Annotated in this window: 86 protein-coding genes and 2 pseudogenes; 64 read left to right on the top strand and 24 right to left on the bottom strand. The window is 67.4% G+C overall.

The window, feature by feature from the left end:
- Positions 1 to 198: 198 nt before the first annotated feature.
- A complete protein-coding gene (locus ACFW3F_RS11240; protein ID WP_388057229.1) occupies positions 199 to 948 on the bottom strand; it encodes an ABC transporter permease in 750 nt (249 codons plus the stop codon).
- A 62-nt stretch (positions 949 to 1,010) separates the two neighbouring features.
- On the bottom strand, positions 1,011 to 1,751 hold the full coding sequence (locus tag ACFW3F_RS11235) for a 3'(2'),5'-bisphosphate nucleotidase CysQ (RefSeq protein WP_388057227.1): 741 nt from the start codon (positions 1,749 to 1,751) through the stop codon (positions 1,011 to 1,013).
- Between the two features lie 25 nt (positions 1,752 to 1,776).
- Between ACFW3F_RS11235 and ACFW3F_RS11230 the strand changes: the two genes are divergently transcribed.
- The 4 genes from ACFW3F_RS11230 (at position 1,777) to ACFW3F_RS11215 (ending at position 4,626) form a co-directional block, all read left to right on the top strand.
- Positions 1,777 to 2,667, top strand: a complete 891-nt coding sequence (locus ACFW3F_RS11230) for a DNA-formamidopyrimidine glycosylase family protein (RefSeq protein WP_388057225.1) — start codon at positions 1,777 to 1,779, stop codon at positions 2,665 to 2,667.
- Between the two features lie 53 nt (positions 2,668 to 2,720).
- Positions 2,721 to 3,464, top strand: a complete 744-nt coding sequence (locus ACFW3F_RS11225; RefSeq protein WP_388057223.1) for an SDR family oxidoreductase — start codon at positions 2,721 to 2,723, stop codon at positions 3,462 to 3,464.
- Positions 3,465 to 3,545: 81 nt separating this feature from the next.
- Positions 3,546 to 4,073: a hypothetical protein gene (locus tag ACFW3F_RS11220; protein ID WP_388057221.1), complete on the top strand. Its 528-nt coding sequence runs from the start codon at positions 3,546 to 3,548 to the stop codon at positions 4,071 to 4,073.
- 19 nt (positions 4,074 to 4,092) lie between these two features.
- A complete protein-coding gene (locus ACFW3F_RS11215; protein WP_388057219.1) occupies positions 4,093 to 4,626 on the top strand; it encodes a hypothetical protein in 534 nt (177 codons plus the stop codon).
- Between the two features lies 1 nt (position 4,627).
- Here ACFW3F_RS11215 and pgi read toward each other — a convergent pair whose 3' ends face one another.
- A complete protein-coding gene (gene pgi, locus ACFW3F_RS11210) occupies positions 4,628 to 6,325 on the bottom strand; it encodes a glucose-6-phosphate isomerase (RefSeq protein WP_388057217.1) in 1,698 nt (565 codons plus the stop codon).
- 102 nt (positions 6,326 to 6,427) lie between these two features.
- Complete coding sequence (locus ACFW3F_RS11205; RefSeq protein ID WP_388057216.1) at positions 6,428 to 6,787, bottom strand: chorismate mutase; 360 nt, start codon at positions 6,785 to 6,787, stop codon at positions 6,428 to 6,430.
- A gap of 98 nt (positions 6,788 to 6,885) precedes the next feature.
- Here ACFW3F_RS11205 and ACFW3F_RS11200 point away from each other — a divergent pair, with 98 nt between their 5' ends.
- Complete coding sequence (locus tag ACFW3F_RS11200) at positions 6,886 to 8,724, top strand: hypothetical protein (protein ID WP_388057215.1); 1,839 nt, start codon at positions 6,886 to 6,888, stop codon at positions 8,722 to 8,724.
- 5 nt (positions 8,725 to 8,729) lie between these two features.
- Here ACFW3F_RS11200 and ACFW3F_RS11195 read toward each other — a convergent pair whose 3' ends face one another.
- Positions 8,730 to 10,286, bottom strand: a complete 1,557-nt coding sequence (locus ACFW3F_RS11195) for a hypothetical protein (RefSeq protein ID WP_388057213.1) — start codon at positions 10,284 to 10,286, stop codon at positions 8,730 to 8,732.
- A gap of 218 nt (positions 10,287 to 10,504) precedes the next feature.
- Here ACFW3F_RS11195 and ACFW3F_RS11190 point away from each other — a divergent pair, with 218 nt between their 5' ends.
- The gene (locus tag ACFW3F_RS11190; RefSeq protein WP_388057211.1) at positions 10,505 to 13,012 is read left to right on the top strand and encodes a UvrD-helicase domain-containing protein; all 2,508 of its coding nucleotides are present in this window, start codon (positions 10,505 to 10,507) and stop codon (positions 13,010 to 13,012) included.
- A gap of 130 nt (positions 13,013 to 13,142) precedes the next feature.
- Here ACFW3F_RS11190 and ACFW3F_RS11185 read toward each other — a convergent pair whose 3' ends face one another.
- Complete coding sequence (locus tag ACFW3F_RS11185) at positions 13,143 to 14,288, bottom strand: M23 family metallopeptidase (protein WP_388057209.1); 1,146 nt, start codon at positions 14,286 to 14,288, stop codon at positions 13,143 to 13,145.
- Positions 14,289 to 14,727: 439 nt separating this feature from the next.
- On the opposite strand from ACFW3F_RS11185, the gene sucC reads away from it, so the two are divergent.
- The 4 genes from sucC to ACFW3F_RS11165 all read left to right on the top strand — a co-directional run bounded on the left by sucC (position 14,728) and on the right by ACFW3F_RS11165 (position 18,120).
- A complete protein-coding gene (gene sucC / locus ACFW3F_RS11180; protein ID WP_010843609.1) occupies positions 14,728 to 15,891 on the top strand; it encodes an ADP-forming succinate--CoA ligase subunit beta in 1,164 nt (387 codons plus the stop codon).
- A gap of 14 nt (positions 15,892 to 15,905) precedes the next feature.
- Positions 15,906 to 16,808 carry a succinate--CoA ligase subunit alpha gene (gene sucD / locus ACFW3F_RS11175; protein WP_004020100.1) on the top strand — a complete coding sequence of 301 codons (903 nt, stop codon included), beginning with the start codon at positions 15,906 to 15,908 and terminating at the stop codon, positions 16,806 to 16,808.
- A gap of 92 nt (positions 16,809 to 16,900) precedes the next feature.
- Entirely contained in the window at positions 16,901 to 17,611 is a 711-nt protein-coding gene (locus ACFW3F_RS11170; protein ID WP_388057206.1) for a hypothetical protein, read from the top strand.
- The gene (locus tag ACFW3F_RS11165) at positions 17,608 to 18,120 is read left to right on the top strand and encodes an RDD family protein (RefSeq protein WP_388057204.1); all 513 of its coding nucleotides are present in this window, start codon (positions 17,608 to 17,610) and stop codon (positions 18,118 to 18,120) included. Before ACFW3F_RS11170 ends, ACFW3F_RS11165 begins: the two co-directional genes overlap by 4 nt.
- Here ACFW3F_RS11165 and ACFW3F_RS11160 read toward each other — a convergent pair.
- Positions 18,104 to 18,568: an SRPBCC family protein gene (locus tag ACFW3F_RS11160; protein ID WP_388057202.1), complete on the bottom strand. Its 465-nt coding sequence runs from the start codon at positions 18,566 to 18,568 to the stop codon at positions 18,104 to 18,106. The two genes, ACFW3F_RS11165 and ACFW3F_RS11160, sit on opposite strands and share 17 nt — an antisense overlap.
- A 144-nt stretch (positions 18,569 to 18,712) precedes the next feature.
- On the opposite strand from ACFW3F_RS11160, the gene ACFW3F_RS11155 reads away from it, so the two are divergent.
- The 3 genes from ACFW3F_RS11155 to ACFW3F_RS11145 all read left to right on the top strand — a co-directional run bounded on the left by ACFW3F_RS11155 (position 18,713) and on the right by ACFW3F_RS11145 (position 21,274).
- Positions 18,713 to 20,188: a carboxyl transferase domain-containing protein gene (locus ACFW3F_RS11155; protein ID WP_388057200.1), complete on the top strand. Its 1,476-nt coding sequence runs from the start codon at positions 18,713 to 18,715 to the stop codon at positions 20,186 to 20,188.
- On the top strand, positions 20,185 to 20,589 hold the full coding sequence (locus ACFW3F_RS11150; RefSeq protein ID WP_388057198.1) for an NUDIX hydrolase: 405 nt from the start codon (positions 20,185 to 20,187) through the stop codon (positions 20,587 to 20,589). Before ACFW3F_RS11155 ends, ACFW3F_RS11150 begins: the two co-directional genes overlap by 4 nt.
- Positions 20,590 to 20,653: 64 nt before the next feature.
- Positions 20,654 to 21,274 (top strand): nitroreductase family protein, encoded by a 621-nt coding sequence (locus ACFW3F_RS11145; protein WP_388057196.1) that lies wholly within the window; start codon positions 20,654 to 20,656, stop codon positions 21,272 to 21,274.
- Positions 21,275 to 21,292: 18 nt separating this feature from the next.
- On the opposite strand, the gene ACFW3F_RS11140 is transcribed toward ACFW3F_RS11145, so the two are convergent.
- The gene (locus ACFW3F_RS11140; protein ID WP_388057194.1) at positions 21,293 to 21,943 is read right to left on the bottom strand and encodes a TetR/AcrR family transcriptional regulator; all 651 of its coding nucleotides are present in this window, start codon (positions 21,941 to 21,943) and stop codon (positions 21,293 to 21,295) included.
- A 241-nt stretch (positions 21,944 to 22,184) separates the two neighbouring features.
- Between ACFW3F_RS11140 and ACFW3F_RS11135 the strand changes: the two genes are divergently transcribed.
- Positions 22,185 to 22,850: a DUF5336 domain-containing protein gene (locus ACFW3F_RS11135; RefSeq protein WP_388057192.1), complete on the top strand. Its 666-nt coding sequence runs from the start codon at positions 22,185 to 22,187 to the stop codon at positions 22,848 to 22,850.
- Positions 22,831 to 23,622: a N5-glutamine methyltransferase family protein gene (locus tag ACFW3F_RS11130; protein ID WP_388057190.1), complete on the top strand. Its 792-nt coding sequence runs from the start codon at positions 22,831 to 22,833 to the stop codon at positions 23,620 to 23,622. The genes ACFW3F_RS11135 and ACFW3F_RS11130 overlap by 20 nt, the downstream gene beginning before the upstream one ends.
- 240 nt (positions 23,623 to 23,862) lie before the next feature.
- Here ACFW3F_RS11130 and ACFW3F_RS11125 read toward each other — a convergent pair whose 3' ends face one another.
- Positions 23,863 to 27,438, bottom strand: coding sequence for an indolepyruvate ferredoxin oxidoreductase family protein (locus ACFW3F_RS11125; RefSeq protein WP_388057188.1), 3,576 nt, complete (start codon positions 27,436 to 27,438; stop codon positions 23,863 to 23,865).
- 237 nt (positions 27,439 to 27,675) lie between these two features.
- Here ACFW3F_RS11125 and ACFW3F_RS11120 point away from each other — a divergent pair, with 237 nt between their 5' ends.
- The 12 genes from ACFW3F_RS11120 to ACFW3F_RS11065 all read left to right on the top strand — a co-directional run bounded on the left by ACFW3F_RS11120 (position 27,676) and on the right by ACFW3F_RS11065 (position 44,117).
- Entirely contained in the window at positions 27,676 to 29,253 is a 1,578-nt protein-coding gene (locus tag ACFW3F_RS11120; protein WP_388057186.1) for a carboxyl transferase domain-containing protein, read from the top strand.
- An 89-nt stretch (positions 29,254 to 29,342) separates the two neighbouring features.
- The gene (locus tag ACFW3F_RS11115) at positions 29,343 to 31,379 is read left to right on the top strand and encodes an acetyl/propionyl/methylcrotonyl-CoA carboxylase subunit alpha (RefSeq protein WP_388057184.1); all 2,037 of its coding nucleotides are present in this window, start codon (positions 29,343 to 29,345) and stop codon (positions 31,377 to 31,379) included.
- Between the two features lie 162 nt (positions 31,380 to 31,541).
- Positions 31,542 to 32,687 (top strand): acyl-CoA dehydrogenase family protein, encoded by a 1,146-nt coding sequence (locus tag ACFW3F_RS11110; protein WP_388057182.1) that lies wholly within the window; start codon positions 31,542 to 31,544, stop codon positions 32,685 to 32,687.
- Entirely contained in the window at positions 32,684 to 33,208 is a 525-nt protein-coding gene (locus ACFW3F_RS11105; RefSeq protein WP_388057180.1) for a MaoC family dehydratase, read from the top strand. The genes ACFW3F_RS11110 and ACFW3F_RS11105 overlap by 4 nt, the downstream gene beginning before the upstream one ends.
- Positions 33,209 to 33,213: 5 nt before the next feature.
- Positions 33,214 to 34,149 (top strand): HpcH/HpaI aldolase/citrate lyase family protein, encoded by a 936-nt coding sequence (locus tag ACFW3F_RS11100; protein ID WP_388057178.1) that lies wholly within the window; start codon positions 33,214 to 33,216, stop codon positions 34,147 to 34,149.
- Positions 34,150 to 34,204: 55 nt separating this feature from the next.
- A complete protein-coding gene (locus tag ACFW3F_RS11095) occupies positions 34,205 to 35,848 on the top strand; it encodes an AMP-binding protein (protein WP_388057176.1) in 1,644 nt (547 codons plus the stop codon).
- A 38-nt stretch (positions 35,849 to 35,886) separates the two neighbouring features.
- A complete protein-coding gene (locus ACFW3F_RS11090; RefSeq protein ID WP_388057242.1) occupies positions 35,887 to 37,824 on the top strand; it encodes an acetoacetate--CoA ligase in 1,938 nt (645 codons plus the stop codon).
- 170 nt (positions 37,825 to 37,994) lie between these two features.
- Positions 37,995 to 39,233, top strand: coding sequence for a DUF5336 domain-containing protein (locus tag ACFW3F_RS11085; RefSeq protein WP_388057240.1), 1,239 nt, complete (start codon positions 37,995 to 37,997; stop codon positions 39,231 to 39,233).
- Positions 39,234 to 39,436: 203 nt separating this feature from the next.
- On the top strand, positions 39,437 to 41,071 hold the full coding sequence (locus ACFW3F_RS11080; RefSeq protein WP_388057174.1) for a DUF6350 family protein: 1,635 nt from the start codon (positions 39,437 to 39,439) through the stop codon (positions 41,069 to 41,071).
- Positions 41,072 to 41,192: 121 nt separating this feature from the next.
- Positions 41,193 to 41,816: a phosphoribosylglycinamide formyltransferase gene (gene purN / locus ACFW3F_RS11075; protein WP_388057172.1), complete on the top strand. Its 624-nt coding sequence runs from the start codon at positions 41,193 to 41,195 to the stop codon at positions 41,814 to 41,816.
- Positions 41,813 to 43,387 (top strand): bifunctional phosphoribosylaminoimidazolecarboxamide formyltransferase/IMP cyclohydrolase, encoded by a 1,575-nt coding sequence (gene purH / locus ACFW3F_RS11070; protein WP_388057170.1) that lies wholly within the window; start codon positions 41,813 to 41,815, stop codon positions 43,385 to 43,387. The genes purN and purH overlap by 4 nt, the downstream gene beginning before the upstream one ends.
- Positions 43,374 to 44,117, top strand: a complete 744-nt coding sequence (locus tag ACFW3F_RS11065) for a sulfite exporter TauE/SafE family protein (protein WP_388057238.1) — start codon at positions 43,374 to 43,376, stop codon at positions 44,115 to 44,117. The genes purH and ACFW3F_RS11065 overlap by 14 nt, the downstream gene beginning before the upstream one ends.
- Before the next feature lie 302 nt (positions 44,118 to 44,419).
- On the opposite strand, the gene ACFW3F_RS11060 is transcribed toward ACFW3F_RS11065, so the two are convergent.
- Complete coding sequence (locus ACFW3F_RS11060; protein WP_388057168.1) at positions 44,420 to 45,682, bottom strand: DUF222 domain-containing protein; 1,263 nt, start codon at positions 45,680 to 45,682, stop codon at positions 44,420 to 44,422.
- Positions 45,683 to 46,384: 702 nt separating this feature from the next.
- On the opposite strand from ACFW3F_RS11060, the gene ACFW3F_RS11055 reads away from it, so the two are divergent.
- The 9 genes from ACFW3F_RS11055 (at position 46,385) to ACFW3F_RS11015 (ending at position 55,807) form a co-directional block, all read left to right on the top strand.
- Positions 46,385 to 47,251, top strand: coding sequence for an ABC transporter permease (locus ACFW3F_RS11055; RefSeq protein WP_388057166.1), 867 nt, complete (start codon positions 46,385 to 46,387; stop codon positions 47,249 to 47,251).
- Positions 47,252 to 47,256: 5 nt separating this feature from the next.
- Complete coding sequence (locus ACFW3F_RS11050) at positions 47,257 to 48,348, top strand: ABC transporter substrate-binding protein (RefSeq protein WP_388057164.1); 1,092 nt, start codon at positions 47,257 to 47,259, stop codon at positions 48,346 to 48,348.
- Positions 48,329 to 49,177, top strand: coding sequence for an ABC transporter ATP-binding protein (locus tag ACFW3F_RS11045; RefSeq protein WP_388057162.1), 849 nt, complete (start codon positions 48,329 to 48,331; stop codon positions 49,175 to 49,177). Before ACFW3F_RS11050 ends, ACFW3F_RS11045 begins: the two co-directional genes overlap by 20 nt.
- 249 nt (positions 49,178 to 49,426) lie before the next feature.
- On the top strand, positions 49,427 to 50,332 hold the full coding sequence (locus ACFW3F_RS11040) for a TauD/TfdA dioxygenase family protein (RefSeq protein ID WP_388057160.1): 906 nt from the start codon (positions 49,427 to 49,429) through the stop codon (positions 50,330 to 50,332).
- Positions 50,333 to 50,511: 179 nt separating this feature from the next.
- A complete protein-coding gene (locus ACFW3F_RS11035) occupies positions 50,512 to 50,907 on the top strand; it encodes an ArsR/SmtB family transcription factor (protein WP_388057158.1) in 396 nt (131 codons plus the stop codon).
- Positions 50,904 to 51,398 (top strand): SRPBCC family protein, encoded by a 495-nt coding sequence (locus ACFW3F_RS11030; protein ID WP_388057156.1) that lies wholly within the window; start codon positions 50,904 to 50,906, stop codon positions 51,396 to 51,398. Before ACFW3F_RS11035 ends, ACFW3F_RS11030 begins: the two co-directional genes overlap by 4 nt.
- 11 nt (positions 51,399 to 51,409) lie before the next feature.
- Entirely contained in the window at positions 51,410 to 51,982 is a 573-nt protein-coding gene (locus ACFW3F_RS11025) for a maleylpyruvate isomerase N-terminal domain-containing protein (RefSeq protein ID WP_388057236.1), read from the top strand.
- Positions 51,983 to 52,009: 27 nt separating this feature from the next.
- The gene (locus ACFW3F_RS11020) at positions 52,010 to 53,467 is read left to right on the top strand and encodes a sigma 54-interacting transcriptional regulator (protein ID WP_388057154.1); all 1,458 of its coding nucleotides are present in this window, start codon (positions 52,010 to 52,012) and stop codon (positions 53,465 to 53,467) included.
- A 336-nt stretch (positions 53,468 to 53,803) separates the two neighbouring features.
- A complete protein-coding gene (locus ACFW3F_RS11015; RefSeq protein WP_388057152.1) occupies positions 53,804 to 55,807 on the top strand; it encodes a VWA domain-containing protein in 2,004 nt (667 codons plus the stop codon).
- Positions 55,808 to 55,854: 47 nt separating this feature from the next.
- Here the strand turns inward: ACFW3F_RS11015 and ACFW3F_RS11010 are convergent, their stop codons facing one another.
- Complete coding sequence (locus ACFW3F_RS11010; protein WP_388057150.1) at positions 55,855 to 56,562, bottom strand: hypothetical protein; 708 nt, start codon at positions 56,560 to 56,562, stop codon at positions 55,855 to 55,857.
- Positions 56,563 to 56,754: 192 nt separating this feature from the next.
- Here ACFW3F_RS11010 and ACFW3F_RS11005 point away from each other — a divergent pair, with 192 nt between their 5' ends.
- Positions 56,755 to 57,393 carry a DUF1707 domain-containing protein gene (locus ACFW3F_RS11005; protein WP_388057149.1) on the top strand — a complete coding sequence of 213 codons (639 nt, stop codon included), beginning with the start codon at positions 56,755 to 56,757 and terminating at the stop codon, positions 57,391 to 57,393.
- A 4-nt stretch (positions 57,394 to 57,397) separates the two neighbouring features.
- Here ACFW3F_RS11005 and ACFW3F_RS11000 read toward each other — a convergent pair whose 3' ends face one another.
- The gene (locus tag ACFW3F_RS11000) at positions 57,398 to 58,333 is read right to left on the bottom strand and encodes an AEC family transporter (protein WP_388057147.1); all 936 of its coding nucleotides are present in this window, start codon (positions 58,331 to 58,333) and stop codon (positions 57,398 to 57,400) included.
- A gap of 61 nt (positions 58,334 to 58,394) precedes the next feature.
- Between ACFW3F_RS11000 and ACFW3F_RS10995 the strand changes: the two genes are divergently transcribed.
- From ACFW3F_RS10995 to ACFW3F_RS10980, 4 genes are all read left to right on the top strand, one after another.
- The gene (locus ACFW3F_RS10995) at positions 58,395 to 59,204 is read left to right on the top strand and encodes a DUF4190 domain-containing protein (protein WP_388057145.1); all 810 of its coding nucleotides are present in this window, start codon (positions 58,395 to 58,397) and stop codon (positions 59,202 to 59,204) included.
- Positions 59,205 to 59,356: 152 nt separating this feature from the next.
- On the top strand, positions 59,357 to 60,343 hold the full coding sequence (locus tag ACFW3F_RS10990; RefSeq protein ID WP_388057143.1) for a DUF4190 domain-containing protein: 987 nt from the start codon (positions 59,357 to 59,359) through the stop codon (positions 60,341 to 60,343).
- A 180-nt stretch (positions 60,344 to 60,523) separates the two neighbouring features.
- The gene (gene rpmF, locus ACFW3F_RS10985; protein WP_004020060.1) at positions 60,524 to 60,697 is read left to right on the top strand and encodes a 50S ribosomal protein L32; all 174 of its coding nucleotides are present in this window, start codon (positions 60,524 to 60,526) and stop codon (positions 60,695 to 60,697) included.
- A gap of 118 nt (positions 60,698 to 60,815) precedes the next feature.
- The gene (locus tag ACFW3F_RS10980) at positions 60,816 to 61,424 is read left to right on the top strand and encodes a trimeric intracellular cation channel family protein (protein WP_388057141.1); all 609 of its coding nucleotides are present in this window, start codon (positions 60,816 to 60,818) and stop codon (positions 61,422 to 61,424) included.
- Positions 61,425 to 61,514: 90 nt separating this feature from the next.
- Here ACFW3F_RS10980 and ACFW3F_RS10975 read toward each other — a convergent pair.
- Both ACFW3F_RS10975 and ACFW3F_RS10970 read right to left on the bottom strand, forming a co-directional pair.
- A pseudogene (locus ACFW3F_RS10975) lies at positions 61,515 to 62,453 on the bottom strand (hypothetical protein).
- A gap of 137 nt (positions 62,454 to 62,590) precedes the next feature.
- Positions 62,591 to 63,361, bottom strand: a complete 771-nt coding sequence (locus ACFW3F_RS10970; protein WP_388057139.1) for an SDR family oxidoreductase — start codon at positions 63,359 to 63,361, stop codon at positions 62,591 to 62,593.
- Positions 63,362 to 63,551: 190 nt separating this feature from the next.
- Between ACFW3F_RS10970 and ACFW3F_RS10965 the strand changes: the two genes are divergently transcribed.
- From ACFW3F_RS10965 to ACFW3F_RS10940, 6 genes are all read left to right on the top strand, one after another.
- Complete coding sequence (locus tag ACFW3F_RS10965; RefSeq protein ID WP_388057137.1) at positions 63,552 to 64,475, top strand: diiron oxygenase; 924 nt, start codon at positions 63,552 to 63,554, stop codon at positions 64,473 to 64,475.
- Positions 64,475 to 66,097 (top strand): FAD-dependent oxidoreductase, encoded by a 1,623-nt coding sequence (locus ACFW3F_RS10960; RefSeq protein ID WP_388057135.1) that lies wholly within the window; start codon positions 64,475 to 64,477, stop codon positions 66,095 to 66,097. The genes ACFW3F_RS10965 and ACFW3F_RS10960 overlap by 1 nt, the downstream gene beginning before the upstream one ends.
- Positions 66,098 to 66,179: 82 nt before the next feature.
- Positions 66,180 to 66,533 (top strand): DUF2834 domain-containing protein, encoded by a 354-nt coding sequence (locus tag ACFW3F_RS10955; protein ID WP_388057133.1) that lies wholly within the window; start codon positions 66,180 to 66,182, stop codon positions 66,531 to 66,533.
- Positions 66,534 to 66,643: 110 nt separating this feature from the next.
- Positions 66,644 to 66,991 carry a molybdopterin oxidoreductase gene (locus tag ACFW3F_RS10950; protein ID WP_388057131.1) on the top strand — a complete coding sequence of 116 codons (348 nt, stop codon included), beginning with the start codon at positions 66,644 to 66,646 and terminating at the stop codon, positions 66,989 to 66,991.
- 32 nt (positions 66,992 to 67,023) lie between these two features.
- Positions 67,024 to 69,504, top strand: coding sequence for a nitrite reductase large subunit NirB (gene nirB / locus ACFW3F_RS10945; protein ID WP_388057129.1), 2,481 nt, complete (start codon positions 67,024 to 67,026; stop codon positions 69,502 to 69,504).
- Positions 69,501 to 69,824: a Rieske (2Fe-2S) protein gene (locus tag ACFW3F_RS10940; RefSeq protein ID WP_388057128.1), complete on the top strand. Its 324-nt coding sequence runs from the start codon at positions 69,501 to 69,503 to the stop codon at positions 69,822 to 69,824. Before nirB ends, ACFW3F_RS10940 begins: the two co-directional genes overlap by 4 nt.
- 327 nt (positions 69,825 to 70,151) lie before the next feature.
- Here the strand turns inward: ACFW3F_RS10940 and ACFW3F_RS10935 are convergent, their stop codons facing one another.
- Together ACFW3F_RS10935 and ACFW3F_RS10930 are read right to left on the bottom strand one after the other, a co-directional pair.
- Positions 70,152 to 70,457, bottom strand: a complete 306-nt coding sequence (locus ACFW3F_RS10935; protein ID WP_388057126.1) for a GIY-YIG nuclease family protein — start codon at positions 70,455 to 70,457, stop codon at positions 70,152 to 70,154.
- A 303-nt stretch (positions 70,458 to 70,760) separates the two neighbouring features.
- A complete protein-coding gene (locus ACFW3F_RS10930; RefSeq protein ID WP_388057235.1) occupies positions 70,761 to 74,876 on the bottom strand; it encodes a molybdopterin-dependent oxidoreductase in 4,116 nt (1,371 codons plus the stop codon).
- Positions 74,877 to 75,115: 239 nt separating this feature from the next.
- Between ACFW3F_RS10930 and ACFW3F_RS10925 the strand changes: the two genes are divergently transcribed.
- From ACFW3F_RS10925 to ACFW3F_RS10885, 9 genes and pseudogenes are all read left to right on the top strand, one after another.
- On the top strand, positions 75,116 to 75,802 hold the full coding sequence (locus ACFW3F_RS10925) for a response regulator transcription factor (protein ID WP_086535222.1): 687 nt from the start codon (positions 75,116 to 75,118) through the stop codon (positions 75,800 to 75,802).
- The gene (locus ACFW3F_RS10920; RefSeq protein ID WP_388057124.1) at positions 75,802 to 77,337 is read left to right on the top strand and encodes an ATP-binding protein; all 1,536 of its coding nucleotides are present in this window, start codon (positions 75,802 to 75,804) and stop codon (positions 77,335 to 77,337) included. Before ACFW3F_RS10925 ends, ACFW3F_RS10920 begins: the two co-directional genes overlap by 1 nt.
- A gap of 224 nt (positions 77,338 to 77,561) precedes the next feature.
- On the top strand, positions 77,562 to 79,106 hold the full coding sequence (locus tag ACFW3F_RS10915) for a S1C family serine protease (RefSeq protein WP_388057122.1): 1,545 nt from the start codon (positions 77,562 to 77,564) through the stop codon (positions 79,104 to 79,106).
- 107 nt (positions 79,107 to 79,213) lie between these two features.
- Positions 79,214 to 79,882 (top strand): molybdenum cofactor biosynthesis protein B, encoded by a 669-nt coding sequence (locus ACFW3F_RS10910; protein ID WP_388057120.1) that lies wholly within the window; start codon positions 79,214 to 79,216, stop codon positions 79,880 to 79,882.
- A gap of 704 nt (positions 79,883 to 80,586) precedes the next feature.
- Positions 80,587 to 81,228, top strand: coding sequence for an MspA family porin (locus ACFW3F_RS10905; protein WP_388057118.1), 642 nt, complete (start codon positions 80,587 to 80,589; stop codon positions 81,226 to 81,228).
- Positions 81,229 to 81,299: 71 nt separating this feature from the next.
- Positions 81,300 to 82,001: an MspA family porin gene (locus ACFW3F_RS10900; protein WP_388057116.1), complete on the top strand. Its 702-nt coding sequence runs from the start codon at positions 81,300 to 81,302 to the stop codon at positions 81,999 to 82,001.
- A 250-nt stretch (positions 82,002 to 82,251) separates the two neighbouring features.
- On the top strand, positions 82,252 to 82,581 hold the full coding sequence (locus ACFW3F_RS10895; protein ID WP_388057114.1) for a hypothetical protein: 330 nt from the start codon (positions 82,252 to 82,254) through the stop codon (positions 82,579 to 82,581).
- Positions 82,554 to 82,847, top strand: a complete 294-nt coding sequence (locus ACFW3F_RS10890; RefSeq protein ID WP_388057112.1) for an ABC transporter transmembrane domain-containing protein — start codon at positions 82,554 to 82,556, stop codon at positions 82,845 to 82,847. Before ACFW3F_RS10895 ends, ACFW3F_RS10890 begins: the two co-directional genes overlap by 28 nt.
- A pseudogene (locus tag ACFW3F_RS10885) lies at positions 82,762 to 83,271 on the top strand (ABC transporter ATP-binding protein); the annotation flags it as partial. The gene ACFW3F_RS10890 and the pseudogene ACFW3F_RS10885, both read left to right, overlap by 86 nt.
- Positions 83,272 to 83,551: 280 nt before the next feature.
- Here the strand turns inward: ACFW3F_RS10885 and ACFW3F_RS10880 are convergent.
- The 3 genes from ACFW3F_RS10880 to ACFW3F_RS10870 all read right to left on the bottom strand — a co-directional run bounded on the left by ACFW3F_RS10880 (position 83,552) and on the right by ACFW3F_RS10870 (position 88,260).
- Positions 83,552 to 84,532: an alpha/beta hydrolase gene (locus ACFW3F_RS10880; RefSeq protein WP_388057110.1), complete on the bottom strand. Its 981-nt coding sequence runs from the start codon at positions 84,530 to 84,532 to the stop codon at positions 83,552 to 83,554.
- A gap of 61 nt (positions 84,533 to 84,593) precedes the next feature.
- Positions 84,594 to 86,504 (bottom strand): ABC transporter ATP-binding protein, encoded by a 1,911-nt coding sequence (locus ACFW3F_RS10875; protein ID WP_388057108.1) that lies wholly within the window; start codon positions 86,502 to 86,504, stop codon positions 84,594 to 84,596.
- A complete protein-coding gene (locus ACFW3F_RS10870) occupies positions 86,497 to 88,260 on the bottom strand; it encodes an ABC transporter ATP-binding protein (protein WP_388057106.1) in 1,764 nt (587 codons plus the stop codon). Before ACFW3F_RS10870 ends, ACFW3F_RS10875 begins: the two co-directional genes overlap by 8 nt.
- Positions 88,261 to 89,528: 1,268 nt before the next feature.
- Between ACFW3F_RS10870 and ACFW3F_RS10865 the strand changes: the two genes are divergently transcribed.
- Positions 89,529 to 90,170 (top strand): hypothetical protein, encoded by a 642-nt coding sequence (locus ACFW3F_RS10865; RefSeq protein ID WP_388057104.1) that lies wholly within the window; start codon positions 89,529 to 89,531, stop codon positions 90,168 to 90,170.
- A gap of 294 nt (positions 90,171 to 90,464) precedes the next feature.
- Here the strand turns inward: ACFW3F_RS10865 and mscL are convergent, their stop codons facing one another.
- Both mscL and ACFW3F_RS10855 read right to left on the bottom strand, forming a co-directional pair.
- The gene (mscL, locus tag ACFW3F_RS10860; RefSeq protein ID WP_388057233.1) at positions 90,465 to 91,301 is read right to left on the bottom strand and encodes a large conductance mechanosensitive channel protein MscL; all 837 of its coding nucleotides are present in this window, start codon (positions 91,299 to 91,301) and stop codon (positions 90,465 to 90,467) included.
- A gap of 178 nt (positions 91,302 to 91,479) precedes the next feature.
- Positions 91,480 to 92,166, bottom strand: coding sequence for an SAF domain-containing protein (locus ACFW3F_RS10855; protein ID WP_388057102.1), 687 nt, complete (start codon positions 92,164 to 92,166; stop codon positions 91,480 to 91,482).
- 232 nt (positions 92,167 to 92,398) lie between these two features.
- On the opposite strand from ACFW3F_RS10855, the gene nhaA reads away from it, so the two are divergent.
- A complete protein-coding gene (gene nhaA, locus ACFW3F_RS10850; protein WP_388057100.1) occupies positions 92,399 to 93,676 on the top strand; it encodes a Na+/H+ antiporter NhaA in 1,278 nt (425 codons plus the stop codon).
- A 39-nt stretch (positions 93,677 to 93,715) separates the two neighbouring features.
- Here nhaA and ACFW3F_RS10845 read toward each other — a convergent pair whose 3' ends face one another.
- Positions 93,716 to 95,263 (bottom strand): alanine/glycine:cation symporter family protein, encoded by a 1,548-nt coding sequence (locus tag ACFW3F_RS10845; RefSeq protein WP_388057098.1) that lies wholly within the window; start codon positions 95,261 to 95,263, stop codon positions 93,716 to 93,718.
- Between the two features lie 231 nt (positions 95,264 to 95,494).
- Between ACFW3F_RS10845 and ACFW3F_RS10840 the strand changes: the two genes are divergently transcribed.
- Positions 95,495 to 95,827, top strand: coding sequence for an FmdB family zinc ribbon protein (locus tag ACFW3F_RS10840; protein WP_388057096.1), 333 nt, complete (start codon positions 95,495 to 95,497; stop codon positions 95,825 to 95,827).
- An 88-nt stretch (positions 95,828 to 95,915) separates the two neighbouring features.
- Here the strand turns inward: ACFW3F_RS10840 and ACFW3F_RS10835 are convergent, their stop codons facing one another.
- Entirely contained in the window at positions 95,916 to 96,494 is a 579-nt protein-coding gene (locus ACFW3F_RS10835) for a 5-formyltetrahydrofolate cyclo-ligase (protein ID WP_388057094.1), read from the bottom strand.
- 163 nt (positions 96,495 to 96,657) lie between these two features.
- On the opposite strand from ACFW3F_RS10835, the gene ACFW3F_RS10830 reads away from it, so the two are divergent.
- The 3 genes from ACFW3F_RS10830 (at position 96,658) to ACFW3F_RS10820 (ending at position 99,874) form a co-directional block, all read left to right on the top strand.
- The gene (locus ACFW3F_RS10830; protein WP_388057092.1) at positions 96,658 to 97,602 is read left to right on the top strand and encodes a UTP--glucose-1-phosphate uridylyltransferase; all 945 of its coding nucleotides are present in this window, start codon (positions 96,658 to 96,660) and stop codon (positions 97,600 to 97,602) included.
- Positions 97,603 to 97,759: 157 nt separating this feature from the next.
- Positions 97,760 to 99,064 (top strand): gephyrin-like molybdotransferase Glp, encoded by a 1,305-nt coding sequence (gene glp / locus ACFW3F_RS10825; protein ID WP_388057090.1) that lies wholly within the window; start codon positions 97,760 to 97,762, stop codon positions 99,062 to 99,064.
- A 153-nt stretch (positions 99,065 to 99,217) separates the two neighbouring features.
- Positions 99,218 to 99,874, top strand: coding sequence for a GNAT family N-acetyltransferase (locus tag ACFW3F_RS10820; protein ID WP_388057088.1), 657 nt, complete (start codon positions 99,218 to 99,220; stop codon positions 99,872 to 99,874).
- 38 nt (positions 99,875 to 99,912) lie between these two features.
- Here the strand turns inward: ACFW3F_RS10820 and ACFW3F_RS10815 are convergent, their stop codons facing one another.
- Positions 99,913 to 100,683: an ankyrin repeat domain-containing protein gene (locus tag ACFW3F_RS10815; protein ID WP_388057086.1), complete on the bottom strand. Its 771-nt coding sequence runs from the start codon at positions 100,681 to 100,683 to the stop codon at positions 99,913 to 99,915.
- A 106-nt stretch (positions 100,684 to 100,789) separates the two neighbouring features.
- Between ACFW3F_RS10815 and ACFW3F_RS10810 the strand changes: the two genes are divergently transcribed.
- Positions 100,790 to 101,458, top strand: coding sequence for an SIMPL domain-containing protein (locus tag ACFW3F_RS10810; protein ID WP_388057084.1), 669 nt, complete (start codon positions 100,790 to 100,792; stop codon positions 101,456 to 101,458).
- Positions 101,459 to 101,604: 146 nt separating this feature from the next.
- Positions 101,605 to 102,828, top strand: a complete 1,224-nt coding sequence (glpR, locus tag ACFW3F_RS10805) for a gephyrin-like molybdotransferase receptor GlpR (protein WP_388057082.1) — start codon at positions 101,605 to 101,607, stop codon at positions 102,826 to 102,828.
- Positions 102,829 to 102,924 lie beyond the last annotated feature (96 nt).

The following is a 102,924-nucleotide window of genomic DNA, read 5'->3' as shown; positions in this document are numbered from 1 at the left end:
GTCTCACCAGGCCCTTCGAGGCTCGTCGACCTCGACGCGCTCCTTCGTCGCTTGCTCGGCCCGGCGGCTTGCGCTCCTCGCACCTCAGGGAGCAAGACGGTGGTCGCTATCGCTCCTCGCACCTCAGGGAGCCCACCCGCTCCCTGAGGAGCGAGCTTGCGAGCGTCACGAAGGGTCCCGGTCAGATGCGCCGCCAGATCACAGGCGTTCCCGCGCAACCAGTTCCACCGTGACGAGCATCGCGATGGAACTCACCGCAAGCAGGGCGATCAGGACGAACAACTGCATGGCCGCAGCCGCCCACACCGAGGCACCGCCGAGGACCATGCCGACGAAAGCGCCGGGAATCGTCACGAGTCCCACCGACCGGGTCTGATCGAGGCCGGGCACCAGAGCGGTGGCCGAGGCAGGGCCGGCGATCTCCATCCGCGCGTCCCGAGGGTCGAAGCCCAGCGACAGCGCGGCCTCCACCTCGCCGCGACGCACCTTCAACTCGTCGTGCGCCCGACGGCCGGCGAGCGACGTGGTGATCATGGCGCCGCCGAGCATGATCCCGGCAGTGGGGATCACGGCGATGCCGCGACCGGGGAGCACCCCGGCGACGACGAGCGCGGTCACGATCACGATCGTCGGCGCCGCCACCGGTCCGACGCACCAGGCGATTCCGGCGAGGCCGGGCCCGTCGGGCCGGACACGTCGGGCCGACGTCCACGACGCCGCCGACGCCATCGCCGCGACGAACAGCGCCGACCCCCACAGGTGGGGAACCACCGCGGCGAGGACAGCAGCCAGCACCGCGAGTTGCACGGCTGCACGGAGCGTGGCGACGACCGTCTCCCAGGCCAGTCCGCTCCGGCGGTTCACCATCACCGCGATCGCGGCCAGCAGGACGATGACCACCACGAGAGCGGGGCCGATGCGCACCACCGCGTCGCCGATTCCGTTCACCGGTCCAGTTCACCAGGGCCGGGTGCGCACCGACAGCGGTATGCTCCCGGCCCGGCCCGGTGTCACCAGATCTGCTGCAGGGCCGCGAGCATCTCCTCGCGGATCTCGCTGCGGCAGATGACGAAGTCCGGCATGTACGGGTGCCGGTTGTTGTACACGATCTCCGACCCGTCGAGGCGACTGCAGTGCAGGCCGGCTGCCAGCGCAACCCCGACAGGTGCCGCGTTGTCCCATTCGTACTGGCCGCCGGCGTGGACGTAGGCATCGGCGTCGCCGCGGACGACGGCCATCGCCTTCGCCCCGGCCGAGCCGACCGGCACCATCTGCAGGCCCAGTCGGTTGGCGACATAACTGGCCTCGTACGACCCGCCCCAGCGCGAGGTGACGAGACGGCGCGTCAGTGCGCCGCCCGGTTGCGCGACGGTGTCCGAACGGAACAGCTCGCCCGTCGCGGGCAACGACACCGACGCCTCGGTGACGACCCCGCGCTCGGTCAGGGCCACGTGCACCGCCCAGTCTGCCGACCCGGCCGCGAATTCCCTTGTGCCGTCCAGGGGATCGATGATCCACACGCGTGCCGCAGTGGCCCGGTCGCCGACGTCGGCGGCCTCCTCGGACAATACGGCGTCGCGGGGGCGGTGTTTTCGCAGCACCGTCGAGATCCACGCCTGCGCAAGCGCATCGCCGACATCGCCGAGCATTGCTCCGCCGAGCAGGTCACCGGAACGGATTCCGAGGAGTACTTCACCGGCTCCCTGCGCGATCCGGGCAGCCAGTTCGGCGTCGGAAAGTCGGGAGTTCATCCCACAACTAGAGCACACTGGACGCATGCCTGAGCTTCCAGAGGTGGCCGCCATCGCCGATTACGTCGACGGCCGTGCGGCCGGACTCCCGATCCGTCGGGTCGACGTCGCGTCGTTGTCGGTGCTCAAGACCGCCGACCCGCCCTACACGGCGCTGATGGACCGGATCGTCGAATCCGTCGGACGCGTCGGGAAGTACCTGGTCTTCCGTACCATTCCCGGTTCGGCCGCCACCGCGTCGGAACCGTTGCTGCAGCTGGTCATCCATCTGTCGCGGGCGGGGTGGGTGCGGTGGAGTGAGGACCTGTCGCCCAAACCCCTGCGTCCGGGCGGGAAGAGTCCGATCGCCCTGCGCGTGCACTGCGGATTGCCCGGCGAGGGCTTCGACGTCACCGAGGCCGGGACGCAGAAACGACTCGCCGTCTGGCTGGTCCGCGATCTCACCGAGGTCGAGCGGATCGCGGGTCTGGGACCCGACGCGCTCGAACTGACGACCGAACAGTTCGCGGAGATCCTCGCCGGGACGACCGGCCGGATCAAGAACGTGCTCACCGACCAGCACACGATCGCCGGGATCGGCAACGCGTACTCCGACGAGATCCTGCACACCGCGCGCCTGTCGCCGTTCGCGTCGTCGAAGACGCTGAAACCCGAGCAGGTCGCCACACTCTATGACGCCATGCGCGGTGTGCTCACCGACGCGACGGGCCGCCTGGAAGGGCAGGCGGTGGCGCGGCTCAAGTCGGAGAAACGCACCGGTCTGCGCGTGCACGCCCGTACCGGGCTGCCGTGCCCGGTGTGTGGGGACATCGTGCGCGAGGTGTCCTTCGCCGATCGGTCCTTCCAGTACTGCGCCACGTGTCAGACGGGCGGGAAGGTGCTGGCTGATCGTCGTATGTCACGGTTGCTGAAGTAGGCCGTCGACGCCGGGCGGGGAATCTGAACCTACCGGCCGGTAGCCTTGGTGTCGTGACGACACGGCAGAAGATTCTCATCACCGGGGCCAGCTCGGGACTCGGGGAGGGCATGGCCCGACGGTTCGCGGCGCAGGGACGGTCGCTCGCGCTAGCGGCTCGCCGCCGCGAGAAGCTCGACGCGCTGGCCGATGAACTGCGACCTGCCGCCGAACACGTCGAGGTCGCGACGCTCGACGTCACCGATGTCGAGGCAGTTCCCGAGGTCTTCCGGCGACTGGCCGACGGTCTGGGCGGCCTCGACCGGGTCATCGTCAACGCCGGACTCGGCAAGGGGGCTCCCCTCGGCACCGGCAAGGCCGCGGCGAACATCGAGACCGTGCAGACCAACCTCGTGGGCGCCCTGGCCCAGGCCGAGGCGGCGCTCGAGATCTTCCGTGCGCAGAATGCCGGTCATCTGGTGCTGATCAGTTCCATCTCGGGTGTCCGCGGTATGCCGAAAGCGCAGGCCGCGTACTCGGCGTCGAAAGCCGGACTGACGGCCCTGGGTCAGGGGCTGCAGGCCGAGTTCGCCTCGTCGCCGATCACGGTGTCGGTGGTGGCGCCGGGCTACATCGAGACCGACATCAACCGGGGAGTCAAGACCTCGCTGATGGTCGAGACGGACAAGGGCGTCGATGCCCTGGTCAAGGCGATCGAGGCGGAGAAGGACTGGGCCCCGGTGCCCGCGTGGCCGTGGACGCCCATCGCGGCGGCCCTGAAATTCCTGCCTGCGTCGGTCAGTCGGCGGCTCGTCTGACCAGTACCACTCGCGGAGTGGAACTCATTCACGCAGTGGACATCTCACGCACGGTCGGCCGGAATGGCCTAGCGTGACGGGATGCTGCGCAACCCGTGGCGGCTCTGGTTGGCCGGAGTCGCCGTCGTCCTCGGACTCGCCGGGCTGCTCGGCTGCGGGCCGACGGCGCCGACCGATCGGGTCCCGGCCACCTCGCCGAACTCGTCATCGCCTCCACCGCCGACGAAGGTTCTGACGACCGGTCCGCGCCGCGACCTCGAACCGGTCGCGGCGCGTTTTCCGGCTCTGGCCGACGCGACCGTCGACGGCTGGGCGGCCGGCACCATCGGGACCGCCTCTACCGGCCGCATTCCCGGGCCGAGCACCTACTGGTTCGACGCCGTCATGAACGCCGGTACCGAGCAGGTGGCCGAGTGGGCGCAGGAATACCAGGCGAAGCCCGTCTCGCAACCCCAGTCGCCGGCCGGCGAATTGCGCGGTTTCGTCCCGTCCGGCCGGCTGCTCGGCGGCCCGGAACTCGACCGGGCCTTCTCGTCTGCCCAGTGGCGGGCGACGGTCTACCTGTCCCCGGAGTCGGGGCGCGTGGTCGTCCTCGGTATCGACGACTGACCTGCGTAAGGTGACCGTCGTGGCGAACAAGCAGGGACAAGTGGTGGCATCGGGCGCGTTTCAGGTCTTCGGCGCCCGGCGGCGGGAGCAGGTCGGCGAATTGCTCGGCGAGATCTTCGGTCGCTCGGACATCGCGGCGCTGGGCTCGGACTGGCGGGGCATCGTCTACTTCACCCTCGACGACGACGAGACGACCTCCGCCGACACGGTTCTCGGCTTCGATCCGTCCAGCGGGACATCGGGCGAACTGGCCACCCTCGACGATGTTCTCGAGGCCGTCCGCACCGGGGATGTCGCCGAGGCCGTCGACGTGGCGAGCTTCGACGCCTGGCGCGAGGCGACGGGCACCCGCGCGCTGGACATGGGTGGCTGCGTCCCACCCAGCCTGTACGAGTTCCTCGGCGGCGATCCCGCCGAACGTGACGTGGAGCCAACCGATCTCGTCACCTACGTGGCGACCGCGGCCGCGATCATGGGCCGCATCCAATCACTGGGCGTGGAGCCCGGCGACGAGATTCCCCACGAGGTCTTCGACGAGGAGTACTGGAAGTAGGTCAGACAGCGCGTCCCCGCCGCTCCCGGTACCACGCCACGAGGGCATCGGTCGACGAATCATCATGAGTGTGAGGCGCTTCCGGCTGGATGATGGTGCCCAGCAGCTCCTTGGCCTGGGTCTTGCCCAGTTCGACGCCCCACTGGTCGAACGGGTTGATGCCCCAGATGGCACCTTCGACGAAGACCTGGTGTTCGTAGAGCGCCACGAGCTGGCCGATGACCGACGGGGTGAGCTGCGGAGCGAGGATCGAGGTGGTCGGACGGTTGCCGGGCATCACCTTGTGGGCCACCACCTGTGGCGGCACGCCCTCGGCGGCGATCTCGTCGGCGGTCTTGCCGAAGGCGAGCACCTTGGTCTGTGCGAAGTAGTTGCTCATCAGCAGGTCGTGCATGGACCCCGACCCGTCCGGGTCAGTCGGTAGGTCGTCGGTCGGTTCGGCGAAACCGATGAAGTCGGCCGGCACCATCCGCGTACCTTGATGCAGCAGTTGATAGAAGGCATGCTGACCGTTGGTTCCCGGCTCGCCCCAGAAGATCTCGCCGGTGTCGGTGGTGACGTGATGGCCACTCGCGGTGACCGACTTGCCGTTCGACTCCATCGTCAGCTGCTGCAGGTAGGCGGCGAAGCGGGCCATGTCGTTGCTGTAGGGGAGAACCGCGCGGGTGCCGACGTCCCAGAAGTTGTTGTACCAGAGGCCGATCAGTCCGAGGATGACCGGAGCGTTGTGCTCCAGCGGCTGCGTGCGGAAGTGCTCGTCGACGAGGTGGAAGCCGTCGAGGAACTCGGCGAAGCGCTCTTTGCCGATCGCCGCCATCACCGACAGCCCGATCGCGGAGTCCACCGAGTAGCGGCCGCCGACCCAGTCCCAGAAGCCGAACATGTTGTCGGTGTCGATGCCGAACCCGGCGACTTCGGCGGCATTGGTGCTGACGGCGACGAAATGCTTTGCCACAGCGTCGGAGTCGGCGTCGAGGGCCTGCAGGAGCCAGGTGCGCGCGGCGGCGGCGTTGGTCAGCGTCTCGAGGGTGGTGAAGGTCTTCGACGCGATGATGAACAGCGTCGTCTCGGCGTCGAGGTCAGCGAGTGTCCCGACCATGTCCGCGGGATCGACGTTGGAGACGAAGTGACATCGGATCCCGGCGTCGACGTAGTGGCGCAGTGCCTGATAGACCATGACCGGTCCGAGATCGGACCCGCCGATGCCGATGTTGACGACATCGGTGATGGGTTTTCCGGTGTGGCCCTTCCACTCCCCACTGCGCAGGCGGTCGGTGAACCGGCCCATCCGGGTCAGGACCTCGTGCACGTCGGTGACGACGTCCTGGCCGTCGACGGTCAGCTTCGCATCGGCCGGCAGCCGGAGCGCGGTGTGCAGGACCGCGCGGTCCTCGGAGGTGTTGATGTGGGTCCCGGCGAACATGTCGTCCCGGATCTCCTCGAGACCCACCTCGCGCGCGAGGCTCATGAGCAATTCGAGCGTCTCGCGCAGAACACGGTGCTTCGAGTAGTCGATGTGCAGGTCACCGACGTCGACGGTGAGTTCGCGGCCGCGCGCGGGATCTATCGCGAACACCTCACGCAGGTGCATCGCGTACACGTGGGGCTGATGAGCCGCGAGCGCCTGCCAGGACTGCGTCGCGGTGATGTCGCCATGATCGGTGCCGGTGAAGTCGCTGCCAGAGGCCGGGGTGCTCATGACCCCTAACCCTATGTGCTCGGCGTCGAGGCCGCGACGGTCGTCACATGCGGCCGGGAAGTGTCACCGGGCCACCACACCGGCGAGACGGTCGGCGACAGCTCAGCGGCCCAGCGGTCCACGGCCCAGGCGCAGCAGCAGCATCGCGAGGGTGTGCCCCTCCTGGCCGAGGTCCTGGAAGCGCTCGAGCACCTTGACCTCCCGACTGTGGACCAGGCGGGGGCCGCCGGAGGCCATCCGCGCGACGCCGATCTTCTTCGACACCGCCGATCTGCGCTTGATCGCCGCGAGGATCACCGCGTCGAGCCGGTCGATCTCGAGTCGCAGCTGATCGATGTCATCGGGCAGGTCGCCGACCTCGGACGTGAGCTGGTATTTCTCGAGGTCGATCGAGTGCTCGAAGGACGTGCCGCCGGACGGGCGGGGGTCCTGAGCGCCGGGGCTGGGGCTGCGATCGGTCACGCGCCCGATTTTGCCACGACGTCCGGTCACGACCCGCACGCGGCCGAGTCACCCGACCCGACCACGACGCTGCTCGCCGCCCATGGAAACTGGAGCGCATGCCCAATGCGCGGATGGTGTCCCTCGTCGCCCTGTTCCTGATCGTGGGCCAGCTGATCATCCGGGGCTGGCTCGTCGCGACCGGCAACTTCTACTGGGACGATCTGGTTCTCGTCGCACGCGCGTCGTCGAACCCGATCCTGTCCTGGGAGTATCTGGGACACAGCCACGACGGCCACTTCATGCCCGCAGCCTTCCTGCTCGCCGGGATCGCCACATGGCTGGCGCCGCTGAACTGGGCGGTGCCTGCGGTGATGCTGGTGGTGCTGCAGGCCCTCGCATCGGTGGCGGTGTGGCGGATGGTGCGGATCATCGCGCCGCGCGCCCGTGTCGGTGCGCTCGTCGCGTTGGCCTTCTACCTGTTCAGTCCGATGACGGTGCCCGCCTTCGCCTGGTGGGCCGCGGGTCTCAACACCCTCCCCATGCAGGCGGCGATGGCCTGGATCGTCGCCGACGCCGTGCGTCTCGGTCGCGGCGACGTCGACGATGCCGGGCGTCGACTGGTGTGGATCCGGTCGACGATCATCTTCGTGATCGCACTGGCGTTCTTCGAGAAGTCACTGTTCATCCTGCCGGTGGCGCTCGTCGCGGCGATCCTCGCGAACGGTGGTCCGCGCGCGACGATGTCGACGCTGCGGACGGCCCGCGAGCTGTGGATCGCACTGAGCGTCACCACCGCGCTGTGGGTGGCGGTGTACTTCGTCACCACGGACCCCACGTCTGGTGAGCACTCGGTGACGCAGACCGCGCGCCTGGTCTGGAGGTCGGTGACCGACGCCATCGTGCCGTCGCTCGTCGGCGGCCCGTGGGAGTGGGAACGGTGGACGCCGAGTCCGCCGACGGGCTTCCCACAGATGTGGATGATCGTCGGCGGCTGGCTGGTCCTGGCCGCGGTGACGTGGTGGGCGGTGGCCCGCAGACGTGGCGGCGCGGTGATCGTCGCGTGCGCGGCGATCTACGCCGTCGCGGCTCAGATCCCCGTGATGTGGAATCGGTCGAGCCCGCAGACCGCGCTCGAACTCGCTCAGCACATGCGCTACCTCCCGGACACGGCGCTCGTGTTCACGATCGCGGTGGCCCTCCTGTGTGCGGCGCCGTCCCGGAAGGCCGACGTGGGTGGTCGACACGCTCGGACGTCCGACGCCGAGACCGGCGACGACGAGGAGCGGCCGGCTCTGCCTGCCCTCGCGTCCGTCGTGGGCGCGCTGGTGGTGGTCTCCGCGCTGGTGTCGCTGGTCTCGTTCTCGTCGTCGTGGCGTGACAACCCGACCGGCGACTATCTGGAGACCGCGACCGCGTCACTGCATGCCGCCGCAACGCAGGGCCCCGACGGCCAGGTCCTGCTCGATCAGTCCGTGCCGTTGGAGATCCTGCAACCGTTCGTCTACCCCGACAACCAGGTCAGCCGGATCTTCGGACGGGTGGCTCCCCGGCCCGACTTCGGCGAGGCGACCGACCGGCTGTTCGTCCTCGACACCGCGGGGAACCTCGTGCCCGGAGGCGTGACCCAACGACGCAACATCCTCGCGGGCGACGGCACCTGCCGTACGCCGGAGGTCGCCGGACCCACCCGACTGCGACTCGACGGCCCGCTCTTCTCGTGGCCCTGGACGATCGCGCTGAGTTACTGCGCGACACGAGACGGCGAGATCGAGATCGCGCTCGAGGACGGGGATGCGGTGCGGGCGCCGGTCCGGGCGGGATTAGGGTCGGTGTATGTCCGGATCGACGGTGGCGGCGACCATGTCGAGGTCCGTCCCCTGACGCCGGGACTGCGACTGCACACCGGCACCGGCCGGGTGGGGGAAGCCGCCGAGGCGCGCTTCGCCGGCGGCTGAGTCCTCTAGTCGTAGTGGAAGGCCGAGATGTTGTCGCTCTGGTTCTCCGCAGCGATCAGGGTGCGGAGCGCCCTGGCGGTCTCCTCTTCGGCGACGAAGTAGACGACCTTGGCGTCGCCGGCCGCGTCGACCTGCTGTGCCATCTGCTCGCGGAGCACCCGGGTGCCCTCCCAGGACGGATCGAAGGCGCCGCCGACGATGTGCTCTTGATACCCCTCACCGAAGGTGATGTGCATGTTGCCGTCGGTGCCGATGCCGTCGAAGACGTAATCGCCGCGCTTGATCGCGTAGTAACTCGGCAGTCCGGTCACGCCGGCGCCGAACCTCGCCTGCGCCGGTTCTTTGTTCCCGGTGCGGACATAGACGATCTCGGTGTTGGTCTGCTTCTCGTTGTTGTCGATGAGATCGTTCAGCTCGGTCTCGGTGGAGTCGATGAACGCGAGATAGGTGAAGCTGTACCGCGACGCGATGTTGGTGTTCGGCGGAAGGTTCGTGGCCGCGCACCGGGTGGTGCCGTTCCGTCCGAAGTCGACCCGCAGGACCACCTTGCACTCGCCGCCGAGTGCACCCGGCGGGCGGTTACCGACTGCGAAGTTAAGCGTCAGGCCGTAGTTGAAGTGGCCGCGGACGTCGTCGCTGTACGGGCTGCCCTGCACGGTGTAGTCGAAGGCGCACGTCGCGGTCGTGCACGCACCGGTCTGGCGTGAGGACACCACCGGCTGCTTCATCCACAGTCCGGGAGCGGGCACCGACACCAGGTCGGAGACGAGCGCACGCTGGTTGGCGAACACCTTCTGCGCCTGATCGGCCGGCTGCAGGCTGACCGCCGCGTCGATGTCGTAGGTGACCGGGCCCTGCACGCTCTGGCCCTTGACGTTGGTCACGTTCTTCGTCTCCGGGTCGAACGTGACCTCCCACGTCCCGATCTTCACCTTGTCGTCCCCGATGAACTCGATGGGCGGGTCGGTGGTCGGCCAGTGGCGGGCGTCGGGTGTGCCCTTGTTGGGTGTCGGCAGCTCGGCGCCGAGCTGCGGTGCGTCACCGGCCTCTATGTTGCCGATGTCGCCGGCCAGGTTGTCCGGGCCGAGGATCGTGCCCAGGCGCGGCATGCTGGTGAATCGGGTCGAGGCCCACTTGTTGTCCAGGGGCGCGGCGTCGAGGTTGGTCTTCTCGGCGTCGACGAGGAGTTCGGTCCACAGGGCGCCGGGCGCGCTGATGAACGGGCTGTTGCCGATCTGGCGGTATTCGCCCTGCTGCGAGCCGAGCGTGATCGTGCCCTCGGCGGTGTTCGACGTGGTGACGATCAGGTCGTCGAACTCGACCGTGCCCTCGCCGCGCTCGTCGTCGTACTTGTAGGTGACCTTGCCGGTGAATTTGGCCGCCGGGCTGGTCGCCATCTTGAACAGCACCTCGTCGAGGCTCTTCTGCGCGCGGAAGGCCGGCGTGGGCTCGACGGTGCCCGCGCTGCTGAACGGCACGAACGACAGGACGAGCGCGATGACGAGAGCCAGTGCCCCGACACCCAGGACGATGGCGGCGGGGACAACGGACGGTCTCTTCATGGCGCCTCTTCCTGCTCGCCGGGGCGTCGTCGCCGTGTGCGAAGGCGTTCGCAGACAGGGCACCCCGAGCCGGTGATACCGCGTCATATTAGCCGCGGGGCACGGCGATCGGGGCCTCAACCCACGGTGTCGGTCGATTGTTCGGTGGACCGCGCGCCGCGGCGCAGCGGACCGGCGAACGGGGGTCTGTCGGCGGTGGCGGGTAGCCTGGACAACCGATGAACAGCTCTTCTTCTGCCCCTCTTCTCGCCGGTCGCGCGGGCGCCGTTCCCTCGGGTGCGGCCGCCGACGACCGGGTCGCGCGCCTGCTCGAAGGACTCAACCCGCAACAGCGGGCCGCGGTGCTGCACGCCGGCGCACCGTTGCTGATCGTGGCGGGCGCCGGTTCGGGGAAGACGGCCGTCCTGACCCGCCGGATCGCCTACCTGCTGGCCGCGCGAGACGTCACCCCCGGCCAGATCCTGGCGATCACCTTCACCAACAAGGCCGCCGCGGAGATGCGCGAACGCGTCATCGATCTCGTCGGCCCGCGCGCCGCCTACATGTGGGTCTCGACGTTCCACTCCACGTGCGTGCGCATCCTCCGGGCGCAGTCGGGGTTGCTGGAGTCGATGAACTCCAACTTCTCCATCTACGACGCCGACGACTCGAAGCGGCTGTTCGGCATGGTCATCCGCGACCTCGACCTCGACCCCAAGAAGTTCAGCCCGCGCGGGGTGTCGGTGGCGGTGTCGAACTTCAAGAACGAGCTGATCTCGCCCGACGAAGCGCTGGCCTCGGCACCCGAGGACGACCCGACGTCGACGACGATCGCTCGGATCTACGCCGAGTACCAGCGCCGCCTGCGGGCCGCGAACGCCTTCGACTTCGACGACCTGATCGGCGAGACCGTGGCGCTGCTGCACCGGCACCCCCAGGTCGCCGAGTACTACCGGCGCCGGTTCCGTCACGTCCTGGTCGACGAGTACCAGGACACGAACCACGCGCAGTACGTGCTCATCCGCGAACTGGTGGGGGAGCAGACCACCGCGGGCGGGCTGGAGCCCTCCGAACTGTGTGTCGTCGGCGATGCCGACCAGTCCATCTACGCCTTCCGTGGCGCCACGATCCGCAACATCGAGGAGTTCGAGCGCGACTTCCCGTCCGCGGAAACCGTTCTGCTCGAACAGAACTACCGATCGACGCAGACGATCCTGTCGGCAGCCAACGCCGTCATCGCACGCAACTCGAACCGGCGCGAGAAGCGACTGTGGACCGACTCCGGCGACGGCGAACTCATCGTCGGCTACGTCGCCGATTCCGATCGCGACGAGTCGACGTTCATCGCCAAGGAGATCGAAGAACTCACCGACTACTCGATCGGCGGTTCCTCGAGCCACAAGTACTCCGACGTCGCGGTGTTCTACCGCACCAACACCGGTTCGCGTGCGATCGAGGAGGTGTTCGTCCGGCACGGGATTCCCTACAAGGTCGTCGGCGGCACCAAGTTCTACGAGCGCAAGGAGGTACGGGATGTGGTCGCGTACCTGCGGGTGGTCGCCAACCCCGACGACTCGGTCGGCCTGCGCCGCATCCTCAACACCCCTCGGCGGGGCATCGGCGATCGCGCGGAAGCCTGTGTCGCCGTGCATTCGGAGAACACCGGCCGGAGCTTCTATGAGTCGCTGATCGACGCCGCCGAGGGCAAGGTCGCCCTGTTGAACACGCGGGCGGTCAAGCAGATCGGCGGTTTCGTCGAGCTCATCGAGGGATTGCGCACCGACTTCCTCACGCACTTCGGCGAGTCCGACACCGATGACGCCGACGTCGCCTACCTCGACGCCACCGAGGAGTCGGCCGACATCGGCGAACTCGTCGACGCGATCGTCGAGCGTACCGGCTACCGTGCCGAGCTCGAGGCCTCCAGCGATCCGCAGGACGGCGCGCGCCTCGACAACATCAACGAGCTGGTGGCCGTGGCAAGGGAATTCAGCGCCGACGCCGCCCAGGTCGATGTCGACGCCGACGATCCGGACACCGACGAGGTGGATCGTGAGGGTGAGCCCGAACCCGGTTCGCTCGCAGCGTTTCTCGAGCGCGTCTCGCTGGTCGCCGACGCCGACCAGGTGCCGGACGAAGGCGAGGGTGTGGTCACGATGATGACCCTGCACACCGCCAAGGGTCTGGAGTTCCCGGTGGTCTTCGTGACCGGTTGGGAGGACGGGCATTTCCCGCACATGCGTGCGCTGGGTGATCCGGCCGAGTTGAGTGAGGAACGACGCCTGGCCTACGTCGGCATCACCCGTGCCAAGCAGCGGTTGTACCTCACCCGATCGGTTACCCGGGCCTCGTGGGGGCAGCCGGTGTCGAATCCGGAATCCCGCTTCCTGCAGGAGATTCCGCAGCACCTCATCGACTGGCGACGCACGGAACCCCGGCGCTCCGCGCGCGGCTTCGGCGGATCATCAGGCGGCGTGTTCGGCCGCGACGGAGGGTTCTCGGCTTCGGGTGGCTCATCGTCGATGGGCCGCGGCCGCTCGTCGTACTCCTCGGATCCGGCGCGCGGACGCAACAAGCAGGTCCAACTCGACATCGGTGATCGGCACAACCATCCCAAGTACGGGATGGGCAAGGTCGTGGCCAAGGAGGGTAGCGGCGCCACCGAACGCGTGACGATCGACTACGGCGGCAGCGCGGGGCGCGTCACGCTTCTCACTGCCGGAGGAATTCCCGGGGACAAACTCTAGGGGAGAGGCGCCGGTACTCCGTCTGGAGCAGAGAAGCGCTACTTCAGGTCGTTCGCGCTGGTCACAAATAGCGCAAGCACGCTGAAGTAGCGCCTTTGTGCATCACGAGGCGGACCTACGGCGCCCGCTGTTAGCCGGTGTAACCGGAGAGCTTCACGCCCTTGGCGGCGAGCCACGGCACGGGATCGATCTTGGTGCTGCCGTTCTTCCACACCTCGAAGTGCAGGTGCGGGCCGAAGGAGAAGCCCTCGTTGCCGACCAGGGCGATGACATCGCCGGCGGTGACGCGCTGGCCTTCCTTGACCAGGACGCCCGAGGAGGCCATGTGGCCGTACATGGTGACCGTTCCGTCGGCTGCCTGTACCTGGACCCAATGGCCGTAGCCCGAGGCGGGCTCTGCCTTGATCACGACGCCGTCGGTGGCCGCGTGGATCGGGGTACCGAGGGGCGCGGCCATGTCGATGCCGCCGTGCATGGTGCCCCAGCGCATCGCGAAGGCAGAAGTGAAGTCGTAGTTGCCGAGCGGGATCGGCGAGGCGAACATCGGTCGTCGAGCCAGGGCTTCGCGGCGTGCCTCGTCGGCGGCGATCTTGGCGCCGACACCCAGCTGGTTGGTGAAGACGTTCATCTGGTCGGTCTGCGGGGTCGCGGCGGCCACTCCGGGGCCGAGTTCGACCGGTGCCGCTCCTTGGCCCGCGGCGTCGTTGACAGCGGCGGCGTTCACGGGGGCAGGCGCCTGGTCGCTCGTGCTGACCTGTGCGACGGCGGCGACCGCTGCGCCCGCGGCCATGGCGACGAGGGCTGCGCGCCCGCCCTTGAGGGCATTCGGGGGCGCCGCGATGCGGTGCTTGCCGCCGCGTCGGATGCGCTGCCCGGCCGGATTGGTCCGGAAGGGGCGTTCGGCGGTGTCGTCGTCGAGATCGTCGTCGACGAGGATGTCGAGTTCGGCGCCGTCGACGTCGAACGGCTCATCGTGCTCGTACTGATCGAACTCGTGCTCGGGGATCAGGATGTCCTGAGTGATCTCCGAGCGCGTCGGACGGTAGTAGCCCTGCCACGACGACGGGGTCCAGCTGCCGTCGGAGGACTCGCGGGTGGTGACGTCGGAGTCTGCGAAGTCGAAGTCGTAATCGCCGAGGTCGTATCCAGCGGCGTCGTCGGTGTCGACGACGGGGATGATCGTGGTCATCTCTTCCGCTGTGACGTCATCGATCAACCCGCCCGATCGGACGCGGCCCGATCCGCGTGAGACACCGAGTCCCGCCAAATCGTCCACCTCATCTCTTGCTGCCGCATCTCGTCGTTGGCGGATTCGAAGTTAGCGTCCGTAATCCTTCTGTGACCAACTGCTGAGAGCCGACGGTAACGAAATGATTGCGGCAAGTCCAACCGTAGAAAGCGACAAACCGGGATATTGTGAGCTGAGTCACACGACTGTGATCATCCTCTAGAAACTGGCAAATTTGCTGTTCGTTACAGCAAATCGATCCTGTGACGACGGAGCGGCCGGGTACTGCGGTGTAAGTGCAGTTCATGGGTGCATCAACGCGCCCCGTTCCTCACGCGGCATCGTCGATGCTGTGAGAACCGACCGAGCGAGTGATCTGTCGCACAAGCGCAGGGTGCGCGCGGGGAGGCGATTCACGACAGGTTTAAAGTCCGATATGGCCCGCATTACACCCTTGCGCGGGCAAATCTACGAGATGGTGAGCTGAATGGATCTCTTCGAATACCAGGCGAAGGAACTGTTCGCCAAGCACGGGGTTCCCACCACACCCGGTCGGGTGACCGATGATGCCGCCGACGCGCGGGCGATCGCCGAGGAAATCGGCAAGCCTGTGATGATCAAGGCGCAGGTCAAGACCGGCGGGCGTGGCAAGGCAGGCGGCGTGAAGTACGCCGCGACCCCGGACGACGCGCAGTCCCACGCTTCCAACATCCTTGGCCTCGACATCAAGGGCCACGTCGTCAAGAAGCTGCTGGTCGCCGAGGCCAGCGACATCGCGGAGGAGTACTACATCTCCTTCCTTCTCGATCGCACCAACCGCTCCTACCTGGCCATGTGCTCGGTCGAGGGCGGCATGGAGATCGAAGAGGTCGCCGCGACCAAGCCCGAGCGCCTCGCGAGGGTCGCCGTCGACGCCGTGAAGGGTGTCGATCTGGAAACCGCGCGCTCGATCGCCGAGCAGGGCCATCTGCCCGCCGAGGTGCTCGACGCCGCAGCGGTCACCATCGCGAAGCTCTGGGAGGTCTTCGTCAAGGAGGACGCCACCCTGGTCGAGGTCAACCCACTCGTCCGCACCCCGGACGATCAGATCCTCGCCCTCGACGGCAAGGTCACCCTCGATGCCAACGCCGACTTCCGTCAGCCCGGCCACGAGGAGTTCGAGGATCGCGACGCCACCGATCCCCTGGAGCTCAAGGCCAAGGAGAACGACCTCAACTACGTCAAGCTCGACGGTGAAGTCGGCATCATCGGCAACGGCGCGGGCCTGGTCATGTCGACCCTCGACGTGGTCGCCTACGCCGGCGAGAAGCACAACAACGTGAAGCCCGCGAACTTCCTCGACATCGGCGGCGGCGCCTCGGCCGAGGTCATGGCTGCCGGTCTCGACGTCATCCTCGGCGACGAGCAGGTCAAGAGCGTCTTCGTCAACGTCTTCGGTGGCATCACCGCGTGTGACGCCGTCGCCAACGGCATCGTCGGTGCTCTGGAGAAGTTGGGGTCGGACGCCAACAAGCCGTTGGTCGTCCGCCTCGACGGCAACAAGGTCGACGAAGGCCGCAAGATCCTGGCCGATGCGAACCACCCGTTGGTCACGCTCGCCGAAACCATGGACTCGGGCGCCGACAAGGCCGCCGAGCTGGCGAGCAAGTAAGGGAGCCACGGAATATGTCGATCTTTCTGAACAAAGACAACAAGGTCATCGTCCAGGGCATCACCGGCGGTGAAGGCACCAAGCACACCGCTCTGATGCTCAAGGCCGGCACCAACGTCGTCGGCGGTGTCAACGCACGCAAGGCCGGCACCACCGTGTCGCACGTCGACGCCGACGGCAACAACGTCGAGCTCCCGGTGTTCGCATCGGTCGCCGAGGCCATGAAGGAGACCGGGGCCGACACCTCGATCGCCTTCGTCCCGCCGAAGTTCTCCAAGGACGCCATCATCGAGGCCATCGACGCGGAGATCCCGCTGCTCGTGGTCATCACCGAGGGCATCCCGGTGCAGGACTCCGCCTACGCGTGGGCCTACAACGTGGAGAAGGGCGAGAAGACCCGCATCATCGGCCCCAACTGCCCCGGCATCATCACCCCGGGTGAGGCGCTGGTGGGCATCACGCCGAACAACATCACCGGCAAGGGTCCGATCGGTCTGGTCTCCAAGTCGGGCACCCTGACCTACCAGATGATGTACGAGCTGCGCGATCTCGGCTTCTCGACCGCCATCGGCATCGGCGGCGACCCGGTCATCGGGACCACCCACATCGACGCCATCGAGGCGTTCGAGAAGGATCCCGAGACCAAGCTGATCGTCATGATCGGTGAGATCGGTGGCGACGCCGAGGAGAAGGCCGGCGAGTACATCAAGGCCAACGTGACCAAGCCCGTCGTCGGCTACGTCGCGGGCTTCACCGCTCCCGAGGGCAAGACCATGGGCCACGCGGGAGCCATCGTCTCCGACGGTGCGGGCACCGCCCAGGGCAAGAAGGAGGCCCTCGAGGCCGCGGGCGTCAAGGTCGGCAAGACGCCGTCCGAGACCGCCTCGCTGGCGCGGGAGCTCTACCAGGCCCTGTAAGAGTCACGAGAACCGAAGAACCCGAGCGGGTCTGCCCGCTCGGGTTTTTTCGTGGCCCGACCGGCCCCGATCCCGCATGCGATAATTCGTCGGTGGACTCCCGGGCGCGACGCGGCGCGATCTCCCAGCTCGCCGGGGAGTCGCTGCGGTTCGCCGGGGTGGTGGCGGACGTGGCCGAACGCCTGCCCCTCGCGGGCGGGGTCATCGGGTCCGTCCGCGTGCGACTGGCCGAAGCCGCCGAGACCGCTGTCACCGTGGTGGTCTCGACGACGCGAGCCGTCCTGGGCGTCGTCATCCGGGAGGTCGTCGATGCGCTGGTCGAGGAAGTCGACCTCACCGACCTCGTCCTCACCCACGTCGACCTGAAACGTCTGATCACCGAGGTGCTCGCGCTCATCGACATCGACGAGGTGATCACCACCGTGGATCTCGATCGTGCTGTGGCACAAGTGGATCTGAATGCGGCGATCGACCTCGTCGACCTCGACGCGGTGATCGGGAAGGTCGATCTCGACTCCGTCGCCACCGGAATCGACATCGACGCGATCGCCGCGCGGATCGACATCGACGCCATTCTCGGGCGCGTCGATCTGATCGGACTCGCCGAGGAGATCATCGACGGCGTCGATCTCCCCGACATCATCCGCGAGGCGAGTACTTCGGTGACGGCCGATGTGATGACCGACGTGCGCAGTACCAGTGAGCGTGCCGACGACGTGGTGGCCAACGCGGTCAATCGCTTTCTGCGCCGCCGCGGGGCCGAGACCGTCCAGGCCGCTTCCGACGCCGGAGAACCCCGATGACTGCCGAACCGAAACCGACCGGGCCGCTCCGCAATTCGTCCCCCACGACGCCGGGCCACCCATTGGTCCACAAGGCCCATGCGGTGCAGGATCGGGACAAGAACGCCGGCATTGTGAGCCGGGGTGTCGCGTCGTTCCTCGACCTGCTCGTCGTGTGGACGATCCTCGGTGCCGCCTACGCCGGCCTGTCCCTGATGCAGTTCGTCGTCTCGGTCAGCGAATTCTCGCTGCCCCAGGTCGACATCGTTTTCACGACGACCGGCTTCGTGCTGGTGGCGGTGCTCTACCTCGCGACGTGCTGGGAGGTGTCCGGCCGCACGCTCGGATCGGTGGTGATGGGTCTGCGGGTGGTCAATTCGGAAGGTGCGCGTATCCGGCCGACCATCGCGGTGCTGCGCGCGTTGCTCTGTACCTTCTTCGCGATCGGTCTGGTGTGGGTGGTGATCGACCGGCGCCGACGGTCGGTGGCAGACGTCCTCCTGCGCACCCGGGTCATCTACTCTCGGTGACCGACTTGAGCTGACCCAGGCCCTTCTCGAAGTCCTTGCCCAGCATCTTGTCGAAGAGGCCGAAGATGCCCGCGACGCGGCTGAACATCGTCTGTGCGCCCACCATCGTCCACGACACCCGTGTCGCCTGACCCTGCGGAACGAGTTCGAAGGTGACGGTGTTGGTGGCCTTCATCGGCTTCTCGAAGTCGAGGCGCACCTCGACCTCTCGGGGCTCGGCAATGCGCGTGATCTCCATGGCGCCCCGTCCGGCCTTCTTGTTCCCCGACCACGCGTACTTCGCCCCGACACCGTGCTCGGCACCGGAGTACTCGCGCGTCATGTCCGGATCGACGCCCTCCCACGGGGACCAGTGCACCCATTGCCGGAAGTCGGTGAGAAACGGCAGCACCACAGCGGGCGGGGCATCGACGGTGATGGATCGGGTGATGCGGTATGTGTCGGACATGAGGGGCTCCTCGGTGATCGGTCGGAGACGGGCTGCGGAACGGAGGGCTGACGAGAGTATGACACCGGAACGCCGGCCAATTCATCGCGTCGCCGGCGACAACGCGCCCGGATCGTCGTGCCCCGGCGGGATACGGTGTGAGGCATGGGTGAACGGGCACGGCTGACGGCGACCGACCTACGCTCGATCCTCGTCGACGACGGTACGTGGGAACCATGGGATGCCCCGGTCACCGAGCCGGCCGCGACATCCGACGGCGCGGACGACGCCTACGCCGCCGAACTCGAACGGGCGCGCAGCCGAAGCGGATCGGACGAATCGGTCCGAACGGGAGCCGGCGCGGTCGGCGGGCATCGGGTGGCGATGGTGTTCGGCGAGTTCGAGTTCCTCGGGGGCTCGATCGGTCGCGACGCGGGCGCGCGGATCGTCGCAGCTGTCAGACGCGCGACGCGCGAGCGGCTGCCGTTGCTGGCACTTCCCGCGTCCGGTGGCACCCGAATGCAGGAGGGAACCGCGGCATTCCTGCAGATGGTCGCCATCACCGGCGCGGTCACCGACCACAAGGCCGCCGGCCTGCCCTATCTGGTCTACCTGCGACACCCGACCACCGGCGGGGTGTTCGCCTCGTGGGGGTCCCTCGGGCACATCACCTGGGCACAACCCGGTGCGCTCATCGGATTTCTCGGCCCGCGCGTCTACGAAGGCCTGTACGGTGAGCCCTTCCCCGCTGATGTGCAGACCGCCGAGAACCTGGTTCGCACAACGGTTGTCGATGATGTGATCGAGCCCGCCGACCTCCCTGCCCGCCTGTCGGCAGTGTTGCGTCTCCTCGACCGCCGGGACGCGGCGGGGCCACCGGCCGCTGCGTCGGAGGTGTTCGCGCAAAGTACGCGACCACGCGAACCGGAGGATGCCTGGGCGTCTGTGCTCGCAACTCGCGAATCCGGGCGCGCGGGACTGGTCGACTTCCTGGCGCAGGGCGAGTCGGCGCCACTCTCGGACACCGGGCCACTTCGATTCTCGCTCAGTGATTTCGAGGGGCACATCGTCCTGGTCGTCGGCTACGACCGGAGTGCGCAGGCCGCCGGTGAGCTGCCAGGGCCCCGGCACCTCCGCGAGGCGCGCCGCGCGATCATGGCGGCAGGCGAGCTCGGACTCCCGGTGGTCACCGTGATCGACACCCCGGGTGCCGAGCTGTCCGTCGTCGCCGAGGAGGGTGGTCTTGCAGCGCAGATAGCCCGCTGCACAGTCGAATTGATCAGCACTCCGGTGCCTACGGTGTCGGTGTTGCTCGGTCAGGGTGCGGGCGGCGCGGCGCTGGCGCTGTTTCCCGCCGACTTCCGCGTGGCGCGTGCCGATGCATGGCTCTCGCCGCTACCGCCCGAGGGCGCGAGTCTCATCGTGCACCGGGACCTCGACCATGCCGGTGAGATGGCCTCGAGGCAAGGGATTCTCGCCGGACGGATGGCGGCTCAGGGCATGATCGACGTTGTCGTCGAGGAGGACTCGGACGCCGCCGCCCTGTCGATGCTCCGCGAGGTGATCGCGCGCCACCTCTCGACGTCGCCGGCACCGGACCGAGCGGCGCGGGCCCGCGTTCCGGCGGCGGTCGCGCGATGAACCAACGCATCGTGGCCGTCGGTGCACTGATCACCGACGATGCCGGCCGAATCCTGCTGGTCCTGCGCCGAAATGAGCCGTCGGCCGGGCACTGGAGTCTCCCGGGTGGCAAGGTCGAGCTTGGGGAGTCGCTGGAGCAGGCGATGATCCGTGAGGTCCGGGAGGAGACCGGTCTGGTGGTGACGGTCGGCGAACCGGCGATCCAGCTCGAGATCCCCGTCGGCGACGGGCGGGTGTACGAGGTGCACGACTTCCGTGCCGAGATCCGTTCGGGGGAGCTGCGTCCCGGTGACGACGCTGCCGATGCCGCCTTCTTCACGCCGGCCGAGGTGCGCGGGGCGAAAGTCACTGACCGGCTGGTGGAGTACCTGGAGCAGGCCGGCGCATTGCCTCCCGAGTAGCCCTGACCGGTCGCGGGCCGGGGCCGACGTGGTGGATGAGACCGGTTTTGTGCAGGATGGAGAGATGACCGACCTACTGCCTCTGGACCCTGACCAACTCCTCACCACGACGCGCTCGGTGCGCAAACGTCTCGACTTCGAGCGTCCCGTTCCGCTCGAGGTGATCAAGGAGGCTCTCGAGGTCGCGCTCCAGGCGCCGACGGGCAGCAATAGCCAGACGTGGCACTGGATCGTGCTGACCGACCCCGAGCTGAAGCAGAAGGTCGCGGATTACTATGCGCAGTCGTTCGCGAAGTACTACTCCGGCCAGGCCCCGCGCGACGAGACGGGCAAGCGTGTCGCATCCAGCGCCCAATACCTCGCCGACACCATGGGGCAGGTCCCGGTGCTGGTCATCGGCGCGATCTACACCGGCGGCGAGCTGCCCGCGGGCAACCAGGCCGGCGTCTGGGGTTCGTTGCTGCCGGGCGCCTGGAGCCTGCAACTGGCGTTGCGCGCCCGCGGCCTCGGCTCGGCGTGGACGACCCTTCATCTGAACTACGAGAAGGAGATCGCCGAGCTCCTCGGAATCCCGGCCAACATCCACCAGGGAGTTCTGCTGCCGGTGGCCTATTCCAAGGGCACGGATTTCAAGCCGGCGCCGCGGAAGTCCCTGGACTCGGTCCTCCACATCGACGGATGGTGAGTGCGGGGTGCCGGGTCATTACCGATCCGGCACCTCGCATCGCAGTGCCGCGAGAGCCATCGCGGTGAGAAGCCGGCGCAGTCCCTGCTGGTCGAAGGCCGGTAGGCGGGGCGAGGAGTTCAACAGCCCGAACATCGCGTGGACACGCACACGAGCCTCATCGCGGTCGAGGGCCACGCCCTCCTCGTCGGTGACTGCGAGGAGCATATCCACCCATCTCTCCACGTAGCGACGCTGCAGCAACCTGACCCGGTGGTTGGCGTCCGGGGTCATCGACGAGAGGTCCCGATCCTGCACCGTGATGAGGTCCGGGCGGGTGACGAGGACGTCGATGTGGAAACCGATGAGCGCGACCAGGGTCTGAGACGGGGAACCGCCGCGGTCGGCGACTTCGCTGCCGCCATCGTGCAGCCGTTGACTGATGTCGATGAGCATCTCGTCGAGAAGTTCGGTCTTCGAGGAGAAGTGGCGATACATCGCCGGTCCGCTCACCCCGACCGCCCGCCCGATGTCTTCCAGCCGCACCCCGGCGAACCCGCGCTCGGCCATCTGATGGGCGGCGGCGGACAGCAATTCGGCACGACGGGCCGCCTTCGCCTGGGTTCGGCGCGTCGGTGGACGATTCGTGGCTTCCGATTCGTCCTCGCGCGGTTCATGCGTCGCGGACATCGATCCCGCACTCTACGCGTTCGGGGGTGCGGGCGTTCGGCGTGCGGACGCCGACGCGGGCTGACCGCGTCGGCGCACCGGAATGACCGGTGGTGACCCGGTCGAATGAAAAGCGAGCCGACCGGTGCGATCGAGGCCCGGCAGGGCCTAGTCTTGCGCATGATCGTGCGCCGGATGGCGGACGCGGAACAGTCCGAAAGGGCGGCGGGCGGAGTCCCGCAGCATCGACGAGGAGCGGATCGTGAATCCAGGCGAACCCCAACATCAAGGTGGTCAGTGGTCGGGAGTCCCGCAAGGACCACCGCAGACCGGGGGTTTCGCCGGTAACCAGGACCAGACGGCCCACGTCCAGCACCCCGGCACCGGCAGCCTGCCCGGTCAGCAGTGGGGCCCGGGCGCCCAGTACCAGTACCCCGGTGACGGATGGGGACAGCAGCCCCGTGGTCCACGCGCTGACCTGTCGGTGATCTTCGCGCTCGCCTCTGCGGTCGCCGGGATCGTCACCTATTTCATGGGTTTCCTCGGTTGGATCTCGGTGTCGGCGGGCGCCGAGGAGGAACTCAACCGCTGGGGAACGGACTTCGAGGAAGGCCAGGGCGGGATACCCGCGTACTTCTCCTACGAGATCGTCCTGAACCCCGGGAAGTTCTTCATCCTGCTCGGGGTGGTCGGCATCGCAGCGACGTTCGTGCTGGTTCCGCGCTATCGCAAAGCCCTTCCGTTCTTGGCGGTCGTCGGTGTTGCGGCGTGGCTGGCCCTGTTCGCCGCCGCTCTGATAACGCCGCCGTTCCTCGATCTCGGCGCCGGTGCGATCGTCGGACTGATCCTGGGATTCCTGCAGGTGGCGCTGCTCATCGCGGCAGCCTTCTTGTACGGTCTGAAGAAGGATGACGCGCAACACTCCTGACGACGCTACCGACGACCCGATCGCCGGCCTGCTGCGTCGTGCCGGTTGCGTCTTCGCCGTCGAGGAAGCCGCTCTGCTTCGCGAGCATGCCACCGGTGCAACCGAACTCGACCAGCTCGTCGCCCGGCGCGCGGCCGGGGAGCCGGTCGAGCATCTGGTGGGATGCGTGCGATTCGGTGACCTCCGATTGGCCGTCGGACCCGGGGTCTTCGTCCCGCGGCAGCGCTCGCTGTTGTTGGCGCGCACCGCGATCGCCGCAACGCGTGCACGTCGGTCGCCGGCCGTGCTCGAGGCGTTCTGCGGTGTCGCGCCCATCGCCGCGAGTGTCGCGGCCGCCGTCTCGGACGTCGACCTGCATGTCGTCGACGCCGACGACACCGCGCTGGACCTCGCACGACGAAATCTGCCGGACGGGACCGGTATTCACCTCGGTACCGGGCTCGACCCCCTGCCCCGGCATCGTCTATTCGACGTGATCGCCGCCGTCCCACCGTACGTGCCCGACTCGGCGTTCGACCTGCTGACATCCGAGGCCCGGCACCACGAACCGCGTAGCGCACTGCTCGGTGGCCCCGACGGCCTCGACCACATCAAGGCGTTGGTCGTCGCGGCGCAGGAATGGCTCGCCGTCGGCGGTGAACTGCTCATCGAGATGAACACGGCCCAAGCCGAGCAGGTCGTCCGCGGCGGCGGTCCGCCGCACTACGAGTCCGATGTCGTCGTCGGAGACGACGGGCAGACTGCCGTGGCGTGCTTTCGCCGGACGCGCTGACGTCAGGTGGTGTGAGCGGAGGGCTCTTACGTGCTCCCTGATCCGAAAGAAGCGACCCCCACTGCTCCCTGATTTGAAAGAAGCGACCCCCACTGCTCCCTGAGGTGCGAGCGAAGCGAGCCACGAAGGGTGTAGCAACGTGTCTCACCAGGCCCTTCGTGGCTCGTCGCTATCGCTCCTCGCACCTCACGGAGCAATGGTTGTGTGGCTATCTCGGATACCGGAGCAGTGGCTCAGCCCTCAGATCCCGAGCGCGCCCCGCTGCTTTGCGACCGCCTCCCGGTAGCGTTCGACGTTGGCCATCTTGATGGCCTCGTAGCCCCGGACCATGTCCGGTAGTTCGGCCAGTTCGACGACCACGGGAAGCCGGTCCGCACCGAGGCGCCCACTCGCGAGCGCGTCGAGCACGGCGTCGACGAGCTCCCGGTATTCGGCGATCAGCGCGCGCTCGGTGCGCCGGATCTCGCTGCGGCCGAACGGGTCCAGTCGCGTCCCGCGGAGCCGCTTCATCCTGGCGAGTGCACCCAGCGGCGTATCTGCCCACGATCCCAGGGCGAGCTTCTCGCGCATCCCCAGGCTGCGCAGGGTCGGCGGATGCAACCGCACGGCGACGTCGGCGTCGGCGCCGAACTCGTCGGCGATGCGCGCGGCGAACGAGGGGTCCTGCGTGAGCCGGGCGACCTCGTACTCGTCCTTGTAGGCCATCAGCTTGTACAGATTCCGGGCGACCGCCTCGGTGAGTGAGGAGTCCGGTGCGACCCGTCGCACGCGATCCACCGTGTCGAGGTAGGACCGCGCGTACCGTTCGTCGGAGTGGGCGGTCAGCTCGTCGTACCGGATCGCGATGGTGCGCCGGAGGTCGTCGTCGATGCTCCCGAGTCCGCCGACCACGTCGAGGGCGTGGCGGCTCGGTTCGACCTCGACGGTGCCATGGCCGTGCAGGCCATCGATGGTGCCGGACACGGAGTCGGGGTCGGACACCGTCTGCCGCCCGCGCCGGAAGGCCTGCACGTTGGCGTCGACCGCGACGTCGTTGAGCTCGATCGCACGTTCGATCGATTCCGCCGAGATGGCCAGGGCGCCGGCCTGATACGCGGCACCGACCATCAGCATGTTGGCGTACTGCTCGTCGTCGAACAGCGCCGTGGACAAGGCTCCCGAATCGAGATAGACCGTCCGCGCCACCCGGTCGTCGATCGCGGAGTGGACGGCGGAGTCGGACGGGAAACCGACAGAGGTGTCGATGACCATCAGTCCGGTCGGCACCTGTGTGGTCGACACGACCGCGACCGTCTTCTCCGCAGCGGCGACCGTGAGGTTGACCGGGTCGGTGCCGACGAGGGGATCGCACACCAGGTACAGGTCGCAGTCGTCCGACGCGACCTTGGCCGCCTGTTCCAGCGGATGCGGGGCCACCTTGATGTCGCTGACCACCGCGCCGCCCTTCTGGGCGAGTCCGGTCATGTCGACGGTCCGGGCCGAGTGTCCGTCGAGGACGGCTGCGGTCGCGAGGACCTGTGACACGGTCACCACCCCGGTGCCGCCGACACCGGTGATACGCAGGGAGAAGGTGCCGTGGATGGCAGGAACCGCCGGCGTCGGTAGCTCGGAGTCCGGCAGATCGCCTGCGCGCGTGCGGATGCGATCGGTTCCGGGAGTGACGGTGACGAACGACGGGCAGTCGCCCTGCAGGCAGGAGAAGTCGAGGTTGCAGGAACTCTGGTCGATCCGCGTCTTGCGTCCGAACTCGGTCTGCACCGGGTGCACCGAGAGACAGTTCGACTTCTCGCCGCAGTCGCCGCAGCCCTCGCAGATGCGTTCGTTGATCACCACGCGACGAGTTGGGGTTGCCATGGTGCCGCGCTTGCGCTTCCGGCGCTTCTCGGCGGCGCAGTGCTGGTCGTGGACGAGGACCGTGACGCCCGGGACGCCGGCGAGTTCGGTCTGCACGTCGGGCAGATCATCTCGGTGCCGGATCTCGACCCGATCGGGAAGTCCGAGTGTACGAACGTGTTTCGGGTCGTCCGAGGTGACCACGATCCGGCCGACACCCTCGTCGAGCAGCAATGACGTCAACCGCGGCAGGGTCATCGCGCCCACCGGGTCCTGCCCGCCGGTCATGGCAACGGTGCCGTTGTAGAGCAACTTGTAAGTGATGTTCTCGCCGGACGCCACGGCCGCCCGCAACGCCAAGGACCCGGAGTGTGCGAAGGTCCCGTCGCCGACGTTCTGCACGAAGTGGTCCGCGGAGACGAACGGGGCCATGCCGATCCACTGCGCCCCCTCACCGCCCATCTGGGTGACCCCGGCGATGTCGCCGACCTGTCGCGGGTCCATCAGCAACACCATGGCGTGGCAGCCGATGCCCGCGCCGACGAGGGTGTTCTCGGCAACCTTCGTGGAACTGTTGTGCGGACAGCCGGAGCAGAAGTACGGCGTTCGTACGGCCAGCGGGAGTTCGATGCGGGTACGGCGGGCGGCCTTGCGGTCGAGCCAGATCCGCGCGGCGTCGACCTGGTGGCGGGAAAGCCGGTCGGCGAGGCCGCGCGTCACCGCGTCGACGTCGAGTTCGCCGAAGCGGGAGAACAGGGTCGAGCCGTCCTCGTGGACCTTGCCGACGATGCGCGGGGCTCGCGGATGGCGGAACAGGATGTCGCGCATCATCGTCTCGATGAAGTCGCGCTTCTCCTCGATCACGATGACCTCGTCGAGATCGCCGGTCGCGGTGTCGAACATGAACCGGTTCAGTATCTCTCGCTCGATCGGGTAGACCATGCCGAGTTTGAGGATGCGGATTCCGAGCCGGCGCAGATCGTCGTCGTCGATGTGCATCAGGCGCAACGCCTCACGGAGGTCGAGGTAGGTCTTCCCGGCGGCGACGATGCCGATACGGTCGTCGGGGCTCGAGACCACGATCCGGTTGAGGCCGTTGAGTCGGGCGTACTCCTGGGCGCGCGGAAGCCGGGTGGTGAGCTGATTCTGCTCGAGTTCCATGAGATGGGCGCCGAGCAGGCGTCCACTGGGGACGTGGGGACTCGTGCCGAGGTCGCCGAAGACGGGCACGATGCGGTCGGGGTCGACGTGTGCGGTCGACGCGCCGTCCGCGACGTGGGCGGAGATCTTGAGCGAGGTCCAGAGACCGCTGGTGCGGCTCATGAGTGTCGCGTGAACCCCGAGGTCGAGGATGTCCTGGGAATCGGCCGGATAGAGGATCGGGATGTACAGGTCGGCGAGGGCCATCTCGGAGGCGCACGGGACCGTGGAGGACTTCGCGCCCGGGTCGTCACCGACGAGCGCGACCGCGCCGCCGGCGGAGTGGGTCCCGATGAGGTTGGCGTGACGCAGGGCGTCGGTCGCGCGATCGAGGCCGGGGGCCTTGCCGTACCAGTATCCGACGACGCCGTCGCGGGGGAGTCCGTCGGCGGCCGGCGCCAGCGGGCTGCCGGCGGTGATCTGGGCGGCCAGTTGAGAACCCATCACCGAGGTGGCGGCGAGCTCCTCGTTCAGGCCGGGCCGGTGGATGATGTCGTACGGGGCGAGGTGGTCGCGGCGCCGGGCGAGCTCGAGGTCGTAACCGGCGAGGGGAGAGCCCTCGTAGCCGGAGATGAACGAGGCGGTGCGGAGGCCGGAACGGCGGTCGACGCGAGCGCGGTCGCGGACCATGCGTACCAGGGCTTGGATTCCGGTGAGGTAGATGTCGCCGGCTTCGCGGGTGTAGCGGTCGTCGAGCGAGAACCCGGCGATCTCCGTCTGCGGGGAACGCTCGGCGGGGGTCGGGACGTGCTCGAAGCGAGCACGATCGTCTGCGAGGGTCATGGGGTCACCTGGCCTTCTATGTGCGGTGGCCGGTCCGGGGTGCGGATTCGCGGCGCATCGGTTGTGGCGGCCCGGGGGTGGTGGGCCTGCCACAACAGTACGAGAAGAGGTGACGCGCGTCACGTCACGCTCCGGCCTGCCGTCCGCCGCGCCCCGTCGACGACGCAGAGCGTGACATGGGACACTGCATCGCGTACGATCTCTTTCAGTTAATTCTCACTAACTGAAAGGTCGACGGTGACCAGCACGCTCGACGGCTTCCGGGCCGCACACCAGCGCAATCTCGACCTGCTCGGCGATCGCCTCCGGGATGTCGCCGCCGGCGGCGGCGCGAAGGCGCGCGAGCGCCACGTCGCCCGCGGCAAGTTGCTCCCGCGGGATCGGGTCGACGGCCTGCTCGACGTCGGCTCACCGTTCATCGAGATCGCCCCGCTCGCGGCCTTCGGGATGTACGGCGACAAGGTGCCCGCGGCGGGAGTCATCGCGGGCGTCGGCCGCGTCGCGGGACGCGAGTGCATGATCGTGGCCAACGACGCGACGGTCTCCGGCGGCACGTACTACCCGGTCACGGTCAAGAAGCATCTGCGCGCGCAGGAGATCGCAGCGGCCAACCGGCTGCCGTGCATCTACCTCGTCGATTCCGGTGGCGCGATGCTGCTCCAGCAGGACGAGGTGTTCCCCGATCGCGATCACTTCGGCCGCATCTTCTACAACCAGGCGAACATGAGTGCGGCGGGAATCCCGCAGATCGCGGCAGTTCTCGGGTCCTCGACGGCCGGCGGCGCCTACGTCCCGGCGATGAGCGACGAGACCGTGATCGTGCGCAACCAGGGCACCATCTTCCTGGCGGGCCCACCCCTGGTGAAAGCGGCGACCGGCGAGGACGTGTCCGCGGAGGACCTGGGCGGCGGCGCGATGCACTCGTCGGTGTCGGGTGTCACCGACCACCTCGTCGACAACGACCAGCAGGCGCTCGCCAAGGTCCGCGAGATCGTCGCGACCCTCGGGCCACGCGAGGCGCCACAGTGGGAGACCGTCCCGGTCCGTGAGCCGTTGCGGCCGCAGACCGACATCTACGACGTGGTGCCCACCGACCCGCGGACTCCCTACGACGTCCGCTCGGTGATCGAGATCCTCTGCGACGGAGGCGAGTACACCGAGTTCAAGGCGAACTACGGCACCAGTCTGGTGACCGCGTTCGCGCACCTGCACGGTCATCCGGTCGGGATCATCGCCAACAACGGTGTGCTGTTCAGCGAGTCCGCGTTGAAAGGGGCACATTTCATCGAATTGTGCGACCAGCGTCGAATTCCGTTGCTGTTCTTGCAGAACATCACCGGCTTCATGGTCGGCAAGGCCTATGAGCAGGGCGGCATCGCGAAGAACGGGGCCAAGATGGTCAATGCGGTGGCGTGTGCGCGTGTCCCGAAGTTCACCGTCATGGTCGGCGGCTCCTTCGGCGCGGGCAACTACTCGATGTGTGGGCGTGCGTATTCGCCCAGGTTCCTGTGGATGTGGCCCAATGCCCGCATCTCGGTCATGGGCGGACCCCAAGCCGCCGACACCCTCGGAACGGTGCGGCGCAACCAGATCGAGCGGTCGGGTGATGAGTGGACGGCCGACGACGAAGAAGCTTTCAAGGCGCCGATCCGCGACCAGTTCGAACGGCAGTCCGACGCCTACTACTCGACGGCGAGGCTGTGGGACGACGGCATCGTCGATCCTGCGCAGACCCGCACCCTCCTGGGCCTGGCTCTCGAGACCGCCCGGTACGCGCCGCTCGCCGAGCCACGCTACGGCGTCTTCCGGATGTGATCGCCGATGTCGACCCATTTCTCCGCAAACCTGTTCTGCCCGGACCGGTTCTGTACTGTCCCGTCCCGACTACCCCGAGGACCCCGACTGTGAGTACCAGACCCATCCGAAGCGTCCTGGTGGCCAACCGAGGTGAGATCGCCTGCCGGGTGATCGACACCCTGCGCCACATGGGAATACGAAGCATCGCCGTCTATTCCGACGCCGATGCACAGGCCCGTCATGTCCGCGAGGCCGACGTCGCCGTCCACATCGGCCCGGCCGCCGCGACCCAGAGCTACCTGGACATCGGGGCCGTGGTCGACGCGGCGCGCAAGACCGGCGCCGACGCCGTCCACCCGGGATACGGGTTCCTCTCGGAGAACCAGAAGTTCGCGGCCGCTCTCGCGGAGGCGGGCATCATCTTCATCGGACCGCCCGCGGAGGCGATCGCGACGATGGGCGACAAGATCACCGCCCGGGCCGCCGTCACCGCGCGCGAGGTACCGGTGGTGCCGGGTCTCTCGCGGCCCGGACTGACCGACGACGACCTCATCGCCGCGGCACCCGACATCGGGTTCCCGGTTCTCATCAAGCCCAGTGCGGGTGGCGGCGGCAAGGGGATGCATCGCGTCGCCGAGGCGTCCGAACTACCCGCCGCGCTGCAACGTGCTCGGCGCGAGGCGGCCGCCGCGTTCGGCGACGATGCGCTGTTCCTCGAGCACTTCGTCGACACCCCGCGTCACATCGAGGTGCAGGTACTCGCCGATGAGCACGGGAACGTGATCCACCTGGGCGAACGCGAGTGCTCGCTGCAGCGACGACACCAGAAGGTGATCGAGGAGGCGCCCTCGGCGTTGCTCGACGCCGAGACCCGCGCACGCATCGGCGAGGCCGCCTGCGATGCCGCGCGCAGTGTCGGCTACACCGGCGCCGGAACGGTCGAGTTCATCGTGTCGGCGCACCGGCCCGACGAGTTCTTCTTCATGGAGATGAACACCCGCCTGCAGGTCGAACACCCGGTGACCGAGTTGGTGACCGGCGTCGACCTCGTCGAACAGCAGATCCGCGTCGCCCGCGGTGAGGTGCTGGGTCTCACGCAGGACGCGATCACGCTGCGCGGACACGCGATCGAGGCGCGTGTGTACGCCGAGGACCCCGCTCGTGGATTCCTGCCGACCGGCGGCACGATCGAACATCTCGTCCAGCCCGACACCTCGCCGGGTAGCGGCATCCGGGTCGACTCGGCCATGCTCCACGGACTGCGCATCGGCAGCGACTACGACCCCATGCTCGCGAAGGTCATCGCCTACGGTGCCGACCGGGAGGAGGCGCTCGAACGCCTCGATCAGGCGCTCGCCCACACCCGGGTCCTGGGCGTGGTCACCAACATCGACTTCTGCCGCTTCGTCCTGCGTCAGCAGGCCGTCGTCGACGCGGACCTCGACACCGAACTGCTCGACCGACTTGTCACCGATTACGCCGTGCCGCAGCCCAGCCCAGAGGCCCAGGTGCTCGTGGGATTGGCACGGATCGGTGCCCGCGATGCAGGTGACGTGTGGTCCTCGGCGGTCGGGTGGCGCGTCGGCCGGCCCGCTCCGGTCATCACGCGCCTCGTAGCCGGCGGAGGGCACTCGACGGTCTCCATCCAGGTCGACGCCGCCGACGAACGGTCCGTCTCGGGAACCGCGACAGTCACGTACGACGACGACGCCCGAACGTCGTGGACCGGCCACGTGGTCTATCTGCCGGCGCGGCCCGGCGACGGCCGCGAGTCCGACCGCCTGATCGTCGACGGGGTGACGCAGTCGTGGTCGAGCATGCGCGTCGGCGAGAGCTGGTGGGTGGCAGGGCCATCGGGCACATGGGTCCTCGAACAGGCCCGCCCCCTGCTCGACGAGGCGGCCGACGAGCACGCCGGTGAGATCACCAGTCCGATGCCGGGCACCGTGGTCGCCGTGGCCGCCGAGACCGGCGACGACGTGTCCGCCGGCCAGTCGATCGTCGTCGTCGAGGCGATGAAGATGGAGCATGGACTCACCGCGCCGGTGGCCGGCACCGTGGACATTTCGGTGAAGGTGGGGGACAAGGTCGATGCGGGGCAGATCCTCGCGGTCGTCGCGCCCGCTGCGCCCCTTGATCCCTGAGGTGCGAGGAGCGAAAGCGACGAGCCACCAACTTGATCCCTGAGGTGCGAGGAGCGAAAGCGACGAGCCACCAACTTGATCCCTGAGGTGCGAGGAGCGAAAGCGACGAGCCACGAAGGGCTCGGAACCAACCTTGAACGTCTCCGAAACAGAAGGATTCACATGGAACTCACCCAGGAGTACACCGACCTCATCGCCACGGTGCGCGACTTCGCGCAGACCGTGGTGGCGCCGGTCGCCGCGAAACACGATGCCGAGCACAGTTTTCCGTACGAGGTCGTCGCCCAGATGGGCAAGATGGGGTTGTTCGGCCTACCGTTCGACGAGCAGTACGGTGGGATGGGCGGCGACTACTTCGCCCTGTCGCTGGCTCTCGAAGAGCTCGGCAAGGTCGACCAGTCCGTGGCGATCACCCTCGAAGCCGGGGTGAGTCTGGGCGCCATGCCCATCTACCGGTTCGGCAGCGAGGAGCAGAAGCAGCAGTATCTCCCCGATCTCACTGCAGGCACCGCGCTCGCGGGGTTCGGCTTGACCGAACCCGGGGCGGGGTCCGATGCGGGTGCGACCGCGACCACGGCCCGCGACGACGGTGACGCGTGGATCATCAACGGCGGCAAGCAGTTCATCACCAACTCCGGCACCGACATCACCACACTGGTGACCGTGACCGCCGTGACCGGGGTGAAGGAGAATGGCAAGAAGGAGATCTCGACCATCATCGTGCCTTCCGGCACACCAGGTTTCACTGCTGAGCCGGCGTACAACAAGGTGGGATGGAACGCTTCGGACACCCATCCGCTGACCTTCACCGACGTGCGGGTACCCAAGGAGAATCTCCTCGGCGTGCAGGGACGCGGTTACGCCAACTTCCTGTCGATCCTCGACGAGGGGCGTATCGCGATCGCCGCCCTCGCGACCGGTGTCGCGCAGGGTTGCGTCGACGAGAGCGTGAAGTACGCCAAGGAACGACAGTCCTTCGGCAAGGCGATCGGCGAATACCAGTCGGTGTCCTTCGCGATCGCCCGGATGGAGGCCCGTGCCCATGTCGCACGGACCGCCTACTACGACGCGGCGGCGAAGATGCTGGCGGGCAAGCCGTTCAAGAAGGAAGCCTCGATCGCCAAGATGATCGCCAGTGAGGCGGCGATGGACAACGCCCGGATGGCGACCCAGATCCACGGCGGCTACGGGTTCATGAACGAGTACCCGGTCGCCCGGCACTACCGCGATTCCAAGATCCTCGAAATCGGTGAGGGCACCACCGAAGTGCAGCTCATGCTGATCGCGCGCGAGTTGGGTTTCGCGTGAGTGGGACGCCCGTGCCACCGGACGACGCGAGCGGCGCCACCGAGAGGCGCCGAATCGTGCAGCGGGGCCTGTGGTTCGAGGAATTCGACGAGGGCACGATCTACGAACACCGTCCCGGACGTACGGTCACCGAGGCCGACAACGTGCTGTTCACCACGCTGACCATGAACACGCAGGCGCTGCACCTCGATGCCGCCTGGTCGGCGGAGCAGCCCGGATTCGGCGGGCAGCGGCTGATCAATTCGATGTTCACGCTGTCGACGATCGTGGGTCTCTCGGTTTCCCAGCTCACCCAGGGCACCCTCGTGGCGAACCTGGGGTTCAGCGAGGTCGCGTTCCCGGCGCCCCTGTTCGCCGGCGACACGCTCTACGCCGAGACCGAGTGCACCGGTAAACGTGAATCGCGATCACGCCCGGGTGAGGGCGTGGTGAACTTGACCCACATCGGACGCAACCAGCATGGCGAGGTCGTCGCCCGCGCCACACGAGCAACGCTGGTGCGCAGGCAACGAACGGAGTGACGACGATGTTCTTCGAGGACCCACCTGGCGGTCCGGTCAGCCCAGGTCAGAATCGGGCAGGTCACGGCCTGGCCGGGCCGCAGCTCACCAACGCATGGCTGCCCCCCGGGCCCGCGCTGCTCTTCTGCCCGGCCGACCGCCCGGAGCGATATCAGAAGGCGCTCGACCGTGCCGACGTGGTGATCATCGACCTCGAGGACGCGGTGTCGCCGGCGAACCGCGGCGCTGCACGGGAGGCCCTCGTCGCCCATCCCGTGGATCCGGATCGCACCATCGTGCGGATCAATCCGGCCGGCACGGGCGACTACCGGCGCGACCTCGCGGCCGTGGCGGAGACGAACTACCGGGTGGTGATGCAGGCCAAGGCCGAGGATGTCTCCTCGATCCTCGACACCGCGTTCCAGACGATCGCCCTGATCGAGACGCCACTCGGCGCGACCCGTGCCCGCGACATCGCCGCAACCTCCAACTGCATCGGACTGATGTGGGGGGCAGAGGATCTCGTGGCCGGTCTCGGCGGCACGTCGAGTCGGTTCGGCCCCGGTGAATCCCGTCCCGGCGAGTACCGGGACGTCGCGAGTTGGGTGCGTTCGATGGTCCGCATCGCGGCGGCCGCGCACGGAAAATTCGCCGTCGATTCGGTACACCTCGACATCGAGGACGTCGAGGGACTCGTGGCCGAGGTCCGCGACGCGGTGGCGCTGGGCTACACCGCCACCGCGTGCATCCATCCGTCGCAGGTCGACCACATCCGAGATGGGTATCGGCCGTCCGACGAGGCCGTCGAATGGGCGCGCAAGATCCTCGACGGCGCGGCCGAACACGCGGGCGGGGTGTTCAGCCTCGACGGGCAGATGATCGACGGGCCGGTCCTGCGCCAGGCCGAGGTCGTCCTCTCCCGGGTGAGCGATACGCGTCCTGATGGCGTCGGCGAGAACTGACCCGGCGCCCCAACCCCACACGGCATCAACCCCCGACCACAGACCGGAGCAGAACATGAGCACCGAGGCTCACCCGAAGCCTGCCCACACACGCGGTGAAGAGACACCGGACCTGCTCACCGAGACGATCGGCGCCACCCTGGCCCGCACCGTCGAGGAACACGGTGACCGGACCGCCCTGATCGACGCCGCGGCGCAACGGGAATGGCGGTATTCGGAGTTCCACCGTGACGTGCGCGCGGTCGCGGCGGGACTGTTGCGCCTCGGCGTATCGGTCGGTGATCGGGTCGGGTTGTGGTCGCCCAATCGGTTCGAGTGGGTGTTGACGCAGTACGCCGCGGCTGAGATCGGCGCCGTCCTGGTCAATCTGAATCCTGCCTATCGCCAGAACGAGATCGAGTACGCGCTGCAGCAGTCCGGAACGAGCGTGGTGCTGGCCGCGGAGAGCTTCAAGGACTCGGCGTACGCGTCGATGCTCGAGCAGGCGCGTCCGCAATGCACGGAACTGCGGGAGGTGGTGCTGTTCGGATCTGCCGAGTGGGACGCGTTGTGCGCCGAGGCGAGTGCGGAGGAACTCGCACGCGTTGCCGAGATCGCCGCGTCGCTCTCGCCCGACGATCCGATCAACATCCAGTACACCTCGGGCACAACCGGATTCCCGAAAGGGGCGACGCTGTCGCATCGCAACATCGGGAACAACGGCTACCTCGTCGGGGAACTGCTGAACTACACCGCCGACGACCGGATCTGCCTGCCGGTGCCGTTCTACCACTGTTTCGGCATGGTGATGGGCAACCTCGCGGCGACGAGTCACGGTGCGGCGATGGTCATCCCGGCACCGGCGTTCGACCCGCGGGCCACCCTCGAAGCCGTGGCGGAGTATCGCTGCACGAGTCTCTACGGGGTGCCCACCATGTTCATCGCCGAACTCGACCTGCTCGACGACGGGCTCGACATCGACCTGTCCAGCCTGCGCACCGGGATCATGGCGGGCTCGCCCTGCCCCGAATACGTCATGCGGCAGGTCGTGGAACGCATGCACATGCGTGAGGTGTCGATCTGTTACGGCATGACGGAGACGTCGCCGGTCTCGACGCAGACCCGGGTCGACGATCCGCTCGAGTTGCGTGTCACGACCGTCGGCCGGGTGGGCCCGCATCTGGAGATCAAGATCGTCGACCCCGGTACCGGCGAGACCTGCGGGCGTGACGAGACGGGCGAATTGTGCACGCGCGGATACTCGGTGATGACCGGTTACTGGAACGAGCCGGAGAAAACCGCCGAGGCGATCGACGCCGACGGCTGGATGCACACCGGTGACCTCGCCGACATGGACGACAACGGCTACGTCCGGATCACCGGGCGCATCAAGGACATGGTGATCCGGGGCGGGGAGAACATCTATCCTCGCGAGATCGAGGAGTTCCTCTACACCCACCCCGACATCCTCGACGCGCAGGTGATCGGCGTACCCGACGAGAAGTACGGCGAAGAACTGATGGCCTGGGTGCGATTGCGTGACGCCGCCGACGGATTCACCGCGGAGGATCTCCGTGAGTTCGCCACCGGCAAGATCGCGAGGCACAAGATCCCACGGTATGTCCATGTGGTGGAGGAGTTCCCGATGACCGTCACCGGCAAGGTGCGTAAGGTCGCGATGCGGGACGAGGCGGTTTCGATCCTCGAAGGCCTGCGGTGAGCGCGACGGGTGATGCGCTGCGGAGCCCGAATGCTCAGATGGAGCGGTTCGGTCAGTTCGTCCGGGAGCGGTTCGAGGCCGGGGCGGACGATTACGACGATCTGTGGTCCTGGTCTGTGCAGCAGCCGGCACAGTTCTGGCGTGCGGTCTGGGAGTTCTTCGATGTCGGGGCCCTCGCGGCGGAACCACTCGGCCACGGGGATGCGGCGGTACTCGCCGATGACCGGATGCCGGGTGCCGTCTGGTTCCCCGGAACGCGACTGAACTACGTCGATCAGATCCTGCGGCATGTCGACCTACCCGGCGCGGCGATCGTCGGCATCGACGAAACCGGCGAACGAACCGAGATCGCGTGGGCGGAGTTGCCATCCCAGGTCGCCGGCCTGGCGTCGACCCTGCGTGCGCACGGGGTGGGCGCCGGCGATGTGGTCGCGGCCTACCTGCCCGACATCCCCGAGGCCGTCATCGCTTTCCTCGCCACCGCATCCCTGGGCGCGATCTGGTCCGGGTGCGGGCAGGACTACGCACCACAGGGTGCGGCCGGCCGCCTCGGCCAACTGGAGCCCAAGGTCCTGTTCACCGCGGCCGGTTATCACTACAACGGCAAAGTCGTGGACAAGCGCGCCGACAGCACCGAGCTCGCGGGACTGTTGCCGAATCTGGTCGCGCACATCACGGTCGGTGACGTCGAGTCGTCGGCGTCGGCGCTCGATTATGCCGAGGCCGTGAGTGGCGACCCGGGCGACTTCCGCCCGCTGCCGGTTGCCTTCGATCACCCCCTGTGGGTGCTCTTCAGTTCGGGCACCACCGGACGGCCGAAGGGGATCGTGCACGGACACGGGGGAGTGCTCCTGGAGCACCTGAAAGCCGGTGCCCTGCACGGCGACCTGTCCGCCGCCGACGTGTTCTTCTGGCAGACGGCCTTGAGCTGGATGATGTGGAACTATCAGGTCGCCGGCTTGCTCTGCGGGTCGCGGATCGTCTGTTACAGCGGTTCGCCTCTGTATCCCGACGCTGACCGGCTCTGGCAGATCGTCGACGACGAGCGGGTCACCTACTTCGGTACGAGTCCAGGTCAGTTGCAGGCTTCGCGAAAGGCGGGTCTGGAGCCGGGACGTCAGCATGACCTCAGTCGGTTGCGAACCCTGGGGAGCACCGGATCATCGCTTGCCGCAGACCTTTTCACCTGGGTCGACGACCACGTCCGATCCGGTCTGCCCATCTCGTCGATCAGTGGCGGCACCGACATCGTGTCCGCCTTCGCCGGTGGTTCGACCGGAGTGCCGGTCGTGCCGGGCGAATTGTCGGTCCGCTACCTCGGTGTGGCTCTGGAGAGTTGGTCGCCCGATGCCCGCCCGCAGGTGGGGGAGGTCGGTGAACTCGTCGTCACCGCGCCGATGCCGTCGATGCCCGTGAGTTTCTGGGACGACGCCGACGGCGCGCGATACCGTGCCGCGTACTTCGCGCACGAGTGGGAGGGCGGGGCGTCGAATCCGCAGAAACCGGTCTGGCGTCACGGTGACTGGGTGACCGTGACCGAACGTGGGTCGCTCGTGATCCACGGCCGCAGCGACGCGACGTTGAACCGCCACGGGATCCGGATGGGTTCGGCCGACATCTACGAGGTCGTCGAAGCACTCGACGAGGTCGCGGAGGCCTTCGTCCTCGGTGTCGACGGACCGGACGGGGCCTACTGGATGCCGCTGTTCGTCACGCTGGTCCCCGGCGCGACGCTCGACGACGCGTTGATCGGCAGAATCGCGGCGGCGGTCCGGGATCGTCTCTCGAAACGTCATGTGCCCGACGAGGTCATCGAGGCCCCCGGGATTCCGCACACTCGCACCGGGAAGAAACTCGAAGTTCCGGTCACCGCGATTCTGGCAGGCCGAACGGAGGTCAATGTCGACCCCAAGGCCGTGGACGACTATTCGCTGATCGAATGGTATGCCGAGCAGGGTCGCGCACACCGCTGGTAGGGCTGTTCGCACCCGCGTGCGGCGGTCGTCGTGTGCAAGGGTCGTGGGACCCGACGGCCATGTGTACTAGCGTGGGCAGTAGTTCTGCGCTCGTGGGGGGCGACGGCCGGACGCCGTCAGCTCGACGCGACCCGCTGATCCTGACCGACCGACCCGACCAGGAGATCGTCATGACCTACCCACCCGGCGGATACGGGCAGCAGCAGCCCGAGTCCGGACAGTCCTACGGCCAGTACGGCAACCAGTCCGGATATCCCCAATCCGGATCTTCCCAGTCCGGAGCCCACAACACGGGTCCGCAGGCCGGCCCCACGCCCGGTTCTGACCAGTACGGGCAAGCCCAGCAGTACGGCGGCCAGCAGGGTTACGGCCAGCAGTACGGACAGGCCGGACAGTCCTACGGACAGGGACAGCCGGGCTACGGTCAGAGCCCCGCACAGGGTTACGGCGACCAGGGCTATGGCGACCAGGGCTATGGCCAGCAGGGCTACGGCCAGCCCGGATACGGCCAGCACGGCCAGCCGGGACAGCAGGGCTACGGCCAGTACGGGTACTCCCCCCAGCCGGCCAAGCCGCCGAGCCAGGGACTGCCTGCCATCACCCCGGTGCTCCTCGCCGCCGCGATCGGCGCCTTCGGCCTCATCGTGCTGTTCAGTGGCTTCCTGTCCGCGGCGGAGACCTACGACTTCGCGCTCAAGCTGTTCCAGACGCAGTACAACGCCCCCTACACGCTGATGAGCGTCGCCGGAATCCTGGCGCTGATCTCGCTCATCCCGGGCATCAAGGTGCCGGCAGCGCCGATCGTGGCGTCGCTGTCGATTACCGCATTCCTGATCACGCTGTTCCAGTTCCTCAACATCGACGACAACGGTGCCGGGGCGATCGTGCTGCTGATCTTCACCCTGCTGTCCGCGGTTCTCGCCGTCGTGTGGTTGCTCATCGACGCCGGCGTCATCAAGGTGGCGCCCGCGGTGGGCGCGGCCACCGCAGCCGTGACCCCCGGCTCGTCCGCGGCGTCACAGTCCGACACCGGCGCCCAGCAGCAGACCGGCGGCTACGGCGACGCACAGACCACTGCCTACGGCACCGGGAGCGCGCAGGCTCAGTACGGCCAGCAGTCCTCGGCGAATTACGACCCGTCTGCCTACTCGCAGTCGTCGGGTACCTCGGCAACCGGGCAGACCGGCTACTCCGGCGGGGCGAGCGAATCGTCGGCGTCGGCTGCCGGTGCGGCCTCCGGCCACGGCGAGTCGGGCTACGGCGACTACCGTCCCGGCCAGTACTCCGCCGGCGCCTCGGGAGCATCCCCGGCTGCGCCGGGAGCATCCTCGGGCACCGATACCCCGGCCGGAGACCACTCCACCACGGTCTTCCAGAAGCCGGAGCCGCCCACCGGCAGCGGTAACTGACGAATCCGCTCGATGCCCCGTCGACCATCGGTCGGCGGGGCGTCGTCGTCTGCGTCACTTGTCGAGCCGCCCTTCTGCTGGTTGAGCCGGTGAGGAGCGCAGCGACGAGCCGAGTCGAAGCCTCTCGGTGAGCTGACTCGCTTTCGCCGCTTGCTCGGCGCGTCTACGACGGCGTCGGCCGGGACCGTGTCAGGCTCAAGACGATGCCCTCCCTCAAGCCGGACCCGACCGCGGACAATCTGGCGTCGCAGCTTCGTAACCTGCGGCGATCCCGTCGTGCGCAGCGCACGGCGACCGAAGGCTCGGCTCGGCAACTCGCGGTCGTGGCGTTCACCGTTCCCGCGATCGCACTGGTGACGCTGATCGTCGTCATGCTCTCGGTGCTGCTGCTCGCGGGGAGCGGGCTGACCGGACTCCCGAGCGCGATCGCGTCGGGTTGGCTGGCCATCCATCAGGTGCCGGTCGCCATCAGCGGGGTCACCATCGGGGTGCTGCCGTTGCTGCCGACGCTGATCGTCGCCGCCGGAACGGCATGGCTGACGGCGCGGGCGGTCTCGGGTGGCGCGAACTCGGACGCACGGCCCCGGCACGACTTGTTCGACCTGGGTGCCGTCGTGTTCTCGGCGGTGACCGGTCCGGTACTCATCACCGCGATGTCCCTGGCGGTCGTGATGGACGGCGGGTCGGTCCTGCCGGTTCAGACCCCCAGCGCCTTGATCGCCTTCCTGTACACGCTGGGCGTGCACGGCGGCGCGGCGCTCGCCGGCGTCGTGTGGAGCCGACGACGCGACTTCGCCGTCCGGGGCGGCATGACCCATGCCGATCGTCGAGGGTTCCGGTACGGACTGGTGGCGGCCCTCATGTTGGTCGTCGCCGGCGCCGTGGTGGTGTGCCTGCGCATGCTGATGCGGCACGGTCAGATCGGCGAACTGATCGAGACCGGTTACGACTTCGACGGCTTCCTGGGCCTCAGTCTGCTTTCGGTGCTGTATCTCCCGAATGTGATGGTCGCCGCGATGGCGGTGCTCGTGGGTTCCGACGTCCAACTCGGTGCGATGACCGTCGACCTGTTCACGGTCCGCGGCGGCACCGTCCCACCCGTCCCGGTGCTCGCGGTCCTGCCCGATGGGCCCGGCGCGGGAGCATGGGGATTCCTCGGCCTGCTCGTGCCGGCGGGCGTCGCGGCCTTCGTCGGCTGGCGGTGCCGCGACCTCGATCCGATGGCCCACGTGCGTTCGGTGGGTGTCGCCGCGGCGGTGGCTGCGTCGACTGTCGCCATCCTGACCGTGGCGGCGGGAGGCACGCTGGGGGAGTTCGGCGACGTCGCCATCACGGTGTCGGCGGCCGGGGTCTTCACGCTGGGCTGGATCGCGGTCGTCGGCCTGCTGATCGTGCTCGTCTATGCGTTCCTGCCATCGACTCGGGCGGCACGACTCGCCGTCGGCGACGAGTACTTCGACGACCCACTCGACCTCGGTTACGAGGACGAATACGTCATCGTCACCGATCTGGACGAGGACGATGAGTACGCCGAGTACTCAGAGTTCGAGGACGGCGAGTTCGAGGGCGGCGAGTTCGAGGGCGGCGACCTCGAGGACGACTACGACGAGGTCGACTACGACGACGAGGACCTCGAATCCCGCGGCGAACGGTTCGAGGGCAACGACGACGAGTACGGCCCCGGGGGCGTTTCATCGTCCTCGGACGCGGACTCCGCGGCCGGTCGCGCGCCTGCCGTGAACCGTGTGTACGACGACGATCTCGATGAGACCGACCTCGCCGACGACGCGGACTACGACCTCTACCCCGGTTCGCACGGCACGTCCCGACAACGCTGACCGAGGGCTGACCGAGGGCTGATCCAGGTGCGCCGCGCCACTGCGCCCTGCGCCGCGGGGGCCGAGACCGCGGCGCCACCCGGCGCGGGTGGCCCGATGTACGACGATTAGTCTCGACGACGTGACATCCCCGACGGCACCCGCCCGCACCCCGCTGGTGGTGATGGCGTCGGGCACCGGTTCGCTGCTGGAGTCGCTGATCGCGCGTGCCGGAGCGGAGGACTCCCCGTTCCGGGTCGCGGCGATCGTGGTCGACCGCGCGTGCCGAGCGCAGGAGGTCGCGCAGCGCAACGACATCCCGCTCATCACCTGTCGAGTCGCCGACCATGCCGACCGTGCCACGTGGGACCGTGCGTTGACCGAGCAGGTCGCAGCGACCGAGCCGGCATGGGTCGTGACCGCCGGTTTCATGAAGATTCTCGGTCCGGCCTTTCTCGGCCGGTTCGGCGGACGCGTCGTCAACAGCCACCCGGCACTGCTGCCCGCGTTCCCGGGTGCCCACGGTGTCGCCGAGGCCCTCGATTACGGGGTCAAGGTCACCGGCGCGACGGTGCATCTGGTCGACGAGGGCGTCGACACCGGGCCGATCCTTGCCCAACAGGTGGTCACCGTCGACGACGACGACACCGCCGCCACCCTGCACGAACGCATCAAGACCGTCGAGCGTGTGTTGCTCGCGGACGTGGTGACCGCACTGGTCACCAGAGGAGTAGTCATCGATGGACGAAAGGCCCGCATCCCGTGAACGCACACAGCCCTGACAGTTCTCGTCGACCGATTCGGCGCGCGCTGGTGAGTGTCTACGACAAGAGCGGTCTCGCCGATCTCGCGACGGCACTGCACGCGGCCGGAGTGGAGATCGTGTCCACCGGATCGACTGCGAAGACGATCGCCGGCGCGGGAGTCCCGGTCGTCGAGGTGTCGACGCTGACCGGGTTCCCCGAGTGCCTGGACGGACGCGTGAAGACCCTGCACCCCAAGGTCCACGCGGGCATCCTCGCCGACACCCGCAAGTCCGATCACGTTACGCAGCTCGACGAATTGGGCGTCGCCGCATTCGATCTCGTCGTCGTCAACCTCTATCCGTTCACCGAGACGGTGGCCTCCGGCGCGACGCCGGACGAGTGCATCGAGCAGATCGACATCGGCGGTCCGTCGATGGTCCGTGGGGCCGCCAAGAACCATCCGTCGGTCGCCGTGGTGGTCGATCCCGACGACTATTCGTTGGTGACCGAGGCTGTTGTGGCCGAAGGGTTCTCGCTCGACGATCGGAAGAAGCTCGCGGCAAAGGCGTTCCGGCACACCGCCGACTACGATGTCGCGGTCGCGTCGTGGATGTCGAGCGTGGTCGCACCAGAGGGCGACTCGCAGTTCCCGGCCTGGGCCGGCGCTACCTGGACCCGATCCGCGGTGCTGCGCTACGGAGAGAACCCGCACCAGGCGGCCGCGCTCTACGTCGGGAACGCCGGGGCCGGTGGGGTCGCGACCGCCGAACAGCTCCATGGCAAGGAGATGAGCTACAACAACTACACCGACGCCGACGCCGCGTGGCGGGCCGCCTATGACTTCGATGGACCCGCCGTCGCGATCATCAAGCACGCCAACCCGTGCGGGATCGCCGTCGGAACCGACATCGCCGAGGCGCACCGCAAGGCGCATGCCTGCGACCCGATCAGCGCCTACGGTGGTGTGATCGCGGCCAATCGCGAGATCACCGTGGAGATGGCCGAGCAGGTCGCCGAGATCTTCACCGAGGTCATCGTCGCGCCCGGTTTCGCCGACGGCGCGCTCTCGGTCCTGACCCGCAAGAAGAACATCCGCGTGCTGGTGGCGACCCCGCCGGCGGCGACCGGCGTCGAGACCAAGCCGGTGTCGGGCGGATTGCTGATGCAGCAGCGTGACGTCCTCGACGCCGATGGCGACAATCCGGCCAACTGGAATCTCGTGGCGGGCCCACCGGCCGACAACCAGACCCTTGCCGACCTCGAGTTCGCCTGGCGTGCCTGCCGTTCGGTCAAGTCCAACGCCATTCTGCTGGCCTCCGACGGTGCGTCGGTCGGCGTCGGTATGGGACAGGTCAACCGAGTCGACTCCGCGCATCTGGCGGTGCAGCGCGCCGGTGACCGTGCGTCGGGCAGCGTCGGGGCGTCGGACGCCTTCTTCCCGTTCCCGGACGGACTGCAGGTGCTGCTGTCGGCCGGGGTGAAAGCCGTTGTGCAACCCGGTGGATCGATCCGCGACAACGAGGTGATCGAGGCGGCCGACGAGGCGGGCGTGACGCTCTACCTCACCGGGGCGCGTCATTTCGCTCACTGAGCTCGCTCTACTGGTCGTCGCCGGATTCGGCGCCGGCCTGATCGGTTACATCACCGGGCTGGCGTCGATCGTCAGCTATCCCGCGCTGCTCGCGGTCGGACTCAGTCCGATCGCGGCCAACGTCACGAACACGGTCGCCCTGGTCGCCGTCGGGGTGGGCAGTACCGCGCAATCGGGACGCTCCCTCCTCGACGGTGACCGCAAGCGTCTGATCATCGGCGCGGTCGCCTCGCTGATCGGCGGCACGGTCGGTGCAGTGCTGCTGTTGTCGACGCCGGCGGAGGCCTTCGAGGCCGCCGTGCCGTTCCTCGTGGCGATCGCCGCAGTCGCGCTGCTCGTTCAACCTGTCCTGCGCCGCTGGGCGACCTCACACGTCGAACGTCCCTGGGTGTTCATCCTGGGTTTGACGCTGATCTCGGTGTACGGCGGCTACTTCGGTGCCGGCGCAGGCATCATGATCCTGGCGCTGATGCTCGTGGTGACCAGCGAACCACTGTGGCGCGCGGCGTTGTCCAAGTCGTTGTTCCTCGGCATCGCCAACACGGTCGCCGCCATCGGTTTCATGATCTGGGGTCCCGTCGAGTGGTGGGCCGCCCTCGCGATGGCCATCGGCTGTCTGGCCGGTGGGTGGTGTGGCCCACCCGTCGTCAAACGGCTACCGCCCGGACCACTCCGGATCGTGGTCGGGATCTGCGGGCTCGGCCTCGCGGTGTGGCTCGCGTTCAGCTGAGGCTGTCTCGGAGAAGCCGCAACCCTTCTGCTCACTGAGGAGCGTCCGGAGCTTGCGGAGGGCACGCTCGCTCCAGAGAGCGGAGTTCTTTCGTGATCCCCGACGGCCGCCAGGCCGCTGATCCTCCGGGGGCGAGGACGGATAGCGACGAGGGTTTCGCAGTGCGGCCCGCTCCCGGCCTTCGGTTCGACCGGGATCGGAGCCCACTGCTGTCACTGTGGAGTTGTCAAGGTACGGATGCGGTCCCGAGCAAGGTTCGGGTGCGGAAGGTGCTGCGCGAGAGAGTGTGATCGGCGGGGTGGTCAGGCGGCGTCGTCGAGTCGCATGGTGCGTCGGTTGTAGGCGGGTAGTGGTCGTCGGTGCGGGTCGATGGTGATGGGTGGGATGAGCCAGGGGTGACGGTCGAAACCGAGGACGATGTCCCATCCGTGGTGGTGGACTTGGGTGTGGCAGCGTTGGCAGAGTAGACAGCCGTTGTCGAGGTCGGTGGGTCCGCCGTCGGACCAGTGTTCGATGTGGTGGACCTGGGTATGCGACGGGGGCGCACCACATTTGATGCAGCACCGATCTCGCACGATGACGGCTTTGCGTAGGTGTGGCGGGAACAGTCGGTGGGTGTGTCCCATTCGCAGGGGCATGCCTTCGCTGTCGAGGACGATCTCGGTCACTGATCCGTCGCACGACAGTTGTTTCGCGGTTGCGTGACTGACGGTTCCGGTCCAGGGCAGGGTGGCGGGGTCGGCGCCGGTGGCGGGAATGGTCACCATGAGTTGTGTGCGGGGGCTTCCGACGCTGTCGATACTCGCTCCGAGAGCGGCTTGGTCGAGGATCAACTCGAACGCGTCCGCGCGGCGTTGCTCGGCGGTGCGGCGATCCGCTGCACCGTCGGGTTCGGGTCGTGGGCAGGAGCGTTCGTCGAGCATGGTCAGGAACTTCTCGCCGACGGTTTGGGTGAGGTCGGCTCGGATGTCGATGCGTCCGCCGTCGGTGGTGTGGGCGTCGACCGTGTTCAGCGAGGAGTCGTCGGCGGCGGAGATGCTGGTGTCGGTGGCGTCTGTCAGTGTGTTGCCGATCGCGCGGGCATGCTCGAGCACTTGCGTCGGCGTCGCACCCGAGAGTGCTTGGCCGAGGAGTTCGATCTCGTGCGAATCCTTGTTCTCGTCGGAAAGAGTCACAGAGCAACGCTTTTCGATGTGATTCATTCCGCGGATGACGGCGTCGACGATCTCTGCGGACAACCGTCCGTCGGCGGCGTGGCGGGCGAGTGCGGGCAGCGCGGGTAGGCCGTCGATGCCCCGCAGGATCCGCGATGCCGCAGCTGGTGCGTGTCCTGCGTCGATCAACATCTTCTTGGTGGTGTCGCCGGCTTTGCGCGCGACCTCGAGATCATCGAGTCGTGCTGCGTGGGTGACGATCTGGTGGTCGGTGATGTTGCGGATCAGGCGCAGCGTTTCGAGGGCGTCGAATGTTGCTGCGCCGGTGGGATCGTCGGCCGGCGGGGTGGTCTCGATGAGGTGATCGAGGAGAGTGGCGAGCTCTGACATGACTCCACTGTACGGGAACATGCTTTCGATTTCGAGGGTCTTCCGCAGGTCGCGAATCACGAAATCGTCGACTGGGCAGGATATTTCGTTGATCGTGCGTCGGTTTGCGTTGACCGTGCATGGATTGGTGACAGGAATGTGCTCCTGCCACACCCGTCTCGGATTCTGGCTGGCCGTCGATCAATTGAGTCCGAGGGGTGGGGGTGGATCTGGTTGCTTGTGCTCCTCGCACCTCAGGGGGCGGGGGAGGGTCGCTTCTTCGGATTAGGACTATCGGCAGCACGCTCGAACATGGGCCGAGCAGACGAGGCGATCCGAGATGCAGCTGCGGTGTCCAGCCTCTCGCGCCGCACAGTCACTACCGGTCGTACTCCCCGATGGACTTCGGCTCATCCGGATGTTTCTCGAGTGGGGTGCGGGTCCGCTGTGGGAGCTTCACCGAGAATCATCCCGCTGACCCGGCGCGACTGGGACTCGACCCCGAGTTGGCAAGAGTCCACACGCCGCCGATCTCGACGACGAACCAGGCTGGACCGCCGCATCCCGCTCGGCTCGAGTCTGCACTGACGGGAGTCGGCTCCCTGGGCCCGCGACCTGAACGCGAGACCGGCAAAACCACGCGCGACATGCACATGAAGCCGCATTCGTGGGTATCGGGCGGGAGTTTTCCTCTCGAAGAGGAAAACTCTGGTGGCGGGAGGGTGCGATGTCTAGACATGCACGGTGACCTTGTTTGTGGACATCACCCCGGAAGAGGCGGGTGGTGGGGCGGAGCGCACGTCGCCCGGCGGTTCGTCTCGCGCGCGATCCCTGTTGACCCGGGTGGGACTCCCGCTGCTCTCGGTGGTGGTGTTCGCCGCGGTGTGGCAGATCGTCGCCGTCAGCGGGATCTGGAGTGAGACCTTCGTACCTCGCCTGGGCACCGTATGGCAGGCCTTCGTCGACATGTCCACGACGCACGACGGCGTCCGCGGCTACGCCGACTACTACTGGTGGGAACACCTGTACATGACGTTGCGCCGTGTGTTCGCCGGTGTCGCGATCGGCGTGATCCTCGGCGTGCTGCTCGGATTGGCCATGGGAACCGTCGTGTGGCTTCGACGCCTCCTCGAACCGTGGCTCACGTTCCTCCGGGCGCTGCCGCCGCTGGCCTACTTCTTCCTGCTGGTCATCTGGCTCGGCATCGACGAAGCACCGAAGATCACGCTGTTGGCGCTGGCCGCGCTGCCGCCGGCTGCTGTGGCCACCACCGCGGCCGTCAGTGCCGCCCCGGTCGGCCTCATCGAGGCGGCGCGCGCGCTCGGTGCGTCGCGATCCGAGGTGATCCGTGACGTAGTCGTGCCGTCGGCGTTGCCCGAGACCTTCACCGGCGTGCGACTGTCGGTCGGCATCGCATATTCCTCCGTGGTCGCGGCCGAGCTGTTCAACGGCATCCCCGGGATCGGTGGCGTGGTCAAGGACGCCAGCAATTACAACAACACACCCGTCGTCCTGGTCGGCATCATCGCCATCGGTCTGTCCGGACTGATCATCGACGGGCTCCTACGAACGATCGAGCACCGAGTGGTGCCGTGGCGCGGAAAGGTCTGACACACATGAGAATCACACGTAGGGGGACCGGATCGAACCGGCTGCGGCGCTTCAACAGGCTGGGCCGCTCGCGGTTCGGTGCGGCGCTCGGGGTGCTCGCCGCAGCGACACTCGTGCTCGCCGGCTGTTCGGTCGACAACTCCGGAGACGACAGCAAGCCGACGATTCGGCTCGCCTATCAGTCCTTCCCCAGTGGGGACCTGATCGTCAAGAACAACGGCTGGCTCGAAGAAGCCCTGCCGGACTTCAACATCAAGTGGACCAAGTTCGACTCCGGCGCCGACATCAACACTGCGTTCGTCGCGAAAGAGGTCGACTTCGCCGCGATCGGTTCCAGCCCGGTGGCCCGCGGATTGTCTGCGCCGCTGAACATCCCGTACCAGGTGGCCTTCGTTCTCGACGTCGCAGGCGACAACGAGGCGCTCGTCGCGCGCAACGGAACCGGCATCAACACCATTGCCGATCTCAAGGGTAAGCGGGTGGCCACGGCGTTCGCCTCCACCGCCCACTACAGCCTGCTCGCCGCGCTCGATCAGGCCGGTGTGAACCCGAAAGACGTGGATCTGATCGACCTGCAGCCGCAGGCCTCCCTGGCTGCCTGGCAGCGCGGCGACATCGACGCGGTCTACACCTGGCTGCCCACCCTCGACGAATTGCGCCAGGACGGAAAGACTCTCATCGCCAGTCGGCAGCTGGCCACCGCCGGCAAGCCCACGCTCGACCTCGGTGTGGTCTCCAGCGAGTTCGCCGCGGCGAATCCGGAGGTCGTGAACACCTGGCGCCAGGTCCAGGCCCGGGCGCTCACCCTGATCAAGGACGACCCGCAGGCCGCGGCCGACGCCATCGCCGCACAGCTGGGCACGACGCCCGAGGATGCGGCCAACCAGCTGAAGCAGGGTACCTACCTCACCGTCGCGGAGCTGACCAGTCCGACGTGGCTGGGCACCCAGGGCAACCCGGGCAATCTGTCCGAGAATCTGCACAGCGCAGCGGTGTTCCTCGCCGAGCAGCAGCAGATTCCCGCGGCCCCGCCGATCGAGACCTTCCGCGAGGCCATCTACACAGAGGGATTGCCGGGTGTCCTCGAACAGAAATAGTCCGCTGGCCGATGCTGATGCCCGCGCGGCGACGACGACCGAGGACCGACCCGCGGGCCAACGCGGTGCGATCCGCCTGCACAACGTGTCCCAGAAGTACGGGACCGGCTCGGACACGGTGACCGCGGTCGGTCCGGTCGACCTCGACGTCCCACCGGGGGAGTTCCTGGTGCTGGTCGGTGCGTCCGGGTGTGGCAAGTCCACCCTCCTGCGACTCATCGCCGGATTCGAACCCGCGACGGTCGGCGACGTCGAGGTCTCGGGCGGTGCTCCGATACCCGGTGTGACCTCCGGAGTGGTCTTCCAGCAACCTCGCCTGTTCCCGTGGAAGACCGTCGGCGGCAACATCGATCTCGCGCTCAAATATGCGAAGGTCCCGAAGTCCGAACGGGCGGCACGACGGAACGAACTGCTCGAACGCGTCGGACTGGACGACACCGCCCAGCGACGTATCTGGGAGATCTCCGGCGGGCAGCAGCAGCGCGTGGCGATCGCCCGGGCGCTGGCCGCCGAGACATCCCTTCTGCTGCTCGACGAGCCGTTCGCGGCGCTCGACGCACTGACCCGCGAACGCTTGCAGGAGGACGTGCGCGCGGTCAGCTCCGACAGCGGGCGCACCAACGTCTTCGTGACCCACAGTGCCGACGAGGCAGCATTCCTGGGTAGCCGGATCATCGTGCTCACCAAACGGCCGGGACGCGTCGCGTTGGATCTCTCCTCGACGTTGCCGCGCACCGGCGTCGAACCAGAGGAACTGCGCGGCTCACCGGAGTACGCCGCGCTTCGTGCCGAGATCGGTGCGGCGGTCAAAGAGGCCGCAGTGGCCTGAGGGGGTGGCTTTTCCTCAGCGTGGGATTAACCCTGTCCGGTGACGCGGCGGGCGGTTAGACAGTAGGGGTGTCTCCCGCCCCCGCGCTGTCCATCACGAGTACCGGCCACTCGACGAGTGTCCCGGGCTCGATCAGCGGAAAGCCGGGCACTCTCCACTCGATGAACTGGGCGGACGGATCGCATCACGGTTCGCCGCCGGCGCACCCCGCCTCCGCCCCCGCACGCATCGACCTGGAGAACAAACCTCATGACCACCACCTCTCACCCCGTCGGCACCACTCACCGTCCTGACGCCGGAACCATCTCCGGCGGAGTCGAATTCGACATCGACGAGTTCGGGCCGAATTTCGGCGCCGAGATCCGCGGCATCGACGTCGCATCCGCTTCCGATGCCCAGGTGTCCGCATTGCGTCGGGCACTGATCGACTACAAGGTCATCGTCCTGCGTGATCAGCAACTCGACGACGAGGCGCACATCCGGTTCGGGAACCGGCTGGGCGACCTGACCTTCGGGCACCCGGTGTGGAACAGCGGCGACGTCCCCGGCGAGGTCTACTCACTCGACAGCGCGGACAACGGATTCGCCGACGTGTGGCACACCGACGTCACCTTCATGCCGCGTCCGCCGATGGGCTCGATCCTTCGGCCGGTCGTGTTGCCGCGCAACGGCGGCGACACCAATTGGGCGGACACCGAACTCGCGTACCGATCGCTGTCGGAGCCGGTTCGTCGCATGATCGATGGGCTCAGCGCGGTGCACGACGGCAATCGTGAATTCGGCTACTACCTCAAGCAGCGCCGCAACGGTCGCGGCAACACCTGGGACGGCGAAGAGGTCACCGAGTTGGTGCCGGTCACCCACCCGGTGGTGCGCATCCATCCCGAGACCGGGCGCAAGTCGCTGTTCGTCAATCCCGGGTTCACCTCGCACATCGATGGTGTCTCCGAGGCGGAGAGCCGCGGCATCCTCGACCTCCTGTACGCACACATCACCAAGCCCGAACACATCGTGCGGCACCGGTGGCGCCTGGGCGATCTGGTCTTGTGGGACAACCGGAACACGCTCCACTACGCGAACCGCGATTACGGTGACGCCCGCCGCGTGATGCACCGGATCACCTTGCGCGGGGATGCGCCCATCGGACCCGCCTGACCGCCCGCCGCTCCAGCGACGAGAACTCCCACCTTCGGCTCACCCGCCGGCGGTGGGAGTTCTTGTATGTCTGGTCCTACCTCGCACCCCGGATCGGGTGGAGCTTATTCAACCAAAGGGTTGACAACGCATCCGCCGCGGCGCATCATCGTATTCAACCAAACGGTTGAGGAGGTCGAATGGCAGACGAGTTGTCGAAGGTGTTCGCCGCACTCGCGGACCCGACGCGGCGCGACATGGTCGCGCGGCTCGCGGTCTCGGATGCGACGGTCAGCCAGCTCGCCGAGCCGTACGACGTCAGCATCCAGGCCGTCTCGAAGCACCTGAAGGTGCTCCAGGACGCCGGCCTGGTGACTCGCACCCGGGAGGCCCAAACCCGTCCGGTCCATCTGGAAGCAGAGGTGTTCGACCTCATGACCAAGTGGATCGAGCGGTATCGGAAGCGGGCGGAGGAGCGCTACCAGCGCCTCGACGCGCTGCTCGCCGAGATGAACGACGGCCCCGAGGCCCGACATCCGACGATGCCGGACCCCGAGGTCGAACCATCACCCCGTGAGGAAGGAAAGGTGTCATGACCGCAACGCAGACCCGCTATCCCGAGGCCGCCATCGAAGCCGACAAGGAGGTGCCGATCATCCGGATCACCCGCGACTTCCGCGGCACGCCTGCGCAACTGATGAAGGCCCACACCGATCCCGAACTCTTTGTCCGGTGGATCGGCCCGGAGGCGATCAGCAGCCGGGTCATCGAGTGGGATGTCCGCGACGGGGGCAGTTGGCGCTATGTCTCCACGCACGAGGGGCAGGAGTTCGGATTCCGCGGCTGCTTCCACACCGTGGGCGAGGACAAGATCGTGCAGACGTTCACCTTCCTCGGTATGCCCGACTCGGTCGCGTTGGAAAGCCTGTGGTTCGAGGATCTCGGCGACGGGACGACTCGACTCCACGCCCAATCACTCTGCGACAGTTTCGAAGCACGCGACGGCTGGCTCGCGTCCGGCATGGAGGTCGGCGTGAACGAGGGGTACGCCGCGCTCGACGGCATTCTCGCTGCGGGCGAGGTCTGACCGTGGCCGACATGGCACTGTCGGGGCTCGATGCGTCCCCTCGGCACCGGGAGGTGGCCTCCGGTTTCGCGGAGGCCGTCGACGGTGTCTCCGACTGGGACGCACCGACCCCGGTCGACGGGTGGGTGGCGCGCGACGTCGTCGCCCACCTCGTCGACTGGTTCACCGGCTTCCTCGCCGCGGGCGGGGTGACGTTGCCCGACGGTCCCTCGGTCGTCGACTACCCGCGCGGCGCATGGTCGCAGCACGCCGCAGCGGTGCAGGCCCTCCTCGACAGCCCGACCGCCGAGGATGTGTTCAGCCATCCGATGGCCGGCGAGCATCGTCTCGCCGACGCGATCGACCGGTTCTACACGGCCGACGTGTACATGCACACCTGGGACCTCGCCCGATCCCAGGGCGTGATTCCCGGACTCGACCAGGGATTCGCCGGACATCTCCTCGAGGGCATGGCGCCGATCGACGACCTCCTCCGGAACTCCGGTCAGTACGGCCCGAAGGTCGAGGTCGACGCCGACGCCGACGCCGTGAGTCGCCTCATGGGATTCATCGGCCGGGATCCGACCTGGATGCCGCCGCGGTGAGGAGTGATGGCGGGCACGTGCTTCGCAATGCGGAGTAGCCTCGATGAGGTGCCAGAGGACAACTTCACCACGCATGGCTCCCAGTCGACCGAAACCCGCCACCCCTCACCCCGGACCCTGGGTGAACTGCGGGCGAGCGGCCACGTGCAGCGCAGTGTGCGCGACGAGATCCGCAACAACCTCCTGTCCGCACTCCGCGAGGGACGCGATCCCTGGCCGGGCATCGTGGGCTTCGAGGCGACGGTCATCCCACAGCTGGAACGGGCTCTGATCGCCGGCCACGACGTCGTCATGCTCGGCGAGCGCGGCCAGGGCAAGACCCGCATCCTGCGTACCCTCGTCGGTCTCCTCGACGAGTGGACGCCGGTGATCGCGGGCTCGGAGCTCGGCGAGCATCCGTACGAACCCATCACCCCGGGTTCGATCCGGAAGGCCGCCAACCTACTCGACGATCTACCGATCGAGTGGCGTCACCGCTCACAGCGATACAGCGAGAAGCTCGCCACGCCGGACACCTCCGTCGCCGACCTCGTCGGGGACATCGACCCGATGAAGGTCGCCGAGGGACGCAGCCTCGGCGACCCGGAGACCATCCACTTCGGACTCATCCCTCGCTCGCACCGCGGCATCGTCGCCATCAACGAGCTGCCCGACCTGGCCGAGCGGATCCAGGTGTCGATGCTCAACGTGATGGAGGAGCGCGACATCCAGGTTCGCGGCTACACCCTCCGACTGCCCCTCGACGTGCTGGTGATGGCCAGCGCGAACCCCGAGGACTACACCAATCGCGGGCGCATCATCACCCCGCTCAAGGACCGCTTCGGCGCCGAGATCCGCACGCACTACCCGCTCGAGCTCGACGACGAGGTGTCGGTCATCGAGCAGGAGGCGGATCTGACGGCCAGCGTCCCGACCTTCATCACCGAGATCCTGGCGCGCTTCACCCGGTACGCCCGCGACCATCCGTCGATCGATCAGCGGTCCGGTGTGTCGGCACGCTTCTCCATCGCGGGGGCCGAAACCGTTGCGGCCGCGGCGCTTCACCGCGCGACGGTGACGGGGGAGGATCAAGCGGTGGCGCGTGTCGTCGACCTCGAGTCGGTGATCGAGGTGCTGCGCGGCAAGATCGAGTTCGAGTCCGGCGAAGAGGGTCGCGAACTGGAGATCCTCGAACACCTACTGCGCAAGTCCATCGCCGACGCGGTGCGTGCGCACCTCGGTGGCATCGACATGGCGCCGCTGGTCACCGCCCTCGAGAACGGTGAGCCGGTGGTGACCGGTGACCGTGTCCGGGCCGCGGACCTGCTTGGGTCGATCCCGTCGCCGGACACCACGTCCGGTGTCCTCGATCAGATCGCCGAGCGCCTCGACGCCGAGGCCGAGGGCGAGCGTGCCAGCGCGATCGAACTCGCACTAGAGGGTCTCTTTCTCGCTCGTCGGATCGGCAAGGAGGCCGACGAGACCGGGCAGACGATCTACGGCTGAACCCTTCGTGGCTCGCTCCGCTCGCACCTCAGGGAGCAGGGGGACGCAGCTCCGCTCGCACCTCAGGGAGCAGGGGGACGCAGCTCCGCTCGCACCTCAGGGGGCAGGGGGGCGCAGCTCCGCTCGCACCTCAGGGGGCAGGGGAACGGAGCTCCGCTCGCATCTCAGGGAGCAGGGTAACGGAGCTCCGCGGGGAGCGAAAGCGACGAGGGAACCGCCCCTGCTCCCTGAGGTGTGAGGAGCGATAGCGACGAGGGAACCGCCCCTGCTCCCTGAGGTGTGAGGAGCGATAGCGACGAGCCACGAAGGGCGCCGCACCGAGAACTAGGAGGACACATGGCGCGCAAGAGCTTCCATCGTTCGCGCTACCAGCGCTACAGCGGCGGTCCCGATCCGCTCGCTCCGCCGGTCGATCTGCGTGAGGCGCTGGAGACCATCGGCGAGGACGTCATGGCCGGTGCGTCGCCGCAGCGAGCGCTGCGGGAATTGCTGCGCCGCGGAACGCCGAACATGCGCGGGCTCGACAAGTTGCGCGAGCAGATCAACCGCCGTCGGCAGGAGCTGCTGAAGAACCGCAACCTCGACGGCACCTTCGCCGAGATCCGTGAACTGCTCGACCGCGCGGTGCTCGAGGAGCGCAAGCAACTCGCGCGTGACCTCGACGACGACGCCCGCTTCGCCGAGATGCAGATCGGGAGTCTCCCGCCGTCGACCGCGCAGGCCGTCGAGGAACTGTCGGAGTACAACTGGCGCAGTCCGCAGGCGCGCGAGGACTACGACAAGATCAAGGATCTGCTCGGCCGGGAACTGCTCGACCAACGCTTCGCAGGCATGAAAGAAGCACTCGAGGGTGCCAACGCGCAGGATCGGCAACGTATCTCGGAGATGCTCGGCGATCTGAACAAGCTCCTCGAGGCGCACAACCGGGGCGAGGACACCACCGAGGCGTTCGACGAGTTCATGGACTCCCACGGTGAGTTCTTTCCGGAGAACCCGCGCAACACCGAGGAACTCATCGACTCCCTCGCCCAGCGAGCGGCCGCCGCGCAGCAGTTCTACAACTCGCTGACCCCCAAGCAGCGGGCCGAGCTCGACCAGCTGGCTCAGCAGGCCTTCGGCTCGCCGGACCTCATGAACCAATTGGCCCAGATGGATTCGCAACTACGAGCGGCACGGCCGGGTCTCGACTGGGATGACGCGCAGTCGTTCTCCGGCGATCAGCCGATGGGGCTGGGCGAGGGGGCCGCCGCACTGCGCGACATCTCCGAACTCGAAGCGCTCTCCGAGCAGTTGTCCCAGCAGTACGCGGGTGCGCAGATGGACGACATCGATCTCGACGCGCTCGCCAGGCAGCTGGGTGACGAGGCGGCGGTGGACGCCCGGATGCTGGCCGAGCTCGAAAAGGCGTTGTCCGAGCAGGGATTCTTCGATCGCACCGCCGACGGTCAGCTGCGCCTGAGTCCCAAGGCGATGCGCCAGCTCGGCCAGTCGATCTTCCGAGATGTCGCTGAACAGCTGTCGGGCCGTCGAGGTGATCGTCAGACCCGCCAGACCGGGCTGCTGGGCGAGCCGACCGGGGCCTCCCGAGAGTGGGAGTTCGGCGACACCGACCCCTGGGATGTCACGCGGACGGTCTCGAATGCGGTCCTGCGCACGGTGTCCGAGACCACCGAGCTGTCTCTGGCGACTTCGGATATGGCGCGATCGGGAGTGCGCATCGATGTGCGCGACGTCGAGGTGTCGGAGACCGAGAGCCGCACGCAGGCGGCGGTCGTGCTCCTCGTCGACACGTCGTTCTCAATGGAGATGGAGGGTCGGTGGACGCCGATGAAGCGCACCGCGATCGCCCTCAATCACTTGATCTCCACCCGGTTTCGCAGCGACGAACTCCACCTCATCGCGTTCGGCAGGTATGCGCGGTCCATCGACATCGCCGAACTGACCGGGCTGCAACCGCGCATGGAGCAGGGCACCAACCTGCACCACGCACTGCTGCTCGCGCAGCGGCACCTCCGGCGGTTCCCGAATGCCCAACCGGTCGTACTGGTCGTCACCGACGGAGAACCGACCGCGCATCTCGACCCCAGCGGCGAACCGTTCTTCTTCTATCCGCCGCACCCCCAGACCATCGCGCTGACGGTCCGAGAACTCGACCATGTCGCACGGATCGGCGCCCAGGTCACGTTCTTCCGGCTCGGGGAAGACCCTGGGCTCGCGAATTTCATGGATCAGATCGCACGCCGGATCGGCGGGCGTGTCGTGGCACCGGACGTCGACGGTCTCGGTGCTGCCGTGGTCGGGGACTATCTGCGGGCCCGAAAGGGTGGTCGCCGCGGCTGATCTGCGTTCATCGGAGACGGTGGCCTGGCGGCGAGGCGGCGAGGCGGTCAGGCCGTCTTCGGCTTTCGGCCCGCGATGATCCACAGCACGATGCCGACCAGCGCGAGCAGTCCACCGAACGCGCCACCGAAGACCGCCAGCAGCACACCACCGACTCCGCTGAAGATGCCGGACGCGTCGAGTGAGGCGACGACGGCAGGCGAATCGCACCGGAACGAGTAGGTCCCGGACTCGACGACCTCGAAGGAGTCGAACGATTCGACCCCGGAACCGTCGAAGGTGAACTCGGTCGTCGTGTTCGTTCCCGACGCCAGCGCGGCGGGACCGGTGATCTCGCAGGCGGGAACGCCGTTGGATGCGCTGGTGCTGAACAACTGGAAGTCATCGCCCGCGTCGTAGTACTGCTCGGCGGTGGGATTGACCTCGAACGCCTTGTCCGCCTGGTCGACCACGTTGCCGATGCCCGCGACGGCGAGGATCACCCCGACCGCGACCGACAGGACCAGGATCACCACGCCGACCAGCGTCAGGATCTTGCCCCACCGGCGCATCCCGGCGCGGTCCTTGCGTGGGGGAGGAGGCGGTGGATAACCCGGGTATGCCCCGGGTGTTCCGAAGCCGCCCGACGGTGCGTAGCCGCTGTCCGGAAAGGGCGACTGCTGGTGATTCGGTTGGCCATACGGGGACTGGTGTGCCGAGGGCGTCGGTCCCGGCTGGCCGGCGCCGGGCTGGCCCGGATCGTAGGGCTGGTTCATCTTCGCCTCCGATGTACGCCGGTCGGCCGTCCCGCCCGGACGCGATGAATTATGCCGCTCGGCCGGGCCTTTCGTCGGGCGGTTGGCTGGAGGAGTCGTCGATTGGGAACCGTGGACGACGCCCACTCGGGGTCGGCTCCGGGGAAAGATCAGGGTGGTCGTGTCGGACTCGGACAACTAGGGTCTCCAGACGTGACCCAACCCGGCGAACTACCGATGCCCGATGACCGTCGCGCCCGTCTCCGTGCCGCGGATTCGGACCGCGAACTGGTCCACGAGATCCTCTCCGCCGCCATGGCGCACGGCAGTCTGTCGCCGGTCGAGTACGAGGAACGAGCCGGAAAAGCGGTCCTCGCCAAGACCTTCGGTGATCTCGACGCTCTGACCGACGATCTGCCGGTCGCCTCGCTCGGCGTGGCGATGCCCGCGGCCAGCCTGTCTCCGGGCCCCCGGGTCACGGGTGGGAGAGCGGACGCGGCCGTTCGCCACCGGTTGGCGATCATGTCCGGAAGCGAGTTGTCGGGGACGGCGGTGGTCGCCGATCAGCTCACCGCCACCGCCATCATGGGCGGGGTGGAACTGGATCTCCGCGAGGTCGAGTTCACCGCGCCGGTACTGACGGTGCAGTGCGTGGCGATCATGGGCGGCGTCGAGATCAAGATGCCCGACGGGGTGACCGTCGAGATCGGGGGACTGGGCATCATGGGCGGTTTCAGCGGGAGATCGCAGAAGGCGTCCCGGCCGGGTGCGCCGGTGGTTCGGGTGACAGGGCTGGCGCTCATGGGCGGAGTCGACGTCAAATACGTGGCGCAGGACCAACCGGACGCCTAGCTCGTCAGGCGAGCACCAGTGCGATGACCATGATGGTCGGGATCGACGCGAGTGTCGTGAGGAGTGCGGTGTCGCGCGCGAGGATCTGTCCGCGGCGATAGCGCGTCGCGTACACCAGGACGTTCTGAGCGGTCGGCAACGCCGCGATGACCACCTGGGCGAACAGGGCCTCGCCCTTCTGTCCGAATCCCCATCGGGCGATGGCGTAGACGGTGAGTGGCATGACGACCATCTTCAGCACAGTCGCCAGCGCGATGTCGCGGCGTGGGCTCTGCCCCTTCTTGAAGACCGCCACCCCGGTCAGCGACAACCCGAACGCGAGGAGGGCCGCGGGTACCGAGGCGTCGCCCAGCATCTTCAGGGGCGACATCACCGCAGCCGGCGGAGTCCAACCGATCAGCGAGATCGCCAGACCGGCGAGCCCACCGACGACGATCGGATTGGTGATCGGGGCGATCAGGGAGTCCCGCAGCAGTGACCGTCCGGAATCACGGTCGAGCGCGGTGAGATCGAGCGCCAGCAACGCGACCGGCGAGTAGATGAGGATCTGGAACAGCAGCAGAGGCGCGATGAACGACGCGTCGTCGAGAACGAAGATCGCGATCGGTAGGCCGAGATTGACGCTGTTCACGTACGACGCCGACAGGCCGCCGATGACGAGTTCGGGAACCGCGCGCCGTAGCCAGAGTTTGGCGACCACCACGTAGGCCGCACCCATGAGGAGCGCGCTGCCGCCGGCGATCACGAGCGTCGCCGAGAAGATCACCGACAGGTCGGAGGTGACCATCGAATGGAACAGGAGCGCCGGGGTGAAGACGAAGAACACCAGGCGGGACAGGACTTCGTGGGCATGGTCGCCGATGACTCGCGTGCGCCCGAGGACGTAACCCACCCCGACTACAATGAAGATCACCGTGAAGCCGGAGATGACGCCAGACACCGGTCGAGTCTAGTCGTTAGGCTGGTGAACACATCGTGTCGGATCTACATGGGGGTTGTGCGTGAGTTATCCACCGGGACAGGGCTCGGGCCAGGGTCAGGACGACTGGGGAACGGTGCCTGGTTCAGGGTCGTCGGGTGGCTCGGGTCCCAATCTCAGCAAGGGTGACCAGGGTCGGGGCGGAGCCGCCCCGGAGTACGCGCCGACCGAATACGGTCAGACCTACCAGCCGGGCCCGTCGTCGGACCCGTACGGCCAGAACGCCTACGGTCAGAACGCCTACGGACAGAATCCCTACGGACAGAATCCCTACGGGCAGAATCCATCCGGCCAGAACGCGTACGGGCAGGACCAATACGGTCAGAGTCCGTACGGATCGCCCGCCGGCGATCAAGGGTACGGGGCTCCGGGTCAGGACCCTTATGCACAACCGCCGGGCGGGTCCTACGGCCAGTACAACGATCCTTACCAGGCAGGCCAGGCTCCGGCCTACGGGAGCGCCTACGGATCGCAGAATCCCTACGGTGCATCGCCCTACGGTGGCGGATACGGGTACGGGGCTCCGCAGAAGAGCACCAACGGCAAGGCGATCGCGGCACTCATCTGTGGCATCGTCGGCGTCGTCTCGCTGATTGCCTGCCTGTTCTTCTCGTTCTTCTTGTCGATACCGGTCGGCATCGCGGCCGTTGTGCTGGGTTTCATGGCGCGTCGCGACATCGAGCAGTCCGGTGGCACGCAGAGTGGGTCGGGGATGGGCTTGGCCGGGATCATCACCGGCTCGTTGGCCATCGTCGGTGGCGTGGTCTGGACTGTTCTGTTCATCGTCCTGATCGTGGTAGGCGACACGAGCTCGTCCACCTACTACTACTGAACGAATATCGGGCCGATTCGGGTCGTGATCACCGACTTCGGGCCCAGTTCGGAGCCCTTTCTCACTAGGCTGTGATCGTTGCACGGCCGGGTGTGCGTGCACACATCTCCCTCGCGATGTCCGCTGCGCGCACAGCATGTGAAAGGCACCTGATGACCACTCCGCCCGGGGGCAGCGATCCGACGGATCCGGCCCCGTCACCTCGACCACCTTCGGACGCCTCGGCAACCGACCCGTCGCCGTGGGAACCGACCCAGAAAGCCGCCGTCCCCGAGCCCGCACCGGACTCGGTGCCGGTGACCTCGACGCCGGGTGCCGGTCCCGACAACACGGAGATTCCGGAGTCGCACAGTCCGGCCGACGGTGTCACCCGCGTCATCCGTACCGGAGGACCGTCGAATCCCGCGTCTGCGCAACCGGTCTCGTCACCACCTGCGGCCGATGGTCCGGGCCCGAGCGGCCCGCCCCCGTCGGGGTACGACTCCACGCGGGTGATCTCGACGCGACCACCGTCGGGACCGCCACCGGGCCAGGCGCCTCCGCCTCCCCAGCAGGGTTACGGTCAGCAGGGTCCCGGGAGGCCGTCTGGCTACGGCCAGCCGCCGGGGTACGGCAGGCCGGACCACGGCGGCCCGCAACAGGGCTTGAACCAGCAACAGAGCTTCGGTCAACCCGGCCAGGGACGACCGGGGTACGGCCCGCCGCCGGGCTACGGGCAGCAGGCGTACGGTCAGCCCCCGCAGGGGCCGATCCCGGGACAACAACCCTCGCCGTTCCCCCCGTCCGGCCAACCCCAGTCCGGCCAACTCCAGTCCGGCGAATCCCGATCAGCCGACTCGGCCGATCCCCATTCCGAACCCGATCGGGGCGATGCAGGGGGTTCGTCGACCAATACGCTGGCCGTGGCCGCGCTCGTGGCCTCCCTGCTGGGTCTGCTGTGCAGCGGGATCGGCGGTCTCATCGGGCTGGTGCTCGGGATCGTCGCCCGCAAGCAGATCGCGGGGTCGGGTGGCAAACAGACCGGGGACGGCGTCGCGCTGACCGCGATCATCATCGGTGTGTTCATCCTGGTCGTATGGGTCGCATACTGGGTGGCCATCGCGTTGACCGACCTGCAGTCGCCCTGGAGCTACCTCTGAGAAACGGACGCCCGGAGATGGGTACGTCGACCATTTTGGAGCTGGACGTCCTCGGCAGGTAGTCTGGTCGGGTTGTGTGCCGCGGCCGCGTCGGGTCGAGAGGCGCACCGATGGGGCCGACCCAGTGATGCCTGGCGTCACCGGCGGCCACGCAGACCACAGTAGGAGAAGGGCTCAACCATGGCTGTACCGAAGCGCCGGATGTCGCGGGCGAACACCCGTAGCCGTCGTTCGCAGTGGAAGGCGGAAAACCCCGCACTGCAAGAAGAGAAGGTGAACGGCGTCCCCGTGCGGATTCCGCGTCGTCTGGTCAAGGCGGCTCGCGCCGGCCTCATCGACCTGGATCGTCGCTAGCCCCGTTCGGTCGCCGTTTCGGCACCGCACTGTCATACCGATGACCGCCCCCGGTTCGCCCGGGGGCGGTCATTCGTGTACCGCCCGACGTTCCCCGACCTGATCAAGAGGTGATCTCGTGCTACTCGACGTGCTCAACTTCGCGGGTATCGCGGTGTTCGCGGCGTCGGGGGCGATGCTCGGGGTTCGCAAGGACTTCGACATGTGGGGGATCGTCACCGTCGGCGTGCTCACGGGTGTCGGTGGTGGCGTCGTGCGCGATGTCCTGCTCGGGATCAACCCGCCCGCGTCGATCAACGGGTGGGGTCCGATCGTCACCGCGACCGTGGCCAGCCTTGTCGTCTTCTTCTTCCATCCGGCCTTCACCGCGCTGCACCGGTCGATTCTGGTGCTCGACGCATTCGGGATGGGGCTCTTCGCCGCGACGGGCGCGAGCATCGCACTCGACGTCGGGGCCAGTCCGTTCGCAGCGACGACCGTTGGTCTCCTCACCGCAGTGGGCGGTGGGGCGCTCCGCGATGTGATCTCCAACGAGGTCCCGCTCCTCCTCCAACCGTCCGACCTCTACGCCGTGCCCGCTGTACTCGGTGCCGCGATCGTCGGGGTCTGCGGCTCGTACACCTCGGCGCCGCACTGGATCTGGCTCGTCGTCGGCTCGGTGCTCGCGACCGGTCTGCGCCTCGTGAGTCTGCGGTTCGCGTTGCGACTCCCCACCGCGCGACGCTGACCCCCTGCACGCCCACTCCCCCCGCGACGCTTCACCTTCCTGCACACCCACCCCTTTTCCGCAAACCCACCCGGTCCGAGCGCGGTGGGTTTACGGAAAAGGGGTGGATGTGATGCCGCCGGATCGAAGCGCCTTCTTGATCTGCGCGTAGAAGCACGCCTTGTCGGCGAGGTCCTGCCATGTCCACCGCACGACGGTGTACCCCTGCGCGCGCAGCTTGTCCTCGCGCGCCTTCTCGTTGACCACCGTCTGCCAGGCGGGTTCGTTGCCCAGGCCGCCGCTGTACTTGATCATCCCGTCGAACTCGCCGATCACCCGGTTCGCCAGCAAGAAGTCGACGCGAGCGATGAACCTGCCGTGGTCGTCGTCGATCTCCACCTGTTGTCGCGGTACCGGTAGGTCGGGAAACTCGAGCATGATTGCACGACTGAGGGACTCGCCGACACCCTCCGACGACGCGTTCGCGTGCGCCAGCGCGCGGCGAAGCATCTCGACTCCCTTGAATCCCCGGCACGAGTCGAGGATCTGTCTCATCCGGTCTGGATCGGCGTCGCGTCGAAGCGCGGCATCGAGCACCGCGAGGGCCTGCCGGTTGGTTCCCAGTCGGGCGACATCGCAGGCCGTGCGCTCGATCGATGTCACCGTGACGCCGTCGATGACCTCGATGTCCTACGGCGTGACGGTGGCCTGATGTCTGACGATGTTCTTGGCCCGTTTCCCGACCTTCGGCGACGTCACATGGACCTGCGATACGTCGGGCCACAGCATCGGCAATCTGTGCATGGCAGCCGAGGAAGCGTGGCTGAAGATCCGACCGGGCCGTCCCGCCCGTGCCGCAGCGATGACGGTCAAGCGGTGTTTCTCGATGGCGTGGAGCTCGCCGACCGCGGTGAAATCGGCCATCGCTCCCGGCCAGAGTCGAGAGAGGGCCTTGCTGCTGACCATGCGCCGCAGCTGTTCGTCGCTGATGTGGGTGCCGACGGCTTCCCTGCGGAGGATCAGGCCGTGCGTGTCGGTGGGTAGGTCCATACGAATCAGACGCGCGGGACACCCCTTTTGGACCCACCGTCCGACAAACCCACCCCTTTTCCGTAAACCCACCCGGTCCGAGCATGGTGGGTTTGTGGAAAGGGGTGGGTTTGCGGGCCGGGGGGACTGCCCGAGGACTACTGGGCGATGTACTTGTTGACGGTCCGGTTGAGGAAGTTCGGGATGAACTTGGCGGCGTTCTGGAGGACGAGGGTCTGCGCGCCGACGGAGTAGCTGGTGCGATGCAGCAGCTTGTCCTGGCGGGTCGGATGCACCGACTCCCAGATCTTGTCCGCGACCTGCTCGGGCGTGATGCGGATGCCGAGGGTCTTGGTCGACTTCGCACCGCCGGTGGCCAGTGCGGTCTTGGCCCACAGCGGCCAGATGCTGACGACGCGGATGTCGTCGTGCTCCCACTCCAGCTCGAGCGCCTCGGTCAGGCCGGCGACGAAGAACTTGGTCGCGGAGTAGACGGCGATGCCGGGCTGGCCGTAGATGGCCGACGCCGATCCGATGTTCACCAGGTGCGCGCCCGGAGTCTTCTTCAGATACGGGTACGCGGCCTGGGCACCCAGGGCGACGCCGAGGGCGTCGATGTCGATCTGCCGCTTGATCTGATCCGGCGAGATGTGGTCGATCTGGCCTTCGTGCAGGATGCCGGCGTTGTTGTCGAGGACGTCGAGCGTGCCACCGGTGTGCGAGGTGAACTCGGCGAGGGCATCGGCCCACTGCTGCGGTTCGCGGACGTCGATGGTGCCGGTGACGAAGTCGGGATGGTCTGCCTTCACCTTCGCCAGCGCGTCCACGTCGACGTCGTAGACGCCGACCGTCCACCCTTCGCGGCCGAAACGCTCCGCGGTGGCGAGACCGATCCCGGCGGCGCCGCCGGTGATGAAGATGGAAGGCATGCGAACTCCTAGTCGATGAACGGAACAATTGGACGGCGATGACCTGCGACGATCGCGTTCGGTGCCGAACTTACCGGTGAGTATATTCGCCGATTCGTTTACTCGGTCACACGGCAGTGCTATCTTGACAACACGCATTGTCATTACATCGATCATTGTCACGATCGACGACGACCGGGAAGTGAGTGCCATGACCGCCGCGATGGAACGATCCGAGAATGTCATCAGTCTCCGTGACCAGGGGACCGAAGAGGTCTCGGCACGCTTGTTGGCATCGGCCGCCCGGCTGTCGCGCAACGCGATGACCGAGATCGACTGGTCCAAGCCGATGGATCCCACCAAGTACGGGTGCAGCCCGGAATGGTCGTCGCTCTACGGAACCGCGTACTGGGACGAGCTGACCGAAGAGCAGCGCATCTCGGTCACGCGCCACGAGTTCGCCTCGATCATGAACATCGGCATCTGGTTCGAGATGATCCTCCAGGAGATGGTCATCCGTGATCAGTACCTGGGCGACTACCACGGTTCCGAGTTCCAGTTCGCGCTCACCGAGGTCGCCGACGAGTGCCGGCACTCGATCATGTTCGCCAAGGCGTCGGAGAAGATGGTCGGCGCGTCCTACCATCCGTCGAAGAAGGTCTCGCGCCTCGGCAAGATCTTCATGCAGACCGCGAAGAACGAGGTCGCCTACGCCGGGATCCTCGTTGCCGAGGAAGTGCTCGACGTCTTCCAGCGTGGTTGCATGCGCGACGATCGGGTCCTCGACTTCATCCGCACCGTGAACGAGATCCACGTCCTCGAAGAATCGCGCCACATGAAGTTCGCGCGCGAAGAGGTTCGCGACTCCCTGGAGGGTGTGAGCTGGGCTAGACGCCAGTTCAGCGCGTTCGCGGTCTCGGTCGGTGCCTACTACATCGTCACGAGCCTGGTGCAGCCCAAGGCATTTGCCGACGCCGGGCTCGACGTCGACCGCGCCGTCCGCGAGATGCGCAGCAATTCACACTTTCACTCGATGATCCGCAGCAGCTGTGCCCACCTCATGGAGTTCCTCGACGAGGTCGGACTGCTCACCAAGCCCGCCATGCGGTACTACCGGAAAGCGCACATGCTCTGATGTTCGTCATCACCCAATCGTGTTGCAGCGATGCGGCATGCGTCGCCGTGTGCCCGGTCAACTGCATCCATCCGACACCCGAGGAGCGCGGCTTCGGCAGCTCCGACATCCTGCACATCGATCCCGAGGCGTGCATCGATTGCGGCGCATGCGCGGACGCGTGCCCGGTCGACGCGATCTATCCCGCGGACAAACTCGGCACTCGTGACAAGGTGTTCATCGACATCAACGCGGACTTCTACAAGACCAACCCGGATGTCCGTTCGGGCTGGGCGCCCATCGGTGACGACTCCGAGTCCTCCATCACCTATCCCGATGTTCCGAAACTCCCTGCGGGACTTCGGGTCGCGCTGGTCGGTACCGGTCCCTCGGGGGGATACGCACTGCGTACCCTGCTCGACCGCACCGAGGCGCGGGTCACCGTGATCGACAAGCTCCCGACGCCGGGTGGGCTCGTGCGCGCCGGCGTCGCTCCGGATCATCCGGGCACCAAGGGTGTGCTGCGCGGATTCGATCTGCTCTACCGCGACCCCCGCGTGACGATGCTGACCAATGTGGCGATCGGCGACGGTCCCGACCAGATCACGCCGGCCGAACTGGCCGAACACTTCGATGCCGTGTTCTACGCGGTCGGCGCGAGTGAGTCACGGCGACTGGGCATTCCGGGTGAGGACCTGCCGGGTTCGACGTCGGCCACCGATCTGGTGGCCTGGTACAACGGGGTGCCCGGCGTCGATGCCGGGCCGCCGCTACGCCGCGGGACCGCGGACGATCCGGCGATGGGCCGGGCGGTCGTCGTCGGTACCGGCAACGTCGCTCTCGACGTTGCGCGGATCCTGGTGTCACCGCCGGAGCTGTTGGCCACGACCGACATCGCCGACCGTGCGCTGGACCTGCTCGCCGAGCAGAACGTGCACGAAGTGGTGCTGCTGGGTCGTCGCGACCAGGCGTCCGCCGCTTACACCGCGGCCGAATACCGTGCCCTGTCGGAGATCCCGGGTGTCGAGGTCGAGGTGATCGACGATGTTGAGGCAGGTGCCGACCTCGCTCGGTTCCGAGTTCCGGCCGATCCGAACCGCCGTCGCATCGTGTTCCTCTTCCACAGCAGCCCCGAAGAGATCACCGGCGATTCGCAGGTCGAGTCGATCACGGTGCGTACGGGCGAGGGGCGTCACCATGTCGCCACCGACCTGGTGGTGCGTTCGATCGGCTACCGCTCCACCCCGATCCCCGGTCTCACCTTCGACGATGCGCGGGGCGTCTTCAGCAACGTCGACGGTCGACTGGTCGACGAGACGGGGGCGATCATCCCGGGTGGTTACGTGCTCGGCTGGGCCAAGCGCGGACCCAGCGGCGGGATCGGCGCCAACAAGATGTGCGCGACGCGGACCGTCGAGGATTTCCTCTCCGACGCCGCGACGGGTCGCCTGCGACGGACAGACCAGGAACCGGGCGCGTTCGGCGCGTTGGTACGCAAGCGCGTGCGGACGGTGATCGGCTACCGCGGAATGCGTGCCATCGACCGTCGCGAGCGGCGTCGGGGCCTCGAGCAGGGACGCCCACGGGTGAAGTTCACCCAGGTCGCCGACATGGTGGGCGCCGCCGGGTGGCGTCGGTCCTGACACCCGACGCCGGCGCGGAACTCGGCCTCGCCGGCGGGCATCCGTGGCACCATCGAGGTTCCAACTCGTCGAGGGAGGCGCGATGACCACCACCGATTCCGACCAGAAATGGCGCGAGCGATCACTCTTCGTGGTCTTCCTGGCTTCGTTGGTGACCCAGAACGCCATCGCGATTCCCTACGTCCGACGCAACGGCCCCGAGTCGGCGAAGGACTTCTTCGTGGGGGACATCCTGAAGACGACGCCGGGCCGGTTCGCAATGGTCGACCTGACCTTCGTCGTCATCGGATTCCACCTGTGGGCTTTCGCGGAGGCGCGCCGTCTGCGAATCCTGCCGTGGTGGGCGGCGTCGGTGGTGCTGACCTTCGGGGTGGGCATCGCCACGGCGATCCCGTTCTTCTTCCTCGCCCGGGAGCGTGCGCTGACACCGCGGTAAGACCTGGCCCGTCAGCGCTCTCCCCTCCGATTCCGGCCGGTGAGAACCAGACAACGCCGCCGTAACACCGAGGCAAGTCGCATTTCATGCGACTCCCGGATAGTGGCGACATGTCGAGCACTCCACGGTTTCTGCAGGGTGTCCATGCGTTCTCCGGGTCGGGTCTGTCGAAGCCGGGCCCGATCGACGCGTCGCTGACCTTCGTCGTTCCGCCGGGAATGACGGCTCAGCCGTTGTACTTTCGTGGCGGCAACAGCTCGGACGAACTCATCTGTGTGACCCTCGTGCGCGACGGCACCCCGATGCGGATGTTCCCCATGGGTGCGAAATCGTCGGTCAACGTGCCGTTGCGGGTCGTCGAGGACGTAGAACCCGACAGCACGCTCGAACTCCTGCTCGCCGCGCCCGAGGGCGCGAGCGGCGAGGTCGTCATCGACTTCGGGTTGGTCGTCTTCTGATGGGGGACGAGCGTACGAGCGACGCCCCCAGGGTGCCCAGGCGACGACTGGTCGTCGTCGGCAACGGTATGGCCGGCGCACGCACCGTGGAGGAGATCATCTCCCGGGGAGGACGGGATCAGTTCACCATCACCATGATCGGCGACGAGCCGTACGGCAACTACAACCGGATCATGCTCAGCCATGTGCTCGCCGGTGAGGCCGCGGTCGACGACGACGATCTGATGCTCAACCCGATGGCGTGGTACCGGGAGAACGACGTCACGCTGTACTCCGGCGACCGTGCCGAGTCGATCGACCGCTTCGCCAAGACGGTCACCTGTGCCAGCGGCCGCGTCATCGACTTCGACGTGCTCATCATCGCGACCGGATCGCACACGTTCTTCCCGAACATGGACGGATTGCGTGAGCCCGACGGCAAACTGGCGCGCGGGGTGTTCGGCTTTCGCACCATCGAGGACACGAACGGCATGCTGCAGATGGCCGCGTCGCGCGACGATGTACGCGCAGTGGTGATCGGTGGTGGTCTGCTGGGACTCGAAGCCGCCTACGGACTCCGTACCCAAGGCCTGGCCGTCGACGTCGTGCACTCTCCGGGACACCTGATGAACCAGCAACTCGACGAACGCGGCGGCAAGGTGTTGCGCAACCAGATCGAGGCGCTCGGCGTCGGCGTCCACACCGGGAAGCGGACGACAGCGGTGCTGCGCAACGACGACGAGACCGTCGCCGGAGTCGGCTTCACCGACGGGGATTCGCTGCCCGCCGACATGATCGTGGTGACGGCCGGCATCCGTCCCAACGTCGAGATCGCCCGTGGCGCTGGGCTGGTCGTGGAACGCGGCATCGTCGTCGACGACCAGATGCGTTGCGAGGACGAGGCCTTCATCTACGCGGTCGGGGAGTGTGCCCAGCACCGTAGCGAGGTGTACGGTCTCGTCGCGCCCCTCTGGGAGCAGGCGGTGGTGCTCGCCGATGTACTGACCGGCGCGAATCCCGATGCCGAATACCATGGCTCGCGATTGACCACCAAGCTCAAGGTCGCCGGTGTCGACGTCGCCGCCATGGGGGTCAAGGGGCCCGAACGCGAGGACGACGAGTTCGTCCAGTTCTACGAACCGCGCAACGGGGTCTACAAGAGTGTCGTGGTCCGCGACAACAAGCTCATCGGAGCGATGCTGCTGGGCGACATCTCCAAAGCCAACTTCCTCACGCAGGCTTTCGACGACAAGATCCCGCTGCCTGACGAGCGCATCTCGATGCTCTTCGACCTGGGCACACCCAGCGCCGAGACCGGGGCGGCCGAACTCGCCGACGACGTGCAGGTGTGCAACTGCAACGGGATCACCAAAGGCGACATCATGGCCTGCGTCGCGTCGGGGTGCACCAGTGTGGGCGACGTGTGTGCAAAGACCCGCGCCGGCAAGGGGTGTGGGTCCTGCAAGGGGCTCGTCGCCGACATCGTCGAACACGCCGCAGGCGATGCGCTCACCGCCGACGCGTCCGCCGACTGGTACGTCCCGGCCATCCCGCTGACGAAACCCGAACTCATCGACGCCATCCGCCGGCAGGATCTGCGATCGGTCAGTGAGGTGCTGACCAGACTCGCCCCGGAGGGTGAGGACGCGGCGGCCAAAATGCCGCTCGCGTCGCTGCTGCGGATCATCTGGGGTTCGGACTGGAAACGGGAACCCGGTGCCCTGTTCGTCAACGACCGCGTACACGCGAACATCCAGCGGGACGGCACGTTCTCGGTGGTGCCACAGATGAAGGGCGGGGTGACCTCGCCCGATCAGCTGCGCAAGATCGCCGACGTTGCCGAGAAGTACTCGATCCCGATGATCAAGGCGACTGGCGGACAACGACTGGACCTGCTCGGCGTGAAGAAGGAAGACCTCCCGAAGGTCTGGGAGGATCTCGGCATGCCGTCGGGCTACGCCTATGGCAAGAGTTTCCGGACTGTGAAAACCTGCGTCGGAACCGACTATTGCCGTTTCGGACTCGGCGATTCGACGCAGCTCGGCATCGACATCGAGACGCGCTACCAGGGTTTGGAGTCGCCGGCGAAACTCAAACTCGCGGTGACCGGGTGCCCACGCAACTGCGCGGAGGCGCTGTGCAAGGACTTCGGTGTCGTCGCGATCGGCGACGGCAAGTGGGAGATCTATGTCGGCGGTGCCGCCGGTGCGCACATCCGCAAGGGCGATCTCCTGGCGACGGTCGACTCGGCCGACGAGGTGATCCGGTTGTGCGGCATCTTCATCCAGTACTACCGCGAACAGGGCAAGTGGCTGGAGCGGACGTACGCCTTCGTCCCGCGCATCGGGATCGACGAACTCCGCGCGATCATCGTCGACGATCGCGACGGCCTGGTGGCGGGGTTGCAGGAGCGGATCGACGCCGCGGTCGAGGCCTACGTCGATCCCTGGCTCGATCGGGCCGAGCCCAAGTCGCCCGCGCAGTTCACCTCGGCGCTGCCGTTGCTGCCGCTGCCCCAGGTGCCGGTCCGATGACCAGTGTGTCGGTGGGGTCCGGCATCGTCGTCGGACTCATGGCGGACCTGCAGGTCGGCGAGAGTCGCGCATATGCGGTGCGAGACAGACAGATCGCGGTGTTCCGTCTGACCGACGGAACCCTGCGCGCCACCGATGCCGTCTGCCCGCACCGCGGGGGACCGCTGGCTGACGGTCAGTTCGACCTCGCCAAGGTCGTCTGTCCGCTGCATCAGTACGCCTTCGAACTGGCCGACGGTCGTTGCACCTCCGAGGGCGTCGGCTCCGTCGGCGTCTACCGGGTCGAGGACCGGGACGGGGAGATCGTCCTCTGGCTGTAGGGGACCATCGCTCCCTGAGGTGAGATCGACCTGGACACCGCCCTAATCCGAAAGAACCGCATAACCCCTGCTCCCTGAGGTGCGAGGAGCGCAAGCGACGAGCCTCGAAGGGCTCGGTGAGACAAGTTGCGGGACCCTTCGTGGCTCGCTTCGCTCGCACCTCAGGGATCAGGGAGGCTTTGGTGCCTACGGACGGACGCGAAGGCCGCAGACGCTGAGGTGTGAGGAGTTGGCGATCCAGCTTTTGGTCCCTGAGGTGTGAGGAGCGATAGCGACGAGCCACGAAGGGCTGGTGACTGATTCAACCAGCCTTGCACAACCAGATTGTCAAGCTTCGCCTCCGTCCTCGGTGCGCGGACGTCCGCCCCTGCGGCCGGCACGGGTACGAAGTAGATCGATGTCACCGTCGATCAATGCCTTCTTCTTCGCCCGAGACCATCCGTGGATCCGTCGCTCGATCGAGTAGGCGTCTTCGAGTGACAGCTCGGCTGACCACGCCAGCGTCACCGGCCCGCGACGAGCCGTGAAACCCACCTGTGCGGAGCTGTGTTGGCGTAGCCGGTTGTCCAGATTTCGTGTGCTTCCGACGTAATACGTACCGTCCGCGCACTCGAGGATGTACACCCATGCCATCGCTGCATCGTCGAGGATTCTGGAAGCCTGTGGCGCGTATATGCGGCCGCCTGTGGAGAGCTCGCGGCAGCTCCTGGCGCTTGTGGACTTCGAGTTGCGGTGCCCTTCGTGGCTCGTCGCTTGCGCTCCTCGCACCTCAGGGAGCAGGGGTTATGCGGTTCTTTCGGATTAGGGAGCAGGGGTTATGCGGTTCTTTCGGATTAGGGAGCATATGGAAGGGTTGGGCACTTCAGGGGCGGTAGGGAGGGTTGTGTGCCGTTCGCGGCTCCGGGCCTCCTCAGGGAGGGGTCGGACGCTCCGTGGTCAGTACACGTCTCGCACGTACCGCTTGTCGGCGGCGAGGGCCTTGACGTAGGACTCCGCGCTCGCGGGGGAGCGGCGACCGTACTGGGCGACAATGCCTTTCAGGGCTGCATCGACATCCTTCGCCATGTGGGTGGCGTCACCGCAGACGTAGACGTGGGCGCCGTCGTGCAGCCACTGGTAGAGCTCCTCGCCGTGCTCGCGCATCCGGTCCTGCACGTAGATCTTGCGGTCCTGGTCGCGGGAGAACGCTACGTCGAGGCGGGTGAGCAGACCGTCGCCGAGCATGGTCGTCAGCTCATCGCGGTAGTAGAAATCGGTGGCCGAGTACTGTTCGCCGAAGAACAGCCAGTTCTTGCCGTTGTGTCCCAACGCCTCACGTTCACGAAGGAACCCGCGGAACGGGGCGATGCCGGTGCCGGGGCCGATCATGATCATCGGGGTGTCGGGATCGGCCGGCGGCCGGAAGTGGCTCGTCGAGGTGACGAAGACACCGATCTCGTCGTCGGCGCGGTCGGCGAGGAAGGTCGAGCAGACACCACCGCGGGGCGTGCCATACAGGTTGTAGCGCACGGTCGAGACGGTCAGTTGGACTTCGTCGGGACTTTCCAGGGGGCTGGACGAGATCGAATACGACCGCGGGCCCATCGGTTTGAGGACCTGCATCCACTCCGCGACATCGGCGATGACCGGGTGGTCGGCCAGGAGATCCACCGACTGTCGTCCCCACGCCCAGTCGTTGAACTGCTGTTTGTTTCCGGGGGCGGTGAGAGTCTTGAGGTCGGCGGAGCCGGTACGGTCGGCCACGAAGCGGACGAGATCGGGTGTCACGCGCGCGAACTCGATCCGCTCGCGCAGGGCCGTCCGCAGCGTGAGGTCCTCGCCGCCCACGGTCACCGACGCGCCGGCGTCGAGGCCGGTGTGCTCGAGGAACTCCCCGACGAGTGACGGATCGTTGCGCGGCCACACCCCCAGGGCGTCGCCCGCCTGATAGGACAGCGTGCCCGTGGGGAGCCGGAACCCGAAGTTCCGCACGTCCTTCCGGGACCCCTCGGAGTTGAGCTTGACGTTCCGCACGAGTGAGGTGAGCAGTGGCTTTCTGCGCGAGTAGGCCGGGGCGGAACGCACCGACGGTGCTGCCGCCGAGTCGGCCGGTTCGCTGACCACCGTCACCCGATCGCCACTCACCCCGGAGGTGGGGGCCCGGTTGGGCATGCTGATCGCCCGGATGACCTCGGTCAGCCAGCCGCCTGCCGTTTCCTCGAAGTCGGGTTCGCAGTCGACGCGCTCGAGCAACCGCCGACCACCCAGTTCGCCGATTCGCGTGTCGAGTTTGCGTCCGTGTCCGCAGAAGTCGTCGTAGTTCGAGTCGCCCAGCGCGAGCACCGCGTAGTCGACGCCGGACAGGTCGGGTGCGTCGTCGGAGTTCAGTGCGTCCCAGAAGGAGGTGCCGTTGTCTGGTGGGTCGCCGTCACCGGTCGTCGACGTGACGAACAGGGCGGTGCCCGTCAGTTCGCCGACCTCGACGTCATCCATGGATCGGGCTTCGACCCGGAGACCACTGGCCTTCACGCGCTCGGCCGCCTCCACGGCGAGCTCTTCGGCGTTGCCCATCTGGGAGGCCCACAGCACGGTCACCGTGTCGGTGCCCGGCTCGGACGACGACGAATCGTCCCGCGGTGCAGCCGAATCGGGCGAGGGCGCGCCGCGGGAGTACAGACCGGCGAGTACGCCGGACACCCAGATCCGAAGATCTGAACTCAGCGGCGCATCGGCCGGAAGAACCGGGCAGGCCGAAGGGGACGCCCCGACACCGGCCACCAGGCCGGCGAGGTAGAGCCGCTCGGCAGATGTCATCGCCGGTGCCGCGACGCCCGAGACCCCCAGCGCAACCCCGAGTTCCGTCGAACCGGCGGCGGCGACCGGTGAGTCGTCGACGTCTGCGCGTGAGCCGGGCACCCGGATCAGGGTCACCGCGCACACCTTCAGCTCCGGCTGCAGCGACAGCGGGTCCACCGCGTCGGACGTGACGGCATTGATCGCGAGATGCTCACCGAAGACGTCGTTCCAGTGGAACGGCACGAAGCAGTTGCCGGGCCGCACGCGGTCGGAGATCCGGGCGGGCAACACCGCTCGGCCCCGCCGGGACGCGACCTCGACCTTGTCCGCGGCCGTGATGCTCAGCCGGGCGGCGTCGTCCGGATGTATCTCGACAAAGGGTTCCGGGTTCAGTTTGTTGAGCTTGGCCACCCGTCCGGTCTTGGTCATGGTGTGCCACTGGTGGGGCAGCCGGCCCGTGTTGAGCAGGAACGGGTAGTCGTCGTCGGGCATCTCGGCCGCGTCGAGGTGCGGGCGCGCGAAGAACTGCGCACGACGACCCGCGGTCGCGAACGCCAGCCGCGGCACCGATCCGTCGTCGAGGCGGTGCAGAGTCTGGCTGCGCCCGTCGTTGAGGTACCGGATCGGGTTGCGGGCACCGGTGTCCACCGGATCGGGTTCGCCGTCGGTAACCGGCGGGCACGGCCACTGCATCGGTGTGCGGCGAAGCCGGTCGTAGGTGACCCCGCGCAGGTCGTAACCGGTGTTCGGATTCGCGAACCGCTTGATCTCCTCGAACACCTCCTCGGCGCTCGAATAGTCGAAGGCGTCTGCATACCCCATCTCGCCGGCGATGCGCGCGATGATCTCCCAGTCCGGGATCGCCTGTCCGGGCGCGGTGAGCGCTGGTTCAAACAGGGTGAGGTTGCGTTCGGAATTGACCATCACGCCAGTCGATTCCGACCACAGCGTCGCGGGCAGCACGACATCGGCGTACTGGTTGGTCTCGGTCTCGACGAAGGTGTCCTGCGTGATCACGAGCTCGGCGCGTTCGAGTCCCTCGATGACGGTCTTGCGGTTGGCCACCGACGCAACGGGATTGGTGCAGATGATCCAGCAGGCCTTGATCTCGCCGTCGGCCATCCGCCGGAACATGTCGATGGTGCCGCCGCCGACGTCGGTACGCAGTGTGCCGGCCGGGATGCCCCAGACATCCTCGACGAACTCGCGATCCGCCGCGGACACCACGGCGCGCTGACCGGGCAATCCCGGACCCATGTAACCCATCTCGCGTCCGCCCATGGCGTTCGGCTGCCCGGTCAACGAGAACGGCCCGCTGCCGAGCCGGCAGATCGCACCCGTGGCGAGGTGAAGGTTGATGAGTGCGTTGGTGTTCCAGGTCCCGTGGGTGGACTGGTTGAGGCCCATCGTCCAGCAGCTCATCCAGTTGGGTGCGTTCCCGATGAGCTCGGCCGCGGCCCGCAGGTCCGACGCCGCGATCCCGGTGATCGATTCGACGACGTCCGGCGGGTACTGCGCGGCGAACTCGGGGATCTGATCGAACCCGTCGGTGAAGGAGTCGATGAAGTCCTGGTCGGTGTGGCCGTTCTCGATGAGCAGATGCAGCAACCCGTTGAGGAAGGCGAGGTCGGTCCCGGATCGGATCTGCAGGAACAGATCCGCCTTGTCGGCGGTTGCGGTGCGTCGCGGATCGACGACGATCAGCTTCGCCCCCGCCTTGACCCGGTCCATCATGCGCAGGAACAGGATCGGATGACAGTCGGCCATGTTGGCGCCGATGACGAGGAAGACGTCGGCATGGTCGAAGTCCTGATACGACCCGGGCGGTCCGTCGGACCCCAGGGACAGCTTGTATCCGGTCCCGGCGCTCGCCATGCAGAGCCGCGAGTTGGACTCGATCTGGTTGGTGCGCAGGAACCCCTTGGCGAGTTTGTTCGCCAGGTACTGCGCCTCCAGCGACATCTGGCCTGAGACATAGAGGGCCACGGCGTCGGGCCCGTGCTCGTCGACGATGCCGCGCAGGCGTCGTGCGGTGTCGGTCACGACGGCGTCGAGCTCGGCGGGGCGCAGCTGACCGCCGCGGTCGTCGCGGACCAGGGGAACCGACAGCCGGCCGCCGGCCGCGAGCATGTCCGCGGTGGTCGACCCCTTGGTGCACAGTCGCCCGAAGTTGGTGGGGTGATCGGACCGGCCGATCGTCTTGGTGACCCGGTCGGAGTCGTCGGCGAGCTTCATCTCCATGCCGCAGCCGACACCGCAGTAGGCGCACAGCGACATCACCGATCGGGACACGACAGCTCGAGTCGGCGCAGGGACGGTCACGGGTTCCAGCGTCGGAGGTCGATGTTTCGCGACCCGAAGCCCGGCGTTACGCATCCGTCAACTTGACCTCACAGGACTCGGTCCCGGATGTGAAAGCCGCGAGAACCGCAGGTGAGCGCCGACACTGTCACTTGAACGAGTGCGTTTCGGCGTTGCTCAGCCGGATCTCAGCCGGGGTGGATAAGACTGTATCCATGCGCATCCTCGTGGTCGATGACGATCGGGCCGTCCGGGAGTCGTTGCGACGGTCGCTCACCTTCAACGGCTACAGCGTCGAGACCGCGGGCGACGGTATCGAGGCACTCGAGAAGATCCTGGCCGACCGGCCCGATGTGGTGATCCTCGACGTCATGATGCCCCGGCTCGACGGGCTCGAGGTGTGCCGCCGACTCCGCTCCGCCGGTGACGACCTCCCCATCCTGGTGCTGACCGCCCGCGACTCGGTCTCCGAGCGCGTCTCGGGTCTCGACGCCGGAGCCGACGACTACCTGCCCAAGCCGTTCGCACTCGAAGAGCTCCTGGCCCGGCTGCGGGCCCTGCTGCGTCGCGCGTCCCCCGACGACGACGCGGATTCGGAGACGCTCACCTTCGCCGATCTCTCGCTCGATCCCGTGACCCGAGATGTCACACGGGGGGAGCGGTCGATCAGCCTGACCCGCACCGAGTTCGCGCTGCTCGAGATGCTGATGGCCAACCCGCGCCGGGTCCTGTCGCGCAGCCGCATCCTCGAAGAGGTCTGGGGATACGACTTCCCGACGTCGGGTAACGCCCTCGAGGTCTACGTCGGCTATCTCCGGCGCAAGACCGAGGCCGACGGTGAGCCGCGACTGATCCACACCGTGCGCGGCGTCGGATATGTCCTGCGGGAGACGCCGCCCTAGTGATCGGGAAGTCGTCGAACTCCACGTCGCATCCGAAGACGCGGGATCTCCTCCGCGACCGGCTGACCCGGGCGATCACGGGGCACACCGCCGGGGACGGCTCCGACGAGAAGGAGATGCGGGCGCCGATGCCGCTGATGCGCGCGGTGTCGTTGCGTACCCGTGTGACGATCCTGTCGGCGACCGTCGTACTGGTCTCGGTGAGCCTGATGGCGGCCGCTGCGTACTTCGTCGTCTACCGCGCGATGTACAACGACGTCGACCAACAGCTGGAGAGCCGCGCCGACGGTATGGCGGCGCTCGCGCGCGCGGGCGTACTGCGCTCACAACCCGAACAGCTCGTGGCCGGCACGGTGTTCTCCACGAACATCTCCATCGCGCTGGTGACCCCGGGCGGCGAGACGTACCTCATCGGTCAGGTTCCGTTCGATGACGTGGAACGCGGCATCGTCCGATCGCCGTCGGTACCCGGCTCCACTCAGCAGAGCCTGCGCACCACGCGCAATCAGCGTGTCCTGACACGCAAACTCGACGACGGCAACACCCTGGTGCTCGCGCAGAGTCTCATCCAGACCGACCGGGTGCTCAAACGTCTGGCCTGGGTGCTCTTCGTGGTCGGTTGCGGTGGGGTCGCGCTCGCCGCACTGGCCGGGACGACGGTGGCTCGCGCCGGGTTGCGCCCGGTCGCACGGCTCAACCGTGCCGTGGAGCGCGTCGCCAGGACCAACGATCTGACGCCCATCCCGGTGACCGGCAACGACGAGCTCGCCAAGCTCACCGTCAGTTTCAACGCGATGCTGCGTGCCCTCGACGAATCACGGGACCGTCAGGCGCGTCTCGTCGCCGACGCGGGACACGAACTGCGAACACCGTTGACGTCGTTGCGGACCAATCTCGAACTGCTGATCGCCGCCAGCCGCCCCGGGGCGCGGACCGTGCCCGAGGACGACATGGTCGAGTTGCGGGCCGACGTCGTGGCGCAGATCGAGGAATTGTCCACGCTGGTGGGCGATCTCGTCGACCTCGCGCGCGAGGACGCACCCGAGGTGGTCTACGAGGAGGTCGATCTCGCCGAGATCGTCGAACAGGCCCTCGAGCGAGTTCGGCGGCGCCGCAACGATGTCGACTTCGAGGTGGACCTCTCGCCGTGGTTCGTGTTCGGCGAAGCTCACGGCCTGTCGCGCGCGGTGCTGAACGTCCTCGACAACGCGGCCAAGTGGAGTCCGCCGGGCCGTACGGTCGGCGTCGGTCTCACCCAGGTCGGGATGTCGAGCGCGCAGCTCACCGTGGCCGACGCCGGTCCCGGAATCCCCGAGGAGGACCGCGGTCTCGTGTTCGAGCGGTTCTACCGCTCGACCCAGTCGAGGTCGATGCCGGGATCGGGCCTGGGACTGGCGATCGTGCGTCAGGTGGTCGAACGACACGGCGGCACCGTCGTGGCCGACACGTCGCCGCTCGGGGGAGCGCTGATCCGGATGACACTGCCGGGCCGGGCAACTGCGGCGGAACCATCCCCGCAGGTGATTCGTCAGTAGAGGAGAAGCAGGTGACATCGGAGCCGACGACTCAGCTGTCCCGACTCGAAGCGCTACGTGCTCATCCGGTGTGACCTGGTCATCGATCACCTAGGGTTGACCGAAGGCGCAGTTCGGGTGGGACGGCCGAGGTGTTTCGGTCCCGGCCCGGCCATCTGAACAGATCAGCACCGGCCCCGAGACGAGCATGAGCGCGGGGCCGGACCGACGAGGAAGAGACGAAGATGACGACTGGCGGATCGCAGGGTGACGGCTCGTACGGGGGCGGTCAGCACGGCGGTGGTCAACCCGGTGGGGGTCAATACGGTGGGGGTCAGCCGGGTGGGGGCCACCATGCGGCGTCCGGGAGCGAGCCGTCGGCACCGTCCCACGGCGCATCGGGCCAGTCCGACCGCGCGGGCGGCCCGGGTTCGTCGGGGTCCGGCGGCTCCTTCGGACCGCCGTCCGGCTCCTTCCCCGCACCGGGCGGTCAGCGGGGCTACCCGGGTGCCAACGCACCGACGTCGTCGTACGGCAGGCCCGGCACGAGTCCGTTCCCGCCGCAGGGTCAGTACGGCCCCGGCCCCTCATACGGACAGTCGGCAGCGGCCCCGTTCGGTTCGCAGCCCGGTTTCGGCGGCCAGGGCCCGGACGGGGCGCCCGCCGCGCCGGCCAAGAAGAAGGGGGGCGGACGCCTCGTCGCCCTGGGAGTGGCCGGGCTGGTCCTGGCGTTGGTCGCGGGCGGCGCGGGCGGCGTCGCGGGATACAACCTGGCGGACTCCGACGGCGGTACCAGCACCAGCAGCGGTCCGCTCGGGGGAGATCCCGGCAACAACAACACGACGCCGGTTGCCGCGCCGGCCGGTTCCGTGCAGGAGGTCGCGGCCCGGGTGACGCCGTCGGTGGTCTCCATCGAGGTCGCGTCCGGGGGCGCGATGGGTTCCGGTTCGGGCGTGGTCCTCAGCGACGACGGCGTCATCATGACGAACAACCACGTCGTCAGCGCCGGTGGCAACGGCCCGGCGTCGAGGGTCGCGGTCAACTTCGCCGACGGCTCGCGAGCGCAGGCCCGGGTCCTGGGCGCCGATCCCATCTCCGACATCGCGGTCATCAAGGTCGACCGCGACGACGTCACCCCGATCACGGTCGGGAACTCGAACAACCTCGCCGTCGGGCAGGACGTGATCGCGATCGGTTCGCCGCTCGGACTCGCGGGCACCGTCACGACCGGCATCATCAGTGCGCTCAACCGTCCCGTGCTGACCTCGCGCGACCCCGGAACCAACACCACTTCGGTGATCGACGCCATCCAGACCGACGCCGCGATCAACCCGGGCAACTCCGGCGGTGCGCTCGTGAACGCACGCGGCGCACTGATCGGGATCAACACCGCGATCGCCACCCTCGGTGGGGGCGAGCAGCAGGCCGGTGGCAGCATCGGACTCGGGTTCGCGATCCCGATCGACCAGGCCATCCGGGTGGCCAGGGAACTCGAGACGACCGGCAAGGCCAGCCACGCCAACATCGGTGTCTCGGTGCGGCCGAGTGGTGCGTCCGACGCACCCGGGGCCGTCGTCACCGCGGTGACGCCCGGAGGCCCGGCCGCGGCCGCGGGCATCCCCGACGACGCGATCATCACCAAGGTCGACGACCGCGTCATCTCCTCCGGGGACGCCCTCGTGGCCGCGGTCCGATCGCACGCCCCGGGCGACACGGTCACCGTGACCTACGTGGACAACGGTGCGACCAAGACCGCACAGGTCAAGCTCGGGACGCTGGCGGTCGGCTGACCGGCGAAACAACTGCATCGAGAGGCTGCACCGGCTCCCGTCACGAGAGTCGGCGCAGCGCAGCACGAACGACCGTACCGACGGTCACACCCAGAGAAAGGCCTGTCATGTCCGACGCCGCTTCGCGTAAGCCCGGTACCACCACTGTCGCCGCCGAATCCGACCGCGACGAGACGGCGCTGAACGTGCGTCTCGCCGGCGGCCCCGGGCCGGTCGACCCCGCCGACGTGGTCGCAGCGGATGCCGCGGCCCGGGAGTTCGTCGCCCGTCACGAACAGGCCACGCACCGTCCGCAGGGTGAGGAGATCGGACGTGCCCTCGTCGTCGTGGTCGACGACGAGGCGGCTCACGGTGAGGATCAGCGTCTGCTCGGACCTCTCGTGAGCGAGTTGCTGGCGGAAGCCGGGTTCCACGTGGACGCGGCCGTCGTCGTCTCCGGTGACGAGGTGGAGATCCGCAACGCACTCAACACGGCCGTGATCGGTGGCGTGGATCTCGTGGTGTCGGTGGGCGGGGTGGGCGTCGGTGCTCGCGATGTGACGCCCGAGGCCACCGAACCCCTTCTGGATCGACGTCTGCGCGGTATCGAAGAGGCCGTGCGGAGCTCCGGTCTGGCCGCGGGAGCCACTGACGGCGGACTTTCGCGCGGGCTGGCTGGAATTTCCGGACAGACACTCGTGGTGAACCTGGCCAACTCACGCGCGGCCGTGCGCGACGGTATGGCGACCGCCGCGCCCCTCGCGAAATACGTCATCGAATCGATCAGTGAGTTCTGAGCCGGGGCGCCGCGACACAGTTTCTCAGCGACGAAATCTGTTCAGCAATGCGAAGAAAACACCTGGTTAACAGGGCTGCGGCCCCTCTCGATTGGACATCTGACCCGGTGGCAACCGAGCCTCCAGACCCGGAAAAATTGCGCATGAGCAGCGATGATGACGCCGCGCAGCACCGAGCTGCGCGGCGTCGTCGACTCGATGCGGTGTTCGGCGACGACCTTCCTGAACTGACTTCAGACGATAGTGACGAACATCACACAGGGCACTCTAAGGATTGGTTCGAGGCGCAGCGACCGCCTCATCACGAGTGAAAACAGGCCTGCCATACGTGTGCAGATCAGCGTGTTTTCCTGTCGTTAACTTTCGTCGTTGCATAGCTGGCGTATTCGACATTCACAATGGTGCGGGGCCCCTTCGTGACACGCTCGAGTCCTCCTGTTGCCCGACTTGAGACCCCTCCGATAACGTTCGGCACGACGACACACCAGTCCCCAGAGTGGGGGACTGGGGGTAGTCCTGCGATCTGTCGCGAGTGACAACGCAGCAGTGACCAGGAATTCGATGGATTCTTAACGGCAGCTAAGACATGCGTAAGAGCGTGCTTGGTGGTAACTGTGAGGAAGCCCAACGAACGTCGTGGGTCATGACTTGCGGATGTGAGTGCATTCCGCGGGGTAACAGCCGAATCCTGTGAGAGGGAACGAATGAGCAAGTTCAGCAAGCTTGGGCTGCGCCGCGCCGCGGGCGCGGTCGCGATTGCCTCGGCCGCGGTCGTGGGCCTGGCCGGCATGGGAGCCGGCGAGGCGTCCGCAATCAAGCTGTCGAATGGTTACAAGAACGCGACCGGCATCGACGGTGAGTCCATCCAGACGTGGCGTACCGCCGAGAGTGCCTACCCGATCCCCACCGTCGCTAACAACCCCGCGTCGCGCGGCTTCGTGATCTCGGGTACCTACTCCGGCAAGGCCTCGGCCGGTGTCGGCGGCAGCCTCGCCGTGAAGTACATCGTCGGTTGCCAGGTCGACGTCAGTGGGATCACGCTTGATCTTGCTGGTGCGATCAGCCTGACCGCGACCACTTTGTCCGGCTCGCTCAGTCTCCCGTTGAAGCCCGGTCAGGTCGCGGTCGTCGACATCACCGACAAGGATTACTCCGACTCGGGTGTCGCCGCGATCCAGCTGTCGCAGCTCTCGTTCAACCTCAATCAGTGCGGCGGCTACGCGTCGGCCCGCTCAGCGGTGAAGACCATCGGTGCCAAGGGTTACAGCACCGACGACGGCAAGGTCAGCGGCGAGGGCACCCTCATCCAGTCCACCCTGTACGGCCAGCCCTTCACCATCGGCTGATCAGGCGCAGATAAACCAGCTTTACCTGACTTCTCTGCCCTGAGCAGATCGATATTCCACGAAGGGGAATCATGAAGAAGAACATCACGCGTCGCGTGGTTGCGGCGGCCGGTATCACCGGTGCCGTCGCGATGGGCCTCACCAGCCTCGGCGCCGGCGGCGCCACAGCCGGCCCGCTGCCTGGTGGCACCATCACCAAGACCCTGGTCGACGGCACCCCCGTCACCGTCCAGCTGTTCGACGAGTACGTGAACGTCCAGCGCCCGATCAGCAACGTGCCCACCACCCGTGAGGTGTGGCTGTCGGGCAAGGTTCGCGTGACCGTCGGCGGCAAGGCAGAGGGCGGCTCGATCAAGGTCGGTTACGACGTCGGTTGCCAGGTCAACTTCGGCGGCGGCGAGGTTGGCGTTCCGGGTGTTTCGGGCGGCGTGGACTACACGAATCCGGGTAACGTAACTGCGGGTGGAGGACTGACGCCGGCCGATAGCGACGGAAATTACGGCACCGGCGGCTTCTCGCTCGGCCCGGGCGAGGTCAAGCGTCAGTGGCTCGTCAACGAGACCTCGGGTGACAACACCGCGTACAAGAACTACGAGGTGAACGCTTACACCTTCGCCGGTCAGCGCGGCGGTGTCGCTTTCAGCCAGGAGCAGTTCAAGGTCGAGAGCTGCGCCGGTTACGCCGCGGCTCGCGCCTTCGTCCAGGTGACGGTCAGCACCGACGCCGTGAAGGGTGTCGTTGTCCTCAACGGCAAGCACTTCAGCCTCGGCTGATCGACTCTCTTCCACACCGCGGGGGGGGACTACCAGAGGATTACCGCCCCCCGGTGTTGCGGGTGGGGGGGCAGCGAAGTAACACTGAGTAACGAGTAAACGGCCGTGTTGCGAGGGCTTTTCTACTTCAACGGCCGTAGTGTCGATCGCGGCGGTGCCATCCCGCCGGCGAGGAGCGAGGAGAGAAGTGTGCACAGCGACCGAGTCGAGAGCGGCTGACGATCCAGGTGCAGGCGAGTCGGTGACACGCGTGCCGAAGTCGCATGCACGTCCCGCCACGCTGTCCGTCCCGCAGACGATACGTCGGTTCGTACCCTTGCTCTCCGGCCTGCGATGGCGCCTCGTCGTCGCGATCACCTTCTATCTCGTCCAGGTCAACGCCACGGTCGTCACCGGAGGCGTGACCGAGTCGGTCCTGCTGCGCCTTCGGGATCAGCTGTACGCGCACACCCAGCGGCTCGCGCCGCATGCGCGGAATCGGTTCGGAGACGGAGATCTGTTGTCGCGCAACACCGCGACGTCGAGGCCGTCGACAGCCTGTTGTCGTCGGGAGTGGTTTCCGGGGCCGTCGCCCTGGTGAGTCTGCTCGTCTATGGTCTGGCCGCGTTCGTGACGAACTGGCAGCTCGCCTTGATCTCAGCGGTTCTCGCGCCACTGCTCTGGGTGATCGCACGTCGATTCGGCGCCGCGGTGAAACGTGCGTCGCGCCGTGAGCGGGAGGCCGCCGGACAGATCAGTTCTCTCATCGCCGAGGGGATACATGGTGGCGTTGCAGGCCGACAATCAGACCACGCGCCATCGGCGCCTGGTGGCCGATCAGAGCCGCCGGTGGCGGGATGCCCGTAAGTCGGAGCTACGGGCCGGCGCAACCTTCGCGGAAGCGGTCACGATCGTCGAGGTGCTGTGCATGATCGCCGTCATCGCCTTCGGGGCGTGGCAGATCTCCAGCGGCGAAGCGCAATTGGGAACACTCATCGCCCTGACCGGCTATCTCGGCTACCTCTACCCACAGATCCAGACGCTCGGCGGCCTGCTCGTCGAGGTCACGACCGCCACCGCGAGCGCCGAACGGGTGGCTCAGATCCTCGACGCACCGATGGGGGCGGCCGAACCGGGCTCTGCCGACACGATCTCCGCCGGGGCCGTGATCACGGTGCCCGCCGCGGCGAGTCTGGCGCTGACGGGAGTGTCGTTCACCTATCCGGAGAACGGGTCCCGAGTCTTCGACGGCGCCGACCTGGAGATCCGCGCGGGCGAGACCGTGGCGATCACCGGTGCCAGCGGTGCCGGCAAGAGCACCCTGATCCGCTGGCGCGGACGGTCCTTCGCAACCGGCCGGTGCTCGTTCTCGACGAACCGACCACGGGCCTCGACGACGAGACCGTCGGCGAGATCCTCGCATCACTCGCAAGGGTGGCAACCGGCCGGACCACTCTTGTCATCTCCCACGACCCTCGCGTGCTCGAACTCGCCGACCGGCGAGTCGAGCTACGCGACGGACGTTTCACCAGTGCCGGCCCGCCGATGCCGGCGCGGTGCGGTGGGGTTGTCTATCCGAGGGCGCGTTCGTAGAACGACCACGAACGATGCAGCTGGTCCTGCCAGTACATCCATGAGTGGGTGCCGGTCGGCGGGAGATCCACGGTCGCAGGGATGTTCAGCTGACCGAGACGGTTGAGGAGCTGGACGGTGCATCCCAGGGTGGCGCCCTCGATCACACCGCCGACCACGATCTGGTCGGCCAGGGTGTCCAGGTCCTCCACATAGCGGGGATTGTCGTACTGCCCGGGCAGACCGCCGGCATTGGAGATGTAGAGCTTCTGGCCGCGCAGTTTGGCGGCATTGACCACGGGATCGTGTGCGCGCCAGCCGGACCCGCCGTAGGGGCCCCACATGTTCGTGGCGTCGCCGTCCCCACGGACTTCCACGACGAGCCGGATGTACTCCTGCCCGAACGGATCGGACGTCGTCGGGCAGCCGCTGTAGGAGCCGACGGCGTCGTAGAGGTCGGGGTGCTCGATGGCGAGGTTCAGCACCGACGTCGCCGACGACGAGATCCCGCCGATGGCGTTGCGACCGGAGGTGTTGTAGGTGGCATCGACGACCGCGGGCAGTTCCTTGCCCAGGAAGGTCGACCACTTGTGGACGCCGAGTACCGGATCGGGCTTCTGCCAATCGGTGTAGTAGCTGTACTGGCCGGCATTCGGGATCACCACGTACAGGTTCTTGTTACGCGTGAACTCGACGATGTCGGTCTTCTCGAGCCAGTTGGCGCGGTCCTCGCCGCCGCCTGCACCGTTGAGGAGGTAGAGCACCCCGCGGGGCTTCGACTCGTCGGCCGGTTTGATCACCGTGAGCGGGACGTCGCGGTTCATCGCGTCGGAGTGCACCACGATGTCGGTCACGCGCCCGGGCGAACCGGCGTCGATCAGTCGTGGTGCCGCGCTCGCCCCGCCGGTCAGCGGAGCGACGAGCGAGACGCTGAGGGCGATCACGGCCGCCATCCCGAGCCTGCGCAGACTGCTGTTCACGTTTCCTCCTGATCGGGAGACGACGGGCCGGTGATCCGACCCGCGCGGCTCCTGCCTTCTGTCACGGGTTCGACCCCGTGTCCGGACCGTTCGGTCTGCTGCCGCTCATACTCTCGTCGGACCGAGTCGCATCACTCGAACCGTCGCCCGGCGCGACTCCGCACCGGCGGGCGTAGATCCCTCCTGCGGCGATCAGCTCCTGGTGGGTCCCGGCCTCGGCAATCACCCTATCGTCGAGCACGACGATCATGTCGGCCAGCGCTGCGGTTGCCATCCGGTGGGTGATCAGCAGGGTGGTGGTCCCGGCGCGCAGGCGGTGCAGGGCGCGCTGGACGAGCAGTTCGGTGCGCGGGTCGGCGGCACTCGTGGCCTCGTCGAGGATGAGGATCTCCGGCGACGCCGCGATCGCGCGCGCGACGGTCACCAGCTGTTTCTCGCCGGCGCTGAGGTTCTCGGACTCCTGGCCGATGACGGTGTCGATACCGTTCGGCAGCGCTGCGACGATCTGCGCGACGTGGCTGTCGTCGAGAGCGGTGTCGACTGCCTGGCCGTCGTCGACGCCGAAAGCGATGTTCTCGCGGACGGTTCCGGTGAACAGCCACGGCTCCTGGGTGACCACGGCCATGTTGCCTCGAACCTGTTGCGGTCCGAGTTCGGTCAGGTCGACCCCGTCGATGGTGATCGAGCCACGGCTGGGTGTGTAGAACGCCTGCAGGAGGTTGGTGAGCGTGGTCTTGCCCGACCCGGTGGTCCCGACGACCGCGGTCGTCGTACCGGGTGCCATCCGGAAGCTGACCGAATCGAGGACGGGGTTGTCCTCCTCGTACGCGAAACCGACATCGTCGAAGACGATCTCGGGTGGGAGCTGGTGGCGGCCGGAGGACGCCGGCACCGGTACGCCGGTGTCGACGCCGGCGTCCTCGGGTGCTTCGAGCACCTCGCGGACCTTGCTCGCCGACACCGTTCCGGACTGGACCTTGGTGATGAAGCCGGCGAGTTCGCGGACCGCGCTCGTCAACTGCTGCGCGAACACCACCACGACCTGGGCCGCGCCGAGACTCAGGTGGCCGTCGACCACCATGATTCCGCCGAGGACCGCCAGGACCAGGAACACCAGGGCGTTGACCGCGGTCAGTACCGAGGGCAACGAACCGCCGATCCACTGGGCGGAACGGACCGAAGAGAACAGGCTGCCGTTGAGGTCGTCGAAGCGACGCGCCGCCGTCGGCTCGGCGTTGTATGCCTGCAGCATCCGTCGGGCGCTGAGTTCCTCCTCGATGTGGCCCGTCAGCGCGGCCGTGGTCGTCCACCGGGACTCGAGGTGCGGTCGTGCCCGGCGGGCGAGCAGCACCGCGGCCAGCGCCGACACCGGTGCCGCGACAAGGGCGACGCATGCCAGCAGCGGGGAGATGACGAACAGGACGGCGGTGACCACGATGAGCGTCAGCGCATTCGTCGGGACGGTCACCAGCACCGGTGCGATCACCGTCGCGGCGTTGTCGGTGTGGGCCGTCAGCTTGCTCACCAGCGCGCCGCGTCTGGTGTTCTCGAAGTAGCGCAGCGGAAGTCGGTGGATCTTGTCCTCGATGCGGGCACGGAGTCCGGCCACCGACCGCTGCACGGCGACGGTGAGCAGCTGGCCCTGGGCGAGGCTGCAGGCCGCCGCGGCCACGAACACCCCGACCTGGACGCCGAGCAGGGTCCAGAGCAGTCGCCAGTCCATCGTCGCGTCGCCCACCGTGCCGTCCACGATGACGTTGGTGATCGCCCCGAACAGGATCGGCGCGACGACGCCGCCGACGGCGGCCAGGATCGCGAAGAGGGTGATGGCCGCACCGCGACCCCGGCTCAGTTCGAGTTGCCTGATGATCCAGCGCAGCGATCCGTCCTGCCCGGTGGCCTTCTGCGGACCCTTCGGTCCCTGCCCCTTGGCGGCTGCGACCGACGGCGCCTGCGACCTCTGGTCAAGCATTGGTCACCGCCTGCGCGTAGGCGATCTCCCGGTAGATGTCGCTGGTGACGCGCAAGGCCGCGTCGGTGCCCACGTCGACGATCCGTCCGGCGTCGAGCACGGCGATGACGTCCGCGTGCTGCACCGACGACACACGCTGCGCGGCGATCAGGACCGTCGCGTCCGGATCCGTCTGGCGTAGTCGGTCGATGACCTGCGCCTCGGTGTCGACGTCGAGGGCGCTGAAGGGGTCGTCGAGCACGTACAGCGACGGCCGACGGAGCACTGCGCGGGCCAGTGCGAGTCGCTGACGCTGACCACCGGAGAAGTTGCGTCCGTCCTGCGCCACCGAAGCCTCGAGGCTGCCGGGGCGCGTCGAGACGAAGTCCGCGGCCGCAGCGACCTCGAGGGCCGACCACAGTTCCTCGTCGGAGGCGTCCGGGCGGGCGATCCGCAGGTTCTCGGCGATCGTCCCGGTGATGAGTTCAGCGCCCTGACCCACGAAGGCGCTGCGTGCCCGAAGCCAGGCCGGCGCCAGGCCGGTGACGTCGTCGGCATCCCACCGGAGCAGTCCCGAGGTCGGGTCGGCGAACCGCAGCGGGAGGGACAGCAGCGTCGACTTCCCGCTTCCGGTTCCGCCGAGGATCCCGGTGACCGTGCCCGGTGCGCAGAACAGGGAGACCTGGTCGACGGTGGGGGCCTCGGCGCCCGGATAGGAGACGGACACCGCGTCGAAGACGAGCGCGGGCGGCTTGGTCTCGGCACCGGTTTCGGGGTCCCCGGGGTCGAGGGGCTCGGTGTCGAGCACCTCGGTGATGCGCCCGGCGCTGGTGACCGCGCGCGGGATGATGCCGGCGATCATGGTCAGCAACGACACGGCCAGCAGGATCTGCGCGAGGTAGCCGACCGTGGCGGTGATCTGCCCGATCTGCATCTGTCCGCGGTCGACGAAGACGGCGCCCAATGCAGTCACCGCGACCACCGCGAGGTTGGAGACGATGGTGACCAGCGGCAGCATCAGGACCTGCAGTCGACCCAGGCGCAGGGCCACGTGGGTGAGTTCGTCGTTCTCCACCGCGAATCGGGCTCGCTCGCGGTCCTCGCGACGGAAGGTCCGGATGATCGCGATTCCGCGCAGCTGCTCGCGCAGGACTCTGTTCACGACGTCGAGGCGGCGCTGCATCTGGGCGGCCCAGGGCACCAGGCGTCGCACGAGGACGGCGACCAGGATCACCAGTACCGTGCCGGCGACGACGAGAACCGGCGCCATCCGCCACCCCTGCGACAGCGACAACACCAAGGCGCCGAACAGCATCAGCGGTGCGGTCACGACAACGGTGAGACTGATGAAGACAAAACCCTGGATCTGGCCGACATCGCCGGTGGAGCGGGTCAGCAGGCTCGACAGGCCGAGGGAATGCACCTGCGGATCGCTGAACGCGCTGATGCGGCTGTGCAGGCGGACGCGGAGGTCGCGAGCCGCGGTCGCCGAGATATGGGAGGCGAGAAACGTGGCGCCGATCGAGACCACCAGGTTGACGACGGCCACCACGACCATGAGCACACCGACCCGCTTGATGGTCGCCACGTCACCGCGCAGGATTCCGTCGTCGATGATCGCCGCGTTGAGGGCGGGCTGGGCGAGTGTGGTGAACACCGACGCGAGCTGGAAGACGAGGAAGCCGGCGCATGCCCACCGAGTCGTCCGGAGCGCGTCCAGCAGGAGCGCCAGCAACGCGCGTACCTCATCCTTGCTCAGCGAGCGGGTGACGGGCATCAGGTGAGGCTACTCCGGGTCGTGGTGACGCTGGCGAGTCGCGCGGGGGGAGTTATCGTTCCCGATATCGGGCTTCGGGGGTTACGGCTGCGGCCGTGAAGTGTTCCGAAGTCTACATGCGACGGTTTCGCACCGGGCCCGGCCGGATATCTTGGGGAGGATCACCTTCGAGATATCGCCAAGGGTTGATGAAGAATACTTCGACCAACGGTATTCCCGGTGCAGTCGGATCGGAACAAAACCGCCCCGGACCGAAGTCCGGGGCGGCTCGTCTGAGATCAGAGCTCTACACGGGAGCTTCTTCTGAACCCGATTCGATCGAACCCGTGACCAGTTCGACGATTGCGTCGGTGATTGCGCCCTGAATGATGTCAGCCATGTGATCTCCTTCGTCGATGGTGAACTGCCGAACGTGGGCGTCGAACGCAGGCGAACGACGATCACGACGCAGACAATACGATATTCGACAATGCGGCGGTCAACAGTCCGTGGACTCACGATGAACACAAAATGGAGAATCCGTGGATCGTGTTGGTTGCATGACGTGTCACAAGGCGATACAAAGGGCGGCCCCCGCGATAGGTCGCGGGAGCCGCCCCTGTTGGCTTGCGACTGTCAGGACGCGGTCGGGGCCGTGTCCTCTTCCAGCGAGCCGCTGAAGACGTCCTTGAACAGTTCGTTGAGGTTGATCTCGATCCCGGTTGCCATCTGGGTTCTCCCTTGAAATGTGCTGGTGTGGAAGTGGTTGACGAAAGGTGACTGGTCAGTCGATCTCGACAGGGTCGCCGTAGTTGTCGTCGGAGCCGCTGAACAGCGCCGCGATGGCATCTTGAATGCTGCCGCCGTAAATCTCGCCCATGATGTCTCCTAGGTGTTGATCGGTGTCCGAAAACTATTGTCCGGAGGAAAGTCCGCGCTCGTCACGCTCGAAAGCGATAGATGGCGGTGAGAATCGCTGTGTGCGTCTTATTCCGCAGCGTACGAGCCATAGCCGTCGTCGCCGTCGGAATCGGTGACGATTTCCTCGAGGTACAGGCGAATCCACGAAATGCTGATCGCGTCGGACATGCGAATCTCCTAATGGGTGTCGACGATCTCATTGTCTAGCACGGTCGTTCCGTCGCGAGACGGCAACGCAGGTGACGATACCGGACAATTCCCGGGCTGTCCTGACCAGAGTCGGTTGAATTCTGGGTGAACTCATTCCGTTCGCATGTCCCGGGCCCGGCTCGCGAAACGACACCGGTGGTTGGCCGTCGGCATCGGAAATGTGCTGGTATGAACTGGTGACGCAACGCGTGGAAGCTGTTGGAACGACCACTCGGCAGCTCGTCGAATCGGACCGGGAGGCAGCCCTCGATCTGCTCGAGAACGGCCTGCGTGAGGTACCGGTCTACCGGTGGCTCATCGGCGACGATGCCCCGCCGGACGCCTACCGCTGGTACGGGGAGATCCTTTTCATCGAGTACCTCCACGGGCTGCATGGGGTGTTCGACGAGGAGGGTGAACTGATCGCGCTGATCGCAGTGTCGGCAACCAACGACGAGGCCGGGCGGATCGACGACGATCTCAAGGAACGCACCAAGCGTCAAGTGAAGGCGATCAACGGCTTCATCCACCGCTTCACCGAGTTGCAGCGCAAGTCGGAGGAGACGCAGGTTGCCGAGAATCCGATCCGGGTGATCTTCGCGCTCGTCCATCCGGACCACCGCCGTGGCGGCACCCTGGCCGGACTCGTGGATCCGGTCATCGAGCGCGGACGGCGCGAGCGGGTGCCGGTCACCTGCAGCACGAGCGACGAACAACTCTCGGCGCTGTACGCCCGGCGGTGGAATGCGCTGGTACGCGCGGAGTTCGCACTGACCGACGGCCCGACCGTGTGGGTACAGCGCGTCGATCCACCTACGTGACGGCGCTTGTTCCCTGAGGTGCGAGCGAACGGGCCGCCCTTGTTCCCTGAGGTGCGAGCGAACGGGCCGCCCTTGTTCCCTGAGGTGCGAGCGAAGCGAGCCACGAAGGGCTCGTGACGTGTCTCACCAGGCCCTTCGAGGCTCGTCGCTTGCGCTCCTCGCACCTCAGGGAGCAGGGGTTATGCGGTTCTTTCGGATTAGGGAGCAGGGGTTATGCGGTTCTTTCGGATTAGGGGGCAGCGGGGCGGTCGCTTGCGCTCCTCCAGCTTCCTGGGAGCCTGCGGGTGCCGGGCGTCAGCGTGAGTGGCGCCCCGGCGCGTCCGGACCCTCGCCCGGGAAGTCACCCGGGTACTGCTCACCGGGATAACCGGTTCCGGGTCCGGGAGGCGGGTAGTTGCCGGGGCTCGGGTAATTCCCCGGCGGCGGGTAACTACCGGGAGCGGGCTGCGGTGTCGGATACGGCTGTCCGGACGGGCCTCCCGGCGGCGGTCCCTGCGGAGGGCGATTCTGCGGGGGAGCCGATTGGGGCGGAACAGACTGGGGCGGGGCGGATTGCGGGGGATTCGGATGCGAGGGCGGACCCTGAGATGCGGGGGGAGCCGAGATGCGTTGCGTCGTACCGGCTCCGGCGGGCGCCTCGTACGGGGCGAAGGAGCCCGACGGCGTGCCGTACGGGTCGCCGGCCGGCCCGGCCGGATCGGTGAGATGCGATGGCAGGTCACTCTCGGCCTCCACCTTGGCTTTCGAGGTGCCCTCGGGGTCGAGCAGATCGCGGATCTCGGACAGCAGAGCGATCTCCGTGACCTCTGCCTTCTTGCCGAAGCCGCCGAGTTCGGCCAGCTTGTTGTACGGCAGGATGATGATGAAATACACCACCGCAGCAATGATCAGGAAGTTGATCACCGCGGTGATGACGTTGCCGAGGTCGACGAATGTCGAAGGGTTGTCCGTGATCTGGAAACCGAGTCCCTGAGCGGCGTCGGAGCCGACGGGGATCGAATTGATGATCGGCTGGACGATGCCGTCGGTGAAGGCGGTGACGATCGCGGTGAATGCCGTGCCGATGATGACCGCTGTCGCCAGCTCGACGACATTGCCCTTGAGTATGAAGTCCCTGAATCCCTTGAGCACGGTGTGCGGCCTCTTTTCGGTGATGTCCTGCTCTTGTCCGGCGATTCTGTGCACGATCGGAGCAAATCCGACATGCGCTGTGCGAGCTCGTACTACCCTATCCACGATCGTGAAGGAACCGATCCATTTGAGTTGATTCATCGCGGCTGTGTCGTCATTTCTTGATCCCCGTGCGCAGTCAGTGCAGGACGACGGCGAGCGACGTGTCGAGCCCCGCCGCCGCCACCCGATGAGCGGACTCGGCGTCCATGGCGAGCAGTACCGGGGCAGCTGTCGTCGGGCCGGGAGCGATGCCACCCGACCCCGGATCTGCGGCATAAAGAGCGACGACGGCCCGCCGGGCCAGCACTTCGGCCTCCTCGGTCAACACGTCCACCACGTCACCGGGGCGGAGGAGTGAGGTCACCGCGTCGTCCGACAGTCGGATCGGCACGAGGCGGGCGTCGTCGATCCCGGTCAGGTCGGCGGGTAGGTGCGACGACAGCAGGCGGGTGTCGGTGATGATCTCGCCTCCACGGACACGTCCGGTCACCGTCCGGCCGAGGGTCGGCGCCACATCGGTCAGGACTCCGTCGGGAACCGCGGTGCCCGCAATCGTCCGAGGTCGCAGATCGCCGGCCTCGACCACCTGTCCCGGTAGGAGGTCGCGTGCGGCCACCAAGACCTCGACATCACCGTCGGCGCGTGTCCCCGCTATTCCGACCACCACGGCGGCGACGACCAGGGCCGTCGCCGCGACGCGTCGGACCAGGAGGCTCCGGGTCCACCCCGGCCGCAGTGCGGAACCCAGTCGGTCGCGGAGCCGGGGACCCAGGGAGGCGCGGGAAGGGAGCGTCGACGCCGGAGAGATGAGGCGAGGGGACATGAGGCGAACGGTAGGTCCGCGCACGCGGGTCGGTGGCGGTCCGCGCCGGCCTGTGGACAACGCCGAGCCGGACAACTCGCCCTGGGGACACCCGCGCCGCTGACGGGGGTGCGATGGTCTGACGTGTCGCGGTGGGGGAGAATCGGTGATCGGTGTGCCGGGAAGTCTGGTCGGCCGCTGCCCGGCGCGGGTGGCGTGAGGTTGATCTGTCTGTCCGACCCAGAGGAGCACTATGACCGACCAGACACCAGGTGACGTCACCGGCGACACGCAGCGGGACGACGGCCGGGCGAATCGCCTACGGCGGTGGGCCGCGCTCGACACGACCAGCGGAGCGCTGCTTCTCGTGGCCGCAGCTGTCGCCGTGGTCTGGGCGAACTCGCCGTGGCGGGAGACCTACGATGCCCTGCTCGACATCGAGGTGGGCCCCGAAGCACTTCACCTGCACCTGTCGCTGGCGCACTGGGCGTCCGACGGGTTGCTGGCGATCTTCTTCTTCGTCGTCGGCGTGGAGCTCAAACACGAGTTCGTGGCCGGGAGCCTCCGGGACCTGAAACTCGCGGGTGTGCCGATCGCTGCGGCGGTGGGCGGAATGGTGACCCCGGCCCTCTGCTACGTCGTCGTGGTCGCGGTCGGCGACCCCGACGGGCTTCGTGGCTGGGCGATCCCGACCGCCACCGACATCGCCTTCGCCCTCGCGGTTCTCGCGATCTTCGGCCGCGGTCTCCCGCTCGCCCTGCGGACATTTCTCTTGACACTCGCCGTCGTCGACGACCTTCTCGGCATCATCGTCATCGCGACGTTCTACACCGACGAGATCGACTTCGTCATGCTGGCGGGTGCGCTCGTCGCGGTGGGCCTCTTCGCCCTGGTGGTGCGGCAGTCGTGGCGGTGGTGGCCGATCCTCATCCCGGTCGCCGTCGTCGCGTGGGGCCTGATGCATGCCTCGGGAGTCCACGCGACCGTCGCGGGCGTACTTCTCGGATTCGCCGTGCCCGCCATCGCGATACGAGGCGAGAAGCAGCCGCGCACAGAGAGACTCGACGACGCGGTCCGCCCATACTCCGCGGCGATCGCGCTGCCGGTGTTCGCCTTCGCAGCCGCGGGGGTCACCGTCGTCGGCGGCGAGGGTTCGATCGTCCAGCCGGTGTCCATCGGGATCGTCGTCGGCCTCGTCGTCGGCAAGCTGGTGGGTGTGCTGGGTTCGACCTGGCTGATGACCAGGTTCACACCGCTGCGTCTACCCGACGCGGTCGGCATCCGGGATCTGCTGCCCGTCGGATTGCTCACCGGTGTCGGATTCACCGTCGCGTTGCTGATCGCCGAACTGAGCTTCGAGGCCGGCTCCGACGACCATGCCGCCGCCGCCAAGGCAGCCATCCTCGTCGGGTCCGTCGTGTCGGCAATCCTCGCCGCGATCCTGTTGCGGTGGGATGCCCGGCAGGCCCGGGACCCCGACATGAACCGCGACGACATCCCCGACGTCGACAAAGACGTCATCGGGGGATAGCCCCGCAGGTCTCGCGCGCGAGACCTGCGCGGCCGCGCCCTACTTCGACAGCGGAGCGGCTTCCCTGGTGTCGTCGGCCCGGCCGTAGGACTCCCAGAACGTCGCTCCCACGATGCCGAGGGCGACGGGATCGAAGATCGGGTCCTTGCCTTCCTTCTTCTGCTTCTCGTAGTCGCGCAGCGCCTTGAACGCGGGCTGTTGCAGGATGAGGATGCCGACGATGTTCAGCCATGCCATGAGACCGACGCCGATGTCGCCGAGGGTCCACGCCTCGCTCGCGGTGGAGACGCAGCCGATCGCCACCGACACCAGGATCAGCGCCTGCAGGAGCAGCGTGAGGTTCGCGCCGAGCGTGCTGCGCAGCGGACCGATGTAGATCGTGGAGGCCTTGCCCATCAGGAACCGCAGGTTGGTCTCGGCCATGTAGTAGTACGCGATGATCGTCGTGAGGCAGAAGAAGGCGAGTGACACCGCGACGAAGGTCGAACCGGCGCCCGCCCACATGCTGTCGAAACCGATCTGCACGAATGCGGGCCCCACGTCGGTGCCGCCGGGCAGCAGGCCGCCGTCGGCGAGCACCGCTCCGTCGGCGCTCTCACCTTCGAATACCCGGTAGGCGCCGGTCGAGATGATGAGGAAGCCGGTCGCCGAGCAGACGAACAGGGTGTCGACGTACACGGCGAAGGCCTGCACGAAGCCCTGCTTGGCGGGGTGGGAGACCTCGGCGGCCGCGGCGGCGTGCGGTCCGGTGCCCTGGCCGGCCTCGTTGGAGTAGATGCCGCGCTTGACGCCCCACATCACCGCGGCGCCGACGACCGATCCGAAGACGGAGTCGATGCCGAACGCGCTGGCGAAGATGAGCCGGAGGACCTCGGGGATCTGCGACGCGTTGGTGACGACGACCACGAGCGCGAACGCGATGTAGAGGACGGCCATGAACGGGACGACGATCGTCGCGAAGGTGGCGATGCGCTTGACCCCGCCGATGATGACGAAGGCCAGCACGATGACCACGCCCACCGCGACGGCCCAGTCCGCGATCCCCCACGCCTGGCTCATCGCGATGGCCATGGAGTTGGACTGCACGCTCGGGAGCAGCAGCCCACAGGCGAGGACGGTCACCGCGGCGAAGATCAGGCCGTAGACCTTGAAGAACGGTGCGGCCTTGGTGTGCGCCAGCGCTTTGCTGAAGTAGTAGGCCGGGCCGCCGCGGTACTCGTTGGTGAGCGGGTCGCGGGTCTTGTAGATCTGGCCGAGTGTGCACTCGACGAACGAGGTCGACGCCCCGAGGAACGCCATCGCCCACATCCAGAACAATGCGCCGGGCCCGCCGAAGGCGATGGCGGTCGCCACACCGGCGATGTTGCCGGTGCCGACGCGGCCGGCCAGGGAGATCATCAGTGCTTGGAAGGACGACACACCGTCGGGGGAGCTCTCGCCGTGACGCATGACCCGGATCATCTCGGGAACGTGCCTGATCTGCAGGAACCTCGATCGGATGGAGAAGTACACCCCCACACCGAGGCAGAGATACACCAGCGGATTGCTCCAGATGATGCTGTTGAGGTCGTTCAAGAAGTCGGTCATGTGGCTCCAACGTGGTGAGTGCGGCCGCTCGGGGCGGCGGCTCCCGGTCAACATGAGGTGAACCGTCTACTTCGGCTAGGGAAACACTGTGCACGACGCCGCCGGGATGCGCGCGACGAGGGGCCGATCGCGACGGCGGAGAGCCCGGCCGCCGCTGGTCTTAGCACTCGGAATGAGTGAGTGCCAAAGTCGGTTACACTGGTCAGCGTTTACTGACTTTCGGAGGTTTCGGTGCCCACCTACTCGTATGCCTGCACGGAGTGCGACAACAAGTTCGACATCGTCCAGTCCTTCTCCGACGACTCGTTGACCGAGTGCCCGCAGTGCGCGGGTCGCCTGCGCAAGCTGTTCAACTCGGTCGGCATCGTGTTCAAGGGCAGCGGTTTCTACCGCACGGACTCGCGTCCGGGGTCGTCGTCGGACACCTCGACGTCCTCGTCGTCGGACAGCTCGTCGTCGAGTTCCTCGTCGGACAGCTCGAAGTCGGATTCGTCGAGCAGTACGAAGTCGGATTCGTCGAGCTCGTCGAGCAAGAGCGAGACCAAGGCCGCGACGCCCGCCTGACCGGCCGGCGTTCACAACTTCAGCAGCAGAACCCGGGCCGGTTCACCCACCACGACACCGCCCGGGTTCTGTTGTACCCGGGATCAGCTCAGCCGAGCCGGCGGAATCCGTCTCCGGGTGTGAGGGTCCAGCCGACCGGGACGTCATGGTCGCCGGACGGCAGTGAGTCGACGACCTCGTCGTCGTAGACCACGCCGACGAGGTCTGCCGAGAGACCGTGCAGGGTCCGGTCGTAGTATCCGGCGCCGCGTCCCAGCCGGACCCCGCTCTTGTCGATGGCGAGCGCGGGCACCAGGATCATCGACGCCGCGCGGATCGCGGTCACACCCACGCGTTCCGTGGTCGGTTCGAGCAGGCCCCAGCGCCCGGGACCCAACGAGTTCGGTCCGGTGTAGGGCGCCCAGTCCAGGGCTGCGGGGCCGCCGTCGGGAACCACCGGGACGAGAACCGACACTCCTCGGTCGACGAGCGCGTCCAGCATCGAATTCGAGCCGGGTTCGTTGCCGACGGGAACGTGGGCGGCGACGGTGACGTCGTACTCCAGACGGAAGGGGCAGGCGTACATCCACTCGGCGAGAGCCGAGGCGGACCGGTCCCGCTCAACCTCGGAGCGGCGCGAGCGTCGCTCCTCGATCTCTTGTCGCAGTTGCTGTTTCAGCGTTGGCAAGACCCGGCCGTCCTTCGCGTCGTCTCGACCCCGGTGGTGTGTGCGGCCCGGCCGTGACAGCCGGGACGCCCGCACTGTATCCGACCGCCGGATCGCCCGTGATGAGGTCCCGGTCACCGCCGTCTGTCGGGACGGCAGCCGACACCTGTCCTAGGGTGGATTCATGAGTGCGACGGATAGAGCTGGTTTCAGTGAGTACGACGGTGTACCCAACACTCCGCCGATCCCGCGTACCGCGGTCGTCCCGGCAGCCGGATTGGGCACGAGGTTCTTGCCGGCGACCAAGACGGTTCCCAAGGAATTGTTGCCGGTCGTCGACACCCCCGGCATCGAGCTTGTCGCCGAGGAGGCCAAGGCGGCCGGCGCCGACCGCCTTCTGATCGTCACCTCGCCGGGCAAGGACGGCGTGGTCGCGCACTTCGTCGAGGACCTCGTCCTGGAGAACACCCTCGCCACGCGCGGCAAGGAGTCGATGCTGGCGAAGGTGCGCAAGGCGCCGAACCTGCTCGAGGTCGCGTCGGTCGTCCAAGAGAAGCCGCTCGGCCTGGGACACGCGGTCGGTTGCGTCGAGAGCTATCTCGACGACGACGAGGACGCCGTCGCGGTACTCCTGCCCGACGATCTGGTGCTGCCCGGGGGCGTTCTCGAGGTCATGGCGCGCACGCGTCAGCGCCGGGGCGGATCGGTCTTGTGCGCGATCGAGGTCCCCGAGGAGCGGATCAGCGCCTACGGCGTCTTCGACGTCGAGCCGTTGCCCGACGCCAACAACCCCAACGTCATGCGGCTCAAGGGCATGGTCGAGAAGCCCGAGCCGCAGGACGCGCCGTCGAACCTCGCCGCCGCGGGACGCTACATCCTCGACCGCAAGATCTTCGACGCATTGCGCCGTATCGAGCCCGGAGCCGGTGGCGAGCTGCAGCTCACCGACGCCATCGCGCTGCTCATCGAGGAGGGCGAGCCGGTCCACGTCGTCGTCCATCACGGCACCCGGCACGATCTCGGCAACCCGGGCGGGTACCTGAAGGCTGCCGTCGACTTCGCGCTCGACCGCGACGATTACGGCCCCGATCTGCGTGAGTGGCTCGAGAAGCGCCTCGCCGACAGCTGAGTCCGCACGCCGATCACGACTGCGTCCGCGCGCCTCGCACGCCGGGGCGGGAGTGCTCGATAACGTCGCACTGTGTTGTATCGAGTGCACGACGCGCCTGGAGCTGTCACCCGCGCGTCCCGGTGTGCTGACCGGTTGAGACGGGAAGAGCGGTGAGATGCGGTCTGTCGAAGATCATCTGACGCTGGTGACCGCGGCCGCAGTGGCGCCGCGACCGGTGCGCGTCGCGATCTCCGAGGCGCAGGGCCTGATGTGCGCCGAGGAGGTCGTCACCGAGCATCCGATGCCCGGATTCGACCAGGCCGCGATCGACGGCTACGCGGTGCGCGCGGTCGACGTGGGACTGGCGGGGGTGCTCGCTCCCGAGGACCTGGAGGAGTTCGACGCCAACGGTGCCGAGCTGGTCGACCTCGAATCTGGCGAGCCGATGATCGTGTCACTCCCGGTGGTCGGGGAGGTCGGCCCGGGTTCCCGGACACCGACGCGACTGCAACCGCGTCAGGCGGTGCGCGTCGAGACCGGCGCGCCGATGCCGACGCTCGCCGACGCCGTGGTGCCGCTCCGCTGGACCGACGGCGGCGATCAGAAGGTCAAGATCGGGCACGGCGTGGAGAGCGGCAACTACGTCCGCCGGGTCGGTGACGACGTCCAGCCGGGTGATGTCGCAGTACGCGCGGGATCGATCATCGGTCCGGCCCAGGTGGGTCTCCTCGCTGCCGTGGGCCAGGCGCGGGTGATGGTCCACCCCCGGCCGCGACTGTCGGTCATCTCGGTGGGCAGCGAGCTCGTCGACATCGATCGCACGCCCGGACCCGGTCAGATCTACGACGTCAACAGCTACGCGCTGGCGGCCGCCGCCCGTGACGCCGGCGCCGACGTGAACCGGGTGGGCATCGCCGAGCGCGAGGCATCGCGGATGCGTGAGGTCGTGGAGGCGCAGCTGATCCGCTCGGAGATCGTGGTGATCTGCGGCGCCGTCGGTGGGAGTGCGTCCACGGCCGTCGCCGACGCGCTCGCCGATCTCGGCGATCTGGAGATCGCACGCGTGGCCATGCATCCCGGCTCGGTCCAGGGTTTCGGCCGCCTCGGTCGTGACGAGGTGCCGACGTTCCTGCTCCCCGCGAACCCGGTGAGCGCATTGGTGACCTTCGAGGTGATGGTCCGCCCGCTCATCCGGATCGCGCTGGGCAAACGGCAGCCGATGCGTCGGATCATCAAGGCGCGCACCATCGGACCGATCGCATCGGTCCGCGGTCGCAAGGGCTACCTGCGTGGGCAGCTGATGCGCGACGAACGGTCGGGCGACTACCTTGTCCAGGTACTCGGGGCGTCACCGACCGGATCGTCGCACCTGCTCGCCGAACTCGCCGAGGCGAACTGTCTGATCATGGTCGACCCCGAGGTCGAGGAGATGGGTACGGGCGACGAGGTGGAGGTGGCCTTCCTCGCGCAACGCGGGTGAGGCTCCGTTGGTTGAGTCGGCACCGAGCGCAGCCGCCGGGCCGAGCAAGCGACGAAGGAGCGCCACGAGGTCGAGGCGCCGAGTCGAAGCCACTCCGGCGCGAGATCCAGGTCTCATGCCGCTGCCACTGTGACAGCGCATAAACTCCTTCTCGTGTTCAGGTGGTTGAGCGGCAATCAGGGAAGCCCGGGATGGCCGGCAACTCTCGGGCCGCTGCGGACCCGGACCGGGTCGGTCTCCCTGCGGCCGGTGAAAATGCGGGACGCCAAGACGTGGAGCGAGTTGCGGATCCGCAACCAGAACGCCCTGCTGCCGTGGGAACCGACCGGTGTGGGGAGCTGGGCCGAACGCCATCAGCCCGGGTCGTGGCCGCCGCTGTTCGCGGTGCTGAAGTCCGAGGCGAAGCGAGGTGCGTTGCTCCCGTTCGTCATCGAGCTCGACGGCCGCTACGTCGGGCAGCTGACCGTGGGAAACATCCAGCGTGGAGCCGTCCGGACCGCGTGGATCGGCTATTGGGTGGATTCGGCCGTCGCCGGCAACGGCATCGCGACCGCCGCGGTCGCTCTCGGAGTCGATCACTGCTTTGGGGCCGTCGGCCTGCATCGGCTCGACGCGACGGTGCAACCGACCAACGAGGCATCGCAGAAGGTGTTGACCAACATCGGATTCCGGCAAGAGGGCCTACTGCTCCGCTACATGGACGTCAACAAACGCTGGCGCGACCACATGCTGTTCGCGCTCACCGCCGAAGAAGTGGTGGGCAGCGCGGCCGAGGCCCTCGTCCGGGCGGGCCGCGCGTCGTTCCAATGATCCTCTGACCACCTGCCCGCACCCGCGGTGACGACGCGTCAGCGGCCGGTCTCGACGGGGAAGTCCCGGGCGCGCATCTCGGATTCGATGGCTGCTCGGGTGCGGAGATAGGAACTGGTCCGAATGGAGTCGTCGGCCGTGTACAGCGAGGGCAGGAAGGTCGAACCGCGCTGATCCCGGTGCGCGCCATCGGCACCCGCGCGCAACAGGATGAGGCAGTGGTCGATGTTGAGCACATCGGCCGCGGTGAACAGCGGCGTACGCCCGGCGAGGGGTTGCACCGAGTCGAGGTCGGCGCCGCGGTCTATCAGCAGACGCAACGCGTCGCCGCGACGATGACGGACCGCGGTGTGGACGACGTTGCCGCCGATCCGGTCGGACGCCTCGATGAGCCCGGAGTCGAACTCGACGATGGTGCGGAAGGCATCGAACCGGTCGAGCAGCACGCTGTAGGCGACGGCGTTGTACCGTCCGGCGCCCGGTAGGTGCGGATCGGCGCCTGCCCGGAGCAGGGCGCCCACGGCCGTGGGTGGCCCGAACTCCACCGCCCACTGCAGTGGCGTGATGTCGACGCGGCGCGGGTCGGTGTCCGGATCGCCCCCGAGTTCGTCGAGGTCGGCGCCCGTGGCGACCAGGGATTCGATCTGCGCCTGGTCGTCTCGCCGGGCGGCGTCGAGCAATCGAACGGTGGGGGCGGTGAAGTAGTCGGCCGCGTCCACGCGCGTCGAGACGACGTCGGCGATCCACCCGCACCCGGCGACCACGCACGCCGACATCGCTGTCGCGACCAACGCCACGAGTCTTCTCATCCGCACCTCGTCCTCCGCACCACGCCGCTCGTCACCACGCCTGTCGCCCCGATGTCCGATTTTCACGGTAGACCGGGTCGCCGCGCCGACGCATAGGCTCTCGTCCATGACTGAGCACATCGACGAACTGGAGATCGTCGTCCGCGGCCACGCTCGCGGGCGGTATCGGCCCGAGCGCGGGATCATCCACCTCGTGGTGCGGGTGGACGGTGCCGACAAACCCGCCGTCTACGCACGCGCGGTCGAGGTCCATGCGGACCTGACGCGGGCGCTGACCGGCCACGAGTCGGCCGGCGCGGTGACCCGATGGTCCGCGGACTCGGTGCGGGTGTACTCCCACCGGCCGTACTCGGAGACGGGCGAGCGGCGAGAACTGGTGTACAACACCCGTATTCGGATCGAAGCCGAGTTCGTCGACTTCGAGAGGCTGTCGGAGTTCATCGATATCTGGGCGTCGGTCGACGCCGTCGAGATCGGTGACGTCGACTGGGACCTGCGCGAGGAGACCCGGCGTGAACGCGAGCGAGAGTTGCGTCGTGCCGCGGTCGACGACGCGATGCTCAAGGCGCAGGCCTATTCCGACGCGGTGGGACGGGGACCGGTGACACCTGTGCTCCTGTCCGACCCGGACATGGCCGCGCGGGTGCCGGCGTCACCGCGTCGGGCCATGCCGATGGCGGTCGCGGCCGGTCCATCGGCCTCTTCGTCGCTGGAACTGCGGACCGACGACATCGAGATCGCAGTCGCTGTGGACGCCCGGTTTCGGGCTCGCTGACTCCTGCCGCGCCGGTGTTGCTGAGAGGCGCGTGTGAAACCGAGCCGATTCGCCGGTGTCCCGGCGCGTCTACCCGGGGGTGACGTCCCGTCGCCCTAGATTGTGGAATGGCCTCGTGTGACCAGAGTGAATGAAGGGAGAGTCGCATGCCCAACTCCGTACTGTGGGTCTGTCTCGTCGCGGTCTGGCTCTTCGTGCTGGTCCCGATGGTCATCAAGGGCCGTCCGCAGATCCTGAAGTCGACCGACGCGGCGCGCAAGACGCGACTGCTGCACCGTGGTGGGTCGCGCGCCACGACCGCATCGGGGAACCGGCGCCGCTCGTCGGCTCGTCACCCGCACGATCCGTCGTGGAAATCCTCGCGCCGTAGCGCCACCGCGACGCTCGAGGCCGAGACCGAGGACGACGCGGACGCCGAGGAGACCACGTCCTCGACCCGGGTACGACGCGCCGGAAGCGCCAAGGTCGAGAAGCCGACGGTCGAATCCCTGGACGACGAGAAGATCGACGACGAGTCCGAGGACTCGGACATCGACGCCGAGATCGACGAGCCCGGCGCCGCCGAAGGCGACGCGATCGCTGAGGACGAGGCGGACAGCACCGCCGAGGCCGCCGAGCACGACGACACCGACGAGTTCGTGGACGTCGCGGACGACGACTTCGTCGATGCCGACAGCGAGTACGAGGACGACCTCGACGACGACGGCGAGGACGCTGAATACGACGACGCCGAGTACGAGGACGCCGAGTACGAGGACGCCACAGACGATCTCGACGAGGACGAGTACGACGACTATGCCCGCGGCTCGCGGCGCGACGATCGCGCCGAGGCGCCGGTTGCAGAGTCTGCGACTGACGGAAACGATGTCGACGAGATCGAGGACAGCCGCCCGGCGGCGCGTTCGTCGAGCAGTCGGCGGTCCGGCCGGAGCGTCTACTCGTCGGAGAGGGAACGCGAACTCAAGTACCGCGAACGTCAGCGGGTCACGTTGGGGCTGTTCGTGTTGGTGCTCTTGGCGGTCGTGGCCGGGTTCGTCGTGGGGATGCCCGGCTGGGTGGCCACCGGCGTGCTCGGGCTGCTTCTGGTCGGCTACCTCGCGTACCTGCGTCGTGCGGTGAAGACCGAGCAGCAGATCCGGGCACAGCGCCTCGCGCGGGCCAAGCGGTCGGCGCGTGCCGAGGAGGAGCGTCGTCGACGTGCCGCTGCGGTACCGGAGTTCGCCGCCGCACCGCCCCCTCCGCGGCTTCGACGACCGGGTGGCGCAACGGTTCTCGAGATCGACGACGAGGATCCGGTGTTCGACCACATCCCGCCGTTCCAGCGTCGTCGCATGGACCGCGAAGACCTGCAGTACCGCCGCGTCGGCTGATCTACGCAACTTTCGGCGGTGGGGGGTGGCAGGGCGCAACCCACCCACGAAAGTTGGTGGTTATTTTTTGGAGTGGGGGTTTACGGGGGGATAACA

It is taken from the genome of Gordonia sp. NPDC058843 (assembly GCF_042743165.1).
Lineage (GTDB): Bacteria > Actinomycetota > Actinomycetes > Mycobacteriales > Mycobacteriaceae > Gordonia.
Note: the sequence above shows the minus strand (reverse complement) of the source record. Positions and strands in the feature narration are given on the sequence as shown.

Coding starts and splice junctions, on each gene's coding strand:
- ACFW3F_RS11030 (WP_388057156.1), top strand. CDS start 50,904: ATGACCGCAACGCAGACCCGCTATCCCGAGGCCGCCATCGAAGCCGAC.
- ACFW3F_RS10990 (WP_388057143.1), top strand. CDS start 59,357: ATGACCACTCCGCCCGGGGGCAGCGATCCGACGGATCCGGCCCCGTCA.
- ACFW3F_RS10855 (WP_388057102.1), bottom strand. CDS start 92,166: ATGTCCCCTCGCCTCATCTCTCCGGCGTCGACGCTCCCTTCCCGCGCC.
- ACFW3F_RS10865 (WP_388057104.1), top strand. CDS start 89,529: ATGTGCTGGTATGAACTGGTGACGCAACGCGTGGAAGCTGTTGGAACG.
- ACFW3F_RS11010 (WP_388057150.1), bottom strand. CDS start 56,562: ATGAACCAGCCCTACGATCCGGGCCAGCCCGGCGCCGGCCAGCCGGGA.
- ACFW3F_RS10950 (WP_388057131.1), top strand. CDS start 66,644: ATGTCGAGCACTCCACGGTTTCTGCAGGGTGTCCATGCGTTCTCCGGG.
- ACFW3F_RS11060 (WP_388057168.1), bottom strand. CDS start 45,682: ATGTTCCCGTACAGTGGAGTCATGTCAGAGCTCGCCACTCTCCTCGAT.
- ACFW3F_RS10875 (WP_388057108.1), bottom strand. CDS start 86,504: ATGCTTGACCAGAGGTCGCAGGCGCCGTCGGTCGCAGCCGCCAAGGGG.
- ACFW3F_RS11150 (WP_388057198.1), top strand. CDS start 20,185: ATGAACCAACGCATCGTGGCCGTCGGTGCACTGATCACCGACGATGCC.
- ACFW3F_RS11160 (WP_388057202.1), bottom strand. CDS start 18,568: ATGTCCGACACATACCGCATCACCCGATCCATCACCGTCGATGCCCCG.
- ACFW3F_RS11020 (WP_388057154.1), top strand. CDS start 52,010: ATGCGGAGTAGCCTCGATGAGGTGCCAGAGGACAACTTCACCACGCAT.
- glpR (WP_388057082.1), top strand. CDS start 101,605: ATGCCCAACTCCGTACTGTGGGTCTGTCTCGTCGCGGTCTGGCTCTTC.
- ACFW3F_RS11220 (WP_388057221.1), top strand. CDS start 3,546: ATGCTGCGCAACCCGTGGCGGCTCTGGTTGGCCGGAGTCGCCGTCGTC.
- ACFW3F_RS10810 (WP_388057084.1), top strand. CDS start 100,790: ATGACTGAGCACATCGACGAACTGGAGATCGTCGTCCGCGGCCACGCT.
- ACFW3F_RS10930 (WP_388057235.1), bottom strand. CDS start 74,876: ATGTCGCTGTGCGCCTACTGCGGTGTCGGCTGCGGCATGGAGATGAAG.
- ACFW3F_RS10970 (WP_388057139.1), bottom strand. CDS start 63,361: ATGCCTTCCATCTTCATCACCGGCGGCGCCGCCGGGATCGGTCTCGCC.
- ACFW3F_RS11110 (WP_388057182.1), top strand. CDS start 31,542: ATGGAACTCACCCAGGAGTACACCGACCTCATCGCCACGGTGCGCGAC.
- ACFW3F_RS10915 (WP_388057122.1), top strand. CDS start 77,562: ATGACGACTGGCGGATCGCAGGGTGACGGCTCGTACGGGGGCGGTCAG.
- ACFW3F_RS11025 (WP_388057236.1), top strand. CDS start 51,410: ATGGCACTGTCGGGGCTCGATGCGTCCCCTCGGCACCGGGAGGTGGCC.
- ACFW3F_RS10935 (WP_388057126.1), bottom strand. CDS start 70,457: ATGGCATGGGTGTACATCCTCGAGTGCGCGGACGGTACGTATTACGTC.
- rpmF (WP_004020060.1), top strand. CDS start 60,524: ATGGCTGTACCGAAGCGCCGGATGTCGCGGGCGAACACCCGTAGCCGT.
- ACFW3F_RS11200 (WP_388057215.1), top strand. CDS start 6,886: ATGCCCAATGCGCGGATGGTGTCCCTCGTCGCCCTGTTCCTGATCGTG.
- ACFW3F_RS10940 (WP_388057128.1), top strand. CDS start 69,501: ATGACCAGTGTGTCGGTGGGGTCCGGCATCGTCGTCGGACTCATGGCG.
- ACFW3F_RS11230 (WP_388057225.1), top strand. CDS start 1,777: ATGCCTGAGCTTCCAGAGGTGGCCGCCATCGCCGATTACGTCGACGGC.
- ACFW3F_RS11165 (WP_388057204.1), top strand. CDS start 17,608: ATGACTGCCGAACCGAAACCGACCGGGCCGCTCCGCAATTCGTCCCCC.
- ACFW3F_RS10965 (WP_388057137.1), top strand. CDS start 63,552: ATGACCGCCGCGATGGAACGATCCGAGAATGTCATCAGTCTCCGTGAC.
- ACFW3F_RS11100 (WP_388057178.1), top strand. CDS start 33,214: ATGTTCTTCGAGGACCCACCTGGCGGTCCGGTCAGCCCAGGTCAGAAT.
- pgi (WP_388057217.1), bottom strand. CDS start 6,325: ATGAGCACCCCGGCCTCTGGCAGCGACTTCACCGGCACCGATCATGGC.
- ACFW3F_RS11195 (WP_388057213.1), bottom strand. CDS start 10,286: ATGAAGAGACCGTCCGTTGTCCCCGCCGCCATCGTCCTGGGTGTCGGG.
- ACFW3F_RS11130 (WP_388057190.1), top strand. CDS start 22,831: ATGACGCGCAACACTCCTGACGACGCTACCGACGACCCGATCGCCGGC.
- sucC (WP_010843609.1), top strand. CDS start 14,728: ATGGATCTCTTCGAATACCAGGCGAAGGAACTGTTCGCCAAGCACGGG.
- ACFW3F_RS11125 (WP_388057188.1), bottom strand. CDS start 27,438: ATGACCCTCGCAGACGATCGTGCTCGCTTCGAGCACGTCCCGACCCCC.
- glp (WP_388057090.1), top strand. CDS start 97,760: ATGCGGTCTGTCGAAGATCATCTGACGCTGGTGACCGCGGCCGCAGTG.
- ACFW3F_RS11040 (WP_388057160.1), top strand. CDS start 49,427: ATGACCACCACCTCTCACCCCGTCGGCACCACTCACCGTCCTGACGCC.
- nhaA (WP_388057100.1), top strand. CDS start 92,399: ATGACCGACCAGACACCAGGTGACGTCACCGGCGACACGCAGCGGGAC.
- sucD (WP_004020100.1), top strand. CDS start 15,906: ATGTCGATCTTTCTGAACAAAGACAACAAGGTCATCGTCCAGGGCATC.
- ACFW3F_RS10900 (WP_388057116.1), top strand. CDS start 81,300: ATGAAGAAGAACATCACGCGTCGCGTGGTTGCGGCGGCCGGTATCACC.
- ACFW3F_RS10910 (WP_388057120.1), top strand. CDS start 79,214: ATGTCCGACGCCGCTTCGCGTAAGCCCGGTACCACCACTGTCGCCGCC.
- ACFW3F_RS10815 (WP_388057086.1), bottom strand. CDS start 100,683: ATGAGAAGACTCGTGGCGTTGGTCGCGACAGCGATGTCGGCGTGCGTG.
- ACFW3F_RS11035 (WP_388057158.1), top strand. CDS start 50,512: ATGGCAGACGAGTTGTCGAAGGTGTTCGCCGCACTCGCGGACCCGACG.
- ACFW3F_RS10830 (WP_388057092.1), top strand. CDS start 96,658: ATGAGTGCGACGGATAGAGCTGGTTTCAGTGAGTACGACGGTGTACCC.
- ACFW3F_RS11090 (WP_388057242.1), top strand. CDS start 35,887: ATGGAGCGGTTCGGTCAGTTCGTCCGGGAGCGGTTCGAGGCCGGGGCG.
- ACFW3F_RS11050 (WP_388057164.1), top strand. CDS start 47,257: ATGAGAATCACACGTAGGGGGACCGGATCGAACCGGCTGCGGCGCTTC.
- ACFW3F_RS10870 (WP_388057106.1), bottom strand. CDS start 88,260: ATGCCCGTCACCCGCTCGCTGAGCAAGGATGAGGTACGCGCGTTGCTG.
- ACFW3F_RS11140 (WP_388057194.1), bottom strand. CDS start 21,943: ATGTCCGCGACGCATGAACCGCGCGAGGACGAATCGGAAGCCACGAAT.
- ACFW3F_RS10845 (WP_388057098.1), bottom strand. CDS start 95,263: ATGACCGACTTCTTGAACGACCTCAACAGCATCATCTGGAGCAATCCG.
- ACFW3F_RS11080 (WP_388057174.1), top strand. CDS start 39,437: ATGCCCTCCCTCAAGCCGGACCCGACCGCGGACAATCTGGCGTCGCAG.
- ACFW3F_RS10925 (WP_086535222.1), top strand. CDS start 75,116: ATGCGCATCCTCGTGGTCGATGACGATCGGGCCGTCCGGGAGTCGTTG.
- ACFW3F_RS11190 (WP_388057211.1), top strand. CDS start 10,505: ATGAACAGCTCTTCTTCTGCCCCTCTTCTCGCCGGTCGCGCGGGCGCC.
- ACFW3F_RS10905 (WP_388057118.1), top strand. CDS start 80,587: ATGAGCAAGTTCAGCAAGCTTGGGCTGCGCCGCGCCGCGGGCGCGGTC.
- ACFW3F_RS11095 (WP_388057176.1), top strand. CDS start 34,205: ATGAGCACCGAGGCTCACCCGAAGCCTGCCCACACACGCGGTGAAGAG.
- ACFW3F_RS10960 (WP_388057135.1), top strand. CDS start 64,475: ATGTTCGTCATCACCCAATCGTGTTGCAGCGATGCGGCATGCGTCGCC.
- ACFW3F_RS11015 (WP_388057152.1), top strand. CDS start 53,804: ATGGCGCGCAAGAGCTTCCATCGTTCGCGCTACCAGCGCTACAGCGGC.
- ACFW3F_RS11085 (WP_388057240.1), top strand. CDS start 37,995: ATGACCTACCCACCCGGCGGATACGGGCAGCAGCAGCCCGAGTCCGGA.
- ACFW3F_RS10955 (WP_388057133.1), top strand. CDS start 66,180: ATGACCACCACCGATTCCGACCAGAAATGGCGCGAGCGATCACTCTTC.
- ACFW3F_RS11235 (WP_388057227.1), bottom strand. CDS start 1,751: ATGAACTCCCGACTTTCCGACGCCGAACTGGCTGCCCGGATCGCGCAG.
- ACFW3F_RS11145 (WP_388057196.1), top strand. CDS start 20,654: ATGACCGACCTACTGCCTCTGGACCCTGACCAACTCCTCACCACGACG.
- ACFW3F_RS11155 (WP_388057200.1), top strand. CDS start 18,713: ATGGGTGAACGGGCACGGCTGACGGCGACCGACCTACGCTCGATCCTC.